Origin of the sequence: Streptomyces actuosus (genome assembly GCF_016921115.1) — a bacterium.
Taxonomy (GTDB): domain Bacteria; phylum Actinomycetota; class Actinomycetes; order Streptomycetales; family Streptomycetaceae; genus Streptomyces; species Streptomyces actuosus_A.
In genome coordinates this window covers 230,686-335,564 of the sequence record NZ_JAFFZS010000004.1, presented here as the reverse complement: position 1 = coordinate 335,564, position 104,879 = coordinate 230,686, and the positions used below count along the sequence as shown (strand labels likewise).

The following is a 104,879-nucleotide window of genomic DNA, read 5'->3' as shown; positions in this document are numbered from 1 at the left end:
GCGTACGGTCGGCGCCGCCGAGGCCGCCGGCACCCTGACGTACGTCGTCAACACCAAGGGCGGCCATCACACGATCGAGTCGGTGAAGCGGGCCGTCGCCGCACACGGCGGCACCATCGTGACCTCGTACGACCGGATCGGCGTCATCGTCGTCCACTCCGCCGACCCGGACTTCGGCAAGGAGATGCGCGCGGTCCGCGGCGTGCGGTCGGCGGGTGCTACCCGTACCGCGCCGCTGAAGGCCGCGGGCACCACGGACGTGGGCGCGGTGGAGTACCTGTCCGGCGCCCAGGCCGCGAAGGCCGCGCAGGAGGCGGCGGACGGTCAGGAGCCCATGGAGGCCGACCAGTGGGACCTGCGGGCGATCGGGGCGGACAAGGCCGCCGCGATCAACCCCGGCAGCCGGAAGGTGACCGTCGCGGTCATCGACACCGGCGTGGACGACACCCACCCCGACATCGCCCCGAACTTCTCACCCTCCCAGTCGGCGAACTGCGTGAGCGGCAAGGCCGACACGACCTACGGTTCCTGGCGCCCGGTGGACGCCGAGCACTACCACGGCACCCATGTCGCCGGTGAGATAGCCGCGGCCCGCAACGGCATCGGTGTCGCGGGCGTCGCGCCCGGGGTGAAGGTCGCGAGCATCACGGTGGCGCAGCCGGACGAGACCCAGCTGTTCTACCCCGAGAGCGTCGTGTGCGCCTTCATGTTCGCCGCCGACCACGGCGTCGAGATCACGAACAACAGCTACTACGTGGACCCGTGGCTGTACAACTGCATGGACGACCCCGACCAGCGGGCCATCGTCGACGCGGTCAACAGGGCGCAGCTGTACGCCCAGCGCAAGGGCACGCTCAACGTCGCCTCGGCGGGCAACTCCAACGACGACCTCGACTCGGACGCCCTCCTGGACGACTCCAGCCCCGACGACTCGACCGCCGTGACCCGCACGGTCGACCCGCACGAGTGCTTCGACCTGCCGACCCAGTTGCCGGGCGTCGTCACGGTGAGCGCGGTCGGCGTCAAGGGCACCAAGTCCTACTACTCCAGCTACGGGTTCGGCGTCGTCGACGTCGCGGGCCCTGGCGGCGACAAGTACCAGATCCCGGACACCCCGTCGGCCAACGGCCGCATCCTGTCGACGCTGCCGAACAACGAGTACGGATTCCTCCAGGGCACCTCGATGGCCTCCCCGCACGTGGCCGGCGTGGCCGCGCTGCTGAAGTCCACCCACCCGCACGCGACCCCGGCACAGCTGCGGGCGTTGCTCAAGGCGCAGGCGGACAACCCCGGCTGCCCGACCGAGCCGTACGACGGGAACGGCGACGGCGTCGTGGACGCGACCTGCGTGGGGGGCAAGCGCGTCAACGGCTTCTACGGGTTCGGCGTCGTCGACGCGCTGCGTGCGGTCAAGTAGCCCGTGCACCACAGGACTTCCCGCACGACCCGCTCGTATCGCGAACGAACTGGAGACAGTGACACCATGACAGCGCCCCATCCGCGCCACCGCCGCGCACTGGCCCTCCCCGTCGGGATGGCCCTGGCGACGGCTCTCGCGTTCCTGCCGGACGCAACGGCCTCCGCGGCGCCCAGGACCGGCCCGTCGGCGCAGGCGGCGGCCGACACCGCCGCGACGCTCAGCTACGTGGTCAACGTCCGTCCCGGCCATGGTCCTTCGGCGCGCGCGAGGAAGGCGATCACCGCGGCCGGCGGGACGATCGTGACGTCGTACGACCGGATCGGCGTGATCGTCGTCCATTCGGCCGACGCCGATTTCGCCCGGACGCTGCGCAAGGTACCCGGTGTCCAGTCGGCGGGAGCCACCCGTCACGCGCCGCTGCCCGCGCAGTCCACCACGGACATGGGCGCCCCGCAGGTCCTCAGCGCCGAGGAGGTCGCCGGCGCGGAGGCGGCCGACGGGCAGGACCCGCTGGAACCGCTGCAGTGGGACCTGCCGGCCATCAAGGCGGACAAGGCTCACGAGAAGAGCCTCGGCAGCCCGGACGTCACGGTGGCCGTGATCGACACCGGCGTGGACGACACCCACCCCGACATCGCCCCGAACTTCGACCGCGCGGCGTCGGTCAACTGCGTGTCGGGCAAGCCGGACACCACCGACGGCGCCTGGCGGCCGAACGCCGGGGAGAGCCCGCACGGCACGCATGTCGCCGGTGAGATCGCCGCGGCCCGGAACGGGATCGGCATGACGGGCGTGGCGCCGGGCGTGAAGGTCGCCGGCATCAAGGTGGCCGACCCGGACGGCTACTTCTACACGGAGGCCGTGGTCTGCGGGTTCGTGTGGGCGGCCGAGCACCACGTCGACGTCACCAACAACAGCTATTACACCGACCCCTGGTACTTCAACTGCGCCGACGACCCGGACCAGAAGGCCCTCCTCCAGGCTGTGACCCGGGCCTCGCTGTACGCGGAGCGCAAGGGCGCGGTCAATGTCGCGGCGGCCGGCAACGAGGCCTACGACCTGGCGGCCGACGAGATCACCGACCCGGTGTCGCCCAACGACGCCACGCCGTCGGACCGGGTGATCGACCCGAGCAGGTGCTTCGACATGCCGACCCAGCTGCCGGGTGTGGTGACGGTCGCGGCGACCGGCGCGAAGGGCATCAAGTCGTCTTTCTCCAACTACGGCCTGGGGGTGATCGACATAGCCGCGCCGGGTGGCGACGCGACCCGCTACCAGACCCCGGCCCCGCCCGCCACCAGCGGCCTGATCCTGGGCACGCTGCCCGGGGGCAAGTGGGGCTACATGGCCGGTACGTCGATGGCTACTCCGCATGTCGCGGGCGTGGCCGCGCTGATCAAGTCGACGCATCCGCACGCCTCCCCCGCTCTGGTGAAGGCCCTGCTGTACCTCGAGGCCGACGCCACGCCGTGCACGGACCCGTACGACATCGACGCCGACGGGAAGGTCGACGCGGTGTGCGAGGGTTCGCGGAACCACAACGGTTTCTACGGCTGGGGAACGGTGGACGCTCTGGACGCCGTGACGAGGTGAGCCGGCCCTCATATTGATTCGGTCAATACTGCATAGTGCAGTCATGACCGACATCGAGTTCGCGTGGTCCGCGCTGGGCGGCGATCCCTCCCTCCTCGCGCGGACGTCCACCGTGGTGCGGGAGGGCGCGCTGGAGGCGCGCCTTCCCGTGCGGGAGCTGGCCCGCGCGTGCGTCGGTGCCTGCGCCCTGGCCGCCGCCGAGCTGGCGGCGCGCCGGGCCGGGCGCACCGGGGTGCCCGCGGTGCGGGTGGACGACGGGGCGGTGGCCACCGCGTTCACCGGCGAACGGCACCTGCGGGTCGACGGGCGCCCACCGGTGGCGTTCGCGCCGCTCTCGCGGTTCTGGCGCACCGCCGACGGGTGGGTGCGCACCCACGCCAACTATCCGCACCACCGGGCGCGACTGCTCGGCGCGCTCGGCCTCCCGGACGACGCGGACGCTCGGGACGACACGGACACCGTGTCCGCCGTGGGGGCGGTGCTCGCCGAACGGTCGGCCCTTCGGACCGAGGAAGCCGTGTACGCGGCCGGGGGCCTGGCCGTCGCCGTGCGCACGCCCGGAGAGTGGGCGGCGCACGACCAGGCCGGCGCACTGGCCGGCGTCCCGCTGGTGGAGCGGGTACGACTGGACGCCACGCACGCACGCGTGCCCGAACCGCTCGGCGGGACACCCCTGCTGCCCGCCGCCGGGCTGCGCGTCCTGGACCTCACCCGGGTCATCGCCGGCCCGGTCGCCACCCGCACGCTCGCCCTGCTGGGCGCCGACGTGCTGCGCCTGGACGCACCGCACCTGCCCGAACTCCCGGGCCAGCAGGCCGACACCGGCTTCGGGAAACGGTCGGCGGTGCTGGACCTGGCCTGCGACGGTGCGCGGCTGGAGGAACTGCTCGCCGCAGCCGACGTGGTCGTCACCGGCTATCGGCCGGGCGCGCTGGACCGGTTCGGCCTCGCGCCCGAGGCGCTGGCGGAGCGGCGTCCGGGCCTGGTGGTGGCGCAGCTGTCGGCATGGGGTTCCGCCGGACCGTGGGCCCACCGCAGGGGCTTCGACAGTCTGGTGCAGGCCGCCACCGGCATCGCGGCCGAGGAGGGCACCGCCGACCGGCCCGGCGCGCTGCCCGCGCAGGCCCTGGATCACGGGACTGGCTATCTGCTGGCGGCGGCCGTGCTGCGCGCGCTCACCGAGCAGTCGGCCGAGGGCGGCACGCGCCTGGTCCGGCTGTCGCTCGCGCGCACGGCGGCCTGGCTGACGGGCAGCTGCGGGCCCGGCCCGCGGGGAGCGGAGACGTACGACGGCCCGGACCGCTGGCTCACCGAGACCGACAGCCCGCTCGGCCGGCTGCGACACGCGCTGCCGCCGTTCACCTTCGCGCACGGACCCGCCGGCTGGGTGCGCCCGCCGGGACCGTGGGGTGCCGACGCGGCGCGCTGGTCCTGAGTGACGCGGGAGGCGCCGGCGTACCCGTGGGCGACATGCCCATCGGCCGCCGGCCGCAGTGAACTTGCCCGTTTCCCGGGCGCCTGGGGAGGATCGTGGGGTGACGTCGACACGACCGACTGCCGAAGCGGCCGCCGACGGCGGCTCCGCGCGGCGCAGCGGCACGGGCCGGGCCGTCGCCGTCCTGGTCCTGGTGACCCTGGGCGCGCTGATCCCGCTGCTCGGCCCCTCCGCCGCGCTGCACGACACCGGCGAGGCGCCTGCCCCGGGGACGGCCGGCATCGCCCTGCTGCGGACGGTGCTGTTCGCGGCGGTGTGCGTCCCGGCGGGCGAGTTGTTCACGGCGCGGTTGGTGCGGCGGGTGCCCGAGGCGCCCGGGGAACGGCCGCGCAGCTGGGCCGCGTACGCGGCGGGCGCCGGGTTCGTCGCCGCACTGGGGCTCGCCTCGGTGGTGGCGACCGGCAATCTGGTGCCGCACGACCTCGGCCAGATCGACGTCGGCGGCCTGTACGCCACCCGCGACGGCAAGCTGGCGCTGCTGGAGGTCAATGCGTTCCTGCTGGTGGGGCTGTGCGCCGTGTCGAGCCGGCCCGGCAGGCAGGTGTGGCCGCTGGCGGCGGTCGTCGCCGCGGAGGCGCTGCGCGCCCACCCGGGGACCGAGCACACGCCGCCGGTCGGCTCCGCACTGACGCTGGTACATCTGACGTGCGCGGCCCTGTGGGTGGGCGGGCTGCTGTGCGTGCTGCGTACGATCGGACGGTGGCGCGGGGGTTCGGCGGGGGCCGCACTCCTCGGCATGTACGCGCGCGTGGCGGTCGTTCTCCTGGCGGCGATCACCGCGACCGGGGTGCTCAGTTCGCTGCGCCGCATGCCCGCGGACACGATCCTCGACCAGCTGACCGCCACGGCGTACGGGCGCACCCTGCTGGCGAAGGTGTTCCTCGTGGCCGCCGTCATCCTGCTGGCCCTGTGGGCGCGGATGCGGCTGGCCCGCGCGGCCGACCCGCTGACCGCCTGCTCCCCCGCCCGGGCCGAAGTCGTCCTGCTGGGCCTGGTGGTGGCCGCGTCGGGGCTGCTCACGGCGCTCCCGCTGCCCATCCGGTGGTGACGGCCCGGCCGCCCGGTCACGTGCCGGACGGCGGGCGGGCCAGGAGCGGCTCCGGCACGGGCGCGGAGAGGCCGGGTGGTGCCCGGGGCGGGGCGGCCGGGGCCGCCCGGTGAGGCTCAGCCGGTGACGAGCACCTTCAGCGCGGTGCGCTCGTCCATCGCCTTGTAGCCCGCGGGCACGTCCTCCAGGCCCACGGTCATGTCGAAGACGGGCGAGGGGTCGATGCGCCCCTCCAGCACGTCGGGCAGCAGCTCGGGGATGTAGGTGCGGACCGGTGCCACACCGCCGCGCAGTCCGATGTTCCGGTTGAACATGACACCGAGGTCGAGCCCGGTGCCGCTGCCGTGCGGCACGCCGACGAAGCCGATCGCGCCGCCGTCGCGCGCGATGCCGACCGCCGTGCGCATGGACTGTTCGGTGCCGACGGCCTCGACCACCGCGTGGGCGCCCTGCCCGCGGGTGAGTTCGCGAACCGCCTCGACGGCCGCTTCCCCGCGCTCGGCGACGACGTCCGTGGCGCCGAAGCGGCGCGCGATGTCGGTACGGGCCTCGTGCCGCCCCAGGGCGATGATGCGCTCGGCGCCGAGCCGGCGGGCCGCCAGCACCGCGCACAGACCGACGGCCCCGTCGCCGACGACCGCGACCGTGGCGCCCGGGCGGGCCCCGGCGCCGACGGCGGCGTGGTGGCCGGTACCGAGCACGTCGGACAGGGTCAGCAGCGCCGACAGCAGGCGGTCGTCGGACGCCGCGTCCTTGGGCAGCGGGACCAGGGTGCCGTCGGCGAAGGGGACGCGGACGGCCTCGCCCTGACCACCGTCGGAGCCGAGGGAGCCCCAGAAGCCGCCGTGCTCGCAGGAGGTGGTGAGCCCCTCGCGGCAGTGGTCGCAGACGCCGTCGGACCACACGAACGGCGCGACGACAAGATCACCGCGGCGCACGGTGGCCACCTCGGAGCCGGCCTCCTCCACGACACCGAGGAACTCGTGCCCGATGCGCTGGCCGGGCTGCCGGGCCGCCTCGCCGCGGTACGCCCACAGGTCGCTGCCGCAGATGCAGGACCGCAGCACCCGCACGACGGCGTCGGTGGGCAACTGCACGACGGGCTCGGGCACGTCCTCCACGCGCATGTCGTACGGGGCGTGGATGGTGGTGGCGCGCATGGCGAGGATCCTTCTCGTGCGTTCGGGGTCGTACCTGCGCCCGGGATCGCCGGGCGCCTTTCACCGTACGCCGCACCAGGCGCGGCGCACGCCCGGGGGGCTCGGCGCACGCCGGAGCACGCCGCGCGCCCAGGGGCGCGTGGAGGGAAAGGGAGGCGAAGGGGAGGGGAAGGGGGCGCGGGCCGGCGTGTCACACTCCCGCCGCGCTCAGAACGCTCCCGACGGCATACGTCACCCCCATCGCCAGGGCGCCGCCCCCGACGTTGCGCAGCACCGCGCGGCCGGGGAGAGCCGCGCCGAGTCGGGCGCTGCTCCAGCCGGTGAGGACGAGGGCGGCCAGCACGGAGAGGACGGTGACCGGCAGCCGCCAGTCCGCGGGGGGCAGCACGATGGCCAGCAGAGGCAGCAGGGCACCCACGGTGAAGGCGAGGAAGCTCGCCCAGGCGGCGTGCCAGGGGTTCGTCAGCTCGTCGGGGTCGATGCCGAGCTCCACGCGCGCGTGCGCCCGCAGTGCGTCGCGTTCGGTCAGCTGCCGGGCGGCCTCTCTGGCCACCGCCGTGGACAGGCCCCGGTCCTCCAGGAGTTGGGTGAGTTCGGCGAGTTCCTCGTCCGGCTGCTCGTGCAACTCCCGCTTCTCCAGTGCCAGAGCAGCCTTCTCCGAGTCGCGCTGCGTCGACACCGACACGTACTCGCCGGCCGCCATCGACATCGACCCGGCCAGCAGTCCGGCCAGACCCGCCGTCAGCAGCGCCGAGCGGTCGTCCGTGGCGCCGGCGACGCCGACGACCAGGCCCGCGGTGGACACGATGCCGTCGTTGGCGCCGAGGACCGCGGCGCGCAGCCAGTTCAGCCGGCTGCCGAGCGCACCGCCGTGCGCCTCGTCATGCGTGGGTTCCGTCACGGCACCGAGGATGACACCGGACGGCGGGCCCGTGCCGCAGCGACGCCCCTCCCCAGGCTGACCAAAAGGGACACATCGGGCGAACTCCCCTGCGCAGCGGTCCTCTTGCGGCCGCCGGACGTGCCGGACGCGCGGCCCGGGCTGTCGGCCCCGGCCCGTATCCTCAGGGACCATGCTCGAAGACCGCACGACCGCAGCGTCCTCCCCCACCGAGTGGCCGGCCGCGTACCCCCCGGGATACGCGGTCGTCGATGTGGAGACCACCGGCCTGGCCAGGGACGACCGGATCATCTCCGCGGCCGTGTACCGGCTGGACGCGCGCGGCGAGGTCGAGGACCACTGGTACACGACGGTCAACCCCGAGCGGGACCCCGGCCCGGTGTGGATCCACGGCCTGACGAGCGAGGCCTTGGAAGGGGCGCCCCTCTTCGGCGACGTCGCCGAGGAGTTCGCGCGCCGCCTGGAGGGGCGGGTGCTCGTCGCGCACAACGCCGTCTTCGACTGGCAGATGATCGCCCGGGAGTACGCGCGCGCGAACCGGGAGGCGCCGGTCAGGCAGCGGCTGTGCACGATCGCGCTGTCCAAGACGCTGGCACTGCCGCTGCCCAACCACAAGCTGGAGACCCTCGCGGCGCACTTCGGCGTGGTGCAGCGGCGGGCGCACCACGCCCTGGACGACGCGCGCGTGCTGGCGGAGGCGTTCCGCCCCAGCCTGCGGGCCGCCGCGGCCGGCGGCGTGCGGCTGCCGCTGCACGAGTGCCGGCCCCTGACGGAGTGGTACGACCGGCCCGCGCCGCTCATCGGCCGGCAGGGGGGCGGACACGGCGGCGGGGGCGGATGGCGTCCGGCCCGGAAACGGCCCGCCTGCCCCTACCCCAACCCGGGACGGTACGGGGTGGGCGGGCGGCTCAAGCAGGGCATGCGCGTGGCGTTCTCCGGGGACACCTCGGTCGAGCGGGAGCTGCTGGAGGACCGTGCGACCGAGGCGGGGCTGCACGTCTCGACCAGCCTGTCCCGGCTGACCAGCCTGCTGGTGACCAACGACCCCGATTCGGGCACGTCGAAGGCGGTCAAGGCGCGGCAGTACGGGACGCCGGTCGTCGACGAGGCGGCGTTCGGGCAACTGCTGACGGACGTGGAGCCCGCGGACGGGTGAGCGCCGGAACCCGGGCACCGAGCCGCGCCGACCCGTACGGCGGACGGGCACCGGCACCCGGACACGGACCCGTCCGGGCGGGTGAACGCGACGCGACTCGCCCGGCGCCCGCTCGCCCCGCCCCCGCCGACGGCCCACCCTGTGGCCCATGGCGAGATGCGAAGTTTGCGGAAATGACTATGGAATGACCTTCGAGGTGCACGCCCAGGGAGCGGTCCACGTCTTCGACTGCTTCTCCTGTGCGATCCACCGCATGGCCCCCATCTGCGAGCACTGCCGGGTGCAGATCATCGGCCAGGGCGTCGACGTCGACGGCCACTGGTACTGCGGTGCCCACTGCGCCCGCGCGGAGGGGACCGCGGGCATCGTCGACCGGGTCTGACCGCCCGGCCGTCCCCCACCCCCCTGAGGGCACCCCGCGACCGGGAGGTACGGTCGTGGGGTGTACCGCTTCCTGTTGTCCCGGCAGTGGGTGATCCTCACGCTGGTCGCCCTGCTGCTCATCCCCACGATGATCAGGCTGGGCATCTGGCAGATGCACCGCTACGACGAGCGCAGCGCACGCAACCAGCTCGTCTCCGACGCGCTGAAGGCCGATCCGGTGCCCGTGGAGTCGCTGACCTCCCCGGGGCATGCCGTGACCCGGCTCCAGCGGTATCGCACCGTGTCCGCCGAGGGCCGCTTCGACACCGCGCACGAGGTCGTGGTCCGGCGGCGGGTCAACGCCGACGACAAGGTCGGCTTCCACGTCCTCACCCCGTTCGTCCTGAAGGACGGCACAGTGGTGCTGGTCGACCGCGGCTGGATCCCCGCCGACGGCCCGAGCCAGACGGCGTTCCCGGAGATCCCCGCCCCGCCGCGCGGCGAGGTGACCGTGACCGGGCGGCTGATGCCGGACGAGACGACCGAGGCGAGCGGCATCAAGGACGTCAAGGGCCTGCCGGACCGGCAGGCCATGCTGATCGACAGCGAGCAGGAGGCGCGGCGCCTCGGCAGCCCGGTGCTCGGCGGGTACGTCGTCCTGACCGCGCCGGAGCCGAAGGACGGCACTCCGGAGCTGATCGGCAGGCCGGGCAAGGAGAACGCCCCGTTGAACTACGCGTACGCCATCCAGTGGTGGCTGTTCGCCGCGGGGGTGCCCGTGGGATGGTTCGTCCTGGCCCGCCGTGAGGCACGGGAACGCCGCGAGGCGGCGGCGAAGCGGCCGGCGGAGTCGGCACCGGCGGCGGTCTGAGCCACCGGGCGCCCCGGCCCCGGCCCTGCCGCTCACTGCCGGTCGCGCCGCGCCTCCTCGGCCGGCCGGATCACGCCCGATTCCGCCCGGACCCGTCGGCGGACGTGCTCACGACAGGTCCCGTCGGCCGGTCGGAGGACCCGCCCGGACCCGGTCGAGGCACTCGGCCGGACCCGTCGGCGGGTCGTGCCCGGATTGCCGACCGCGTCCGCGGGAACGTGCTCGGCGTGGATCCATGCATCGAGGACTTCGCGCTCATCGGCGACGAGCAGACCGCGGCGCTCGTCGGCCGGGACGGCTCCGTGGACTGGCTCTGCCTGCCCCGCTTCGACTCCCCCGCCTGCTTCGCGCGGCTGCTGGGCGACGACGGCAACGGGCACTGGCGGATCGCCCCCAAGGACGCCGACAGCCCCTGCACCCGGCGCGCCTACCGCCGCGACACCCTCGTTCTGGACACCGAGTGGGACACGCCCGAGGGATCGGTGCGCGTGACGGACCTGATGCCGCAGCGCGACCGCGCACCGGACGTCGTACGCATCGTGGAGGGGCTGAGCGGCCGGGTCACCGTGCGCAGCACGCTCCGTCTGCGCTTCGACTACGGTTCGGTCGTCCCGTGGATGCGGCGGATCGACGGCCACCGCGTCGCCGTCGCCGGGCCCGACTCGGTCTGGCTGCGCAGCGAGCCGGAGGTCCGGGCCTGGGGCGAGGACTTCGCCACGCACGCGGAGTTCACCGTCGCCGAGGGCGAGAAGGTCGCGTTCGTCCTGACCTGGCACCCCTCGCACGAGCCGCGGCCGGCTCTCGTCGACCCCTACGAGGCACTGCGCAGCAGCGTCCACGACTGGCGGGCGTGGGCGTCGCGATGCCGCTACGACGGCCCGTACCGGGACGCCGTCGTCCGCTCGCTGATCACGCTCAAGGCACTGACCCACGCCCCCACGGGCGGCATCGTCGCCGCTCCGACGACCTCCCTGCCGGAGGAGATGGGCGGCGTGCGCAACTGGGACTACCGCTACTGCTGGCTGCGCGACTCCACCCTCACCCTGGGAGCCCTGCTCGCGTCCGGCTACCAGGAGGAGGCCGAGGCCTGGCGGAACTGGCTGCTGCGGGCGGTCGCCGGTGACCCGGCCGACCTGCAGATCATGTACGGCATCGGAGGCGAGCGCAGGCTGCCGGAGACGGAACTGGCCTGGCTGTCCGGTTTCGCCGGCTCCGAGCCCGTACGCACCGGCAACGAGGCGGTCGGCCAGCTCCAGCTCGACGTGTACGGCGAGGTGATGGACTCGCTGGCGCTGGCACGCAGTTCGGGCCTGCCCAGCCGACGGCACATGTGGGCGATACAGGTGGCGCTGATGGACTGGCTGCGCCACCACTGGCGGCAGCCGGACGAAGGGCTGTGGGAGATGCGCGGCGGACGGCGGCAGTTCGTGCACTCCAAGGTGATGGTCTGGGTGGCCGCCGACCGGGCCGTGCGCGCCCTGGAGAGCGATCCGCAGCTGGAGGGCGACCTCGACGGCTGGCGCGCGATGCGCGACGAGGTGCACCGCGAGGTGTGCGAGAAGGGCTACGACGCCGAGCGCAACACCTTCACCCAGTCCTACGGTTCGGCGGAGCTGGACGCGGCGCTGCTGCTCATCCCGCGCGTGGGCTTCCTGCCCTACGACGACCCGCGGGTGACCGGCACGATCGAGGCCGTCCGGGCCGAACTGGACCACAACGGCTTCCTGCGCCGCTACGGCACCGGCGGGACGGCCGCGGACGGGCTGCCCGGCGGCGAGGGCGTGTTCCTGGTGTGCTCCTTCTGGCTCGCCGACGCGCTGCACGCCACGGGCCGCACGAAGGAGGCCAGGCAGCTGTTCGAGCGACTGGTGGGCCTCGCCAACGACGTGGGCCTGCTGTCCGAGGAGTACGACCCGGCGGCCGGACGGCAGCTGGGCAACTTCCCACAGGCCTTCAGCCACATCGGCCTGGTCAACACGGCCCTCGCCCTCTTCCGGGAGGAGAAGGCAGGATAGGTCCATGGATCTTGGACTGAAGGACCGGGTGTACGTGGTCACCGGCGCCACGCGCGGGCTCGGCAACGCCGTGGCGCGTGAGCTGGTCGCCGACGGGGCGAAGGTCGTCGTCACCGGGCGGGACGGTGAGCGGACCGCCGACGCGGCGGCCGAACTGGGTCCGGACGCGGTCGGGGTCGCCGTCGACAACGCCGACCCCGCGGCGCCGGCGCAGCTCGTCGCCGCGGCGCGGGAGCACTTCGGCGGCTTCGACGGCATCCTCGTCAGCGTGGGCGGGCCGCCGCCGGGCTTCGTCGCCGACAACACCGACGAGCAGTGGCAGAACGCGTTCGAGTCGGTGTTCCTCGGCGCGGTGCGGCTCGCCCGCACGGCCGCGGCCGAGCTGGAGGCAGGCGGGGTCATCGGGTTCGTGCTGTCGGGCTCGGTGCACGAGCCGATCCCGGGGCTGACCGTCTCCAACGGGCTGCGGCCCGGACTCGCCGGGTTCGCCAAGTCCCTCTCCGACGAGCTGGGCCCCCGGGGCATCCGGGTGGTGGGGCTGCTGCCCGCCCGTATCGACACCGACCGGGTCCGCGAGCTGGACGGGCTGTCGGCGGATCCGGAGGCGACGCGGGCGGCCAACGAGGCGCGGATCCCGATGCGGCGCTACGGCACGCCCGCGGAGTTCGGGCGGACGGCGGCCTTCCTGCTGTCGCCGGCCGCCTCCTATCTGACGGGCATCATGGTCCCGGTGGACGGCGGGGCTCGGCACGGTTTCTGAGCCGTCGGCGGCCTGGACCGCGGACGAGGTCAACTGACCCTTTCGGCGCGGTGCTTGGCGGCACGCAGGCGCACCTCGGCGGGCAGTGACGCAAGGCCCGCCGAGTCGCGGGCGTGGGCCAGGGCCCGGCTCGTGAGCTCGCTCAGCGCCGTCCCCGGTTCCACGTGCGGTTCCAGCAGGAGCCGCACCCGGGTCTCGGGGGCGAGGCGGCGGCCGGTGAGGTGGACGTGGGCCCGCTCCACACCGTCCATGGCGTTCGCCTCACCGCTGAGGACGGACTCCAGCGCCCGGCCGCGCAGCAGGGCACCGGCACCGTCGCCGGTGTCGACGAGGACCTCGGCGAGCCGGCGCCGGCGCAGCACGGCGGTCAGCCACCACAGGGCGAGCACGACGAGCACGGCGAGCACCGCCAGGACAGTCGGCCACCACCAGGCCTCGTCCTGCCAGCGGGTCCGCTCGGCCCGGCTGAGCAGGACGTCGTCGCGTCCGTCGTGGATCCACCAGGACGGGGGCGGCGCGCCGAGCCCGACGGCGAGCACCGAGCCGCCCAGCACGAGCAGGAGCAGCCCCACGATGCCGGTGACCACACGGTTGACGGTTCTCAGCATCCCGGTCACCCCTTCCGCCCGGGCCGCCGGACACGCACCGACAGCCGCGGCGAGCGCCCGAGCCCCAGGCCGCCGACCGCTTCGGTGAGCACCAGGTCCAGGTCGGCGCGTACGTCGTCCAGGTCGCGGAAGTGCGACGTCACCTGTACGTCGCACCGGGTGCGGCGCATCCGCACCCGGACCGACTGCACGCCCGCCACCTCCATGGCCCGGTCGCGCAGGACCAGCGCGGCGGCACCGCGGTGCAGTCCGGCGCGGACGTCGGGATGGGTGCGCCGCATCGGCAGCACGTCACGCAGGCCGGGTGTGGCCGCCAGCGCGATCAGCCACAGGCCGAGCGCTGCGGTGACGCCCGCGCCGAGGAGCACCCGGCTGTCGTCGAGGGGGCGCTGGGCCAGCTGGTCGGCGAGGGTGCGGCGCCACTGCATGCCGGGCCGGCCGGCCCGGACGGAGGCGATGTCGTAGAGGAAGACGCCGGCGGCGCCGAGGAGGAGCAGGGCGACGATCGCCGCGGGAACGCGGCGGGCGGACCAGAAACGGCCGGGCCTGCCGGGCCTGCCGGCCCCGCCGTCCGGCGGCGCGGACGGCGGGTCGTGGTCCGGGACCGCGGCGGACGGCTCGGGTCCGCCGCCCTTGTCCAGGACCGGCAGCCGCTGGGTGGTGCCCTCGCGCTCGCCGTCGTCGAGGGGCTCGCTCATCGCGTCCTCCCCTGTGCCTCGCCGTACGCCGCGGCCAGGTGCAGGCGTTCGACCTGGACGGCGACCTCCGGGACCTCCATGCCCACCAACGCGCCTACCCGCTCCGCCACGTGGCGACGCACGGCATGGCAGCCGGCGCCGATGTCCGTGGGGTAGCCGAGTTCGAGCTGGATGCTGATGCGGGCCGCGTGGTGGCGAACGACGACGGTGGCGTGAGGGCGGCGGGCCTCCTTCGGCAGGGCACCTGCCGCCTCCCGGGCCGCCTGCGCGGCGATCTTCGCCACGACCCGGTCGGCGATCCGCGTGGCGCCGCGCTCTGCCGGGGGCGGGACGACCGGTGCGGTTCGGAGCTCGGTGGCTCCTGTGGTCACGGCCGTCACCGCCGCCGGTCGTCACGGGTGCGGATGCGGAAGAACTCGCCGACCTCCAGGTCACCCTCCAGGAATCGGCCGGCGACGAACCCGACGGCCCCCAGGGCCGCCACCAGCAGGAAGGCGCCGAATCCGCCGAAGTACCCGGCGAAGCCCAGCGCCATCCCGGCGATCAAGCCGACCGCGGCCATGCTCATGGTGCGCTCCCCTCAGTCCGTCCGCGGGTCCGTCCGCGGGTCCGTCCGTGCGCCGGCCCGCAGGTCACTGGAGCCGGGACTCCGGCTCCTCGTCCTCCTCGTCCGGGAGCTTGACGTCGCTCACGGCGATGTTGACCTCGACGACCTCCAGGCCCGTCATCCGCTCCACGGCCGCGATCACGTTCTCCCGCACGGCCCGCGCCACGTCGGAGATCGACACGCCGTAGTCGACGACGATCTCCAGGTCGAGGGCGGTCTGCACCTCGCCGACCTCGACCTTCACGCCCCGGGTGACGGCCTTGGAGCCACCGGGGACCCGGTCGCGGACGGCGCCGAAGGTGCGGGACAGGCCGCTGCCCATGGCGTGAACCCCGACCACGTCCCGTGCGGCCATGCCGGCGATCTTCTCCACCACGCCGTCCGCGATGGTGGTCCGTCCGCGGGCGGCGGGATCTCCACCGCCGCGCCGCGTGGCCTGGGTCCTGCGCGTCCCGGCAGTCTCCGGCCCGTCGTTGTCGTTCTCGGTGTTCCTGGTCCTGCCCCCGGCCGTCGTGTCGGTCATCGCCGTACGTCCCTTTCGGTCGTCGTCTCTTGACCACGTGGTGTTCCTCCGACCACCGTAAGGGCGGTTGCCCGATCGCGCGCCGGAGATGCGGCAGGCTGGAGCAATGACGGCACAGCAGTGGACACAGCAGGTACGGCACCGGCTGGCGCTCGGCAGGCTGGTGCCTCTGGGCGGCCCGCGGGACGGCTCGTGGATCGCGGAGCGGGCGGCCGAGGCCGTGCTGCGGCGCGCCGCGGCCGACGTACCGGGGGTGCTGCTGGGCGGGCTGCGCATCGCGCTCGCCGAACCGGAGCGGGCGTCGGCGCCCGTCGTACCACCCCCGCCGAGCGCCCTGCCGCCCGGCGCGCTGCGGGTGTCGGCGGAGCTGTCGGCGACGGGTGCCGAGCCCCTGCCCGCGGCCACGGCCCGCCTGCGTGCGGCTCTGGGGCGGGCGGCACGGGACCTCGGTCTGACGGTCACGGAGGTGGATCTGCGGGTGACGGCGCTGCTGGACGAGGAGCCCGCGGCGGAGACGGTACGGGTCCCCCCACCTCAGCCGGCCGCGGAGAGCACCGGCACCGACGAGGCGCGCGCCGCCCGGGCGGCCCTGTCGGTCGCGGGGGTGGCGGCGCTGACCGAGGTGCTCGGCCGCGCGGTGCACCTGGAGGAGCAGACCCGGCCGGACGCGCTGCCGAGGAGGTACGTGCGGGTGGAGATCGCCGTGGGCGAGGGACACCGGGCCGTGGAGGTGGCCCGGGAGGTCCGCGCCGCGGTGTCGGCGACCTGGGCGGATCACCCGAACGTGGCGATCCTGGTGACAGCGGTCGGCTGACCGCCGTCACCGGCCCCGGACGTCCGCGGCCGGCGCCGCCTGGATCGGCGGCATCCGGCCGCTCCACGACCGGGCACCGCAAGCCGGAGGCTGGGCCGGTCGGGCGGCCCCGGCCGGCGGATGCCGCGGGGCCGGAGGCGGCCCCGGGCGGGCGTCAGGGCCGGGCAGGCCCCGGCGGTCGGTGGCACGGCCGGCCCGTAACCGCCGCGACGGCCCCGGCGGCCCGCCGGGAACCCGTGCGGCACCGGAGCGGTGGCGGGTCTCAGGCGCGGATCACTCGCCGAGGCCGGCCAGGTCGCGCAGCCGCCTGGCCTGCGCCTGGCGCTCGGCGGCACGCTGCTCGTCGTAGGTGCGTCCCGCGGCGTCGCGGAGGAGCGCCTTGGTCTCGATCACGGCATCCCGGGGCGCGGCCAGCAGGGCGGCGGCGAGGTCCGCGACCGCGCCGTCGAGCTGGCCGGTGGGCACGGCGAGGTTGGCCAGGCCGGAGGCCACCGCCTCCTCGGCCGTGACGAACCGCCCGGTGGCGCAGATCTCCAGCGCGCGGGCGTATCCGACGAGGCCGACCAGCGGGTGCGTGCCGGTGAGGTCCGGGACGAGCCCGAGGCTGGTCTCGCGCATGGCGAACTGGACATCGTCGGCGACGACGCGCAGGTCGCACGCCAGGGCGAGCTGGAAGCCCGCCCCGATGGCATGTCCCTGTACGGCGGCGATGGAGACGAGGTCGCTCCGCCGCCACCAGGTGAAGGCCTCCTGGAAGGAGGCGATCGCCGCGTCCAGGTCGGCGTCGCTGCTGCGTGCGAGGTCGATGAACGACGGCTCGCCCTCGATCCCCTCGGGCGTGAACATCTGCCGGTCCAGGCCCGCGGAGAAGGACATGCCTTCGCCGCGCAGCACGGCGACGCGGACGGAGCCCGGCAGCAGCTGCCCGGCCTCGACGAGCGCCCGCCACATGGCGGGGCTCTGGGCGTTGCGCTTGGCCGGGTTGGTCAGCGTCACCGTGGCGATCGCGTCGTCGACGGTGAGCCGTACGCCGTCCTTGTCGAGCAGGGGAACGAGGTGTTCCGTGTCGGGCTGGGCGGGCGAAGCCATGGTGCGCCTCCGGTGGGTGCGGTCAGCTAAGTGACTGCACAGTAACCACCCGGCCGAGCTGGGTGAACCCCAGCCCCCCGTCCACGGGGGGAGACCGACCGGGTGGCCACCATCGAGGCCGATGGGCCGCCCGGGGAATCAGGCCGTCTGAGCCTTCTTGCCCCGCGTCGCCCCGCCACGCCCTCGGAGCGTGACACCCGACTCACTGAGCATGCGGTGCACAAAGCCATACGAGCGGCCGGTCTCCTCGGCCAACGCCCGGATGCTCGCACCGGCGTCGTACTTCTTCTTCAGGTCTGCCGCGAGCTTGTCGCGCGCGGCGCCGGTCACCCGGCTGCCCTTCTTCAGAGTCTCGGCCACCCGTGCCTCCTCATGGGAAGTGCGCTCTGGTCCCCTCATGATCACCCCTCCGGGGCCCGATGGCCACCCATTCGGCAAGGTCCGTGCGAGAGGGATGTGACGACAGGAGCGCATCCCCACAATCGGAACCTGTGATTCCTGACACTGGTGTACGTACCGCTGAACGGGTCCTTCCGCGAAGTGCCAGGTCAGAGCAGCACGACGGCCGGGCCCCCGAAAGCGGGGAACCCGGCCGCGAAGTGCGTGCAGGACACACCTTGGTACGAGGAGATCTCACACAGATGATGGATCACCGATGGGCCGAATGATCCATACACAGTGGATCATTCATTCGATCAAGCCAGGGCGACGAGATCCGCGTAGTCCGCGCCCCACAGGTCCTCCACGCCGTCCGGCAGCAGGATGATCCGCTCCGGCTGCAGCGCCTCGACCGCGCCCTCGTCGTGGGTGACCAGGACGACGGCACCCTTGTAGGTGCGCAGCGCTCCGAGGATCTCCTCGCGGCTGGCCGGGTCGAGGTTGTTGGTCGGCTCGTCCAGCAGCAGCACGTTCGCCGAGGAGACGACCAGGGTGGCCAGCGCGAGACGGGTCTTCTCGCCGCCGGAGAGGACGCCGGCCGGCTTGTCGACGTCGTCACCGGAGAACAGGAACGAGCCGAGCACCTTGCGCACCTCGACCAGATCCATGTCGGGGGCGGCGGAGCGCATGTTCTCCAGGACCGTACGGTCCGGGTCGAGGGTCTCGTGCTCCTGCGCGTAGTAGCCGGCCTTGAAGCCGTGGCCGGGGATCACCGCACCGGTGTCGGGCTGCTCGACCCCCGCGAGGAGCCGGAGCAGGGTCGTCTTGCCGGCGCCGTTGAGGCCGAGGATGACGACCCGCGAACCCTTGTCGACGGCCAGGTCGACGTCGGTGAAGATCTCCAGGGAGCCGTACGACTTCGACAGGCCCTCCGCCGTCAGCGGGGTCTTGCCGCAGGGCGCGGGCTCGGGGAAGCGGAGCCGGGCGACCTTGTCCTGCTGGCGGATGTCGTCGAGACCGGCGAGGAGCCGCTCCGCGCGGCGGGCCATGTTCTGCGCGGCGACCGTCTTGGTGGCCTTCGCCCGCATCTTGTCGGCCTGGGCGTTGAGCGCCGCGGCCTTCTTCTCGGCGTTGGCGCGCTCGCGCCTGCGGCGCTTCTCGTCGGCTTCCCGCTGCTGCTGGTACAGCTTCCAGCCCATGTTGTAGATGTCGATCGCGGCGCGGTTGGCGTCCAGGTAGAACACCTTGTTGACGACCGTCTCCACCAGGTCGACGTCGTGGGAGATCACGACGAAGCCGCCGCGGTAGGTCTTCAGGTAGTCGCGCAGCCAGACGATCGAGTCGGCGTCGAGGTGGTTGGTCGGCTCGTCCAGCAGCAGCGTGTCCGCGTCGGAGAAGAGGATGCGGGCGAGCTCGATCCGGCGGCGCTGACCGCCGGAGAGGGTGTGCAGCGGCTGGCCGAGCACCCGGTCCGGCAGGTTGAGCGCGGCCGCGATGGTGGCGGCCTCGGCCTCGGCGGAGTACCCGCCCTTGGTGAGGAACTCCGTCTCCTGACGCTCGTACTGCTTGAGGGCCTTCTCCCGGGTGCTGCCCTTGCCGGTGGCGATGCGCTGCTCGTTGTCGCGCATCTTGCGGATCAGCACGTCGAGGCCGCGGGCGGAGAGGATGCGGTCGCGGGCGAGGACGTCCAGGTCGCCGGTGCGGGGGTCCTGCGGGAGGTAGCCGACCTCACCCGACCGGGTGATGGCGCCGGCGGCCGGGATGCCCTCGCCCGCGAGGCACTTGGTGAGCGTGGTCTTGCCGGCGCCGTTGCGGCCGACCAGACCGATGCGGTCGCCCTTGGCGACACGGAAGGAGGCGTTCTCGATGAGGATGCGGGCACCGGCGCGCAGCTCGATACCGGAGGCGGAGATCACGGACAGACTCCAGGGCGATGAAGGGAGGCGGGTGGGCGGCTGAGGGCGTTCCCGCCGTCTAGTGCGCGAGGAGAATGGCCATGCGGCCAGTCTAACGGGGCAGTGCAACCGGTTTTCCCGCGTTCCTGTGTTCGATGCGTCTCCCCCGTTCGGGTGTCGAGTGGGGCCCGGCCCCCGGCGGCGGGTGAGGATGTCCTCGTGGAGTGGTCGTACGCCCGTACGCGGAGGACGGTGCCCGGTGCGGTTCGAGGCCGTGTTCCGCCCGGCCGGAGCCACGAGGCCAGGTCCCGGCGGCCGGACGGAACAGCGGGAGGACAGCCCGGCAGGACGTCGGTCGGTGCCCGAGCCACGACCACCGGAACCTGAGTACCGGCATCGATGTCAGTGCCCGCTGCGACACTGGCGGTGAACCGTGGACCGGGCGGCGTGCCGGGGTTCTCCCGGTGCTCCTCGGCCGCCCGGCGGTGACCTCGATCGAGGGAGTGATGGCTATGGCAGGCGCGAACGGCCGACGTGCGGGCATCAGCCCGACGCTGCTGTACACGGACGCGAAGGCGGCGGTCCGGCAGCTGACTCAGGCCTTCGGGTTCACGGAACTGATGGTGCTCGAGGCGGAGGACGGCTCGGTGACGCACGCCGAGCTGGCGCAGGGCGACGGCGTGGTGATGCTCGGCTCCAAGGGCCGCGGCGGGGTCTTCGACACGGCGATGAAGGACGCGGGCACCGCCGGGGTGTACGTCGTGGTGGACGACGTCGACGCACACCACCGGCGGGCCGTGGAGCACGGCGCGGAGATCCTGATGCCCCCGACGGACCAGGACTACGGATCGCGGGACTACATGGCCCGAGACGTCGAGGGCAACGTCTGGAGCTTCGGGACGTACGTCCCCGGGACGACGTCCGCCTGACTCACCCTCCCGTGTGCACCTGGAAGGCCGCGCGCCGCACGGCCTTGGCCAGCGCCGGGTCCGGGTGGGCCGCGGCGAGCGCGACCAGGACCTGCACGGTCCGGGGGTGGCCGACGGCGCGCACCTCGTTCAGCAGCGCGGGGACGGTCGGCTGGAGCGCGGACTCCAGATGGCGCACCAGCATCGGCGCCTCGCCGTGGTCGGCGACGGCCGCGGCGGTGTCGACCCACAGCCAGGTGGCCTCCTCGCGGGTGAGCGCCTCGTGCGCGTCCTCGGGGTCGACTCCGTCGTGCTCGGCGAGCCACAGCAGGGCGTAGGGCCTCAGGGTGGGCTCGCCGAGGGCGGCGTGCACGTCGGGCTCGGCGGGGGCCCCGACCACGCGGAGCGCCTCGAAGGCGAGGCCCCGCAGCAGGGCGTCCTCACCGCGGGCGGCGTCCAGGAGCTCGGTGACCGCGCTGCCGACGGGGCGGGCGGCGAGCCAGGCGCGGTACTCGGCCCGGGCAGCATTGGGGCGCAGTTGGGCACAGCCGCGGAGCATGTCCTCGGCCGACTGCTCGATGTTGCCCGCGGGGCTCTGCGCGGCGACGCAGATCTGCTCCAGCTTGACCCAGACCGCCCAGCTGCCCAGCGGCGTGAGCGTGGCCTGCCCGTCGCCGTAGGTCAGGGCACCCACGGAGGCGAGCGCGCCCAGCGCCCAGTCCAGCAGCGGCGCCAGCGCGGCACCGGCCGCGGGCTCCGCCGCGTCCGCGACGTCGGCGGGGGCGGGAAAAGAGGCGGTCGGGGGGACCGTCGGCGCGGCCTCGGGGGCGGGCTCCCGGTCCGCCGCGCCGGGCGCGGGTCCCCCGGGGGCCGCTACGGCGAGGGCGGCGGGCGCCGCCGGGCCTGGCTGGGGGTCGTAGAGGACCTCGCAGCGCTCGGTGCGCAGTTCGGTGACCCGCTGACGCAGGAGGTCCAGGAGCTGCTCGACGGGAACGGGACCGGCGGACAGCTGGAGGAAGGAGAGCACCTGCGGCATCGCCGAGACGACCTCGGCGACGCCGGCGGGCTCGTGCTCGGCCGGTTCGGGGTGGGCGAGCGACCAGGCGTCGAAGAGGGCGACCCAGCCGCGCAGCACGGCGCTGTCGTCGCGGTCCCAGGCACGCAGCCGCCAACCGGGGCGGGCACTGTCGCCGTGCACCTCGACGAGGCCGGCCAGGCGGGCGGTGTCCCAGTCGGCGCGGACCTGAGCCGTGGTCAGACCGAGTTGCTCGGCGGCCCGTTCTGCGGTCGCCTCGGAGAGGGTGGCCTTGCCGTCGGCGGTGGCGCCGTTCCGGCCGGGGCCGAGGGCGGCGTCGGCCCAGCGGGCGACGCGCACCGCGCCGGCCAGTCCGGAGCGTGCCATTCCGGCCAGCTCCGCGGGAGCCGGCGTGCCCTCGGGCGGCCGGGGCGCTCGGCGGCGCGGGTGCCGCTGATTCACGGCTCTGGGGACGGCGGCCAGGGGTCGCGGGCGGACGAGTCGAAGCCTGGAGTCGCGCGGGATACGGGACGTCACGGGTGCAGTCTTCCGGTTGACGGTCCGAAAACCCAAACGGAACGTCACGAGGGGGCGACGGGGATGGCCGACGGAAGCGGCCGGGGGTCCGGAAGGCGGGAATCGGCCAGCGGTCCGGGCTGGACCGGAGCCGGGAGGGAGGCCGGGCGGGATCGTAAGCGGAATGAGGTTGACCGGCTCGGATCAGGGGGCGGCCGCGGGTCCCGGACGGACGTCACGGGGGCGTCACATCAACGGGGTCAGGAAGCGGCGCAGGCCCTCCTCGTAGCCGGCCGGATCCTCGTTCCACATGGCGGAGTGCGAGGCGTGCGGGACGACGCGCAGGGTGACGAGGTCGGGACGGCGGGCCGCGAGCCGGCGGGAGTAGCCCCAGGGGGCCACGGTGTCGCCGGGGCCGTGGACGATCAGGGTCGGCACGGAGAGCCGGCCGGGGTCGGCGGCCTCGTCGGTGCGGTCGGCGTGCAGTCCGGTGCGGCCCTGGGCGGCGCGGACCGCGAGCGGGAGCAGCGGGCCGGGGGTGTGCCGGGCCGCGGCCAGGGCACGCAGCGTCGCCTCCCAGCTGAGCACCGGGGAGTCCAGCACCAGCCCGGAGATCCTGTTCCGCAGGCCGGAGTGCGCGGCGGCGCGCAATGCCATGGTGGCACCGGTGGACCAGCCGAGCAGGACCACGCGGCGGGCGTCCTGGCTCTCGGCGTGGCGGATCGCCGCGTCCAGGTCGCGCCACTCGCTGTCACCGAGGTGGTTCAGGCCGTCCGGGGAGCGGGGCGCGCCGAGGTCGCCGCGGTAGGCGAGGGCGAGTACCGGGAGGCGCAGGCGGTGCAGGAAGGCCATGAGGTTCATGGCCTGTTCCCGCGTGGTGCCCAGGCCGTGCACGGCGATGACCCAGGTGTCCCGGGCGCCCGGGACGAACCAGGCGGGCAGCGGGCCGAGTTCGCCGGGGATCTCGACGTCGGCGTGGTGCAGGCCCAGGGCGGCCCGCGGGTCGCCGATGTGCAGGGTGGGGGTGAGCCGCACCCGGTCGCCGGGGGCGAGGGTGCCGTGGGTCACGCGGTCGAGGCGGCGCACCACGGTGTCCGCGGGGTGATCGGCGTCCGTGAGCACCCGGCCGACGATCGCGTGGGCGTGGTCGGCGGTGAGTCCGTAGGTGCCGGGCCGCAGGGAGGCCAGGTCCCGGGTGAGCGTGATCCGGTCGGCGCCCGCGGCGTGCACGGTCAGCCGTGGCTCGGTGGGCAGCGGCCGTCCGGGCGACGCCCTGAGGGCGGCGTCGCTGGCGAGCCGGCCGGCGGCCACGGCGGCGGCCCCGGCACCCATCACGGCGGTGACGGCAGCGGCGGCCGTCGCTGTGGCAGTGCGCACGGATCCAGTGTCGTGGCCCGTCCGGCCTCCGGCCAGTGGAGAGGCGGCCCCGGGTGACGCCCCCTCACCCGCGCTGCCCGTACCCCCGCAGTTTCTCGGCCGTCGCCGCGAGGTCCTCCGGCGTCAGCAGGTGGGGCGTGCGGCCGGGGACCGAGGAGGCCGTCAGCCACAGCCGGCACATCCACTCCAGCTGGGCCGTGCGGTCGTAGGCCTGGTCGAGTGTGGCCCCGTGGGCGACCGTGCCGTGGTTCTGGAGGAGGCAGGCGGTGCGGTCGGCGAGGGCGTGCAGCGTGCCGTCGGCCAGCTCCTGGGTGCCGTAGGTGGCGTAGGGCGCGACCCGGACGGGACCGCCGAGGGCGGCGGCCATGTAGTGCACGAGCGGCAGTTCCGGCACGAGCAGGGAGACGGCGGTCGCGTGCACGGCGTGGGTGTGCACGACGGCGCGGGCGTCGGTGCGGCGGTGGAGGGCGAGGTGCAGGGGCAGCTCGCTGGTCGGGGTGAGCGTGCCGCGCACCTGACGGCCGTCGAGGTCGACCCCGGTGAGGTCGCCCGGGGTGAGCCGGTCGTAGGGCACACCCGAGGGCGTGACCAGCACCACGTCGCCGACGCGCACGGAGACGTTGCCGGAGGTGCCGACGACCAGCCCGTCGGAGACGGTGCGGCGCGCGGTGGCGACGAGCGCCTCCCAGGCGCGCGCCTCCGCCTCGCACGCGCCCGCTGCGGCGTCCTGCGCGCCCTGCCCGTCCCTCTGCTCCTCGGCCATGCCGCGATCCTGCCAGCCCGGTCCGCCGCGCGTCGCCGGACCGGGGCGTCCGGCTCGGGTGGCTCCCGCCACCGGCCGCCGGGGGACGCCCTGCGGGGTGGGCCGGGTCCGGCCGCACGCCGCACACCGACGCAGCCTCCCGGCGCACCCCGGCGCATATGCCGGAGTGCGCCGTGGGGACGAGGCGCCGGGGCAGGACGACGGGGCGCCGGGCGGGGTGACGGGGACGCGGGGCGGGGTGACCAGGATCTCTTCGAGGCCTCCGGCGACGCGCCGCGCGGGCCCGCCCGCGACCCTCGGCCGTGCGGCGCCTGGAACGCCGCTCCGGAACGGAGCCTCCACCCCCTCTTGGAGACACCGCGAATCCGGCCCCAGTTCACCTTCCGTTCACCCGGGTTACCTACGTTCGTCCAGCCAATGACTTCGAACGATTGCCTGGGTAAATGGAAAGCTTCTCGCTGATCCTCGCGATAGTGGTCGTCACCGCTCTCGCGTTCGATTTCACGAACGGTTTCCACGACACCGCCAACGCGATGGCCACGACCATCTCCACCGGTGCTCTCAAGCCCAAGGTCGCGGTGGCCATGTCCGCCGTACTGAACCTTGTCGGCGCTTTTCTCTCCGTCGAGGTCGCCAACACGATCTCCAAGGGTCTCGTCGACGAGACCGGCATCCGTCCCGAGGTCATCTTCGCCGCCCTGGTCGGCGCGATCCTCTGGAACCTGCTGACCTGGCTGGTGGGCCTGCCCTCCAGTTCCTCGCACGCCCTGATGGGCGGCCTCATCGGCGCCACCGTCGCCTCGGCCGGCTTCGGCGCCGTCCACAACGGTGTGCTCGTCACCAAGGTGCTCCTGCCGGCCGTCGCCGCGCCGATCGTGGCCGGCCTCGCTGCACTGTTCGCGACCCGCTTGTCGTACACCGTCGGCAAGAAGGCCGAGGGCAAGGCGGCCGAGAAGGGCTACCGCGCCGGCCAGATCGCCTCCGCCGGCCTGGTCTCCCTGGCGCACGGCACCAACGACGCGCAGAAGACGATGGGCATCATCACCCTCGCTCTGGTCGCCGGCGGCTCCATCGCGCCCGACTCCGACCCTCCCACCTGGGTGATCCTCTCCGCCGGCCTGGCCATCGCGCTCGGCACCTACATCGGCGGCTGGCGCATCATCCGCACCATGGGCAAGGGCCTCACCGAACTGGCGCCGCAGCAGGGCTTCGCCGCCCAGACCAGCGCGGCCACGGCCATCCTGGCCTCCTCCCACCTGGGCTTCTCGCTGTCCACCACGCACGTCGTCTCCGGCTCGGTGATGGGTGCGGGCCTGGGCCGCAAGGGCGGTGTGGTGCGCTGGTCGACCGCGACCCGCATGATCGTGGCCTGGGCGCTGACCCTTCCGGCCGCCGCCCTGGTCGGCGCGCTCGCCGAGAAGGTCACCGGTCTGGGTGACTGGGGCACCGCCGTGGTCGCCGTGTTCCTCGTCAGCTCCAGCGCCGCGATCTGGAAGCTCTCGCGCCGCGAGGTCGTCAACCACAGCAACGTCAACGACGCCGAGGAGCCGGCCGGCGTGGTGACCACCGCCATCGCCGCCGTGACCCCGCCCCCGGCGTCCGTGCCGGTGACCGAGGACCTGTCGGCCACCGTCCCCGCCCCCACGACCGCAGAGTCCGCCCCGGCGGCTCCGCCGGCCGCGGTCTGAGCCGCGCCCACCCAGGCACTCCACCACTCAAGGAAGCAACAGCATGAAGATCGACTGGGCGGCACTCGGTTCCGTCTTCGGCGTCAGCCTCGTGGTGACCGTGGCCCTCGTGGGCGTGTTCACCCTCGGCGTCGTGGGCCTCTCCCTCCGCGAACGGGCCACGGCCCGGGGCGGTTCGGCGGCCCTCGCGGCCACCGGCGCGTACGTGTGCTTCGCGGCGTGCGCGGCGGCCGTGGCGTACGGCATCCATCTGATCGTGGCCTGACCGGCCGGGCCGCTCCGCCCGGCCTCCCGTCCGGCCTCTCCGTCCGCCCTGTCGGGCCCGCCCCACCCGCGGGCCGGGCAGGGCGGACGTCGTCGTCCGCCCCCACGGCCCACGTCCCCACGCTCCCCGCGCCCGGCCGGTGCGAACCCGGCCCGGCACGGGGACCGTCGGCGCGGATGCGGTGTCCGAAGTGCTCCGACAGCCCGACGGCCCCGGAAGCCCGCGCCCCGGCACGCACCGCCCGCCGACGGGAATGTGCCGTGCGACGGGCAGGCACACCGGAGCACCCCGCCCGTCGCCCCTTTCACCACCCGCCGCCGGGCGCGCCCTGCCCGGCGCGCCCACCGCCGCCCGCCCCGCCCGGGCGGCCACCCGGCGTGCCGGGCACGTGCCACCGCGCGCGGGGCGCTCGCCACGCCGGGGTGTGGGCTTCTGCACACTCCCCCCGCGCAGGTCAACGGCAAGTTGACGGCCCTTCGGAGGCCGTGGTGGACTTCCGGAGCCATGTACGGCGGCAGGAGAGGAAGCCGGTGCGAATCCGGCGCGGTCCCGCCACTGTCACCGGGGTGCGAACCCCGGGAGCCAGGAACTCTCACCGCCGGTCTCGTCGAACCAGGGCGCGGACACCCTGAGTGAGGACACATATCGCCATGCTCGGCTGCCGATCGAGGTCCAGTACCAGGCTCACCCCTGCCCCGTGCCCCGCGGCCGGCTGAGCCCATGCGTGCCGAACGCGTCTTCGCGTACGGCGCCGCCGCCGGCCTTCTCGGCGACCTGATTCTCGGCGACCCGCGCCGCGGGCACCCCGTCGCCGCGTTCGGGCGTGGCGCGGCTGCCGTCGAACGCGCCCTGTACCGCGACCACCGCGGCCGGGGAGTACTGCACACCGCCGTGTGCGCCGGGGGCGCCGTCGCGCTGGGTGCCGTCGCCGCGCGCGCCGTGCGCCGCTCCCCCGCCGCCTCCGTCGCACTGACCGCGGTCGCCACCTGGTCCGTCGTCGGCGGCACGTCCCTGGCCCGCGAGGCACGGGCCGTCGGGGCGGCCCTCGCGAGCGGGGACGTCGAGGCGGCCCGCCGGCGGCTGCCCCACCTGTGCGGCCGGGACCCGCAGGCCCTGGACGCCGACGGGATCGCCCGCGCGGTCGTGGAGTCCGTGGCCGAGAACACCTCCGACGCCGTGGTGGGCGCGCTGGTGTGGGGCGCCGCCGCCGGAGTGCCGGGGCTGCTCGGGTTCCGGGCCGTCAACACCCTTGACGCCATGGTGGGCCACCGCTCCCCCCGCTACCGCCGCTACGGCTGGGCCTCCGCCCGGCTCGACGACGTCGCCGGGTGGCCGGGCGCCCGGCTGACCGCCGCACTCGCCGCGCTGGCCGGTCCCGATCCTCGGGGTGCCGTCCGGGCCTGGCGCACCGACGCCTTGGGGCACCCGAGCCCCAACGCCGGTCCCGTGGAGGCCTCCTTCGCCGGCGCACTCGGCGTGCGGCTCGGCGGGACGCTGTCGTACGGGGGGCGCGTGGAGCACCGGCCCGTCCTGAACGCGCCGGGACGCGCCGTCCGCCTGAACGACATCGACCGTGCCGTACGCCTCTCCCGGCGGATCGGCTGGCTCGCGCTCGGCGCCGGCGCCGCCGCGCGCCTCATCGTGAAGGGACACAGCTCATGAACGGCGGTCTCCTCGTCGCCGGTACCACCTCCGACGCCGGCAAGAGCGTCGTCACCGCCGGGATCTGCCGCTGGCTGGTGCGGCAGGGCGTCAAGGTCGCGCCGTTCAAGGCGCAGAACATGTCCCTCAACTCCTTCGTGACGCACGAAGGGGCCGAGATCGGCCGGGCGCAGGCCATGCAGGCGCAGGCATGCCGGGTCGAGCCGACCGCGCTGATGAACCCCGTGCTGCTCAAGCCGGGCGGGGAACAGAGCAGCCAGGTCGTGCTGCTGGGCCGGCCCGTGGGCGAGCTGAGCGCCCGCGGCTACCACGGGGGGCGGCAGCAGAAGCTGCTGGGAACGGTGCTGGAGTGCCTGACCGAGTTGCGGGGCACGTATGACGCGGTGATCTGTGAGGGGGCCGGTTCGCCCGCCGAGATCAATCTGCGGCGGACCGACATCGTCAACATGGGCGTCGCCCGCGCGGCCCGGCTGCCCGTCCTCGTGGTCGGGGACATCGACCGCGGCGGCGTCTTCGCGTCCTTCTTCGGCACCGTCGCGCTGCTGTCACCCGAGGACCAGGAGCTGGTCGCGGGCTTCCTCGTCAACAAGTTCCGCGGCGACGTGTCCTTGCTGGAGCCCGGGCTGGACATGCTCCGCGGCCTCACCGGCCGGGGCACGTACGGCGTGCTGCCGTTCCGGCACGGCCTCGGCATCGACGAGGAGGACGGGCTGAGGGTGTCGCTGCGCGGCACGGTCCGCGAGTCGCGGGTCTCCGCGCCCGTCGGCGAGGACGTGCTGCGCGTCGCCGTCTGCGCGATCCCCCTGATGTCGAACTTCACGGATGTCGACGCGCTCGCCGCCGAACCGGGCGTGGTGGTGCGATTCGTGGACCGGCCCGAGGAACTGGCGGACGCGGACCTGGTGGTGGTGCCCGGGACCCGCGGGACCGTCCGCGCGCTGGACTGGCTGCACGAGCGCGGCCTCGCGGCGGCGATCCGGCGCAGGGCCGCCGAGCACCGCCCCCTCCTGGGCATCTGCGGCGGCTTCCAGATCCTCGCCGAACACATCGAGGACGACGTGGAGAGCCGGCGAGGCCGGGTCGAAGGGCTCGGGATCCTGCCCGTGCGGGTCGAGTTCGCGCCGGGCAAGACCCTCGCCCGGCCCGTCGGCGAGGCCCTCGGCGAGCAGGTCGCCGGGTACGAGATCCACCACGGGGTGGCCGAGGTGCACAGCGGGACGCCCTTCCTGGACGGCTGCCGGGTCGGCCAGACCTGGGGCACCCACTGGCACGGCTCGCTGGAGTCGGACGGGTTCCGGCGCGCCTTCCTGCGCGAGGTCGCCGCGGCCGCCGGCCGCCGGTTCGTGCCGGCACCGGGCACCTCCTTCGCCGCGCTGCGCGAGGAGCAGCTCGACCGGCTCGGCGACCTGATCGAACAGCACGCGGACACGGACGCGCTGTGGCGGCTCATCGAGTCGGGCGCGCCGCAAGGACTGCCTTTCATTCCACCGGGAGCGCCCGCATGAGCACAGTGTTGTTGTTGTCGACCGCCGACACGGACCTGCTGGCGGCTCGCGCCTCGGGTGCGCCGTACCGGATCGGCAATCCCACGCGCGTGGACGTCGCGGAGGAACTCCCCGCGCTGGTCGACGGCGCAGGCATCGCCGTCGTACGGCTGCTGGGCGGCAAGCGGGCCTGGGAGGACGGGCTGGCCGCGTTGAAGGCCTCCGGCGTCCCGACCGTGCTGCTCGGCGGCGAGGCCGTGCCGGACGCGGAGCTGATGGCCGAGTCGAGCGTGCCCGCCGGTGTGGTCGCGGAGGCGCTGAAGTACCTCGTCGAGGGCGGTCCGGCGAACCTGACCGAGCTGGCCCGTTTCCTGTCCGACACCGTGCTGCTGACCGGCGAGGGCTTCGCCGCGCCCCGGCGGATGCCGGAATACGGGGTGCACGGCGACCGCCCCCTGCGGGAGGGCCGGCCCACCGTCGGCGTGCTCTTCTACCGGGCGCACGAGCTGAGCGGCAACACCGCCTTCGTCGACACCCTGTGCGACGCGATCGAGGCGCAGGGTGCCAACGTCCTTCCCGTGTACTGCGGTTCGCTGCGCGGCGCGGACGCCGGGCTGTACGAGATCCTCGGCCGGGCGGACGCTCTGGTCGCCACGGTCCTGGCGGCCGGCGGCACACACGCCTCGCAGGCCTCGGCAGGAGGCGACGAGGAGGCCTGGGACATCGGGGCGCTGGCCGACCTCGACGTGCCGGTGCTGCAGGGCCTGTGCCTCACGTCCTCGCGGGCCGCCTGGGACGCCTCGGACGCCGCCCTGTCCCCGATGGACGCGGCGATGCAGGTCGCGATCCCCGAGTTCGACGGGCGCCTGATCACCGTGCCGTTCTCCTTCAAGGAGCAGGGCCCGGACGACGTACCGGTCTACCGGGCCGACCCCGGGCGCGCCGCACGGGTCGCCGGGATCGCCGTGCGCCACGCCCGGCTGCGGCACAAGCCGAACGCGCAGAAGCGCGTCGCGCTCGTCTTCACCGCCTACCCGACGAAGCACTCGCGCGTCGGAAACGCCGTCGGCCTCGACACGCCCGCCTCGGCGGTACGCGTGCTGGACGCGCTGCGGGACGCCGGGTACCTCGTCGAAGGGCACCCCGACAACGGGGACGAACTGATCCACCGGCTCATCGGGGCCGGCGGCCACGACGTGGAGTGGCTGACCGAGGAACAGCTGGCCGCCGCGCCCGCGCGGGTGCCGCTCGCCGACTACCGGGCCTGGTTCGGCACGCTCGACCCCGAGCTGCGCGAGGCGATGGTGGAGGCGTGGGGCGAGCCGCCGGGCAGCCTGTACGTGGACGGCGACGACATCGTGCTCGCCTCGCTGCGCTTCGGGAACGTCGTGGTCATGATCCAGCCGCCGCGCGGCTTCGGGGAGAACCCGATCGCGATCTACCACGACCCGGACATGCCGCCGTCGCACCACTACATGGCCGCCTACCGGTGGCTGGAGAACTCCTTCGGCGCCGACGCGGTCGTCCACATGGGCAAGCACGGCACGATGGAGTGGCTGCCGGGCAAGGGCCTCGGCCTGAGCGGGGGGTGCGCTCCGGACGCGGTCCTCGGAGACCTGCCGCTGGTCTATCCGTTCATCGTCAACGACCCCGGTGAGGGCACGCAGGCCAAGCGGCGCGGGCACGCGACGGTCGTGGACCATCTGGTGCCTCCGATGGCGCGCGCCGACACCTACGGGGACCTGGCGAAGCTGGAGCAGTTGCTGGACGAGTACGCGCTCGTCAGCGACCTGGATCCGGGGAAGGCGCCGGCGGTCCGCAGCCAGATCTGGACCCTGGTGCGGGCTGCCGAACTCCACCACGACCTGCATGTCGACGAGCAGCCGGACGACGACGCGTTCGACGAGTTCGTCATGCACATCGACGGCTATCTGTGCGAGATCAAGGACGTGCAGATCCGGGACGGACTGCACGTCCTGGGCGGCGGGCCGGTCGGCGGGCCCCGCGTGAACCTGGTACTGGCCGTGCTGCGGGCCTCCCAGGTGTGGGGCGGGCAGGCTGACGCCCTGCCGGGGCTGCGGGCGGCCCTCGCCGCTCACTTCGGACTGGTCGAGAAGGAGTTGCTGGCCGAACCGGGGGCTCCGGTGAAGGTGCCGGTGGAGCTCACGGACCTGGTCGCGGGTCCCTCGCGCACGGCCTCCGACGCCGTCGACCTGCTGGAGCAGCTGTGCCGGCGGATCGCGGAGGGGATGGAGGAGCGCGCCTGGGCGGTGGCGGAGGCGGCGCCGCTGGTGCGCGAGGTGCTCGGGGTCGAACTCCCCGACGCCGTGGCCGTGCTGGAGTTCGCGTGCACCGAGGTCGTGCCCCGGCTGGCCCGGACCAGCGACGAGATCGGGCACATCCTGCGGGCGCTGCGCGGGGGTTACGTCCCGGCCGGGCCCTCGGGTTCGCCGACCCGCGGGCTCGTCAACGTCCTGCCGACCGGGCGGAACTTCTACTCCGTCGACCCCAAGGCGATCCCGTCGCGTCTGAGCTGGGAGGTCGGGCAGTCGCTCGCCGACTCGCTGGTGCAGCGGTACCTGCAGGACACGGGCGAGTATCCGCAGTCGGTCGGGCTGACGGTGTGGGGGACGTCGGCCATGCGGACACAGGGCGACGACATCGCCGAGATCCTGGCGCTGCTGGGGTGCCGGCCGGTGTGGGACGACGCGTCGCGGCGGGTGACCGGGTTCGAGGTGATCCCCCCGGAGGAGCTGGGGCGGCCCCGCATCGACGTGACCGTGCGGATCTCCGGGTTCTTCCGGGACGCGTTCCCGCACGTGGTCGGTCTGCTCGACGACGCGGTGCGGGCGGTGGCCGAACTGGACGAGCCGGCCGACGCGAACTTCGTGAAGGCCCACGCCGACGAGGACACCGCCGAGCACGGCGACCGGCGCCGGGCGACGGCCCGGATCTTCGGCTCCAAGCCGGGTGCCTACGGCGCGGGTCTGCTGCCGCTGATCGACGCCCGCAACTGGCGGTCGGACGCCGACCTCGCGGAGGTGTACGCCGTCTGGGGCGGCTACGCCTACGGCCGCGGGCTGGACGGACGGGCGGCGCGGGGCGACATGGAGACGGCGTTCCGGCGGATCGCGGTGGCGGCGAAGAACGTCGACACCAGGGAGCACGACATCGCCGATGCGGACGACTACTTCCAGTACCACGGCGGCATGGTCGCGATGGTGCGGCATCTGACCGGAGCCAACCCCGAGGCGTACGTGGGGGATTCGGCGGTGCCCGACCAGGTGCGGACGCGGACGCTGGGCGAGGAGACGCACCGGGTGTTCCGGGCCCGGGTCGTCAATCCGCGCTGGATGGAGGCCATGCGGCGGCACGGCTACAAGGGTGCCTTCGAGATGGCGGCCACCGTGGACTACCTGTTCGGGTACGACGCGACGGCCGGCGTGGTCGACGACTGGATGTACGAGAAGCTGAGCGCGGAGTACGTCTTCTCGCCCGAGAACCAGGACTTCATGCGGAAGTCCAACCCGTGGGCGCTGCGGGGGATCACCGAGCGCCTGCTGGAAGCGGCGGACCGCGGCCTGTGGGCTGAGCCGGATCAGGAGACCCTGGACCGGCTCCGGGCGACCTACCTCGAACTCGAGGGAGACCTGGAGGGGGACGGATGATCCGCCTCCTGACCTTCGCGGCGCCGGGCCCCGGGCTGCCGCCCGGGCATGAACCATCCGAAGGAGTGATCACCGCGTGAGCAGGCCCTATCCGTTCACCGCCGTCGTCGGCCAGGACGACCTGCGTCTGGCACTGCTCCTGAACGCGGTCAGTCCCGCCGTGGGCGGGGTGCTGGTCCGAGGCGAGAAGGGGACCGCGAAGAGCACCGCGGTCCGGGCGCTGTCCGCGCTGCTGCCCGAGGTGGGCGTGGTGCCGGGCTGCCGTTTCTCCTGCGACCCGGCCGCCCCCGACCCGGCGTGTCCGGACGGGCCGCACGAGCCCGGCGAAGGGTCGGCGCGTCCGGCCCGCATGGTCGAACTCCCCGTCGGCGCCTCCGAGGACCGGCTGGTGGGCGCCCTCGACATCGAGCGGGCGCTCGCCGAGGGCGTGAAGGCCTTCGAACCGGGCCTGCTGGCCGCCGCCCATCGCGGGATCCTCTACGTCGACGAGGTGAACCTGCTCCACGACCACCTCGTCGACCTGCTGCTGGACGCGGCCGCGATGGGCGCCTCGTACGTCGAGCGCGAGGGTGTCTCCGTACGGCACGCGGCGCGCTTCCTGCTCGTCGGGACCATGAACCCGGAGGAAGGCGAACTCAGGCCCCAGCTCCTGGACCGCTTCGGGCTGACCGTCGAGGTGGCCGCCTCGCGGGAGCCCGACCAGCGGGTCGAGGTGGTGCGGCGGCGGCTCGCCTACGACGACGACCCCGCCGGGTTCACCGCCCAGTGGGCGCAGGAGGAGAGCGCCGTACGGGCTCGGATCGTGGCGGCGCGTGAGCTGCTGCCGTCCGTGCGGCTGGGCGACGGGGCGTTGCGGCAGATCGCGGCGACATGCGCGGCTTTCGAAGTGGACGGCATGCGGGCCGACATCGTGATGGCGCGGACCGCCACCGCGCTGGCCGCGTGGGCCGGGCGCACGGACGTACTGGCCGAGGACGTACGGCAGGCGGCGCTGCTGGCACTGCCGCACCGGCGCCGGCGGAACCCCTTCGACGCGCCCGGACTGGACGAGGACACGCTCGACCGGACGCTGGAGGAGTTCTCCGGCGACGACGACCCCGACCCTGATCCCGACGGCGGGCCCGGCGGAGGCGGTGGGCAGCCGTCGCCCGACGAAGGACCGCAGGGCGGGGACGCGGGCGCGCGGCCCGAGGCCGGTGAAGGCGGCGAGCCGCAGGCCTCCGGGAGTGCGGAGCAGTCCGCCGTGCGGGCCGCCGAGCCGTTCCGGACGAAGGCGCTGAGCGTGCCCGGCATCGGCCAGGGCGCCGCCGGGCGGCGCTCGCGGGCGCGGACCGAGCACGGGCGCACGACCGGGGCCCGGCGGTCGCGCGGGACGCTGACGAAGCTGCATCTGGCGGCGACCGTGCAGGCCGCCGCACCCCACCAGCGGGCGCGCGGGCGGACCGGGCCGGGGCTTCTCCTGCGTCGTGACGACCTCAGGCAGGCGGTGCGGGAGGGCCGCGAATCCAACCTCGTCCTCTTCGTGGTCGACGCCTCCGGGTCGATGGCGGCGCGGCAGCGGATGGGCGCGGTGAAGGGTGCCGTGCTGTCCCTGCTGCTCGACGCGTACCAGCGGCGGGACAAGGTGGGGCTGGTGACCTTCCGGGGCTCCGGCGCCGAGGTGGCGCTGCCGCCGACCTCGTCCGTGGACACCGCCGCCGCACGGCTCGCATCGCTGCCGACCGGTGGGCGTACTCCGCTGGCGGCCGGGCTGCTCAAGGCGCACGAGGTGCTGCGGGTGGAGCGGTTGCGGGACGCGGCGCGCCGGGCGCTGGTCGTCGTGGTGACCGACGGGCGGGCCACGGGTGGGCCGGAGCCGCTGCTGCTCGCCGCGAAGGCGGCCGGGCTGTTCGCGGCCGACGAGGTCGCCTCGGTGGTCGTGGACTGCGAGTCCGGGCCGGTGCGGCTGGGGCTCGCGGGGAAGCTCGCGGGTGAGCTGGGCGGAACGGTCGTGACACTGGACGAGCTGCGGGCGGACCGCATCGCCGGGCTGGTGAAGGACGTGCAGGGCAGCAGGAGCAGGAGGGCCGCGTAATGCCTCAGGGACAGCCGAGCGTCATCCCGGACGACGGGCTGACGACCCGTCAGCGGAGGAACCGGCCGCTCGTCGTCGTGCACACGGGGATCGGGAAGGGCAAGTCGACCGCCGCCTTCGGGCTGGCGCTGCGCGCCTGGAACCAGGGGTGGCCGATCGGGGTGTTCCAGTTCGTCAAGTCGGCCAAGTGGAAGGTCGGCGAGGAGAACGCGCTGCGTGTCCTCGGCGCCTCCGGCGAGGGCGGCACGGTCGACTGGCACAAGATGGGCGAGGGCTGGTCGTGGGTCCAGCGCGATGCCCAGATGGACAACGAGGAGAAGGCCCGCGAGGGCTGGGAGCAGGTCAAGCGGGACCTGGCGGCCGAGACGTACCGGCTCTACGTCCTCGACGAGTTCGCGTACCCGATGCACTGGGGCTGGGTGGACACCGACGAGGTCGTCGAGGTGCTCCGCGACCGGCCGGGGACCCAGCACGTGGTGATCACCGGGCGGAACGCTCCGGAGAAGCTCCTCGACCTCGCCGACCTCGTCACCGACATGTCGAAGGTCAAGCACCCGATGGACGCCGGCCAGAAGGGCCAGAGAGGCATCGAGTGGTGACGTCCCCGTCCGTGCCCCGGCTGGTGATCGCCGCGCCGTGTTCGGGCAGCGGCAAGACCACCGTGGCCACGGGGTTGATGGCCGCTCTCGCCGGGCGGGGACTGAGGGTGTCCCCGCACAAGGTCGGGCCGGACTACATCGACCCCGGGTACCACGCGCTGGCCACCGGGCGGACGGGCCGCAACCTGGACGCCTACCTGTGCGGGCCGGAGCTGGTCGCCCCGCTGTTCCTGCACGGGGCACGGGGCTGCGACCTGGCCGTGGTCGAGGGCGTGACGGGGCTGTTCGACGGCGCCGCCGGGCAGGGCGAGCTGGCGTCCACCGCCCATGTCGCGAAACTTCTGCGGGCGCCGGTCGTCCTGGTCGTGGACGCGTCCTCGCAGTCGCGGTCGGTGGCGGCGCTGGTACACGGGTTCGCCTCCTGGGATCCGCAGGTGCGGATCGGGGGCGTGATCCTGAACAAGGTCGCCTCCGACCGGCACGAGGCGCTGCTGCGGGAGGCGCTGGAGTCGTCCGGAGTGCCGGTGCTCGGTGCCCTGCGCCGGACGGCGCAGATCGACACGCCCTCCCGCCACCTCGGGCTGGTGCCGGTCGCCGAGCGGCGGTCCGCGGCGGTGGAGGCCGTCGCGGCGATGGCCGCGCAGGTCGCCGACGGCTGCGACCTGGAGGCGCTGGCGGCGCTGGCGCGCGGCGCGGGCCCGCTGCCGGATGCGGCCTGGGACGCGGCGGAGGCCGTCGCCGCGGCCGGCCCCGGCGATCCCCCGCGGCCGGCCGGGGCGCCGGCGGGGTCCCCATCGGCGCGGCCGGTGGTCGCGGTGGCCGGCGGGGAGGCGTTCACCTTCTCCTACGCCGAGCACGCCGAACTGCTCGCCGCCGCCGGCGCCGAGGTCGCCGTCTTCGATCCGCTGCGGGACGAGCGGCTTCCCGAGGGCACCGCCGGCCTGGTCGTGGGCGGTGGCTTCCCCGAGGTGCACGCCGCCGGGCTGTCGGCCAACGAGCCGCTGCGCGGCCGGGTCGCCGAACTGGCGCTGAGCGGCGCGCCGGTCGCCGCCGAGTGCGCGGGACTGCTGTACCTGTGCCGGGAGCTGGACGGGCAGCCGCTGTGCGGGGTGCTCGACGCGACCGCTCGCATGAGCGAGCGGCTCACCCTCGGCTACCGGGACGCGGTCGCCGTCGGCGACAGCTCGCTGGCGGCCGCGGGCACGCGGATGCGCGGGCACGAGTTCCATCGCACGGTCGTGGAGCCGGACGCCGGGTCGGATCCCGCCTGGGGGCTCAGCGTCCCCGTGCGGCGGGTCGAGGGTTTCGTACAGCGCGGTGTGCACGCGAGCTATCTGCACACGCACTGGGCATCCGCGCCCGGTGTCGCCCGTCGGTTCGTGGAGAGGTGCCGGACGTCATGAGCAGCAGGCTGATCGGTGTCGGGGTCGGACCCGGCGACCCGGAGCTGGTGACCGTGAAGGGGGTCAACGCGCTGCGGGCGGCCGCGGTCGTGGTGGTGCCGGTGATGGACAGCGGCGAGCGGGGGCGGGCCGAGGCGACCGTGCTGCACCACGTGCCCGCCGGCAACGTGGTCCGGGTGGTGTTCGCACTGAACGAGCGCACCGACCGGGCGCGCCGGGAGGCCGCGTGGGACGCGGCGGGCCGCCGGGTCGCGGAGCTGCTGCGGGAGCACGGCACGGTCGCGTTCGCCACCATCGGCGACCCCAACGTGTACTCGACGTTCACCTATCTCGCGCAGACCGTCGCCGGCCTGGTGCCGGGCACGGCCGTGGAGACGGTGCCGGGTGTCACCGCCATGCAGGACCTGGCGGCCCGCTCGGGTGCGGTACTGACCGAGGGGACGGAACCGCTCACGCTGGTGCCGGTGACCGCCGGGACGGCCGTACTGGAGGAGGCGCTGCGCGGTCCGGGCACGGTCGTGGCGTACAAGTTCGGGCGGCAGGCCGCCGAGGTGGCCCGGGCCCTGCGGGAGACCGGGCGGATCGGTGATGCCGTGTGGGGGTCGGCGCTGGGGCTGCCGGAGGAGTCCATCCGCCCTGCCGCCGACATCGACGGGGCCGCGCTGCCGTACCTGTCGACGCTCCTCGCGCCGCCGCGGCGCGACGGCGGACGGGGCGGCAAGCTGTGACGCCGCCCGGGTCAGCCGGCGATGCCGACCACCAGCCAGATGAACGCCGCGCCCGAGACCGTGCACAGCAGGGTCGACAGGGCGGGGTGGTCGTGGTGCGCCTCGGGCAGGATCTCGGCCGCGGCGAGGTAGAGCAGCACGCCGCCGAACAGACCGAGGTAGCCGCCGAGCAGGCCCTCGGGGATGGCGACGAACGCCGCCGCGGCGGCCCCGGCGACGGGCGCGACGGCGTCCGCGACGAGCATCGCCACCGCTTTGCGGCGGGCATTGCCGTACAGGCTGGTGAGGGTGAAGGTGTTGAAGCCGTCCGCGAAGTCGTGGGCGATCACCGCGAGCGCGACCGCCGTTCCCATCCCGCTGCCGACCTGGAAGGACGCGCCGATGGCCACCCCGTCCATGGCGCTGTGCCCCACCATGGCCGCGGCGGCCGTCAGGCCCACCTCGGGCGCCCGGTGGGAGTGCTCTCCGGCGCCGTGCGCGGCACGGCGGGCGGCGAGCAGGCGTTCCACCAGATGGGCCAGCAGGAAGCCCGCCACGAACAGCAGGAGCGCCGCCGGGACGCCGTAGACCTCGGTGCCCGCCGCTCTGAGGGCCTCGGGCAGCAGATCCAGGCCGACCACGCCCAGCATCAGCCCGCCGGCCAGTCCCAGTACCAGATGGCGGCGGTCGGTCACCCGCTGCGCCGTCCAGCCGCCGACCAGCGTCATCAGGAACGCGCCCAGCGCGACGAAGACCGCCATGGGCCTTTGCTACCGGATCAGCGGTCCTTCGCGCACCCCGGCGGCCGTTCCCGCACCCGCGTCCCGCTCACGCACTGAAGCCACGTACCGACTCGCAGGAGGACCGATTCCCATGGCCGATGCCCCCACCGGCAAGGTGACCTTCGTCGGTGCCGGCCCCGGCGCCGCCGATCTGCTGACGTTCCGTGCCGCGCGCGCCATCGCCGAGGCCGACGTCGTGATCTGGGCGGCGAGCCTGGTCCAGGAGGAGGTCCTGCAGCACGCGCGCGCGGACGCGGAGATCCTCGACTCGGCCGTCATGCCGCTGGAGGACGTCGTCGCCGTGTACCGGCGGGCGCACGCCGGGGGCCTGAAGGTGGCCCGGATCCACTCCGGCGATCCCGCGCTGTGGGGCGGCACGCAGGAGCAGGTCGACCGGTGCCACGAGATCGGCATCGCGACGGAGATCGTGCCGGGCGTCTCCTCCTTCTCCGCCGTGGCCGCGCTCGCGCAACGCGAGCTGACGATCCCGGAGGTCGCGCAGTCGGTCGTCCTCACCCGGCTGGGCGGCGGCAAGACCCCGATGCCGCCCGGGGAGGAGGTGCGGGAGTTCGCCCGGCACGGCACGACCATGGCGGTGTTCCTGTCGGCGGCGCGCAGCGGGCAGTTGGTGCGGGAGCTGCTGGAGGGCGGCTACCCGACCTCGACGCCGGTCGTCGTCGCCCATCAGGCGACGTGGCCGGAGGAGCTCGTCGTGACGTGCACGATCGGGACACTGGAGGAGACGGTCAAGGAGCACCGCCTCTGGAAGCACACCCTGTTCCTGGTCGGGCCGGCGCTGGACGCGCGCGGCACGCGCTCGCACCTGTACCACCCGGGCCACTTCCACGGGCACCGCAGGGCCGACCCCGAGGCGCGCCGGGCCCTGCGCGAGCGGGGGGCGAGCACGTGATCACCGTCATCGGGACGGGGACGGGCGCGCCGGCCGCCGAGGTGCCGGCCGGGACCGCGCTGGTCGTGGGCGGGCGGCGGCACCTGGACGCCGCCCGGCTGCCCGACGGCGTGGAGCGGATCGTCCTCGGCCCGCTGGCGCCCGCCCTCGACGCCGTCGCACGGCACCTGGACCGTGGGGACCGGGTCGTCGTGCTGGCCTCCGGCGACCCGGGGTTCTTCGGGATCGTCCGGGTGCTCGCCGAGCGGTTCGGGCCCGGGGCGGTCGAGGTGCGTCCCGGGGTGTCGTCCGTCGCCACCGCCTTCGCACGGCTGGGGCTGACCTGGGACGACGCGGTGGTGGTGAGCGCCCACGGGCGGGAGCCGCGCACCGCGGTCAACGTGTGCCGGGCGTTTGGGAAGGTGGCGGTGCTGACCGGCCCCGGTGCCGGGCCGGCCGAACTGGGCGCCGCCCTGAGGGGGTACGACCGGGTCCTCGTGGTCGCCTCCGCGCTCGGCTCGCCCGGGGAGCGGGTGGAGCGGGTGACGCCGGCCGAGGCTGCGTCGCGGGACTGGGGGCCCGCGGTGAACGTCGTGCTGTGCTTGGACGAGGCACGGGCCGTGGGCGCCGTGCGGACCGTCGCGGGTGGGCTCGGGGGGCCGGCCGGATGGGCGCTGCCCGAGGGCTCCTTCACCCACCGCGACTCGATGATCACCAAGTTCGAGGTGCGTGCGCTGGCCCTGGCCCGGCTCGGGCCGCGCCCCGGCGACCTGGTGTGGGACGTCGGCGCGGGCTCCGGCTCGGTGGCGGTGGAGTGCGCGCGGCTCGGGGCGGCGGTGACCGCCGTGGAGAGGTCCGCGGACGGTGTGGCGCGGGTCCGCGCCAACGCCGCCGCGCACGGCGTCGACGTGCACGTGGTGCACGGGGCGGCGCCGGCGGCGCTGTCCGGCCTCGACGCCCCCGACGCGGTGTTCGTCGGGGGCGGCGGGCGCGGCTTGCCGGCCGTGGTCACCGCGTGCGCGCAGCGGGCCCGCCGGACGGTGGTCGTCGCGATGGCCGCGCTGGACCGGGTGCCGGCGGCCCGGGCGGCGCTCACGGACGCCGGGTTCGTCTGCGAGGGCGTACTGCTGCAGTCGTCGCGGATGGCGCCGCTGCCGGGGGACGTGTCCCGGCTCGCGGCCACCAATCCCGTATTCCTGCTGTGGGGCGTCCGGCCCCCGGCAGCCGCTGAAGAAGGAGTTGCCCAGTGATCGGCCTGATTTCCGCCACCGCGGCGGGAGCCACGGCACGGGACCGGCTGGCCTCGGCGTGGCCGGACCGCACCCGGGTCTACGAGGGTCCCGTCGCCGACGCCGTACGGCGGGCGTTCACCGAGTGCGAGGAGCTGGTCTGCTTCCTGGCCACCGGTGCGGTCGTCCGGCTCGTGGCACCGCTGCTGGTCGGCAAGACGACCGACGCGGGTGTGGTGTGCGTCGACGAGGCCGCCCGGTACGCGGTACCGGTGCTGGGCGGGCACGGCGGCGGCGCCAACGACCTGGCCCGCGCGGTGGGCGAGGTACTGGGCGCCGAGCCGGTGGTGACGACCGCGACGGACGCCGTGGGCATCGCGGGCCTGGACACGCTCGGGTTCCCGGCCGAGGGCGCCGTCGCCGCGGTGACGCGGGCGCTGCTCGACAGCGAGCCGGTGGCACTCACCGCCGAGGTGCCGTGGCCGCTGCCGCCGCTGCCCGTGGCCGAGCGGGGCGCGTACGCCGTCCGGGTCACCGATCGCGCGGTCGAGCCCGGGGAGCGCGAGGTGCTGCTGCGCCCGCCGTCCCTGGTCGTGGGCGTGGGTGCGTCCCGGGGCGCGCCCGAGGAGGAGGTGCTGGGGCTGGTCGCGGACGCCCTGCGGGAGGCGGGGCTGTCGGCCCGGTCGGTCGCCGAGCTCGCCACCGTCGACGCCAAGGCCGGCGAGCCGGGCATCGTGCGGGCCGCCGAGCGGCTCGGTGTGCCCGTGGTGACGTACTCCGCCGAGGAGTTGGCGGCCGTGGCGGTGCCGAACCCGTCCGGCGCGCCGCTCGCCGCGGTCGGTACGCCGTCCGTCGCCGAGGCCGCGGCGCTCGTCCGCGGCGGTGAACTCCTCGTCCCCAAGCGGAAGTCGGAGCGCGCCGACGGGACGCCCGCGATGGCGACCTGCGCCGTCGTCCGGCGTCCGGGGCGCGGCCGGCTCGCCGTCGTCGGGCTCGGTCCGGGCGCCCGGGACCTGCTCACGCCGCGTGCGAAGGCCGAACTGCAGCGCGCCTCGGTGCTGGTGGGGCTCGACCAGTACGTCGACCAGATCCGCGACCTGCTGCGGCCGGGCACCCGGATCCTGGAGTCGGGGCTGGGCGCGGAGGAGGAGCGGGCGCGCACCGCGGTCGCGGAGGCCCGGCGCGGGCACGCGGTCGCGTTGATCGGCAGCGGGGACGCCGGGGTGTACGCCATGGCCTCGCCCGCGCTGGCGGAGGCCTCCGAGGACATCGACGTGGTCGGCGTGCCGGGGGTGACGGCGGCGCTCGCGGCGGCGGCGATCCTCGGGGCGCCGCTCGGCCACGACCACGTGTCGATCAGCCTCTCCGACCTGCACACCCCGTGGGAGGTCATCGAGCGACGGGTGCAGGCCGCCGCCGCGGCCGACATCGTCGTGACCTTCTACAACCCGCGGTCGCGGGGCCGTGACTGGCAGTTGCCGAAGGCGCTCGCGATCCTGGCCGGGCACCGTGCCCCGGGCACGCCCGTCGGTGTGGTGCGCAACGCCTCGCGGCCCGACGAGTCCGCCCGCCTGACGACGCTGGGCGCGCTGGACCCGGCGACGGTCGACATGATGACGGTGGTCACCGTGGGCAACACGGCGACCCGTGAGATCGCGGGACGCATGGTCACCCCGCGCGGCTACCGCTGGCAGGAGAACACCCCGGAGGTCGCCCGGTGAACCGTGTCGTCCACCCCATCGAGCAGGAGTCGTTCCGCCGGCTGCGGGCCCGCCTGGACACCTCGCACCTGCCCGCGCTGACCCGGGCGGTGGTGGAGCGGGTCATCCACTCCGCGGCCGACCTGGAGTATGCGGGCGACCTCGTCACGGACGAGGCCGACCTGGTCCGGGCGCATGCGGCGCTGCACGCCGGGGCGCCCGTCGTCGTGGACGTGGAGATGGTCGCGGCCGGGATCACCCGGCGCGACACCGTGTGCCGGCTCAGGGACGCGAGGTCCGGTCCGGGACTGACGCGTTCGGCGCACGCCGTACGGCTCGCCTACGAGGACGTCGGGCCCGGCGCCCTGTGGGTGATCGGCTGTGCGCCGACCGCTCTGGAGGAACTGCTCACCCTCGACGCCGACCCGGCCCTCGTGATCGGTCTGCCCGTCGGTTTCGTCGGCGCGGCCGAGTCCAAGGCCGCGTTGCGCGACAGCGGGCTGCCCGCGGTGAGCAACGTGTCCGAGAAGGGCGGGTCCGCGGTCGCCGCGGCCGCCCTCAACGCCCTGCTGTACCACCCTGTTTCTGCTGAGGAGAATCCGTCGTGACCACCCCGCCGCCCGCCCTGCTCGTCGCCGGACACGGCACCCGGGACGACGCAGGAGCCGAGGCCTTCCGTGCCTTCGTCCGCGAGCTGGGCCGCCGCCACCCCGAACTGCCCGTCGCGGGCGGCTTCATCGAGCTGTCGCCGCCGCCGCTGGGCGAGGCGGTCGCGGAGCTGGTGGAGCGAGGAGCCCGGCGGTTCGCCGCCGTACCGCTGATGCTGGTGTCCGCCGGGCACGCCAAGGGCGACATCCCGGCGGCGCTGGCCCGCGAGAAGGAACGGCACCCGGGGATCTCGTACGCCTACGGCCGCCCGCTGGGGCCGCACCCCTCGCTGCTGTCGGTGCTGGAGCGCAGGCTGGAGGAGGTGCTGGGCGGGGCTGGGCAGGCGCCGGAGGACCGCGCGGAGGTGACCGTGCTGCTGGTGGGGCGGGGCTCGACCGACCCCGACGCCAACGCCGAGGTGTTCAAGGCGGCGCGGCTGCTGTGGGAGGGCCGTGGATACGCCGGCGTGGAGACGGCCTTCGTGTCGCTGGCGGCGCCTGACGTGCCGAGCGGTCTGGACCGGTGCCTGAAGCTGGGAGCGCGGCGGATCGTGGTGCTGCCGTACTTCCTGTTCACCGGCATCCTGCCCGACCGGGTGCGCGAGCAGACCGCGCGGTGGGCCGCCGCGCACCCGGGGGTCGACGTGCGGTCGGCGGACGTCATCGGGCCGGAGCCGGAGCTGCTCGACCTGGTGATGGAGCGGTACCGGGAAGCCGTCGAGGGCGACCTGCGGATGAACTGCGACTCGTGCGTGTACCGGATCGCGCTGCCCGGCTTCGAGGACAAGGTCGGCTCGCCGCAGCAGCCGCACTTCCACCCGGACGACGACGGCCACCACCACGGGCACGGGCACCATCACCACCCCGGTGGGCACGCGCATGCCCACTGAGCACGATCTGCGGCACCACGGCGACGCCGAGGTGCGGGACGACGGTGCGCGGCTGACCGACCTGGCCGTGAACGTGCGGGCGGACACCCCGCCCGGGTGGCTGCGGGAGCGGATCGCGGGTTCGCTGAGCGGGCTGGCGGCCTACCCGGACGGGCGGGCGGCGCGGGCTGCGGTGGCGGAGCGGCACGGGCTGCCGGTGGAGCGCGTGCTGCTGACGGCGGGCGCGGCGGAGGCGTTCGTGCTGCTGGCGCGGGCGGCGAAGGTGCGGCGGCCGGTGGTGGTGCATCCGCAGTTCACCGAGCCCGAGGCCGCGCTGCGCGACGCCGGGCACAGCGTCGACCGGGTGCTGTTGCGGGAGGCGGACGGCTTCCGGCTGGATCCGGCCGCCGTGCCCGAGGAGGCCGACCTCGTGGTGATCGGCAATCCGACCAACCCGACGTCGGTGCTGCACCCGGCCGGGGCCGTGGCGCGGCTCGCGCGCCCCGGGCGTCTCCTCGTCGTCGACGAGGCGTTCATGGACGCCGTGCCGGGTGAGCGGGAGGCGCTGGCGGGGCGGACCGACGTGCCGGGGCTGGTGGTGCTGCGCAGTCTCACCAAGACGTGGGGGCTGGCCGGGCTGCGCATCGGCTACGTGCTGGCCGCGCCGGAGACGATCGCCGAACTGGAGCGGGCCCAGCCGCTGTGGCCGGTGTCCGCACCGGCGCTGGCCGCGGCGCAGGCCTGCGTGGAACCGGCGGCGCTGGCGGAGGCCGGGCACGCGGCGCACCGCATCGCCGCGGACCGGGCGCACCTGGTGGCCGGGCTGTCGGGGCTGGCCGGGAGCGGGCTGCGGGTCGTGACGCCGGCCGAGGGGCCGTTCGTGCTGGTGCGGGTACCGGAGGCGGCGGGAGTGCGGCGGCGGCTGCGGGCGGGCGGGTACGCGGTCCGCCGGGGGGACACGTTCCCCGGGCTCGACGAGCAGTGGCTGCGGGTCGCCGTGCGGGACCGGGCGACGGTGGACGGGTTCCTGGAGGCGCTGCGGTCGGTCCTCAACTGACCTCCGCCCCCGGCAGTTCGGTCCCCGTCCCCACCGACCCGTCGGGGGGCGGCGCCCGACGTCCGAGGTCCGGCGCCCGGCTCGTCCGGGCGCCGGACCTCGGGTGTCCCGGGGGTCAGGAGCACTGCCTGCCCGAGTTGATGCAGTCGACCATCCGGGTTCATCAGGTCCTCGTCGAAGACGTTGATGAAGTCGTCGTGGTCCGTGATCGGCTTGTGCAGTTGCTCGGGGAAGCCGTCCACGGCGAAGACGCTGCGGTTCGCGCCGTCGAACACCGGCCTCGGCGCGTCGAAGACCAGGCGCTGTACGAGCTGCGGGACGGCCCGGAAGCCGTCGGGGCACGCTCCGCTGTCCGGATCCGCGAAGGCCACGTGGGTGCGGTGGTCGGCGCTGTCGATGTTCCGCCCGTCCCAGCAGCTCTGGAAGTGGAAGGTCCGCACCACCTTGCTGCCGTCGGGGCAGAGCGGGTATTTGTCCTTGAGCTGCCGGTCCTCGAACCCGGTGCAGCTCCAGGAGGCGTTGGCGTTCTTGTCCCCGTTGGTGAATGCCTTGGCGTCACCGGTGATGATCCTCAGGAATTTCGGCATGGCCACCACCTTGCTCGTCGGATTTCCGACGAAGGTGATGTCCGCCTGCTCGGCCCGCTGGATCTCCCCGATGTTTCCTTCTTTTCCGCCGCCGTCGCGGTCGGCGTCGAATTCGTCCTTTCCGTTCTGAAGTCGCAGCACCGGCCAGTAGTAGGTCGACCTGTCGCCCTGATTCGCACAGGTCGTACCGGCGGCGGCCAGGTCCTGGTCACTCGCGAACGCGTCGGTGGCCTGATTGCCGATGTAGTCGTGGGTGTGGTGTGCGCCGTTGGAGACGCCCGGCGCGACGATGAGGTTGTCGGTGTTGAACTTCCCGCCCGCGTTGGTGCCGCAGGAACTCGTGAACGTACCGGTCGACCCGTCCGGCCCGGTCGCCGGGCGCCGTACGTTCGGCTGGACCGTCGTGATGTCCACGAAGTCGTCCGCGACCGGCCCGGCCACCCCGCCCCCGGCTCCGCCGCCCCCGCCGTCTCCTCCGCCGCCCCCGTTCGCAGCCCCGCCTCCGTCCGCGGCGCCGCCCGCGTCCGGAGCCCCGGTCTCCTTCACCGTGCAGGCGGCGAGTTCCTCCAGGCCCGTGGGCCGCGTGCCGACCTCGCCGATGAGGTCGGCGATGCGTACGAGGATCACGCCCCGGCGCTCGGCCAGGGGCCGCAGGACGGTCTCGTCGACGAAGCCCGGGTTCTCCGCCTCGGCCTTCCGGGTGTCCGGCAGGTTCAGGCGGGTGTAGAACGCGGACACCTGGTCGTCCAGAGCGGCCACTTGGCGGTCCACACCGTCCTGGACCCGTTCGGGTACGTCGGTCAGCGCGCTGCCGACGTCCGGGCAGTCCAGCGCGGCCGCGCCGGCACCGGCTCGCAGGGTCTTCGGGGAGCCGGCCCCCTCGTCCGTCCGGGCGTTGGCGTGGAAGTTGGCGGCGAAGAGTCCGCCACCTCCCACGACGAGGGCGGCGACCGCCGCGACGGTGATCTTCGGCAGTGGCGATTCCCTTCGCCGGGTGCGTTGCATGGATCTCATTTCCGTCGGTCAGGAGGAACCCGTCCAGCTCCCCGAAGCGGATTCTTGTCGCCTCGTACGCGTGTGTCGCATGGCTGGTTCAATCGGCCCGCGTGAATTCGAGAAAGAGGATGCTGTGACCGGATCGCGCGATTTCTCTGAACTGGCGCGCCATGCCGTCGAGATGGCGCGGTGTAAAAAGTGGCGGCAGGGAAACGCAATTCCCGCGGTCCGCCCCGCCCACCGCGGGACGGCGCATCACGGAGCCGCGGTGACGGCAGGCACCTGGAGTTCGCATGCAGCCTTCTGATCCGCAGCTCTGCAGAGTTCGGCCGGCGCGCGTCATGGTGCTTCCACCAGCGGGCCTTTCGGCCGGTGCGGCGGGTGGGGCACCGCCCGCGCCCTTGGGGCGGTGGGAGTCAGCGTGCCGGGTGCCGCGACGGGGCGAACGCCCTCTGTTGCGGCACTAGGGTGTCGCGCATGAGCGACGATCGCGCGGTGCTGCGGGTGAAGGGGCGGGTTCTGGTCGGGCCCGAGGACGTGCGGGACGAACTGTGGGTGATCGGCGGGCGGGTGTCCTTCGAGCGGCCTGCCGGGGCACGCGACGTGCGCACGGTCGAGGGGTGGGCGCTGCCCGGGCTCGTCGACGCCCACTGCCACGTGGGGCTCGGCCACGAGGGGCCGGTGCCCGTGGACGTGGCCGAGAAGCAGGCGCTCACCGACCGGGATGCGGGGACGCTGCTGATCCGGGACGCGGGGTCGCCGTCCGACACCCGCTGGATCGACGACCGCGGCGACCTGCCGAGGATCATCCGGGCCGGCCGCCACATCGCCCGGACCCGGCGCTACATGCGCAACTACGGCCACGAGATCGAGCCGGACCAGCTCGTCGCGTACGTGGCGCAGGAGGCCCGGCGCGGTGACGGCTGGGTCAAGCTGGTCGGCGACTGGATCGACCGCGACCTCGGGGATCTCTCTGCCTGCTGGCCCCGGGAGGCCGTCACGGCGGCGATCGCCGAGGCGCACCGGCTCGGAGCCCGGGTCACCGCCCACTGCTTCGCCGAGGACTCCCTGCGGGACCTGGTCGAGGCGGGCATCGACTGCATCGAGCACGCCACCGGCCTCACCGAGGACACGATCCCGCTGTTCGCGGAGCGGGGCGTCGCGATCGTGCCGACGCTGGTGAACATCGCCACCTTCCCGCAGCTCGCGGCGGGCGGTGAGGGACGGTACCCGGTGTGGGCGGACCACATGCGGCGGCTGCACGCCCGCCGCTACGACACCGTGCGCGCGGCCTACGACGCCGGTGTCCCGGTGTACGTCGGCACCGACGCGGGCGGTTCCCTGGCCCACGGCCTGGTCGCGGGCGAGGTCGCGGAACTCGTCACGGCCGGGATCCCGCCGGTGGCGGCGCTGTCGGCGACGGCCTGGGGCGCCCGCGCCTGGCTGGGACGCCCGGCGCTGGAGGAGGGTGCCCCGGCGGACCTCGTGGTGTACGAGGGCGATCCGCGGGCCGACGTGCGGGTGCTGGCCGCGCCGCGCCGGGTCGTGCTCGACGGTCGTGTCGTCGGCTGAGCAGGTCCGCTGAGCAGGTCCGGCGAAGTCCACTGCGGTTCGACTGCGGTTCGACTGCGCCCCGAAGGCCCCGGGAGCTGCGCGACCGGCCACGACGGCGCTGCGGTCGAGGGACGTCGTACCGCAGCGCTTCCGGCGGCGCGCTTGGCGGCGGTGACCGGGAAGGTCTGCCGCAGAGTTCGCGGCGTCCGGTGCGGTACAGCGCAAGGCGGAGCGGCCCGTGTGCGGGATGTGCTCGGGAGGTGCGACGGCGCGGCGAGGTGCCGGGGGCGCGAGCCGGTGAACCTTCCGGTGACGGCACCGGGGCGTGCGGGAGGAGGTCGCGGCCGCGCGGGGCGGGCGGAGCTGCGGGACTTTCGCAGCCCCTCCCCCGGGCGGCACTGACGGATCTCCGCGGCGCCGCGCTCCCCTGCCGGCCTCCCCCGCACCCGTCGCGCGCCCTCCGTGTGGGGGAATCGGCGGCCCCTGCGGGAACGGGCGTACCAGAAGAATCGAAAGCAGTCCCGGAAAACCCCCTTTGGGGTGAAGTCACGCAGGATCGCGTCCCGTTCACTCTTCGTACGTAATCCTTGCGGGGTCCCGAAGCATGTCTCCCCTGGGGGTCCCCCATCGTGAACGGAACGACCGTCCCCATGCCCGCACGCCGCCGTCTCGCCGCCGTCGCCGCGGCCACCGTCCTGACCGCCGGTCCCGCGGCCGTGGCCGGGGCGGGCCCCGCCCACGCGACCGGCGAACCAGGCCGCGCGAGCGCCGCCGTCCTGCGCACCGGCCTCGACGTGGCCCTGCTCGACAAGACCGTGAACGTCCCCCTCGCGGTCTCCCTCAACGAGGTCCAGGCTCCGCGGAGCGCCGACCGAACGGCGCTGACCGCGCGACTCGACGGCGTCGACGGCGGGCGGCCGTTCAGCGTGCTGAGCGCCGAGGTCGCGTCGGCCCGGGCCACCGTCGACGCCCACAGGGCCGAGGCGCGGACCGAGCTCGCCCACGCCCGGCTCCATGTCCCGGGCCTGCCGCTGCTGTCCCTCGTCGAGGTGGACGGCGTCACCTCCAGCGCCGTCTGCGAGGCGGGGAAGGCTCCGGTCGCGCGGGCCGATGTAGTGGGGAGCGTCACCGTCCTCGGCAAGCGGGTGACCCTCACCGCCGGCGGCCCGACCCGGGTGAAGCTGCCGGGGGTCGGTGAGGTGCGACTGGAGCTGTCCCAGCGGGAGACGACCTCACGGACGGCCGCCGCGACCGCCCTCGAACTGAGCGTGTCCATCAACCCGCTCAAGCTCAATGTGGCCGAGGTCGAGGGCGAGTTGTCGCTCGCGAAGGCCTCCTGCACCAGCCCCGGAGCGACGGCGGAGGCAGCGCCCGCGCCCTCGGGGCCGTCCGGGACGGCCCCGGCCGACGAGCCGGGGCGACGGGTCGAGCCGCAGCAGGCCGCCGCTCCGGCGGAGGTCGGGCGGGCCGGTCTGGCCGAGACCGGCGGGAGCCCGGTGACGCCGTACGTCGCGGGCGGGGCCGCGGCACTGCTGCTCGCGGGCGGCGGCGCGCTGGCGCTGGCCCGCCGCCGCGGCTGACGGGGGACTATCCCTCGGGCGTCCCCACCTCTCCCGGGGTCCCCTCCTCGACCTCGGCCATCGCCGGGTCGAGGAGGCGGGAGAGGAAGTGGCGGGTGCGCTCGTGCCGGGGGGCGCCGATGACCTGGGCGGGGGCGCCGTCCTCCACGACGACGCCGCCGTCCATGAAGACGACCCGGTCGGCGACCTCCCGGGCGAAGGTCATCTCATGGGTGACCACCATCATCGTCATGCCCTCCCGGGCGAGCATGCGCATGACCGCGAGGACGTCGCCGACCAGTTCCGGGTCGAGGGCGGAGGTGGGCTCGTCGAAGAGCATCACCTCCGGGCCCATCGCCAGCGCGCGGGCGATGGCCACGCGCTGCTGCTGCCCGCCGGAGAGGGAGGACGGGTAGGCGTCCGCCTTCTCCGACAGGCCCACCCGGGCCAGGTTCTCCGCGGCGACCTCGGCCGCCTGCGCGGCGCTCCGCTTCAGCACCCGGCGCTGCGGCAGAGTGAGGTTCTCGGTCACCGTCAGGTGCGGGAACAGGTTGAACTGCTGGAAGACCATGCCGATGCGGCGGCGTACGGCGTCGATGTCGACGTCCGGGTCGGTGACCTCGGACTCGCCGACGAAGACCCGGCCCGAGGTCGGCTCCTCCAGCAGGTTGACGCAGCGCAGCAGCGTGGACTTGCCGGAGCCGGACGGGCCGATGACGCAGACGACCTCGCCCTGGCCGATCTCCAGGTCGATGCCGCGCAGCACCCGGTTGTCGCCGAAGGACTTGTGCAGGTCGGTGATGCGGATCTCGGGGCGGGTCACTGGGCGGCCTCCCGGGCCTTGGCCTCCAGGCGGCGGACGACGAAGCCGAGCGGGACCGTCACCAGCAGGTAGCACAGGCCGGCCACGAGGATCGGGGTGGAGTTGGCGGTCGTACTGGCCAGGTCGCGGCCGAACTTGGACAGGTCGCGCTCCTCCAGGGTGACGCCGAGGAGCAGCACCAGGGAGGAGTCCTTGAAGAGGATGACGAACTCGTTGGTCAGCGGCGGCAGGACGATCCGGAACGCCTGCGGGATGACGATGGAGACCATGGCGCGCGCGGGCGAGAAGCCGAGCGAGCGGGCGGCCTCCGTCTGCCCCTGGGGCACTGCCTGGATGCCCGCCCGGAGCGTCTCCGCCACGTAGGCGGCGCCGACCAGGCCGAGGGCGAGCGCCGCCTTGCCGTAGGTGCCGCCGACGATCTCCTTGCCCGGGAAGGCCAGCGGAACGGCCACCCCGATGAAGATGAAGATCAGCAGGGCCGGCAGGCCCCGGAAGATCTCGATGTAGACGCCGGCGACCCAGCGGTAGGGTCCCACGGACGACAGCCTCATCAGCGCGAGCACCAGGCCGAGCGCCACCGCCACGGCGAAGCCGGCGACGGTGTAGAGCACCGTGTTCCTCAGCGCCAGTGTGATGACGTCCGGGAACATCTGGCGCGCGATGTCGGCTTCCGCGAACTGGTTCTGCAGGCGGCCCCAGTCTGCCGTGGCCGCGAGCGCGATCACGGCGGCGACGAACACCGCGTACTGCAGGCCGCGCGACAGGCGGCGCTTGCGGCGTCGGGTCAGGCCCTTGGGCCGCGGCCGGTCCTGCTTCACCTCCGTGGCCGTCACGAGGCGGAGGGCGAGGCCGCGCTCGCGTCGTACGGACCGATCCACTTCTCGTACAGCTTCTTGTAGGTGCCGTCGGCCTTGGCGTCGGTGATCGCCTTGTCGAGGGCCTCGCGCAGTGCGGTGTTGCCCTTCTTCACCGTGAAGCCGTACTGCTCACCGGTGTGGAGGTTGTCGACGACCTCGAAGGCGCCGGCCTCGGCCTTGTCCTTCAACCAGCCCTGCACGACCGGGTAGTCGATGATCACGGCCTTGACCTGTCCGGTGCGCAGGCCGTTGAGGACGGCGTCGGAGGACTCGAAGGAGACCGGGTCGAAGCCCTTGCTCCTGGCGTAGTCCTCGCCGGTGGTCTGCGCCTGGGCTCCCAGCTTGACGCCCTGGGACTTGATGTCGGCCAGCGAGCCGATGCCGCTGTCCTTGTCGACCAGGACGGCCTGGGTGGCGTCGAAGTACGGCACGGAGAAGTCGACGTGCTTCCTGCGCTCGTCGGTGATGGTCATACCGGCCGCGGCGACGTCGCACTTGCCGGCGTTGAGAAAGGCGCCGGTCTTGAAGTTCTCGAAGGGCGTGTCGAGGATCTTCTGCTGCACGCCGAGGTTGTCGGCGACCAGGTCGACGAGGGCGACGTCGAAGCCCTGCACCTTGCCGTCGATCTCCGACTGGAAGGGCGGGTACGGCAGGTGGGTACAGGTGGTGAGCCGGCCCGCCTCGACGAGCTGGACGCCGCCGGCGGCCGTGCCGGAGCCGCTGGTGCCGCTGTTCGTGGAGGTGCAGGCAGCCACGAGCATCAGGCCGGCCGTCGCGGTGGTGGCGGCCAGCAGGCGGGTCCGGCGCCCGGAGAGCGTCTTCACGGGGGGCCTCTTCTGAGTGAGGGGACGTATGAGGTTCCGATTATAAGGAGAAGTTTGAGTGTCTCAAACCAATCCCATGGCTACGAGGCCCCGCCACCTAAGAAGTCGCCGGTCGACCAGGCGGACGAGCCCTGCGGAGACGGGGGCCCGGTCCCGGCGCCCCTGCACCCGAGGAGTGCACCGTCGTGGCGCACCCACCCCTGGACCTGGCCCCGCTCGGTGCGGCGCACTTCGCGTCGATCGGCGACCGGACGGCCCGGCCACGGCGCACCGAGCGGGACGTCGCGGTCAGGCAGGGCGAGGCGTCGCTGCCTCAGGCGGCAGGCAGAGGTGCGCCGGACAGGGAGATGACCCGCGTCGACCACTGCGGCGCCGAGGCGAGGGCGGACATGGCGCGCGAGCCGCCTCACCGCGCTGGGCGCCGCGCCGACTAAGTGGGGGACCGGTCACGGACGTCCGGCCGGCGCTCCGGGCCGCGGACCGGGCCTGGCACTGACGGCACCCGGGCAGGCGGCACGGCGTCCGGCCGGCACGGGCGGAACGATCGGAGCGCGACGATTCCAGCGCGTTTCGGAAATTCTTTTCCCGTATTTCCGACACTATTTCGATGGGTAGCTTCCCATGTTCTTCTGCCCGCTTCTCACCATCCTAAACACAACGATTCACGAACCCTGGGCGACATAATTCGGGCCGATCTCAACAGGGTTACGCACTTGTGACCCGTTCCACAGGGCGGTCGATTTGCGGAGTTTTTCCGCACCAAAACGGTACATCCTGCCGGTCGATCGTGCGCCTGCGCGCGCCCGCGTGATAACACAGGAACCACGTCCAGAGAACCCCGACCGTCCATGCAATTTTGAATTTCTCTCGGTAAATTCAATTCGCATGACTGCCGCACAAGCAGACCTGCTCATCGACCGTCCGTCGATGGCGGACGGGTCCGTGCTCTGGCGCATCGCCAAGGACTCCGAAGCCCTCGACCTGAACTCCTCCTACAGCTATCTGCTGTGGTGCCGCGACTTCGCCGCCACCTCGGCAGTGGCCCGCGAGGAGAACGGGGAGCCGGTCGGGTTCGTCACCGGGTACGTGCGGCCGGAGCGCCCGAGCACCCTGCTCGTCTGGCAGGTGGCCGTCGACGCGGCGTACCGGGGCCGGGGCCTCGCCGCCCAGCTGCTCGACGGGCTGACCACCCGGCTCGCCGCCGAGCACCCGATCACGGACGTCGAGACGACCATCACCCCCGGCAACACCGCCTCGGAGCGGTTGTTCACGTCGTTCGCCGCACGCCACGGCGCCACCGTCGAGCGGGAGGTCCTCTTCGACACGGGGCACTTCCCGGACGGCCCGCACGACCCCGAGGTCCTGTACCGCATCGGCCCGTTGACCCGCCCGTCGCACTGACCAGCCGCATTGAGGAGCGATTCACCGTGACCATCACCCAGCCCGACCTCAGCGTCTTCGAGACCGTGGAGTCCGAGGTACGCAGCTACTGCCGCGGCTGGCCCACCGTGTTCGACCGCGCCCAGGGCAGCCGGATGTACGACGAGGACGGCCACGAGTACCTGGACTTCTTCGCCGGCGCCGGCTCACTGAACTACGGCCACAACAACCCGGTCCTGAAACGGGCCCTGGTCGACTACCTGATGCGGGACGGGGTCACGCACGGCCTCGACATGTCGACCACCGCCAAGCGCGCCTTCCTGGAGTCCTTCCAGAACCTGGTGCTGCGCCCGCGCGACCTGCCGTACAAGGTCATGTTCCCGGGCCCGACGGGCACCAACGCCGTGGAGTCCGCGCTGAAGCTGGCGCGGAAGGTGAAGGGGCGCGAGTCGATCGTGTCGTTCACGAACGCCTTCCACGGCATGTCCCTGGGGTCCCTGGCCGTCACCGGCAACGCCTTCAAGCGCGCCGGCGCCGGTATCCCGCTGGTGCACGGCACGCCCATGCCGTTCGACAACTACCTCGACGGGCAGGTGCCGGACTTCCTGTGGTTCGAGCGGCTGCTGGAGGACCAGGGGTCCGGCCTCAACCGCCCGGCCGCGGTGATCGTCGAGACGGTGCAGGGCGAGGGCGGCATCAACGTCGCCCGTCCCGAGTGGCTGCGCAGCCTGGCAGAGCTGTGCGAGCGGCAGGACATGCTGCTCATCGTCGACGACATCCAGATGGGCTGCGGCCGCACCGGCGCCTTCTTCTCCTTCGAGGAGGCGGGCATCACCCCGGACATCGTCACCGTGTCCAAGTCCATCAGCGGCTACGGCCTGCCGATGTCGCTGTGCCTGTTCAAGCCGGAGCTGGACCTGTGGGAGCCGGGCGAGCACAACGGCACCTTCCGCGGCAACAACCCGGCCTTCGTCACCGCCACGGCCGCGCTGGAGGCCTACTGGACCGACGGTTCGGCCATGGAGAAGCAGACCCAGGCCCGCGGCGAACAGGTCGAGCAGTGGCTCATCGCGATCTGCGAGGAGAACCTGCCCGCCGTGAAGGAGTACCGCGGACGCGGCCTGGTGTGGGGCCTGGAGTTCCACGACAAGGACCGGGCCGACCGAGTCGCCCGCCGCGCCTTCGAACTCGGCCTGCTCATCGAGACCTCGGGCCCCGAGAGCGAGGTCGTCAAGCTGCTGCCCGCACTGACCATCACGGCCGAGGAACTCGACGAGGGCATGAAGACCCTGGCCCGCGCGGTCCGCGAGACCGCCTGACCGTCCCGGCCATCCCTGTCAGACATCCCGATCCAAGGAGGTATCGCACCACCGTGATCGTCCGTTCGTTCAAGGACATCGAAGGAACCGACCGGCACGTGAAGTCCGCGTCCGGCACCTGGGAGAGCAAAAGGATCGTGCTCGCCCGGGAACGGGTCGGCTTCTCCCTGCACGAGACGATCCTTTACGCGGGGACCGAGACGTCCATGTGGTACGCCAACCACATCGAGGCCGTCGTGTGCGTGGAGGGCGAGGCCGAACTCACCGACCACGAGACCGGGGCCACCCACACCATCACCCCCGGCACCATGTACCTCCTGGACGGGCACGAGCGGCACACGCTCAAGGTCAAGGAGGACTTCCGCTGCATCTGCGTGTTCAACCCGCCCGTGACCGGCCGGGAGGACCACGACGAGAACGGCGTCTACCCGCTGCTCACCGAGCCCGAGGAGGTGTGAACACGATGACCGCGACCACTGCGAACGTCACCGATCTCTACCCCACGCGCGGCACCACCGAGGTGACCGTCCCGCGCCAGGACCCGGTCGTCTGGGGATCCCCCGACACCCCGGGCCCGATCGCGGCGCCCGACCTCCAGGGGTTCGAGCGCGACGGCTTCCTCGCCATCGACCAGCTCATCACCCCCGACGAGGTGGCCGTCTACAAGCGCGAGCTGGACCGCCTGGTCGCCGACCCGGCGATCCGCGCGGACGAGCGCTCGATCGTCGAGCCCAAGTCCAAGGAGATCCGTTCCGTCTTCGAGGTGCACAAGATCAGCGACGTGTTCGCGAACCTTGTGCGCGACGAGCGGGTCGTGGGCCGCGCCCGGCAGATCCTCGGCTCGGACGTGTACGTCCACCAGTCGCGCATCAACGTCAAGCCCGGCTTCGGCGCGAGCGGCTTCTACTGGCACTCCGACTTCGAGACCTGGCACGCCGAGGACGGTCTGCCGAACATGCGGACCGTGTCCGTCTCGATCGCGCTGACGGAGAACTTCGCCACCAACGGCGGCCTGATGATCATGCCCGGGTCGCACCGGACGTTCCTCGGCTGCGCGGGCGCCACGCCCGAGGACAACTACAAGAAGTCGCTGCAGATGCAGGACGCGGGCACACCGTCCGACGAGGCGCTGACCTCGATGGCGAGCGAGCACGGCATCCGGCTGTTCACCGGCAGCGCGGGCTCGGCGACCTGGTTCGACTGCAACTGCATGCACGGCTCCGGCGACAACATCACGCCGTTCCCGCGCAGCAACGTCTTCATCGTGTTCAACAGCGTGGAGAACGCGGCGGTGGAACCCTTCGCGGCGCCGGTACGGCGACCGGAGTTCATCGGGGCGCGGGACTTCACCCCGGTGAAGTAGGCACCTCGCTCCAGGACCGGGCCGGGCCCCCTCGCGTGGACGGGGGCCCGGCCCGGTTCTGTGTCGTCAGCCGGACAGTGCGTCCAGGAGACGGTCGACGTCCTGCTCGGTGTTGTACAGGTGGAAGCTCGCCCGCAGGTTCCCCGCGCGGTCGGAGACCTCGATGCCGGCGGCGCTCAGCTCCGCCCGCAGGCGCCCGAGGCCGGGCACGGAGACGATCGGCGCACCGGGCGCGGGCAGCGGCTCGTGGCCCAGGGAGACGAGGCCCTTGCGGAAGCGATCGGCCAGCGCGAGGTCGTGGGCGCGGACGGCCTCCACACCGAGTTCCTCGATCAGCGCCAGCGAGTGGCGCAGCCCGGAGTACGAGAGCAGGCTCGGGCTCACGTCGAACCGCCGTGCAGAGCGGGCGAGTTCCCCGACCGGGCCGTAGCAGCTGTCCCAGGGGTTCTCCGCCGCGACCCAGCCGGCCAGCAGCGGGGTCAGTCCTCCGTGGTCCTCCGGCACCACGAGGAAGACCACCCCGTTCGGGCCGAGCAGCCACTTGAAGCAGGTGGCGGCCGCGTAGTCGTACGCTCCGGCGTCCATCGGCAGCCATCCGGCGGCCTGCGAGAAGTCGACGTAGGTGCGGGTCCCGTGGGTGCGGGCGGCCTCGCGCAGCGCCGGGAGGTCCGCGATCCGCCCGTCGGCGGACTGGGCGGCGCTGACCGCGACGAGCGCGGTGCCGGGCCGCACGGACTCGGCGAGGCGCTCCAGCGGCACGGCGCGCACCTTCAGGTCGCCCCGCACGTGAAAGGGGTTCACGACGGAGGTGAAATCGCCCTCGGCGGTCAGGACCTCGGCGCCCGCCGGCAGGGCGGCGGCGATGAGCCCGGTCTGGGTGGCGACCGAGGCGCCGGCCGCCACCCGCTGGACCGGGACGCCGGCGATGCGGGCGAAGGCGGCACGGGCTGCCTCCACGTCCTCGAACAGCGGGTCGAGTGGTCGGCCGTCGGCCCGGATCTGCACGGCGTCGTGCAATGCGGTCACCGCCCGGGCCGGCAGCAGCCCGCTGGTCGCGGTGTTGAGGTAGGTGTTCTTCGGGGCGAACTCGGCGCGCACGAGGCTCTCGAAGGTCTCCATGGAACCACTGTGGGCCCTGAGCTTCCCCAAGTCCATGGCGTTCTTTCGCGCGCTGTGGCCAAGAACTGCTTATGGATACGCTCCGACCTGCGACATGTTGCCGAGAGCGGTCAGGCCTGCGGCACCGCGCACCCGTCCGGCTCGCAGGCGTCCGCGTCGCCCTGGTCGGCCAGGGCCAGCGGGGGGCGCTCGCCCCACGCCTCGGTGAGCGCCCGGGCGAAGACCTCGGCGGGCTGCGCCCCGGACACGCCGTACCTGCCGTCGAGCACGAAGAAGGGCACGCCGGTCGCGCCCAGCCGGGTGGCCTCGCGTTCGTCGGCGCGGACGTCGTCGGCGTGGACGGCGGGGTCGGCGAGCACCGCGCGGGCGGCCTCCGCGTCCAGGCCGGCCTCGACCGCCAGGTCCACCAGCCGTTCGTCGCCCTCGGTGAAGAGCGACCGCTCCTCGGCGAAGTTGGCCCGGTACAGCAGCTGGATCAGCTCGTCCTGCCTGCCCTGCCCCTTGGCGTGGTGGAGCAGGCGGTGCATGTCGAAGGTGTTGCCGTGGTCCCGGCCGCGCGTGCGGTAGTCCAGGCCCTCGACGGTGGCCTGGACGCCCAGGTGGTCCTCGGCGGCCTCGGCCTGCGCCTCGCTGATGCCGTACTTCTGCGCGACCATCGGGATGACCGGGCCGGTGTCGCCCGGGGCGCGGCCCGGGTCGAGCTCGAAGGAGCGGTGCACCACCTCCACGGCGTCGCGGTGCGGGAAGGCCTCCAGCGCCTTCTCGAAGCGGGCCTTGCCCACGTAGCACCAAGGGCAGGCGATGTCGCTCCAGATCTCGACGCGCATGTGCTCGGTTCTCTCCAGCTCGTCCGTTCGCGGAGGTGCACTCCGCCCATGCGGAGACCCTCTCCGCACCGGGGCTGAAACGTTCGAGCAGGTCGCTTCATTCCCGCGGGCCCCCCGCGCCTTTCCCCGCCTCCTTCCTTCCCCGCCCGAACGCCGGCCCGGTGGCCTGCTCCGAGACCCGGCCGAAAGGCTGCCCGGAGAACCGCCCACGAGCCGTCCGCAGCCCTGGCGGGAGACCTGCCGGTACCACCACTCGCGGGCGTACCCGCAGGTGGGCGGCGGGGCTCGGTCACCCGCCGGGGGGAGCGAGAGGAAGGCGGAGGCGGAGACGGCGGTCGTCCGCGGTGGACGGGTGCCCCTCGTCCGGCACCCAGCCGTGGCGGGCGCAGAAAGCCCGGGCGCGCCGGTTGTCCGTGAGCACGTCGAGGACGGCGGTGTGCCGGCGGTCGGCCCGCCACGTCTCGACGCAGGCGGCGTGCAGGGCCGTGCCGATGCCGGTGCGCCAGCGGTGGGGGTCGACGTGGAACTGGTGCAGCGCGACCGTGCCCGGGTCGCCGCCGCGCGGGGTGCGGAAGGAGGCGACGGCGGCGAGGCGGCCCTGCTCCACTGCGCACAGCACCTGCCCGTCGGGCCTCTCGACGGCCTCCCGCCAGGCGGTGGGCCAGTCGCCCCCGCCGTCCGGCAGGCCGTCCGGGTCGTACGTCGCCCGGGCCCGGGCGTGCAGGGCGGCGATGTCGGGGACCTCGGCGGTCAGGACGGTGCGGATCAGCCGGGGACCGGCGGGGACGGCTTCGTTCATGTGAGGCGGGACGCGGGGCCACCGCCCCGGGGTTCCCGCGGCGGTCCGGTGCGGGGCCACCGTTGCGGTGACGTTCCTGCTCAGCTCCCGTCCCTGAGGTCGTCGGGCCAGCTCTCCTCGAAGGCGAGGTGGTCGTACGTGACCACGCATCCCTCGCCCAGCGGCGACTGCGTCATGAAGCCGACCAGGGCGGCGGAGGTCTGCCGCTCGTCACCCAGGGTGAACAGACGCACGAACGTCCATCGGGCGCCGTCCCTGGAGGCGTGGAAGGCGAGGGCGCGGCCCGTCCGGCTGCCCCGCAGCCACACCGAACTGCCGTCCACCGTGAAGGCCCCGGCGTCGTCGGAGTGTCCCCGGGTCACCACCGAGCGGACGGTGGGCAGGTCCGGGGAGTGTTCCAGGCACAGTTTCGCCCATGCCCGCTCGGCGACCTGGACGTAGAGGACCCCCGCGTCGAACGCCGTGTTGAACCCGACGGTGACCCTCGCCGCCAACTGGAAGTCCCCCTCCGGCGCCCCGAGCAGGCGGGGCGCGTCGCAGCCCGGCTCCAGGTCCTCGCCGATCGGCGGCACGAACCGGTCCTGCCGGCCTCCGGCCCGACCGGTGAGCACCCCGTCCTCGTAGGACCAGTGCCCGTCGGGGCCGTAGGTGCGCAGGGGAAAGGGGAGTTCGGGGAGTTCCACGTCCATGGCCGGATTCTCCCAGGGGCGGCGCCGCTCGGGGCGGCTCGGGCGAGAGCCCGCCGGGCCGCAGGACGCCGTGCGGGCAGCCCCGTCCGTGTGCGGCCTACCGCTCCAGCCGTCCGTCGAACCGGCGGGGCAGCCCCAGCGGGTTGTCGTCCCGCAGCTCGGCCGGCAGCAGGGCCTGCGGCGCGTTCTGGTAGACGACCGGGCGCAGCCACCGCTCGATCGCCGTGCCGCCCACGGACGTCGACGTCGACGTCGTCGCGGGGTAGGGCCCTCCGTGATGCTGGGCGGGCGCGACCGCGACGCCGGTCGGCCAGCCGTTGACCAGCACCCGCCCGGCGAGCGGCGTCAGCTCGGCGAGCATCTCCGCGCCGCGGCCCCGGCCGGCCGCCTCCTCCTCGGACAGCTGCACGGTCGCTGTGAGGCTTCCCGGCAGCCGGGACAGCACGGCGGCGACCTCGCCCTCGTCCTCGTAGCGGGCGACGACGGTGACCGGGCCGAAGCATTCCTCCAGCAGCAGGTCGTGCTCCCCCTCCGCGGTCAGACGGCCGGCCGGCACGGTCAGGAAGCCGGGGCTGACGCTGTGCTCACCGCCCGCGCCGGGCGTCACCGGGGCGTCCACGTCGGGGAGTTGGGCGCGCTCGGCGACCCCGGCGACGAAGTCGTCCCACATCCGGTGATCGAGCAGGACACCGGCCTCGGTGTCGCTGACGGCGTCGGTGAGCGACGTGACCAGACCGTCCCCGGCCGCACCGGACGGCACCAGCACCAGGCCGGGCTTCACGCAGAACTGGCCGACGCCCAGGGTCATGGAGGCGGCGAGGCCCGTGCCGATGGCCTCGGCGCGTTCCGTGGCCGCGGCCTCGGTGACGACGACGGGATTGAGCGAGCCCAGCTCGCCGTGGAAGGGGATGGGCACGGGGCGTGCGGCGGCGGCGTCGAAGAGCGCCCGACCGCCCCGGACCGACCCGGTGAAGCCGGCCGCCGCGACCAGCGGATGCCCGATCAGCTCGACGCCCGCCTCGAAGCCGTGGACCAGACCGAGCACACCCTCGGGGAGGCCCTGCCGCGCGGCGGCCGTCCGCAGCACCTTGGCGACCAGCTCGGACAGCGCCGGATGGTCGGGGTGGGCCTTGACGACGACCGGGCAGCCCGCGGCGAGCGCGCTGGCGGTGTCGCCGCCGGGGACGGAGAAGGCGAAGGGGAAGTTGGACGCGGAGTAGACGGCCACCACGCCGAGCGGCACCTTGTGGCGGCGCAGGTCGGGGACGGGCGGGGTGGCCGTGTCGTCGGGGTGGTCGATGACCACGTCGAGGAAGGCACCCTCGTCGACGATGTCCGCGAAGGCACGCAACTGGTAGCAGGTGCGGGCCAGTTCTCCGGTCAGCCGGACCGGACCGAGCGCGGTCTCGGCGTCCGCCGCCTCGACCAGCTGGTCCCGGGCCTTCTCCAGGTGGGCGGCGGCACCCCGCAGGAAGGCGGCGCGGACCGCCCGGTCGGCGAGCGCGCCGCGTGCGGCGTGCGCGGCCCCGACGGTGGCGTCCACCTCCTGGGCCGTGGCCTCCACCGCTACCTGCTCGCGCTGCTTCCCGGTTCGGGGGTCGACACTCCAGACTGGTGCTGCTGCCACCGCGGGTCCCTCCACTGTGTTGCCGCATTCGCTGCCGCAGGACTGACATCACCCACCAGGGCGTTCGATATACTGAACGCTGTCTCTGATGATGAATGACCTGTCGGAGACTATAACTCCGGCTTCCCGTCGAACGAAGGGGTCCAGGGCGATGTCGGCAGGAGAGGCGGGCGGCGGGGCGCCGGTCAAGTCCGCGGTGCGGACGGTGGAGCTGCTGGAGTACTTCGCCGGCCGGCCCGGCATGCACTCCCTCGCGGCGGTCCAGGAGGCCGTCGGATACCCCAAGTCCAGCCTGTACATGCTGCTGCGCACCCTGGTGGAGCTGGGCTGGGTGGAGACGGACGCCACGGGCACGCGGTACGGCATCGGCGTACGGGCCCTGCTGGTCGGCACCTCCTACATCGACGGCGACGAGGTGGTCGCGGCGGCCCGGCCGACGCTGGACCGCCTGTCGGACGACACCACCGAGACCATCCACCTCGCGCGCCTGGACGGCACCAACGTGGTCTACCTGGCCACCCGCCGGTCCCAGCACTATCTGCGCCCCTTCACCCGGGTCGGCCGCCGGCTGCCCGCGCACTCCACCTCGCTCGGCAAGGCGATCCTCGCCACCCACAGCGACGAGCAGGTGCGCAAGATGCTCCCGGAGACGCTGCCCGCGCTCACCGAGCACACCCTCACCGACCGCGAGCGGCTCATCGAGGAACTGCACCAGGTCCGCGAGCAGGGCTTCGCCGTGGACCGCGAGGAGAACACCCTCGGCCTGCGCTGCTTCGGTGTGGCGATCCCGTACCGCACCCCGGCCCGCGACGCGATCAGCTGCTCGGTGCCGGTGGCACGGCTGACGCCCGCGCACGAGCAGACGATCAAGGACGCCCTCTTCGACGCGCGCGACCGGCTGACGCTGGCCACCCGCCGGCTGTGACCGCCGGACGATCCCCGGCTCCCCCGCGCGGCGACGGCGGAGCCGGGACGCGGAGCGCACGGGCGGACCCTTCCGGGACGCTCCGGGTACCCCGGCCAGGCGCAGAGGTGCGGACGCCCCGATGCGGACGCCGGGGCCAGGGCGCGGATCACCGGGATCGGCGGCGGCACGGGGCGGGCGGCCGTCGCGGCGCACAGCAGGGGGCCCAGCACGGCGAGAACAACAGCAAGACGCCGTACGCCTGGTTCACGTCGTACGGCAAGGCCGGCGGCAAGGAGGTCGCCGTCGCGGTCGTGGTCGAGCAGTCGGACGCGGCCCGCTCCGAGGTCAGCGGCAACGGCCTGGCCGCCCCCGTGGCCAAGGCCATGATGGAGGCGGCGCTGAAGAGGTGAGCGGGCCGGCGGGGTGCTCCCCGCTGCTACCGCACGCCGAGGGGCTGCTCGACCGGGTCGATGGCGAAGTACACGCTGGAGGAGGCGGAGCCCACGCCGCCGGCCATCGCGGCGGCACCGTCGATGAACAGCACCCGGCCGATGCCCGGCACCTGCCCCTTACGGAATCGGGTGCGGTCTGCCGTACGGCGTTCGGTGTCATGCGCGGACGCGGGCCGAACGTCCCTCCCCCGTGCGGGCGGGGGCCTCGGCGGCAACGGCGACGCCCCGCCGCACAGGAAGCGGCGGGGCGTTCTCACCTCGTGGGACGTGCGGGCTAGCCGACGAAGTACGTCGGGTTCGGCACCTTGTACGTCCGGTTGGCGTAGCCGCCGTCGAGGTCGGAGTACTGGTCGCCGAAGTTGGCGATGATCTCGTACCCGAGGTCGTCCTCGATGTGCTTGCGGGTGCCGGACTTGTACTCCACGGTGGTGCACTTCCAGGCATCCACGGTGGCGCAGTCGCTCAGGTAGGCCGGCGGGTCGGCCTTGTCCTTGAGGAACATGTGGCCGGTGTCGAGGTTGACGTCGGCGCCGACCTTCTTCAGGTTCTCGACGGCGGCGGCGCGCTGCGCCTCGCTCAGACCCGAGTTGTAGAAGACCTCGACGCCCTTGGCCTCGGCGTAGCGCACGAGTTCGGGGCTGCCGAAGACGGCGGGCCGGTCGGCGCGGTTCACGTACTCCGCCCAGGTGGCCGGGTTGTACGTGTAGTTGTACCGCTTCTCGTAGTCGAGGCTGAGCAGCAGGGTGTCGTCGATGTCGAAGACGACGGCCGGCTTCTCCCCGTGGTGGCGGGCCTTGCGCGCCGCCCGGTCTATGTACTTCTTCGCGTCCCGGTCCAGGCGCGCCAGGTCCTTGGCGTAAGGGCTGTCTTGGGAGGCCTGGTAGACGCCGTCCGCGTCGGCGGTGGTGCCGTAGTAGGCGTCGATGTCCTTGACGAGCACGCCGATGTTGTAGGGCTCGTGCGTGGAGTTCGCCGTCTTCTGGCCCGCGGTGGCCGCGCCGGCTCCGTAGAGCGCTCCGCCGGCAACGGTGCACGCGGCGACGACCGCAGCCGCTCTGAGGGATTTCCGCATGGATTCTCCGGTTTTGATCGGTGGTGGTTTCACCAGGTCACGCCTTGTCTACGCGCATCACACCCGGTGTGCGAGCCCCGTTATCCGATCGATACGAGAATCATGGGGCCGCGGAGGTTGCGGCCCGGCCCGGCCGCGCTCTGCCCGCGGCAGCGGCCTCATGTCGCCCGGGCCGTGGTGCTGTTGGGGCAGAGCGCACCGGTCCCGGTGCGGCCGTGCCCCACGCGGGGCGCACCGACGGCGGACACCGGGCGACAGAACTCGACGGTCCGCGCCGACCGCGTGACCGCGACCGGCGGTCGGGCCGACCCGGCGTCACATCGGACGACCCGTCACCTGGTGCGCTCCTCCCCCGCCCCGGAAGGGGGGTGCGCCGACGCTCAGACCCTCCGCGTCCAGCCGGGGTCCCGGCCGCTCAGGCCCACGGCGCGGCCCAGGAGAGGGGCGTCGGCGGGCACGGGCACGACGGGGCCGAAGATGCCGTTGCCGCTGTCGTCGACCGAGCCGTGCAGGAAGGTGTGGGCGATGTGGAGGGCGACGGGATCCGGATCGTAGGACTGCCCGGTCGCGCGCGCCAGGTCCCAGCCGTGGACGACCAGTTCGTCCACGGCGACGGCGGCGGCCACGGCGCCGGGCAGGTCCACGCCGCCCGCACGGGTCGTGCCGGTCCAGGCGGCGGGGTCCCGCCACGCCTCGGCGAGCGCGTCGAGGGCCTTGGGCAGGTCGCTGCGCCAACCGGGGTCGAGGTCGGGCACGGAGGTGGCCGGAGGGGTGTCCGTGGCCGGGCCGAGCCGCTTGCCCGCGGCCGCGCCGAAGGCCTCGGACAGGCCGGCGAGGTGGCCGAGCAGATCGCGCACCGCGTAGTCGGGGCAGGGCGTCGGGCCGGCGAGCTGCTCGTCCGTCACCCCCTGCACGAGTTGGGCCACGATCCTGGCCTGCGGAGCAAGGTCGAACATCGTGTCGTCGGTCATGTGCATCTCCTGACGGCGGCGGACCAGGACCCGGAACGGCCCTCGGAGTGCAGACCGGTACGGGCCGTGTGATTCATCGGTCGTGGGAGGGATCTCCACGACCGGGGTCGGATCCCTCGCGGGCCCGGGCCTGTGCGACCGCGCCCGGAACGCGGACGAGGTCGGTCTCCGCCCGGGGCACGCCGGGGCGTGGGCGGCACGGTGGGGGCAGGCGTCTTTGGGCGGACGCATATCGACCTTCACCCGGGTCCCCTTCGGCTCACGCCCCGCACGGGCGGGCACATGTGCGAACGGCGTCGCACGGCAGACCGCCCGGCGGGCGGGCGACCGCGCCGCCACCGGCCGGCAGGACGGATTCCCGCTTGCCGCGCGATACTCGACGGGCCCAGGGAACCGAGCCGTCGAGCGGTCGGGGCGCCGAGATGCCGACGGGTCGCTTCACCGAGCCGTCACCCCCGAGGAGACCGAGGATGCCCTCTCCCCGCACCGTTCTGCTCACCGGCGCCGCCGGCGGTCTCGGCACCCTGATGCGGGGTCTGCTGCCCGGGTACGGCTACGACCTGCGTCTGCTCGACGTGCGCCCGGTCGACGGCGCCCCGGACGCGATCACCGCCGACCTCGCCGACCGGGAGGCCCTGCGCGAGGCCGTCCGGGGCGTCGACGCGATCGTCCATCTCGCGGGCATCTCGCTGGAGTCCTCGTTCGAGAAGATCGTGAAGGCGAACATCGAGGGCACCTACCACCTGTACGAGGCGGCCCGCCTGGAGGGCGTGGGGCGCGTCGTCTTCGCCTCCTCCAACCACGCCGTCGGCTACACCTCGCGCCCACGGGAGGGCGACCCGCTCATCCCGATCGACACCCCGCACCGCCCGGACACCTTCTACGGCCTGTCCAAGTGCTTCGGTGAGGACCTCGCCCAGCTCTACTGGGACCGGCACGGCCTGGAGACGGTGTCCGTGCGCATCGGCTCCTGCTTGCCCGAGCCGACACGGGTGCGGACGCTGTCGGTGTGGCTGAGCCCGGCCGACTGCGCCCGTCTCCTCCACGCGGCCCTGACCGCCGAGGGAGTCGGCCACACCGTCGTCCACGGCTCCTCCGCCAACACCCGGCTGTGGTGGGACCTCGGCACCGCCCGCGCCCTCGGCTACGAGCCGCAGGACGACTCCGAGCCGTACGCCGCCAAGCTGATCGCCGAGCAGGGCGAACCGGACCCGGAGAACCCGGCGCACACGCACCTCGGCGGCCACTTCGTCGACGACCCGCCGATCTGGCCGTACTGACCGGGCGCCCGTTGCGCCGCGGTCCGCGGCCGACGGGGAGGAGACGTCCGCCGTCAGGAGCGGCCGGGGCCGGAGGGACCGGTTCGAGGATACGGACTCGCAGACACGGGTTCGAAGCGACGTGAGGAGAGGGCCGGCCGGGACCGGAAGGGCCTCCGGGGCGGGGCCGTGGGCGGCCGGGCCGGACGGACGTCAGGTAAGGGAACGGTAAAGCGGTCTCGCTCGTTCTAGGTGGCATGACAGCTATGACCCCCGGCTCGAACATCCCGCTCTCCACCGCCCGTGTCGCGGTGGACGTGGCCGCGCCCGTGCGGCTCGACGTTTCGGGCCTGCTGCTCACCGCCGACGGCAAGGTGCGCTCCGACGACGACTTCATCTTCTACAACCAGCCCGGGGGCCCGGGCGTCACCTACCGCTCGGGGGGCGGCGCCGCGCCCGACGCGATCACGGTCGACACGGCCGCCCTCCCGCCGGGCATCGAGAAGATCGTCGTGACCGCAAGCCCGGACGCGGCCGGGCAGACCTTCCAGGGCATCGAGCCGACGGCCACGATCCGCGACGCCGACGACGGTTCCGTCCTGGCCACGTTCACGCCGCCGCAGCTCGGCACCGAGACCGCGCTGGTGGTCGTGGAGATCTACCTGCGCAACGGCCAGTGGAAGGCCCGCGCGGTCGGTCAGGGGTACGCCAACGGCCTCGCCGGCATCGCCACCGACTTCGGTGTCACGGTCGAGGAACCGGCGCCGGCGCAGCCGGTCGTCCCGCCCGCGCCCGCCGTGCAGCCCCCGGTGACCGCGCCGGCCCCGCCGCTCACCGCTCCCCCGGTCCCGCCCGTTCCCCCGACGCCGCCCGCGCCCGCCCCCGGCGCGGGGAAGATCAACCTGGACAAGGGCCGGGTCAGCCTGCAGAAGAACCAGACGGTGTCCCTGGTCAAGGGCGGACGCCCGCTCCTGTCGCAGGTCCGGATGGGCCTCGGCTGGGAGCCGGCCTACCGCGGCAAGGACATCGACCTGGACGCGTCGGTCATCGCCTACGGCCCGCAGCGCAACCACATCGACAGCTGCTACTTCGGCAAGCTGACGATCCTCGGAGGCGCGATCCGGCACTCCGGCGACAACCTCACGGGCGAAGGCGGCGGTGACGACGAGGTCATCACCGTCGACCTGGGCCGGCTGCCGCAGGAGGTCAGCGGCCTCGTCTTCACGGTGAACTCCTTCTCCGGCCAGAAGTTCACCGAGGTCGCCAAGGCCTACTGCCGCATGCTGGACGCCGCGACCGGCGAGGAACTGGTCCGCTTCGACCTCACCCACGCCGAGCCGCAGACCGGCGTGATGATGGCCAAGCTCATCCGTCAGTTCTCCGGCGAGTGGGAGATGACGGCGATCGGCGACTTCGTCAAGGCCCGCACGGTCCGCAACATGGTGAAGCCGGCAGCGCAGTCCCTGTGACGGCGCCCGCCTCGCGGAGCGCTCCGCCGGAGCGGGCGCTCCGCGGGCGCCGGTGGCGCCCCCTCCGGCCGCGCCTCACGTCGTCGGCAGCAGGCCCTCCGTCACCAGGGACAGGTACCGGGGGATGCACGCCCCCTCGTCGTCGGCCAGTTCCGAGGCCGTCGCCACGCCGTGGGCCAGCCGCAGGACGTCGATCGGTTCGACGTCCTTGCGGAGGGCACCCTCCGCGTGGGCGGCGTGGACCAGGCGCTCTCCCGCGCCCTTGAGGGTGGTGCCGCACACCGTGGCCGCGGCCGAACCGGCGTCGGTCACGGCCGAGCCCAGCAGGGCCTTCAGACCACGGACCTGGATCATGCCCTCGGTGAGTTCCGTCAGCCACGCCCACAGCGCCTCCCCCGGCGGCCGCTCCTGCGCGATCACGTCGGCGCGCCGGGCCAGTGCCTCGACGCGGCCGACGTAAGCGGCCTCCAGCAGCGCCTGACGGGTCGGGAAGTGCCGGTACAGCGTGCCGGAACCGACCCCGGCGCGCTTGGCGATGTCGTCGAGGGAGGCACCCTCCCCATGCTCGGCGAAGGCCTCCGCCGCCGCCTTCAGCAACCGCTCGTAGTTGCGCCGAGCGTCCGCGCGCATGGGCTTGACCTGGGTCATCAAGAACTCCTTGCAAAAACGGAGAAGGTCTCCGCGTTCTGTCCGGGGGGCGTAGGGGGAAACGGCCCCCGAAGACGGCCGTACCGCCCGGGGGACGCCGCGCGTCCGCCCGTGCTGCCCGCATGTTCCACCACTTCGCCCGGCGACACCAGATGGGGAGCACCCGACTCCGCCCCGTCCGCCCGGACCGCCCGGGCGCACGCCTTCTGGCCGAGGGGGCAGGGCGCTCCGCTCGGCTTCCCCGCACCACCCTGCCGGCCCAGCCCCTCTCCCCGTCCGGCCCACGCCTTCGGCCGGGAGGCCGACGAGCCCGAAGGCAACACCCCGGGGCCGCGTTCCGCTCGGCCCCACCGCCCCGGCAGCGGGGCAGGCCGTCCGCCCGACGTCCGGGCTCGACCACCGGTCGCCCGGCCGGCTCCCCCCGCCGCGCCCGTACCGGTGGCACGCACCGGCCGCGCGGCGCCCCGCAGCCTCGCTCCGGGGCATCGGCCGCCTCGGACGCCGGGACGGCGCCACCGCGTTCGCCGGCCCGGCCTGCCACGACCGCACCCGCGACAGGCCGGGGGATCCGCGCCGGGGCCGGGCCCGGACGGCGCGGGGCGGGCGCCGGTCCGACTCAGGTGCTGTCGTCGTCGGCGGCGAGGATGGTGCGGCCGGCCGCGAAGAGCCGGGCGCAGCGCCGGGTCATGGCCTCGGGTGTCTGGTCGGGGTGTTTGATCCACCAGCGGACGAGGGCGGTGCACAGGCCGCGCCATGCGTGTGCGAGGGCGTCGGCATCGAGCGGGTCGGCGGGTCCGGCCGTGTCCAGGAGCTCGGCGGTGCCGGTCGCGGCGAGCCCGTCGATGGCGTCGCGGTAGAACGCCGCACGGTGGGCGGCGTCGCTGCCGGGCGGCAGCGTGGCGTCGTAGAGGACGAACCAGGCCTCGCGCCGGCCGTCGAGGGCGGTGAACAGGGCGTGCAGGACGCGCAGGGGCGTGGGGGGCGCGGCGGCGCCGTGTTCGGCCATCGCGTCGCGGACGGCGTCCAGCAGGCGGTCGCCGACCGGGACGAGGCAGGCGAGGTAGAGGTCCTGCTTGCTGCCGAAGTACTGGTGCAGGAGCGGTTTGGTGACGCCGACGCGGGTGGCGACGGCGGCCATGGTGGTGGCGTCGTAGCCGCGGCGGCCGAACTCCTCGGTGGCCGCGGCCAGGACCTGTCGTTCACGGTCGGCCCTCGGCACACCCTTGGTGCCGGCACGGGAAGGGAGCGTTGCCATGGGACCTGATCTTACCCTACGGTAATTTACCGTAGGGTAAATTACGTGGACCCCACTGGGAGCACACACATGCCTGCCACCGCCGTGCCCGCCTCCGCGCCCGACCCCGGCACCCTCCGCACCCGCTCCTGGTGGGGCTGGGGCTACGCCGACGCGCACCCCGACGACGCCGAGTGCGTCGCGCTGGGTTCCCTGCTGCCGGGCACCCTGGCCCGTCCGCTGCCGATACCCCGGGTGGCCGACCTGGCCATCGACCGCCCCGCCGTGACGCCCCCGCCCGCCCTGGCACACCTGGTCACCGCCGATCCGCACGCGCGTGCCGCCCACGCCATGGGAAAGGCCTACCGCGACGTCGTCCGGGCCCTGCGCGGGCGGCCCGGCCGGCTCCCCGACCTCGTCGCCCGGCCGCACGGCGACCGGGACGTGGCCGACCTGCTGGACTGGGCCGGCGAGCACGGCGTGGCCGTGATCCCCTTCGGCGGCGGCTCCTCGGTGGTCGGCGGGGTGGAGTACCGCGGCGACGCCCACCGCGCCGTCCTGTCGCTCGACCTGACCTCGATGAACCGGGTCCTGGAGATCGACACCGGCAGCCGATCGGCCCGCATCCAGGCCGGCGCCCTCGGTCCCGTGCTGGAACGGCAGCTGCGCCCCCACGGCCTGACCCTGCGCCACTTCCCGCAGAGCTTCGAGTTCTCCACCCTGGGCGGCTGGCTCGCCACCCGCGCGGGCGGCCACTACGCCACCGTCCACACCCACATCGACGACTTCGTGCAGTCCCTGCGCGTGGTCGCCCCCGCCGCCGCCGGGGCTTCCTGGCGCCTGCCCGCATCCGGCGCCGGGCCCTCGCCCGACCGCCTCTTCCTCGGATCCGAGGGCGCGCTCGGCGTGATCACCGAGGCGTGGATGCGTGTGCAGGAACGCCCCCGTCACAAGGCCTCGACGTCCGTGGCGTTCGCCGACTTCCACCGTGCCCTGGACGCGGTGAGGGCCCTGGCACGGTCCGACCTCGCCCCGGCCAACTGCCGCCTGCTCGATCCCGGCGAGGCGGCGCTGTCCGGCGCTTCCCGCGACGGCTCAGCCGTCCTCGTCCTGGGATTCGAGTCCGCCACCGCCGCCGTCGGCGACCGTCTCGCGACTGCCCTGGACCTGGCCCGCGCCCACGGCGGACGAGGCACGGCGCCCCTGCCCGGCTCCGGCGCCCCGGTCGACGCGGCCGTCAGCGCCTGGCGCTCGGCGTTCCTGCGCATGCCCTACCTGCGGGACGGCCTGGCCCGCATGGGCGCCGTCGTCGAGACCTTCGAGACCGCTGCCACCTGGGACCGGATCCCCGCCCTGATCGACGCCGTCCGCAGCGAGGTCGGTGCCGCCGCGCTCAAGGCGACCGGACACCGGGCGACCGTCAACTGCCGGCTCACCCACGTCTATCCCGACGGCGCAGCCCCCTACTTCACCGTGGCCGTCCCCGGGCGACCCGGCGACGAGGTCGAGGTCTGGGACGACATCAAGGCCGCCGCGACCGAGGTCCTGCACCGCCACCGCGCCACCGTCACCCACCACCACGCCGTCGGCCGCGACCACCGCCCCCGCTACGACCTCCAGCGCCCGGAACCCTTCACGCTGGCTCTGCGCTCCGCCAAGCAGGCCCTCGACCCCCACCGCATCCTCAACCCCGGCGTCCTGCTCGACTGACTGTGATGATGCTCGTGGTGAAGCCGACGGGCGGGACCGGGCACGGCAGCGCACGACCGCCGGTGCCCGCGCACCGGCTGGTGTCGGCCTCGCCCCGGGCAGGAGAACCTCCTGCCCGGGGCGAGGCCGCGGAGCCGGCACGCTCGGGCCCTCCCCGGGCCGGCGGGCCGCCCCATCACCCGCCGACGGCTCGGCTCACCGCGCCACAGCATCGGCCGGCCGGTCGGCGTCCCTGTCGTGCAGCCACGGCCAGTCGGCGTCCCGGGCGGACTCCAGCAGCGAAACCATGCGGAACGCCGCGTCCGTGAGACCGCCGAAGGTGTGCCGGTTGCCCCGGCCCGACGGTCCGTGGCCCGCCCGATGGCCGGCCAGGTTCCACGTGTAGACCGGGACGTGGGCCGGGACCTGCTCGGTCGGGTCGCCGTGCCGGTGGGGCGCGTACTGCTCGTCGGTGACGATGAGCACCCGGTCGTGCCGGCGGTAGTGGCGGCGCACCGCCTCCGTGGTGTCGGTCCCGCCGAGGTCGCCGAAACGCCCGAGGACCCTCAGCGCCGACTCGCCCTTGCGGAACGGTACGGCGTTGCTGGACGTGCCGAACTCGACCAGGTCGGCGTGCTGCGCCCGCAGCGCCACGGCCGTGCCGAAGACGGCCGCGGCGTCGGCCCGGTCGAGCTGGGAGCGGTCGGAGAGCCGGGACCGGAACATCGAGCCCGAGCGGTCGACGAGCACCAGGGTCCGGCCCGCCAGGGCGGGCACGTTGGCCAGCGAGTGGCGCAGTGCCTGCTCCAGCGGGTAGGCCCAGCGCAGCGACGGCGCATGCTGGTGCGCGGCGAGACAGCGGAAGGGGAACTGCCGCGAGCGCGCCACCTCCGCCGGGTCACTGATCCGCGCCGCCACCTGTGCGGCGACCTCGTCGCTGACGCCCGCCTCGTCGAAGTTGCGCAGGTTGCGGACGAGCGCCATCGTGCCCATGGAGGGGATCACGGCCTCCCAGGCCGCCTTGTCCATCGGTCCCTGGAGCCAGCCCGCCAGCGCCTCCCACGTCATGCCCGCCGCGGCGAGCCGCTCGGCGCCGCCCGGCGAGGTGACGACGGCGCGCCGCTCGGCGACCGGCAGCGCCATGAGCGCGCGGTGCGCGGTCAGCAGGCGGTCCGACTCGGGCGGCACGGCAGACTCGGGGCGGTGCCGCCGGTCCAACGCGTACCGGAACAGCTCGCCCTGCCAGGGCTTGTCCGGGTCCGGTGCCGCGTGCACGAGGTTGAGGATGTCGCCGAAGCGGTAGCCCCTGGACGCGGTGTCGTACTTCAGCAGCGCCCGGCCGGTGTACAGGCGCCGCACGGCATCGGCGATGCCGCGCTTGACCGGCTTGGGCACGGCCCGGCCGTACGTCGACGTCCAGTACGCCAGCAGTTCGCCGGGCTCGTCGGGGCGCTGCAGCACACCGGCCACGACCTGCCGGTTGGCCGGGCCGTCGACGGCGCCCGCGTCCAGGCGCGCCTTGACGTACTCGGCGGCGCCCACGACCGCGGCGGTACGGATGTTGCCCTCGCCGCGCAGCCAGCCGAGCAGGCCGGCGGTCCAGAACGGGTCGGAGACAGCGAGCTCGCGCACGAGCTCCTCGAACCGGCCGTCGCGTGCGGCACCGGACTCGTAGAAGGTCTGCTGGGAGACGAAGTGCGAGACGGCGAGCAGGAAGAGCTCGGAGCGTGCGTCCCGCTCGTGCCCGCGGCCGCCCTCGCGGGTGCGCAGCACCCGACCCGTGGAGGCGACCGGCGAGACGGGCTGCGCCCTGGCGGTGCGCGTGTTGAATCGCGTCATGGTGAATTCCCCCGAAAACATGTGTGGTTCGGAGGGAGGCGCGGCAGAGGGAGGGTGCCCGAGGTCGAGGTCGGCGGCGGAAGACACAACTGCTCTACCCGCTGAGCTACCGCACCCCGAAGGTGCGAACGGGATTCGAACCCGCGACCGGTCGTTCTGGAAGTATCCGCTGCCTGCGCACCGGGCACCCACCATGAGCCGCGCCTCCCGAGATCAAGGTCGGCGGCGGTGGGATTCGATGTCAGCGAAGTAACCGCAGCCTGCGCACCGGGAGGTGCGTGACGTGTTCGGTGTCCAGAGATCGAGGCCGGCGGAACCGACGTAGGTGCTCTGCCCTCTGAGCTACACCGGCCTGTGATGCCGGTGGCGGGATTCGAACCCGCGGCCTCCCCATGAAGAGTGGAAGTAGGTCCTGCCTGTCGCACCTGGACGTGCATCACTCTAGGCGGAGGCCGCGGGACGGGCGAGCAAATTCAGGCGACTCGGCACGGGGTCGCGCAGCGGGTGCCGGGATCGCACCGGCGGGCCGGCGGGTGGTCAGCAGCGCTTCTGCCGCTTCCAGGGGCCGGTGACGGCGAGCATGATGCCCGGCTCCTGGATGTTGGCGAAGAGCGTCCTGCCGTCGGGCGAGAAGGTGACACCGGTGAACTCGCTGTACTCGGGCTCCTCGGCGGTGCCGATGTTCAGCTCGTTGCGGGCGATGGGGTAGGTGCGACCGCTGTCGGTGGCGCCGAAGAGGTGCTGGAGGCCGTCCCCGTCCTCGCAGACGACCAGGCCGCCGTACGGAGAGACGGTGATGTTGTCCGGGCCGTCGAAGTGGCCTTCCCGGGACGGGTCCGGGTTGACGCCCAGCAGCACCTTGAGGGTGAGGGTGCGGCGCCGGGGGTCGTAGAACCAGACCTGGCCGTCGTGCTGCTCGGGGCTCTCCTCACGGGCGAAGGAGGAGACGATGTAGGCGCCGCCGTCGCCCCACCACATCCCCTCCAGCTTGCGCGCGCGGGTGATCTCGCCGTCGGCGAACTGCCGGCGGACCGGGACGGTCTGCGCGTCGCGGTCGGGCACGACGACCCAGTCGACGCCGTAGACCGTGCCGGTCCTCGTGGCGCGCGACAGGTCGTCCACGAACCGGCCCGCGGAGTCGTAGCACTTGGGGGCCTGCAGGACCCCGGCGTCGTCGGCGAGGGTGCCCAGCCGGCCGCGGCCGTGGCGGAAGCCGTGCGGCGGCACCCAGCGGAAGAGCAGGCCGTTGGGGTCGTGGGCGTCCTCGGTGAGGTAGGCGTGGCCGGTCTTCGGGTCGATGACGACGGCCTCGTGGTCGAAGCGGCCGAAGGCCTTCACGGGCCGGGGGTCCCGGTTGGCGCGGCGGTCGCAGGGGTCGACCTCGAAGACGTAGCCGTGGTCCTTGGTCATGCCGTTCTCGCCGGCCCGGTCGGAGTTCTCCTCGCAGGTCAGCCACGTGCCCCAGGGGGTGCGTCCGCCGGCGCAGTTGGTGGAGGTGCCCGCGATGCCGACCCACTCGGCGACCGCGTGGCCGTGGCGCACCTCGACGACCGTGCAGCCGCCCGAGGCGGCGGGGTCGTAGACGAGGCCCTCGTGCAGCGGGACGGGGTACTCCCACGTGGAGCGCGGACCCTTGAGCTCGTGGTTGTTGACGAGCAGGGTGGTACCGCGCGGGCCGTCGAAGGTGGCGGTCCCGTCGGGCTTCTGCGGGGTGAACTCGCCGGACTCCAGCTTGGTCCTCCCGCTGTAGGTGATGATCTCGTACGAGAACCCGGCGGGCAGGGCGAGGATGCCCTTCGGGTCGGCGAGCAGGGGCCCGTAGCCGACTCCGCCGTGCGCGTCCGCCGACGCACCGCCCGCGGTCTCGGTCTCGGTGGACGCCAGGGCGTTCGGCGCGGTGGCCAGAGCTCCGACGGTGCCGGCCAGGGCGACTCCGGCACCGGTGATCGCGGACTTCCTGGTGAAGTCCCTACGGGTGAGCGACATGGTGTCTCCTGTGACGGTGGGTGTGCCGTGGGAGGTGGCGGCCGTGCGTTCGGCGCCACCGTCCCGCCCGCCGCTGAACGTGGGTCGAACGGCGGGCGTCACGCACGGTCCCGGTCCGGTGAATCCGGACCGACACCGTCCACGTCAGGATGACAGGAGAGCTGCCGTATCGTCAGTTCCCGTGCTGGGAACGGGCTTTGAAGGCAGCCTTTCTGGCCTCCTTGGCGACCTTCTTGTCCGGGTGGATCCGACCCATCGCCTCCAGGACGTCGGCGGTGGCGGGGTGCTCGACGCGCCAGGCCGCGGCGAAGAAACCGTCGTGCTGGGCGGCGAGGCCCTCGACGAGGGCCTGCAGTTCCTCGGAGTTGCCCTCGGCTGCCAGCTGCGCGGCGACCGTGTCGACGGTGAGCCAGAAGACCATCGCCTCGGAGGGGGCGGGCACGTCGGCCACGCCGTGCTCGGTCAGCCAGACCCGGGCCAGTCCGCCGAGTTCGGCGTCGTCGAGCACCTCGCGCAGCGCGGGCTCGGCGACCGCGCCGACCAGGGACAGCGCCTCCTGGCAGCGCAGTCGGCGCAGCGGGGCTCCCGGGTCGCCGCCGCGGGCGGCCGCCAGCAGTTCCCGTGCGGCGGCCAGGGGTTCGCGCCGGGCCAGCCACTGCTCGGTCTCGGCGCGCACCGCCCGGGGCCCGTGGGCGGCGGTGCGGTCGAGCAGGGCGTCCGCGCCCTTGTCGGCGAGGTCGCCCACGGCCGGCGCCTCGACGCCGGCCTCCAGCAGCCGGGCGCGCAGCCCGAACAGGCCGAGCGGGGTGAGGCGGACCATGCCGTAGCGGGAGACGTCGGTGTCGTCGACGGGAGCGGCGGGCTCCTCGGCCGGGTCGTCGATGTCGGCCATGAGCGCCTCGTCGACCGGCTGGTACTCCACCAGACCGATCGGGTCGAGGAGCCGGAACTGGTCGTCCAGCCGCATCATGGCGTCGGAGACCTGCTCCAGCACGTCGTTGGTGGGCTCGCCCATGTCACCGGGGACGATCATGGAGGCTGCGAGTGCCGGAAGGGGCACCGGTCCCTCGCCGGGGCCGTCCTCGCTGACGCTGAGCAGGTAGAGGTTGCCGAGGACGCCGTCGAGGAACTCGGCCTCGGCCTCGGGGTCCCAGTCGAGCTCGGAGAGGTCGATCTCGCCGCTGCCGTTCTCGAGGTCCATGGCGTCGACGAGATCGTCGAGGTCGGGCACACCGGCGTCGGCGAGCACCCCGTCCAGGGCGACCAGCCAGATGCCGAGCACGTCGGTGGGGGAACCGCCGGTGAGCAGGGCGAGGTCCTCGCCGGCGGTGACGGTGCCGGCCTCCTCGTCGGTGATCTCGACGAGGCCGGTGTCGACGGCGACGCGCCAGGCCTCGCTCGCGTAGGCGGCGGCGTCGTCCCCGGTGAGGCCGAGGAGTTCGGCCGCGGCGGGCAACTGCTCCTCGACGAGCCCGCCGCCCGCGTCGACACGGGTGTCGGGGCCCGCCCAGCGGGCGAGTCGGGCGGCCCGGGAGAGCAACGGCGTGCTCAGGGCGGCCCGCGCCAGCTCCGCTTCGTCGGTCAGCCGCACGGGCGGCAGGGGGGAGCTGTCTGACATGGGCTCGTTCTCCTCGGACGGTGGTACCACTCAGCCGCTCAGCCTAGACGGATTTCCACCCATCCCGCCCGGTTCATCTCCTCGTCGGCCTCCGTACATGGCCGAAACCTTGACAACTGGCCGGAGAAAGCAGGAGATTGACGCGCGTAGAAGTCGGCGGACAACTGTTCACTGTCTTCTACGCGCGTCATCCGTGGTCCAACCACGCGCTTCCGGCGCGTTCTTCGCGCACCATCGCTCCACCCTCGTCCCGGCACTTGTCATGTCCCCGGAGGGATCCCTTGCCGAGAAAGTCGTCCGCGCGTCTCGCCGCGCTCACCGTCGCCGCCGTCTGCTCCGCGGCGTCCACCGTCGCCCTGACCACTCCCGCCCACGCGGACTCCGTACGCATCCACGACATCCAGGGCACCACCCGGACCTCGCCGTACGCCGGCCAGAAGGTCGCGGAGGTGACCGGAATCGTCACCGGCGTCCGCACCTACGGCTCGTCCCGGGGTTTCTGGATGCAGGATCCGAACCCGGACTCCGATCCGGCCACCAGTGAGGGCATCTTCGTCTACACCGGCTCGACCCCGAAGGTCGCGGTCGGCGACCTGGTCTCGGTCGGCGGCACGGTCTCGGAGTACGTCCCCGGCGGGACGTCCTCCGGCAACCAGTCGGTGACGGAGCTGACCCGGACCACGATCACCGTCGTCTCCAGCGGCAACGCCGTTCCGGCCGCCACCGTCGTCGACGCCCGGTCGGTGCCGGACGCGTACACCCCGGCCGGTGACTCCGCCGCGGGCGGTTCGGTCAACGGGCTGACCCTGCGGCCCTCGAAGTACGCCCTGGACTACTACGAGTCCCTGGAGGGCATGAACATCCAGGTCGCCGACGCCCGCGTGGTGGGCGCCAGCAACAAGTACTACGAGCTGTGGGTCACGGTGAAGCCGCACGAGCACGCCAACCGGCGCGGCGGCACCGTCTACGGCGCCTACGAGGCCCAGAACACCGGCCGGCTCCAGATCCAGTCGCTCGGCCCGACCTCCGCGTACCCGAGCGTGGACGTCGGCGACACGCTCACCGGCACCACCACCGGTCCGCTGGACTACAACCAGTACGGCGGCTACACCCTCGTCGCCAACGAGATCGGCGCGGTCGACGCCGCCGGACTCGCCCGGGAGACGACCCGCAGGCAGAGCAGGCGCGAGCTGGCGATCGCGACGTACAACGTCGAGAACCTCGACCCGTCCGACGACACCTTCGCCGCGCACGCGTCCGCGATCGTGCACAACCTCCAGTCGCCCGACATCGTGTCCCTGGAGGAGATCCAGGACAACAACGGCGCCACGGACGACGGGACGACCGCCGCCGACATCACGGTCGGCAAGCTGATCGACGCGATCGTCGCGGCCGGCGGCCCCCACTACGACTGGCGCTCCGTCGACCCGGTCGACGACTCCGACGGCGGCCAGCCCGGCGGCAACATCCGCAACGTCTTCCTGTTCAACCCGCAGCGGGTCTCCTTCACCGACCGTGCGGGCGGTGACGCCACCAGCGCCGTCGGCGTCGCCAAGGTGCACGGCAAGGCTGCGCTCACGCTCTCCCCCGGCCGGATCGACCCGCAGAACGCCGCGTGGGAGGACAGCCGCAAGCCACTGGTGGGCGAGTTCGTCTTCCGCGGCAAGAAGGTGTTCGTGATCGCCAACCACTTCGCCTCCAAGGGCGGCGACCAGGGACTGGCCGGGCAGTACCAGCCGCCGGTACGCAGCTCGGAGATCCAGCGCCACGCGCAGGCGACCGTGGTCAACTCCTTCGTCAAGGACGTTCTCGCGGTCCAGAAGAACGCGAACGTCGTCGCGCTCGGCGACATCAACGACTTCGAGTTCTCCGGCACCGCGCAGATCCTGGAGGGCGACCACGCGCTGTGGTCCGCGGTGAAGTCGCTGCCGAAGAGCGAGCGGTACAGCTACGTCTACCAGGGCAACGCCCAGGTCCTGGACCAGATCCTGGTCAGCCCGGCGATCCGGCGCGGCGGGCGGTGCCACTTCGACTACGACAGCGTGCACATCAACGCCGAGTTCCACGACCAGATCAGCGACCACGACCCGCAGGTGCTGCGGTTCCGTCCGTGACCCCCGCGCTCCCGGGGCGGGCCCGCACCGGCCCGCCCCGGGAGCGTCGCCGCGGACGAGCGGCACCCGGTGGCCGACGACCGCTACCGCGCCCGCCGCGGGACGCGCCGCCCGGCTCCGGCGTGGGACAACACCACGGTTGCGTGAGCGGGTTGACCTCTGCCGACATGTGCATGAAAAGATCAGCGGTCCAGATCATCAGATCATGACGACGGCGAGGAGCCGACCACGTGACATCCGGATCCAGGCTGCGGAACGGCCTGCTGGCCGTATTGACCGCCGTGTTCGTGGCGTCGGGCGGGCAGACCCCCGCCCAGGCAGCCGCGACCTCACCCGATCTCGGCGACTTCCGGCTGCGGCACGCCAGCAACCAGGACGACCTGCAGAGCCGGGTGTACGAGCTGGACGGCGAACTGCCCACCGTCGGCGTGCAGGAGCTCCTGGACACGGCAAACCGCACGGCGGTGCAGAGCTCGGACTCCGGCACCTGCAACCCCGGTGCGACCAACAGCCTTCCGCTGCACGGGACCAGCTACTGCTTCGCCGGCTCGGACGGCGGCACCGTCGGGGAACCGCCCGAGTGGATGCCGCAGGGCATCACCACGGTCGCCGACGCACAGAGCGACCAGCGGTGGGGAAGCAAGCGGGCCGTCCTCGTCAGCTGGTACGACAAGGCTCCCGGCGACGGGGGCCAGTCCGGCGGCGACGCCGACGAGACCAAGGGCTGCCGGGTCACCTTCCTCGATCCCGACACCCTGAAGTACCGGCACGTACTGCTCGTCTACCCCTACCAGAACTCGTATCAGAACCCGACCTACATGAGCCTGAGGACCAGTCAGACCTCCGAGGGCGAGTCACTGCACTGCGGCGGTATGGCCTGGTACGGCAATTACCTGTACGTCGCGGACACGGCCCGCGGATTCCGGGTCTTCGACATGCGGCACATCTACGACCTCGGTGCGGCCACGAACGGGGACACGAGCGACAAGTACCGGATCGGCCGCCATGACGGCGTGTACTACGCCCACGGATACCGCTACGTGATGCCGGAGGTCAACGCCTGGACCACCACGGTGAAGCGGACCGGCTGCCTCGACGGCGGCGGGCCCAACTTCTCCTACGTGGGTCTCGACCGCAGCGGCCTGGACCATCTGACCACCGGGGAGTACTGCGCCTCCACCTTCGCCGACCCGGACGGGGACGGGGTGAAGGACCCCGATCGCATGGGCCGGGTCGCACGCTGGCCCCTGGACGGCGCCTACGGCACACCGCTGCTCGCCTCCGACGGCTACTGGTACGCCGACGCGGCGTACCGGCTGCCGCAGAGCAACATCCAGGGCGCCGTGTCCTACAACGGCAGGTGGTACCTGAACCGCAGCCGGGGCGACCAGAACAACGGCGTCCTGTACGTGACGAAACCGGTCACCTCCAGCACCGGTGTTCTGGAGATCGAGAGTGCCCACCGGGCGGCGGTGGGTGTGGAGGACCTCTCGCACTGGCCCGGCACCGACCGATCAGCGGGAGACCTGTGGACGGTGACCGAGCACGAGGGGAAGCGGATGATCTACGCCTGCCCCATCTCCGAGCTCGACAGCGCGACACGGGGCGGCGAGATCTGCGGCCTCTGGCCGAGCCCGCCGGCCTGAGTGCCGCCCGGCCTCGGCAGCGGGCCGTCCGGCCCGGGTAGCGGGTGGCCCGGCCTCCGCGTAGGGCCGGCCGCGGCACGCACCGCCCCCGCGGGCGCCGCCGCGCGTCACCACAGCACGGCCTGCTCACCGGCCGCGCGGGGATCGGGCGGCTCCCCACAGGGGCGGTGCCCGTGCCGAATCCGGTCCGCCGAGCTGCTTCGGGGCCGCAGCGGGCAGGGCGGGCCGCCTTCGTGAGCGTGCGCCGGCACGGCGCCTCGGCCCGGGCTCCGCATCCCCGCGGAGGCAGGCGCGGCGTCCACCCCCCTGCCCGCCGATGCCGGCATGGGCTCCGCCGACGGCTTCCAGTGCCGCGGCCGGCAACGACTGCCCGTCGAGGAGCGGCGTCCGGTGCGTGCTGCTCCCGGTGCGCCGGCCGGGAGTCCTCGTACCGGGCGTACTCGCGCTTGCGTCCGGTACGCCGGGTGGGGGCACCTCCCACGCCCTTGGGCCGTGGGGGAGCATGCCGGGCGTCGTGACGGGGCGGACGTCGCCTGTTGCGGCCCTAGCGGGTGCGGTGCTGCCACCGCCTCACCTCGACCGCGATCACCGCACCGGCCGCCGCGCCCGCGGCCAGCACCAGACCCGGGTGGTGCATCCCGCTCCGCACGACCGACCGCACCGGCTGCGGGGCGGCCTGCTCGGCCTTCGTGGCCCGGTCCTGCACGGCGTGCCCGGCCCTGGCCGCCCGGTCCTGCGCGGCGTGGCCCGCGTGGGAGGCCCGGTCCTGCATCGTGTGACCGGCCTTCGTGGCCCGGTCCTGGACGGCATGCCCGGCCCTGGCGGCGCGATCCTGGACGGTGTGGCCCGCCTGGGCGGCGGTGCTGCGCAACTGCACGCCCATCGCGCCGGCCTTGTCACGCAGGTCGGCGGCGCGGGTGCGGGCCCGTTCCTGCGCATCCGTCCCGCCGGGCGGCTCCGCGCCGGTGGAGTCGGCTTCGCCGCGCGCGTCGGCCATCTGCGCGCGGAGTTCGTCGGGGCCCTTGGCCCCGGCGGGTCCGGACCTGTCGGGCCGGTTGTCCTTGGCATCGGTCATCAGGTCTCTCCTTCGTGGAACCCCGGCCTTCGGGGCCGGGGAGGGAACGAAGCTCCTGCGTCTGCGGAGCAGGGCAGGGAGAACCGGTTCGCCGCCAGGGCGGACCGGCGTCCACCGGCCGACCCCGTCTCCCACAGGACAACTGACAGGGTGTGAGTCCCTCGCGTCCAGTTGCCTCTCCCTGCCTCCTCGCGGGCGAGTGGAGCGGCCCGGTCGGCGCGTTCGCCGGCGGAGCGGTGCGGCGCAGGCCCGCCGCCCGGCCGGACGGGCGCGATCTCGGTGCCGGTGGTGCGCCCTCCTCTCGGTTCCGGCCCCTCCGGGTACCCTGACCTGCCGCCGTCACCCCCGTGCGGGTCCCCCGGGGCCGGGCTCGCCGAGCCGGGCCAGCCGGGTCTGGAACCAGTCGAGCCGAGCCTGCAGCAGCGCCGCCTCGGCGACGAGCTCGGGCACGCCCAGCGCCTCGCCCGCGCCGCCGGCACCCGTGGCGCCCGAGGCACCGGGACCGTCCGACGCACCTGCCAGGGCCACGACCCGCAGTCCGTCACCGGCCAGCCGGGCGAAGGCGGTGGGCGAGACGGACGGGCGGGCCCGCACGCAGCCCGCGCAGGACGGGCGGAGGGCCCGCCATCCCGGAAGGCCCCAGCCGCTGTCGGCGAGCGCCGCGGCGGGCCGACCGCAGGCACACGCCCCCACGGTCGCCGTGCGCACCCGCTGGCGGGCGTAGCGGAAACCGCGCTCGAAGCGGATGTAGGCACCCAGCACCGTCACCTGGAGCAGCACGGCCGCCCGGTGCTCGGCCGTGCACAGCAGCGCCTCGGCGGCCGTCCGCTCGTGCACGCAGTGGAAACCGCAGTCGCACCGGCGGTGCGGCGGCCGATGCCGCAGGCCGTAGGCGCAGGCCGCGTCGGCCACGACGCCGTACGGCAGCGCGCCGCCGAGCGACACGCCGGTGAAGGCGGCCCTGGCCCCGTCCTGGGACAGCACGGGGTGGGCGATCTTGTAGCCGGTCGGCGGCTCCGTCGGGCGTTCCTCCGGAAGCCGCAGCCTCATCGGACGGCCGGCACCTCTTCCGGTGCGGGGGCCGCCGGCTCGGGTGCGGGTGCGGGTGCGGCGGGCTGCCGGCTCTGTGCGGTGGGTTCGCGTGCGTCGCCGGCGGCGTGCGGACGCTCCTCCGCGATGCCGGTGGCGAGTGCCTTGCCGAGCTTCATGACGCCTCCCATGACCGGTGGACCATGCCTCGTCCTGTCCATGGTGACGCATGAGGGGCGTTCCGGACACGGGGCCGGGCGACGACGGCGCCCCGGGCGCGAGCGTTCCCCGCCGCGCGTGATGGGGCTCGACCGGACACGGTGCCGCTTCCGCGGTGTTCTGCGACGAGCCGCAACGAGCCTGACATGACGGGCGGGCCGCCTGCCACCCGCCATGTCGCAGCATCCCTTACTCATATCTGGTAGCAGATTTAAGTGGAGCTTCACGATTGGGGTGCGGAGACTACCGTCATGACCTACGCAAGTTCCCTCGCCCCTCCCTTCGGCCGTGCGCTGTGCGCGATGATCACGCCCTTCACCGAGGAGGGCGCCCTCGACCTCGACGGCGCCCAGCGCCTCGCCGACCGGCTGGTCGGGCAGGGCTGCGACGGCCTGGTCCTCTCCGGCACCACGGGCGAGTCGCCGACCACTTCGGACGCCGAGAAGGCCGTGCTGATCCGGGCGGTCCGCGAAGCGGTCGGCGACCGGGCGGCCCTGGTCGCCGGGGTGGGCACGGCCGACACCCGGCACACGGTGCAGCTCACGCTGGAGGCGGAGAAGGCGGGCGCCGACGGAGCCCTCGTCGTCACGCCGTACTACAGCAGGCCGCCGCAGGACGCCGTCGAGGCGCACTTCCGCGAGGTGGCGGATGCCTCCGGGCTGCCCTTGATGCTCTACGACATCCCCGGCCGCACCGGCACCCGCATCGAGCCGGACACGATGATCCGCCTCTCCTCCCACCCGCGGATCGTCGCGGTCAAGGACTGCTCCTACGACTTCCTCGGCGCCCAGAAGGTCGTCGACCGCACCGACCTGGCCTACTACGCGGGCTGCGACGAGCACATCCTCGCCCTGTACGCGGTGGGTGCGGCCGGTTACGTCAGCACGGTGGCGAACGCCGCCCCCGCCCGGCTGCGAGCCGTCGTCGACGCCTTCGACGCGGGAGACACCCGGGAGGCGGCCCGCCTCCAGCAGCGGGCCACGCCGCTCATCGAGTCGATGATGTCGGCCGGCCTGCCGGGCGCGGTCACCGCCAAGGCGATCCTGAACGCCCTCTCCCTGCCCGCCGGCCTGGTCCGCCCCCCGCTGCGCCCGGCGGGCGCGGAGGCGAGGGCGGCCCTGCACGCCGCCTACGAGGCACTGACCGCACGCTGACCCCGTCGCGGCCGATGTCGCAGGACCGCGGGACCCGGCCCGAGCGGCTCGTCCGCCTCGCCCGATCGAGGTGAAGTCGTTGCTGGTCACCGGGCTTTCCCCTCCCCGGAGTTGCAGCCGGTGGCACACCGGGCACCGGAGATCGGCAGCCACATCACGCAGCCCTGCCGCAAGGCGGACACGCTCCCATCAGCGACCACCCGGTGCCGCCAGGTCCGGCCGCAGCACCCCCGGATCATCAACGACAGGGGCAAAGAGCCATACCGGCCCCGGAGGCCACGAGCCCGGTTCGGGCCCTACCTGGAAGGTGATGGGCACGGTCCCCGGGATCCGGGAGAGCGGGTGAGCGCCTCAGGCCGGCTGGAGGCTGCGGAAGCCCGCGAGGACGGCCTGTTCGGCCGGTGTGGCCGAGCATCGCCATTCCGGGGCCAGCGCGGAGTACGTGGTGACGTCGTGCCAGCAGCCCTGGGTGTGGAACAGCTCGCGCAGCGTTGCCTCGGGGTGGAGGCCTGCGGCGAGCATGACGTCCCGCATGCGGGTGTGGTCGGCACGGTGGCCGGCCCAGATGCGGTGCAGGCCGAGTGGACCGAAACCGTAGGCCATCAGTAGGCGTCCGGCCTCGTGCCCATGGCCGCGCACGGGCGCGTCGGGCAGCAGGACGAGCCCGGTGAGCATGGCGTTGCTGCCGTACTCCTCGACCAGGAGCCCCATGGTGCCGACCATGGCGTCGTCGCCCGGCGCGCAGATGGCGAGGGTGTGTCTGCGGCGCGGGTGGGTGTAGGGCTGGGCGAGACACTGTGCGAAGGCGTCCTGTGCCCGGCGGACGTCCATGCGGTCGATGCCGAGGTAGCGGGTCAGGACCCGGTGGGTGTGGATGCGTTGGAACGGCGCGAGGTCGGTGGCCCGCAGTTCGCGCAGAAACAGGTGATCGCCGTGCAGTTCGGGCAGGTGGGTCATGACGCGTTTCCGAGGAGAGTGACGTGGTCGACGGGGATGAGCGCTTCGAGGTCCACGTAGTAGCGGCCTGAGGGCACCGGGGCTCCCAGCAGGACGCGCCGGGCGGTGTCGGTGACCAGGGCCGCGCCGAGCATGATGCCGCTCGCCAGCTGGGGCCAGCTCGAAAGGGTGCGGCCGATCCTGCTGATGGCGTCGGTCATCGCCGGGCTGAGCCGGTCGGAGTCCACGATCCGCAGCAGCAGGTCGAGCGACTCGGCGGCGTCGAGGGTGCGGACGTCCTGTGCGGTGATGTCGCCGACCCGGCCGTGGAAGAGAGGCCGGGCCGGCTCCCGGTCGAAGCGTTCCACGTCGAGCAGTCCGCGGTCGTTGGCGTCCATCAGGACCGGGATGCGCCGGGCACGGGCGTGCTCACGGGCGGCGACCTTGACCCACAGGGTGTCGCATTCCTCGATCAGCAGGTCGAGGCCGGCGTCGGGACCGGTACCGAAGAAGTCGTCGACGGTCCCCTCCGTCACGCCCTCGCGGTGGATCTCGATGTCGAGATAGGGGTCGATCTCGTACATCTGGCGTGCGCACAGGACCGTCTTCGCCACGCCCAGGTCGTGGACACCGGCGCGCAACCGGTTCAGGTTGGACAGGCCCAAACGGTCGAAGTCCGCAAGGCGGAACGATCCTCCTACGCCTTCCATGGCGCAGGTGAGGGCCGCGCTGTTGCCCACGGACAGACCGAGCACGCCGATGCGGCGGCCGAGCAGTGCCTGCTGTCCCACACGGGTGATCTTGTCGCGGTTGCGGTCGGTACGGACCAGGCGGAACTCCTCGTCCGGCAGGAGGTGAACCAGCCGTCCCGACCACGGGTACCAGACCCACGTGCCGTAGCGCCGGCGCGGCACCCCGGCGCACATCTCGGTGGCGGCGGCGGCCAGCGCCCGGGCGTCCAGCGACTCGTCCGGCCGCAGGCAACGCACCAGTTCCTCCAACTGGTCGTCGATGCGGTCATGGACCTCTCGTACGGCACCCGACTCCAGCAGCGCTGACAGAGCCTCTTCCCCGTCGGCGTCCGTGAGGTTCAGAAGAACGGGCCGGTAGGCCTCCTCCCGCGTGCGCCTCGGCTCCGGGCACGAGCGTGGATCGTCGTCGACGGACGTATCGGAATGGATCACGAAACGGGAAGCTAGCAGCCGAACGATCTTGGAAAGCCTTTGTCGCGCGGGAGGACACACTCGAATTGATGCGCGACCCTTCCAGCGCCGTTCCCCCTCACCACCTGTCCGCCCGAGGCCGGTCCGCGATCCGAAGGTTCCCTCCAGCCTCCCTCCCGCGCGTCGGCGGCGCGGACAGCGGCCATTGGACGGTCCCCGCAGGAGACCGGCGCGGGGCCGCAGCTCGCATCCTCGCCGGGGACGCCGGGCAAGGCAGGGAAGACAGGGACGCCGGGGAGGGCGGGGAGGACGGCCAAGCGGATTCGGCGCATCCGGCGACAGGGCCTAACCCATCCGATCCACGGCCTCCTTGGCTTCCTTCAGGCCGGTGCCGGTCATCTCGCGGTACGCCTTGATCGCGGCGACCTGCTTGCCCTCCCGCGCCAGCGCCTCGACCCGTTCCCGCTGCGCGCGCTGCTCGTCCGGCTCCTCCACTCCCAGCCGATCGGCGACCAGAGCGAGTCGGCGCTCGATGCGTACCAGTCGCTTGTCCATGCCGGAGAGACGGCTCTGGATGCTCCAGATCCCGGCGAAAAGACCCAGAACGAGTAAGAGTTCCACGATGCCCATGACAGGTGATCCTAGGTGGCTCCGGAAAGTGGACGGTTCTCGGGGCTGCAGACGGCAATGGGCAGCAGACCCACCACCCCGCCTCCCGGCGCGACGGGCGGACGGGCGGACGGGCGGACGGGCGGACGGGCGGACGGGCGGACGGGCGGACGGGCGGACGCGAGACAGTACGACGGTCCGGCCGTCACTGGCCGTCGAGCGCACGGCTGGGTGACAGCACCCGTCCTCGGTACACCGCTCCCCTGCGTGCCGGACTTTCCCGACCCACCCGGCGCTCGGGGGCGCGGGCGCCTACCCTGGAGGGCACGAACGCCCCGGGATGACCCGGTGACAGGCTTGTGTGCGACGGGGGTTGAGCCATGGTCAGTGCGGAGATCGTGCAGTGGGTGGAACAGGCCGGGCCTGCCGTGACGGCCGCGGTGGGTGCGTACGGGGCGGCGGTGCTGACCCGGGCGCAGGACACGGCCGCCGATGCCACGGTCGGGCTCGGGCAGCGGATCCTGCAGGCGGTGTGGCGGCGCCGGGACGAGGCGGGCCGGGCCGAGTGGGAACGCGTGTTGGGCGAGGCCGCCGACGAACAGAGCGACGCCTACACGACGGCCGTGGTGAGCAGGCTGCTCAAGCGCGCCTTGCAGGACGACCCCGAGCTCAGGGAGGAACTGGCCGCTCTGGTGCCCGCCCCGGCCGCGGGCTCGGTCACCGTCACGGCGGCCGGTGAGCGGTCGATCGCCGCCCAGCACATCGGCACCGCGATCACCGGTGACGGTCACGCGGCGCCTCGGGCGTAAGGGGTGGGTGCGGACGACGCCGCTCCCCGGCCCCGCATCGAGGCGGCCGGGGAGCGGTCGATCGCGGCCGAGCGGATCGGTGTCGCGTTCACCGGGGACGTACTGCCCGCCGAGGCGCTGTCCGCGCCCGAGAAGGTCGCGGCGCCCCCGGGCTTCTCGAATCTGCCGCCTGCCGTTCTCTGCCTGGGCCGCGAGGAGGAACTGGGCCGGCTGCGCCGCATGCTGACCGACGGACAGGAAGGGACGGTCCCCCGGAGCGGGGCCGTGCACGGGCTGGGCGGGATCGGCAAGAGCACGCTCGCCCTGCACTACGCCCACCGGCACCGCGGCGACTACACCCTGATCTGGTGGATCAACGCCGCCTCCCCCGACGAGATCGAGACCTCCCTCACCGCGCTCACCCGCACACTCGTGCCGGGATGGGCCGCCGCGGCCGCGCGCGCCGAGCAACTGTCCTGGGCCGTGCAGTGGCTGGCGTGGCACCCGGGCTGGCTGCTGGTCCACGACAACGTCGAGGACCCCGACGACCTCTCCCCCTACACCGGCGCCCTGCACCAGGGGCATCACCTGGCGACCAGCCGCCGCGCCACCGGCTGGCCCGACGGTGCCCCCGCGCTGACCCTGGGCACCCTCGCCCCCGACGACGCCACCGGCCTGCTGTGCCGGCTCTCCCTCAAGGGCACCGCCCCGACAGCGCGGCAGCAGGCCGACGCCCGCGCCCTGGCCGACGACCTGGGGCACTTCCCCCTGGCGATCAAGCAGGCCGGCGCCTACCTCGCCCAGAACCGCGGCATCAAGTTCGACGCCTACCGCCGCCGTCTGGGGAGCAGACTCGCCCGGACCGCCCACGGCATCGACACCGAACGCACCATCGCCCGCATCTGGAACGTCACCCTGGCCACCTTGCGGGAGAACGATCCGCCGGCCGTGGAGGTGCTGCAGACCGCCGCCTGGCTCGCCCCCGACGGCATCCCTCACTCCCTGCTCGCCCCGCCCGGCGCGGACCCGGACGACACCGACGACGTCGCGGAGGCCATCGGGACCCTGGCCGCCTACAGCATGGTCACCGACACCGGCACCTCCGTCGGCATCCACCGCCTGGTCCAGTCCGTCCTGCGCTCCCCCCACCACCGCGACGACACCGCGTCACCCCTGCACCCGCCAGGACGGGAGCGCGCCGAGCAAGCCGTCCTGCACCACCTGATCCCGCCCCCGGGCCGGATCAGCCCCACCGACAGCCAGTGGGACACCCTCACCCCCCACCTGATCGCCCTCGCCGCCACCACCCCGCCGAAGCACCTCAACGCCCTGCTCACCGCCGCCTACGGCACCGCTGCCGCCCGCCTCCACCGGCAGGGCCACACCGCCCGCACCGTCCCCCTGTACGAGAGCGCCCTCACCGCGTTCGAGCAGGTCCTCGGCGAGGCGCACCCCCAGACTCTGCAGTGCCGCAGCAACCTCGCCGCCGCCCACCATGCGGCGGGCGACCTGGAGCGGGCCGTCGCCCTGTACCAGACCACCCTCACCCAGTCCGAACAGACCCTCGGCGACACCCACCCGAGCACCCTGATCAGCCGCAACAACCTCGCCGCCACCTACGAGTCGGCAGGAGAGCTGGAGCGGGCCGTCGCCCTGTACCAGACCACCCTCACCCAGTCCGAACAGACCCTCGGCGACACCCACCCGAGCACCCTGATCAGCCGCAACAACCTCGCCGCCACCTACGAGTCGGCAGGGGACCTGGAGCGGGCCGTCGCCCTGTACCAGACCACCCTCACCCAGTCCGAACAGACCCTCGGCGACACCCACCCCGACACCCTGATCAGCCGCAACAACCTCGCCCACGCCTACAGAACGGCAGGGGACCTGAAGCGGGCCATCCCCCTGTACGAGACCACCCTCACCCAGCGCGAGCAGACCCTCGGCGACACCCACCCGAGCACTCTCGTCAGCCGCAACAACCTCGCCCACGCCTACAGATCGGCAGGGGACCTGGAACGGGCCATCCCCCTGTACCAGACCACCCTCACCCAGTCCGAACAGACCCTCGGCGACACCCACCCCGACACCCTGGTCAGCCGCAACAACCTCGCCCAGGCCTACAGAACGGCAGGGGACCTGAAGCGGGCCGTCCGCCTCCTGGAGACCACACTCGCTCAACGCGAGCGGGTCCTCGGCGACGCCCATCCCCACGCCCGGATCAGCCGTGACAACCTCGCCGACGCCCGTCGGGCAGCCGGGGAGGTGCAGCCGGGAAGCACGGGGACCTGAGGGCCCGCAGACGTCCCGCCTCCCGCGGCCGACCGGCAATCGTCGAAGGCCGGCCGCCCGGCCCGAGAGCCTCCTGCGACCGCGCCACGCCTCAGGGGCACTCACGCACGAGCGCCCTCCCGTGGGCAGGCCGTCCTCGGGCCGCGGAAGGGCGCTCCATGGTGACCGGCGTCGACGGCTGCCGACAACGCGGCAGCAGGTCGGGACGTCGGCCTGTGGGGGCGGCCGCGGGTGACCGCCGGCGGGGTCAGTTGTGGCTGTGCAGGATGTCGTTGAGGCCGCCCCACTCGGCGTTGTTCGGGACCGCCTGGACCTGGCCGGTGACCGAGTTGCGGCGGAAGAGGATGTTGTCGGCACCGGAGAGTTCGCGGGCCTTGACGATCTGACCGTCGGGCATGGTGACCTTGGTGCCGGCGGTGAGGTAGAGGCCCGCCTCGACGACGCAGTCGTTGCCCAGGGCGATGCCGACGCCTGCCTCCGCCCCGACGAGGGAGCGCTCGCCGATGCGGACGCGCTCCTTGCCGCCGCCGGAGAGGGTGCCCATGGTGGACGCGCCGCCACCGATGTCGGAGCCGTCGCCGACGACGACGCCCTGGGAGATGCGGCCCTCGACCATGGAGGTGCCGAGCGTGCCGGCGTTGAAGTTGACGAAGCCCTCGTGCATCACGGTCGTCCCGGCGGCCAGGTGGGCACCGAGGCGGACCCGGTCGGCGTCGGCGATGCGCACGCCCGCCGGGACGACGTAGTCGGTCATCCGCGGGAACTTGTCGACGCCGAAGACGGACAGGTGCAGGCCCCGGGCGCGGGCCCGCAGGCGCACGGTCTCCAGGGTGTCGACGGCGACCGGGCCGAGGGAGGTCCACACGACATTGGCCAGGAAGCCGAAGATGCCGTCCAGGTTCTGCTCGTTGGGCCGCACCAGGCGGTGGGAGAGCAGGTGCAGGCGCAGCCACACGTCGTGGGTGTCGAGCGGCTTGTCGTCCAGGGAGGAGATGACCGTACGGATCGCGACGACCTCCACACCGCGTACGTCGTCGGTGCGGATGGCCTCGGCGGCGCCCTCGCCGAGAAGCTCCACGGCGCGCTCCGGGGTGAGCCGCTCGGTGCCGGCCGGGCCGGGCTGCTCGATCCGCTGGGGCGCGGGGAACCAGGTGTCGAGGACGGTGCCGTCGGCGGCGATCGTGGCGAGGCCGGCGGCCACGGCGCCGGTGGTGCGGGGAGCAGTCGTGTCGGTCATGGGGGAAACCTAACCGGCCGGGACCCGCGGGGGCCAAATCGACGGGCGGCCGTCTCAGGGTTCGGCCACGACTGGGCCCGGCGCACCACCGCTCGTCTCGGACGAACGCCCCCGCACGGCGCCGCACGCCTCGAACGCCGCAGCACAGCACCACCCGCCCTCAAGCGGCCCGCCGCGCAGGCGGTTCCGCGGGGATGACGCGCGCCAGTACCTCGCGCGCGTACTCCTCGTCGTACGCCGCGTCCGTCAGCAGCACCTGCAGGCAGATCCCGTCCATGAGCGCCGTCAAGGCCCGCGCCGTGACCGGGTCGGTGCGGCGGGCCAGCCGGTCGGCGAGGGCCTGCGCCCACTCGGCGGCGACCGGGCGCAGGGCGGGCCGGCGCAGGGCGGCGAGGTAGAGCTCGTACTCCAGCTCGACCTCGGAGCGTTCGCCCGCCAGCCAGGCGCCGAGCAGCGCGGCGAGTTCGCCGGCCAGGTCGGCGTGCGGGTCGAGGAGGCCGTCGCGGGCGGCAAGGAGCGCGTCGAAGTCCTGGTTCGCCTGCCGCAGCGCGGCCACCATCCGCTCGTCGAGGCTCGCGAAGTGGTATGTGGTGGAGCCCAGGGGCACGTCGGCCTCGGCGGCGACGCTGCGGTGGCTCAGCCCGGCCAGTCCCCTGTCCCGCACGACCCGCAGTGCCGCGTCGATGATCCGCTGCCGCCGCCCGGGGTCATGACGCCGGGCCATCAGTGGGCGCCCCCCATGTTGAGCACGACCACTCCCCCGACGATCAGCAGGATCCCGGTGATCTTCGCCGTGCCCAGTCCCTCCCCGAACAGCACGAGGCCGATGACGGCGATGGTGGCGGTGCCGGCCCCGGACCAGATCGCGTAGGCGGTGCCGATCGACACCGACTTCAGCGTCTGGGCGAGCAGGACGAAGGAGAGGAGATAACCCACACCGGTCAGCACCGACGGCCACAGCCTGCTGAAGCCGTCGCTGTACTTCATGGCAGTGGTCGCGGCCACCTCGGCGGCGATGGCGCTGGCGAGCGTCAGGTATCCCATGTGTACGACCGTACACAACGTAGGTGAACACGGCACAGGGCGCGACGCGCACAGACGACACCCGGCGTACACGGAGCCGGGACGGCCGGGGCTCGGAGCCGAGCCGGCAGCGGGGAACGGTCAAGGGCGACACCCGTACGGGTGTCGCCCTTGACGTGACGTCGGTGGCCGGTGGCCGGTGGCCGTCAGACGTTGAAGCCGAGTGCGCGCAGCTGCTCGCGGCCGTCGTCGGTGATCTTGTCGGGGCCCCACGGGGGCATCCAGACCCAGTTGATGCGCAGTTCGTTGACGAGGCCGTCGGTGGCGGACTTGGCCTGGTCCTCGATGACGTCGGTGAGCGGGCAGGCCGCCGACGTCAGCGTCATGTCCACCGTCGCCACGTTGGAGTCGTCGACGTGGATGCCGTAGATCAGTCCGAGGTTCACGACATCGATGCCGAGCTCGGGGTCGACGACGTCCATCAGCGCCTCGCGGAGCTCCTCCTCCGAGGCCGGCTTCATCTCAGCGGTGTCGGTCATGCCGTCTTCCTTTCGGCGTCGGCTTCCAGGGCCTGGGCCGTCGCGTCCTTCCACGCCATCCAGCTGAGGAGGGCGCACTTGACCCGGGCCGGGTACTTGGAGACGCCGGCGAACGCGACCGCGTCCTCCAGGACCTCCTCCATCGCGTCGTCGGGCTCGATCCTGCCCTTGGACTGCATCAGCTCCAGGAAGGTCTCCTGGATCCGCTGTGCCTCGGCGAGGTCCTTGCCGACCAGCAGGTCGTTCAGGACGGAGGCGCTGGCCTGGCTGATGGAGCAGCCCTGGCCCTCGTACGAGACGTCCTCGATGCGGGTGCCGTCGTACTTCACGCGCAGGGTGATCTCGTCGCCGCACGTCGGGTTCACATGGTGCACCTCGGCGTCGCCGTCCCGCAGACCACGCCCGTGCGGGTTCTTGTAGTGGTCCAGGATGACGTCCTGGTACATCGAGTCCAGCTTCACCTTGTCAGCACGCCCCTCAGCCGAAGAAGTCCCGTACGTGCTCCAGGCCGTCCACCAGAGCGTCGATCTCGGCCGGCGAGGAGTACAGGTAGAACGACGCCCGCGTGGTCGCAGGAATTCCGTAGCGCAGGCACACGGGTCGTGCGCAGTGGTGGCCGACGCGGACCGCGATGCCCTGCTCGTCGAGGACCTGTCCCACGTCGTGCGGGTGGATGTCGCCGAGGGTGAAGGAGATCGCCGCGCCGCGGTCCTCGGCCGTGGCCGGGCCGATGATCCTCAGGTCGGGGACCTGGGACAGGCGCTGGACGGCGTAGTCCGTCAGTGCGTGCTCGTGGGCGAGGATCCGGTCCATGCCGATCGAGCGGAGGTAGTCGATCGCCGCGCCGAGCCCGACCGCCTGGGCGATCGGCGGGGTGCCCGCCTCGAACTTGTGCGGGGCGGGCGCGTAGGTCGACGAGTGCATCGACACCGTCTCGATCATCTCGCCGCCGCCGAGGAAGGGCGGGAGGTCCTCCAACAGCTCCTGGCGGCCCCAGAGCACGCCGATGCCGGTCGGAGCGCACATCTTGTGGCCGGTGAAGGCCACGAAGTCGGCCTGCAGGGCCTGCACGTCCAGCGGCATGTGCGGCGCGGCCTGCGAGGCGTCGATGCAGACCAGCGCGCCGACCTCCTGGGCGCGGCGCACTATCGCCTCGACCGGGTTGACGGTGCCGAGGATGTTGGAGACCAGCACAAAGGAGACGATCTTGGTCTTCTCGGTGATGATCCGGTCGATGTTCGACAGGTCCAGGCGGCCGTCGTCGGTGAGGCCGAACCACTTCAACTTCGCTCCCGTGCGCTGCGCGAGCAGCTGCCACGGCACGATGTTGGAGTGGTGCTCCATCTCCGTGATGACGATCTCGGTGTCGTGGTCCACGCGGTAGGGCTCGTCGGCCCAACCGAGCATGTTCGCCACGAGGTTGAGGGACTCGGAGGCGTTCTTGGTGAAGATCACCTCGTCGCGGCTGGGTGCGTTGACGAACTCCGCGACCTTGTCGCGCGCGCCCTCGTACAGCGCCGTGGCCTCCTCGGCGAGCACATGCACACCGCGGTGGACGTTGGCGTTGTAGCGCTCGTAGTACTCGCTCAGGGCGTCCAGCACCTGGCGCGGCTTCTGCGAGGTCGCCGCGTTGTCCAGGTACACGAGCTTCTTGCCGTCGTGGACGACTCGGTCCAGGACGGGGAAGTCCTTGCGGATCGCCTCGGTGTCGAGGAGGCCAGGCAGCTGTGTCACTCGGATGCGCCACCCTTCGTGTACGCCTCGTAGCCCTCGTTCTCCAGCTTGTCCGCGAGCTCGGCGCCGCCGGACTCGACGATCCGGCCGCCGGCGAACACGTGGACGTGGTCGGGCTTGATGTAGCGCAGAATGCGCGTGTAGTGCGTGATCAGCAGGGTGCCGACCTCGCCCGTCTCCCGGACGCGGTTCACACCCTCCGACACGATGCGGAGCGCGTCGACGTCGAGGCCGGAGTCGGTCTCGTCGAGGATCGCGATCTTCGGCCTGAGGAGCTCCAGCTGGAGGATCTCGTGCCGCTTCTTCTCACCGCCGGAGAAGCCCTCGTTGACGTTGCGCTCGGCGAAGGAGGAGTCCATGTTGAGGCGCTCCATGGCCTCCTTGACCTCCTTCACCCAGGTACGCAGCTTGGGCGCCTCGCCGCGGACGGCGGTGGCGGAGGTGCGCAGGAAGTTGGAGACCGAAACGCCGGGGACCTCGACCGGGTACTGCATCGCCAGGAAGACACCGGCGCGGGCACGCTCGTCGACGGACATCTCCAGGACGTCCTCGCCGTCGAGGGTGACGGTGCCAGCGGTGATCGTGTACTTCGGGTGGCCGGCGAGCGAGTAGGCGAGGGTCGACTTGCCCGAGCCGTTGGGGCCCATGATGGCGTGCGTCTCGCCCTGCTTCACGGTGAGGTCGACGCCCTTGAGGATCTCCTTCGTGGCGTTGTCGGCCTCGACGGTGACGTGCAGGTCTCGGATTTCAAGCGTTGCCATGGGTGCCTCAGGACTCCTGGGTGAGGGAGACGAGCACGTCGTCCCCTTCGATCTTTACGGGGTATACGGGGACGGGACGCGTCGCCGGAAGACTGTCGGGCTTGCCGGAGCGGAGGTCGAAGCGCGAGCCGTGCAGCCAGCACTCGATGTGGCAGTCGTCGACCTCGCCCTCGGAGAGGGAGACGTTCGCGTGCGAGCAGATGTCGTGGATCGCGAACACCTCGCCCTCGGTCCGCACGAGGGACAGGGGCGTGCCGTCGAGTTCCACCCGCATCGGGGTGTCCTCCTCCAGCTCGCTCAGCCCGCAGGCACGTACGAAGGTCATGCGACCGACGCCTCCAGCTCCTCCTCGATCTTGGCGAGCAGGCGCTCCTCGATGTCCGCGACACCGATCTGCTGGACCAGCTCGGCGAAGAAGCCGCGGACGACGAGGCGGCGCGCCTCGTGCTCCGCGATGCCGCGGGCCATCAGGTAGAACAGCTGCTCGTCGTCGAAGCGGCCGGTGGCGGAGGCGTGACCGGCGCCGACGATCTCGCCGGTCTCGATCTCCAGGTTCGGCACCGAGTCGACGCGGGCGCCGTCGGTGAGGACCAGGTTGCGGTTCATCTCGTAGGTGTCGGTGCCCTCGGCCGCGGCCTCGATGAGCACGTCGCCGATCCACACCGCGTGCGCGTCGTCGCCCTGGAGCGCGCCCTTGTAGACGACGTTCGACGTGCAGTGCGGCACGTTGTGGGTGACCAGCAGGCGGTGCTCCTGGTGCTGCCCGGCATCGGTGAAGTACAGGCCGAACATCTCGGCCTCGCCGCCGGGGCCGGCGTAGGTCACGCGCGGGTGCAGGCGGACCACGTCGCCGCCGAAGGTGACGACGACCGACTTGAAGGAGGCGTCGCGGCCGATGAGGGCGTTGTGCTGGGCCACGTGAACGGCCTTGTCGTCCCAGTCCTGCACGGAGACGACGGTCAGCCGGGCGCCGTCGCCGAGGACGTAGTCGATGTTCGCGGCGAGGACCGCGTCGCCGGTGTGGTCGATGACGACGACGGCCTCGGCGAAGGCGCCGAGCTCGATGACCTGCTGGCCGAAGGCGGTGCCGCCCTCGCCGTGCACCGCGATGCGGATCGGCTCGGTCAGCACGGTCTCCTTCGGCACGGTCACGACCGAGGCCTTCTCGAAGGCGGAGTACGCCTGCGCGGCGACCCGGTCCACCGGCGTGCCCGCCCGGCCGAGCCGCGCGTCGTCGCGGCCGACGGCCTCGACGGTGACGCCGTCGGGGGCCTGCACGTCCACCTTCACGCCCTCGCCGGAGGCGACGGCGGTGCCGTCGTGCAGCCCGCGCAGCCGCTCCAGCGGGGTGAACCGCCACTCCTCCTCACGACCGTGCGGGACGGGGAAGTCCGCGACGTCGAAGGAGGGCGGGGCGCTCATGCGGGTGGCGACGGTGGACTCCCCGGCCACCGCGATGGCGCCGGAGGTCGTCGACCCCACGGGTGGGGGTCCCCCCGCCCGGGCGGATTCGAGGGTGGAGGAGTTCTGGGCCTCAACCATGGCTGTCGTGGTGCTCGCTTTCCGTTGCGTGTAGGACCTGACGGGGAGGGCGGGGGTCAGCCCACCGCGCCTTCCATCTGCAGCTCGATCAGCCGGTTGAGCTCCAGCGCGTACTCCATGGGCAGCTCCTTGGCGATCGGCTCGACGAAGCCGCGCACGATCATCGCCATCGCCTCGTCCTCGCTCAGACCGCGGCTCATCAGGTAGAAGAGCTGGTCCTCGGAGACCTTGGAGACCGTGGCCTCGTGGCCCATGGACACGTCGTCCTCGCGGACGTCGACGTAGGGGTAGGTGTCCGAGCGGGAGACGGTGTCGACGAGCAGCGCGTCGCACAGCACGTTCGACTTCGACCCGGGGGCGCCCTCGCCGATCTCGATCAGACCGCGGTAGGAGGTACGGCCGCCCCCGCGCGCCACCGACTTGGAGACGATGTTGGAGGAGGTGTTCGGCGCCATGTGGACCATCTTGGCGCCGGCGTCCTGGTGCTGCCCCTCGCCGGCGAAGGCGATGGACAGGGTCTCGCCCTTGGCGTGCTCGCCCATCAGGTAGACGGCCGGGTACTTCATCGTCACCTTGGAGCCGATGTTGCCGTCGACCCACTCCATGGTCGCGCCCTCGTAGGCGACGGCACGCTTGGTGACCAGGTTGTAGACGTTGTTCGACCAGTTCTGGATGGTCGTGTAGCGGCAGCGGGCGTTCTTCTTGACGATGATCTCGACGACCGCGGAGTGCAGCGAGTCCGACTTGTAGATCGGGGCGGTGCAGCCCTCGACGTAGTGCACGTAGGCACCCTCGTCGACGATGATCAGCGTCCGCTCGAACTGGCCCATGTTCTCCGTGTTGATGCGGAAGTAGGCCTGGAGCGGGATCTCGACGTGCACGCCCTTCGGCACGTAGATGAAGGAGCCGCCGGACCACACGGCCGTGTTCAGCGCGGCGAACTTGTTGTCACCGGCGGGGATGACGGTGCCGAAGTACTCCTTGAAGAGCTCCGGGTGCTCCCTGAGGGCGGTGTCGGTGTCGAGGAAGACGACGCCCTGCTCCTCCAGGTCCTCGCGGATCTGGTGGTAGACGACCTCGGACTCGTACTGCGCGGCGACACCGGCGACCAGGCGCTGCTTCTCCGCCTCCGGGATGCCGAGCTTGTCGTAGGTGTTCTTGATGTCCTCGGGCAGGTCCTCCCAGGACTCCGCCTGCTTCTCCGTGGAGCGCACGAAGTACTTGATGTTGTCGAAGTCGATGCCGGACAGGTCGGAGCCCCAGTTCGGCATGGGCTTCTTCTCGAAGAGCCGCAGGCCCTTCAGGCGGAGCTTGGTCATCCACTCCGGCTCGGCCTTCTTCGCCGAGATGTCACGGACGACCTCGTCACCCAGACCGCGCCGTGCGGAGGCACCGGCCACGTCGGAGTCGGCCCAGCCGTATTCGTACTTGCCCAGGCCCTCGAGTTCGGGGTGGGCAGTCTCCGTGGGGAGAGTCATGCGGGGTTCCTCCCGGCCGTGCTTGCAGGTGCGTTGTCGGTGGTCTGAGAAATCTCGGGGATGAACGTCGTGCAGACGCCGTCGCCGTGCGCGATCGTCGCCAGCCGCTGCACGTGCGTGCCGAGCAGCTCGGCGAAGAACTCCGTCTCCGCCTCGCACAGCTGCGGGAACTGCTCGGCGACGTGGGCGACCGGGCAGTGGTGCTGACACAGCTGCTCGCCCTTGCGCGGGAGGGGTGCGCTGCGTGCCGTAGCAGCGTACCCGTCCGCGCTCAGGGCCTTGGCCAGTGCTTCCGCGCGGCGGTCGGGCTCGGCGGCCTCGACCGCCCGGCGGTAGGCGCCGGCCTGCGCGGCGATCCGGGCGCGGGCGAAGGCGGCGACCGCGTCGGCGCCGCCCTGCTGCTCGGCGATCCAGCGCAGGGCGTCCGCGGCGAGCGTGTCGTACGACTGATCGAAGGCGTCTCGTCCGCAGTCGGTGAGTGCGAAGACCTTGGCCGGGCGGCCCCGGGTCCGCGCGCCGTACACCCGCTGCTCGCGGGCCTCCACGACGTCGTCGGCGGCCAGCGCGTCAAGGTGGCGGCGTACCGCCGCCTGGGTCAGGCCGAGCCGGCCGGCGAGCGCGGCCACGGTGGACGGGCCGTGATCCAGGATCGAGCGCGCGACCCGGTTGCGCGTCGAGCGGTCCGAGCGCAACGCGGCCGCAAGCTCCTCGTGCGGGGCCCCCTTGGGGGTCTCCCGAGCCTCGCCGACGTTTTTCACAACGCCATTGTTGCGTAATTCCTCAGAGCGTGACAAGCGGCGTCCGTCCGGCCGGGCGGTGCCCTGCGTCACTTAGGCATGCCTAATCCGGCACCTCTCCTGACCTGCGGAAACATTCCCCCATCGAGCGGACCCGGGGTGCGGAGCGTGGTCACCGGCCCGGCCCGGCACACCTGCTGGCACCCCCTCCGACCGGGCCTCTTGCCTCCCCGGGGCACCCGGGGAGGCACCCGCCGGCCGGGTCGCTGCACAGCCGGCGGGCGCCGCGGTTCCCCGAAAGGGACGATGTTCCACCCACCCGTCCGGAGGGACCCGGCGCGTCCCTAGACTCGGACCATGCGAACTGAGCCCGCCGTCCAGGTCCAGGCCCTGGTGAAGCGGTACGGCACGAAGACCGCGGTGGACGGCCTCGACCTGGTGGCCCGGGCGGGGGTGACCGCCGTCCTCGGACCCAACGGCGCCGGCAAGACGACCACCGTCGAGACCTGCGAGGGGTACCGGAAGCCGGACGCGGGCACGGTGCGGGTCCTGGGCCTCGACCCGGTCCGGGACGCGGCGGCCCTGCACCCGCGGATCGGGGTGATGCTCCAGTCCGGCGGGGTCTACTCGGGCGCGCGGGCCGAGGAGATGCTCAGGCACACGTCCCGGCTGCACGCCCACCCGCTGGACGTCGACGCACTCGTCGAGCGGCTCGGCCTCGGATCCTGCGGGCGCACCCCCTACCGCCGGCTCTCCGGCGGCCAGCAGCAGCGCCTGGCGCTGGCGATGGCCGTGGTCGGGCGTCCGGAACTGGTGTTCCTGGACGAGCCGACGGCCGGGCTGGATCCGCAGGCCCGCCGGGCGACCTGGGATCTGGTGCGCGACCTGCGCGCCGACGGCGTCTCCGTGATCCTCACCACCCACTACATGGACGAGGCGGAGCAGCTCGCCGACGACGTCGCGATCATCGACGCCGGCAGGGTGGTGGCCCAGGGCTCCCCGGAGGAGCTGTGCCGCGGCGGGGCCGAGAACACCCTGCGCTTCACCGGCCGTCCGGGACTCGACGTGGGCTCGCTGCTCAAGGCGCTGCCCACGGACTCCGCGGCCGCCGAGCTGACACCGGGCTCGTACCGGGTGACGGGCAAGGTCGACCCGCAGCTGCTCGCCACGGTCACCTCCTGGTGCGCCCAGCACGGCGTGATGCCGGACCGGATCTCCGTCGAGCGGCACACCCTCGAAGACGTCTTTCTGGAGCTCACCGGCAAGGAGTTGCGTTCATGACCCCCGCCCAGCACAGGCCGGCCGGGGGTCCGGGGGCTGCACCCGGAAAGACACAGCCTGGAGCCCACCGGCAAGGAGTCGCGTTCATGATCCCGCCCAGCACACCGGCCGGCCGGAGGTCCGGGGGTCGCCCCCCGGAAAAGCACAGCCCGGAGCTCACCGGCAAGGAGCCGCGTTCGTGACCACCACCGGCACCTACAGTCCGAGGCCCGGCGCCGCCCCGCTGTCCCGCATGATCGGCGCGCAGGCAGCGCTGGAGACCAGGATGCTGCTGCGCAACGGCGAGCAACTGCTGCTCACGGTGGTGATCCCGACCCTGCTGCTGGTGCTCTTCAGCTCCGTCGACATCGTGGACACCGGCGCGGGCCGGGCCGTGGACTTCCTGACCCCCGGCATCCTGGCCCTCGCCGTGATGTCCACCGCGTTCACCGGGCAGGCCATCGCGACCGGGTTCGAGCGCCGGTACGGCGTGCTGAAGCGCCTGGCCTCCTCCCCCCTCCCGCGCTGGGGGCTGATGACCGCGAAGACCATGTCCGTCCTGGTCATCGAGGTGCTGCAGGTGGTTCTGCTGACGGTGATCGCCTTCGCGCTGGGCTGGTCGCCGCACGGCGACCCGTTCGCCGTGCTGCTCCTGCTGGTCCTCGGCACGGCCGCCTTCTCCGGCCTCGGCCTGCTGATGGCCGGCACCCTGAAGGCCGAGGCGACGCTCGCCGCCGCCAACCTGGTCTTCCTGCTGCTGCTCGTCGGCGGCGGGGTGGTCGTACCGCTGGACAAGTTCCCCTCGGCGGCCCAGGACGTGCTCGGGCTGCTGCCCATCTCCGCGTTGTCCGGCGGGCTGCGCGACGTCCTCCAGCACGGGGCCGGTATGCCGTGGGGCGACCTGGGGATCCTCGCGGTGTGGGCGGTCGCGGGGCTCGCGGCGGCCGGGAAGCTCTTCCGCTGGGAGTAGGGCCGTGACCGACCCTCGTGAAAGCGTGCACAAGCAGGCGCCTACGATGGTGGGCGTGCCAAAGCTGACCCGCGCCGACGCCCTCGTGGCCGTGCGCAACCCGCTCTCCTTCATCGCCGCACGCTGGACGCCCGCTCCCCGGACGGTCCGGCGGGCCGCCCTGTCGTCCGTCGTGATGTCGGTGGTCATCGTGGTGACCGGTGGTGCCGTCCGGTTGACCGGCTCCGGTCTGGGCTGCCCGACCTGGCCCAAGTGCACCGGCGACTCGCTCACCGCGACCAGCGCGATGGGCCTGCACGGCGCCATCGAGTTCGGCAACCGCATGCTGACGTACGTACTGTGCGCGGCAGTCGGCTGGGCGATCGTCGCGGCCCGGGCGCAGAAGCCGTGGCGACGCGGGCTGACCCGGCTGGGCTGGGCGCAGTTCTGGGTCGTGATGAGCAACGCGATCCTGGGCGGCATCGTCGTGCTGGTCGGCCTGAACCCGTACACGGTCGCCGCCCACTTCGTCGCGACGACCGCACTGATCACGGTCGCCGTGGTGATGTGGCAGCGGGTCGGGGAGGGTGACGCGGCCCCCCGGCCCCTGGTCGGCCGGTCCGTCGTGCAGCTGGTGTGGTTCCTGGTGGCGGCCAGTTCACTGCTGATCCTGGTCGGCACTGTGGTCACCGGCGCGGGCCCGCACGCGGGAGACTCCAGCAAAGTGGCGCGGATCCCCGTCGACTGGGAGTCGGTCGCCAAGCTGCACGCGGTGCTGGCCTGGATCGTGGTGACGCTGACGTTCGCGCTCTGGTTCGTCCTGAAGGCGGTCGACGCGCCGAAGGGGCCGCTGGACCGCACCCGCGAACTGTTCGTCGTACTGCTGGGCCAGGGCGTGATCGGCTACGTGCAGTACTTCACGCACCTGCCCGAGGCCCTGGTGGCTCTGCACATGCTCGGCTCGTCCCTGATGTGGATCTGGGTGCTGCGGCTGCTGCTGTCGCTGCGGGAGCGCCCCGCGACGGCGAAGGCCGACCTGCCCGGTCCGGCGGCGGAGACGGCTCCCCTGACGAGCGCGTGAGACCGGCACCGCCCGACGGCCCGGCCGCAGCTCAGCCCAGGCGGTAGACGCGGCGGGCGTTCCCCGCCGCGATCATCCTCGCCACCCGCTGCGCGTCCCCCAGCGACCACGCCCCCTCGGCCGCGCAGGTCCCCAGCACCCGGCCGAGCGCCTCGCGGAACAGCCCCGCCCCTACCACGTGGAGCTCGGGCAGGCCCTGCGCTCCGCTGGAGAAGAGGATCTTCCCGAAGGGGGCCAGCTCCAGGATCTCCGCGAGGACGGTCGCGGCCCGCGCGCCGGTGCGGACCAGGGTGGCGCCGGAGTCGACGTAGACGTGCGGGAAGACGCCGGCGAGGTGGGCGGCGTGCCGGTGGTAGGGGTAGCCGTGCAGGAGCACCAGGTCGGTGCCCAGTCCGGCAGTGGCACGCACGAAGTCGGTGAGCAGCACGGGATCGGTGCGGTCGATGCGCCGGGGCGGCTCCCCCAGCCCGGCGTGCAGCTGGATCGGCGGTCCCGAGGCGACCGCGCTCCACAGCAGATGCCGCAGCAGCACCGGGTCGCTCACCTCACCGCCGACCCGCCGCCCGGCCAGCCAGCGGTCCGCCGCGCCGCGCACCTCCCCCGGCCCCGGCGGCTCGGGGGCCAGCGCCAGACCGTGGCGCTGGCCCGCCACGGAGGTGAAGGCGACGGCGTGGGCGGCGGCGCCGCGCACCGCCTCGGCGAGGTTGGCGAGAAAGGACTCCACGGTGCCGGAGGTGTCCGCGACCTGCTCGGCCAGCAGTTCCAGCCGTACGATCTCGCGGGCGTCGGCGTCGGCCGCGGCGGCCAGCTCGGCCGGTCCGGTCAGGTCGCCGGGCAGTCCGGGGTCGACCAGGTAGGTGGTGATACCGCTGCCGCGCAGCAGCCTGCGGCCCGCCTCCAGGACGCCGAGTTCCCGGCGCCGGGCGAGGTAGCGGGCGGGTGGGCAGTGCGGTTCCAGGCCGAGCAGCGGGGGGCACCAGCGGCGAACAGCGAAGCCCGTCTGTGTGTCGAAGAGGGTCGTGCCGGCGGCGGGCGGTCCCTCGGTGCGGGCGAGTTGGGCCTCGAACGTGCCGAGGCCCAGTTCCGTTCTCAGTACGCCGTGGCAGTACTGGTCCACGAGGGACGGCGTCTCGATCATCCTGGCTCCCCGCAGGCGGACGTGTGCTGTGTGCTCTCCCACGTCCTAACGGGTGAGCCGGGGGCCAGGTGATGGGCGGTTCAGCCGCCGATCTGCATGCCCGCCATCCGCTTCCACTCGTACGCGCCCGTCTTCACCTTCGCGGCGAACTCACCGTCGAACGCCTCGTGCACGGTGATCCCGGACTTCCTGACGGCCTGCTCCGCGATCTCGTACGACGGAGCGACCAGGTCGCCCCAGCCGCCGTCCTCGCCCACGAGGACGATGCGGGCACCGCGCTCACCGATGTAGGCCACCTGGCCCTCGGCGCCGCCGTGCGCCTTGGAGAAGGCACCGATCCGCCGGGCGAGCTTCGCCACCGTGCGCTCGGCCTTCGCGTCAACCTGCTGCGTGTCTGCCATGGCCAGGATGCTACCGATGGGTAGATCGAACGGCGACGGGCGGGGGCGTGGCCTTGACCACGTACCCCCCGGACGGTCCCACCCGCAGGGCCCGGCGCCTTCGGCGGGCCGGCGGCCGCGATGGCCGGCGAAGGCGCCGGCCGCGGAACGGGTCGGGTCGAGTCCGCGCGCGGTTCGGCATTGCCCCGAAGAGGCGCGGGGAACTGCGCCACCGGCCACGGCCCCGCGGTCGACCGGCGTCGCACCGCGGCACTTCCGGCGGAGCGCTCAGCGCAGGAACGGGTCCACGGCGATCGCCACGAACAGCAGCGACACGTAGGTGATGGACCAGTGGAACAGCCGCATCTCCTTCAGCTTCGCGCCCGTGGCCTCGGCCTTCGCCCGGTTCTGCAGCGCGTGCGCCTCCCACAGCCACCAGCCGCCCGCGGCCAGGGCCACCGCCGTGTAGAACCAGCCGGTGTAGCCGAGCGGGGTGAGCATCAGCGACACGGCGACCATGACCCAGCTGTAGAGCACGATCTGCCGGGCGACGGTCTTGTTGGAGGCGATGACGGGCAGCATCGGCACGCCCACGCGCGCGTAGTCCTCCTTGACCTTCATGGACAGCGGCCAGTAGTGCGGCGGGGTCCAGAAGAAGATGACGAGGAAGAGGATGACGGGCGCCCAGGACAGGGAGTCCTTCACGGCCGTCCAGCCGATCAGGACCGGCATGCAGCCCGCGATGCCGCCCCACACGATGTTCTGCGCGGTGCGGCGCTTGAGGATCATCGTGTAGACGACGACGTAGAACAGCAGGGCGCCGAGCGAGAGCCAGGCGCTGAGCCAGTTCACGGTGAGGCCGAACAGCAGGGTGGAGCCGACCGCGAGGGTGATGCCGAAGGCGAGGCACTCGCCCGGGCCGACCATGCCGGTGACCAGGGGGCGCTGCGAGGTACGGTCCATCAGCGCGTCGATGTCGCGGTCGATGTACATGTTCAGCGCGTTGGCGCCACCCGCGGAAAGGTAGCCGCCGACGCAGGTGAGCAGCACCAGCGTCAGGTCCGGCACGCCCTGCTGCGCGAGGAACATCACCGGAACGGTGGTGATCAGCAGCAGCTCGATGATCCGCGGCTTGGTCAGAGCCACGAATGCCTTCACACGGGCCCCGAACGGCCGACGACTCGGGCTCTGCCTCGTACCACGCTCTCCCACAGCCCGCACGGCGTGGGAAGTGCCCACACCCGCTGGACGGGATTCAACGGCCGTCACGCACACCCCTACAGAGACATCCCAGGCAAGCCTCGCCGTGGGAAGTGGCGGTAAAGGCTCGCGCGTACCACGCCACTGTAGACGTTGCCCATACCCCGATCTTCGCGGGGGTGGGGTCGTGTTCGGCGGGGGTGGTCCTTCGGGCGAACCGAAGCTCGATTGAGCGGTCAGATGAGCGGCTCCGTATTCATGTGCCAAATGGGAAACGGCCCAGTCGGGAGGCGGATGGGCGACAGTCCCGGCAGTCTGGAAAGACGCGCAAAAACGCACGTCTTTACGAGGGTAGGCTCGACTGCGGCCGGTGAGTCCGAACACACCGGCAGCCGGTGGGCGCGTGCCCGGAACACCGGTATTCGACATGTGGAGAGGAGCCCTGAATCAGGGTGAGCACCAAGCCGACCACCACAGACCTCGAGTGGACCGAACTGGACCAGCGGGCCGTCGACACCGCCCGAGTCCTGGCCGCCGACGCCGTACAGAAGGTCGGCAACGGCCATCCCGGTACGGCGATGAGCCTGGCTCCGGCCGCATACACCCTCTTCCAGAAGGTGATGCGGCACGAC

The 104,879-nt window shown here is 73.2% G+C and carries 96 protein-coding genes, 2 pseudogenes and 1 riboswitch (1 of these 99 running past the window's edge); of the genes and pseudogenes, 47 read left to right on the top strand and 51 right to left on the bottom strand.

The genetic code is table 11. The annotated features are described in order from the left end of the window. The 4 genes from JS756_RS08435 to JS756_RS08420 form a co-directional block, all read left to right on the top strand. The coding region (locus tag JS756_RS08435; RefSeq protein WP_205382377.1) for a S8 family peptidase at positions 1 to 1,417 on the top strand (1,417 nt) is incomplete at its 5' end. 66 nt (positions 1,418 to 1,483) lie between these two features. Further along, positions 1,484 to 3,013 (top strand): S8 family serine peptidase, encoded by a 1,530-nt coding sequence (locus JS756_RS08430; RefSeq protein WP_205382376.1) that lies wholly within the window; start codon positions 1,484 to 1,486, stop codon positions 3,011 to 3,013. A gap of 43 nt (positions 3,014 to 3,056) precedes the next feature. After that, positions 3,057 to 4,448: a CoA transferase gene (locus JS756_RS08425; RefSeq protein ID WP_205382375.1), complete on the top strand. Its 1,392-nt coding sequence runs from the start codon at positions 3,057 to 3,059 to the stop codon at positions 4,446 to 4,448. Positions 4,449 to 4,548: 100 nt separating this feature from the next. Continuing rightward, positions 4,549 to 5,556 carry a CopD family protein gene (locus JS756_RS08420; protein ID WP_205382374.1) on the top strand — a complete coding sequence of 336 codons (1,008 nt, stop codon included), beginning with the start codon at positions 4,549 to 4,551 and terminating at the stop codon, positions 5,554 to 5,556. 116 nt (positions 5,557 to 5,672) lie between these two features. On the opposite strand, the gene JS756_RS08415 is transcribed toward JS756_RS08420, so the two are convergent. Together JS756_RS08415 and JS756_RS08410 are read right to left on the bottom strand one after the other, a co-directional pair. After that, on the bottom strand, positions 5,673 to 6,716 hold the full coding sequence (locus JS756_RS08415; RefSeq protein ID WP_205382373.1) for a zinc-dependent alcohol dehydrogenase family protein: 1,044 nt from the start codon (positions 6,714 to 6,716) through the stop codon (positions 5,673 to 5,675). Positions 6,717 to 6,906: 190 nt separating this feature from the next. After that, positions 6,907 to 7,617: a VIT1/CCC1 transporter family protein gene (locus tag JS756_RS08410; RefSeq protein WP_205382372.1), complete on the bottom strand. Its 711-nt coding sequence runs from the start codon at positions 7,615 to 7,617 to the stop codon at positions 6,907 to 6,909. Between the two features lie 172 nt (positions 7,618 to 7,789). On the opposite strand from JS756_RS08410, the gene JS756_RS08405 reads away from it, so the two are divergent. The 5 genes from JS756_RS08405 (at position 7,790) to JS756_RS08385 (ending at position 12,782) form a co-directional block, all read left to right on the top strand. Next, positions 7,790 to 8,773, top strand: coding sequence for a DEDDh family exonuclease (locus tag JS756_RS08405; protein WP_205382371.1), 984 nt, complete (start codon positions 7,790 to 7,792; stop codon positions 8,771 to 8,773). A 148-nt stretch (positions 8,774 to 8,921) separates the two neighbouring features. Then, entirely contained in the window at positions 8,922 to 9,155 is a 234-nt protein-coding gene (locus JS756_RS08400) for a metallothionein (protein ID WP_205382370.1), read from the top strand. Positions 9,156 to 9,215: 60 nt separating this feature from the next. Then, on the top strand, positions 9,216 to 10,007 hold the full coding sequence (locus JS756_RS08395) for an SURF1 family cytochrome oxidase biogenesis protein (RefSeq protein ID WP_205382369.1): 792 nt from the start codon (positions 9,216 to 9,218) through the stop codon (positions 10,005 to 10,007). 227 nt (positions 10,008 to 10,234) lie between these two features. Then, a complete protein-coding gene (locus JS756_RS08390; RefSeq protein ID WP_205382368.1) occupies positions 10,235 to 12,022 on the top strand; it encodes a glycoside hydrolase family 15 protein in 1,788 nt (595 codons plus the stop codon). Between the two features lie 4 nt (positions 12,023 to 12,026). Continuing rightward, the gene (locus tag JS756_RS08385; RefSeq protein WP_205382367.1) at positions 12,027 to 12,782 is read left to right on the top strand and encodes an SDR family oxidoreductase; all 756 of its coding nucleotides are present in this window, start codon (positions 12,027 to 12,029) and stop codon (positions 12,780 to 12,782) included. A gap of 29 nt (positions 12,783 to 12,811) precedes the next feature. Here the strand turns inward: JS756_RS08385 and amaP are convergent, their stop codons facing one another. The 5 genes from amaP to JS756_RS08360 form a co-directional block, all read right to left on the bottom strand. Beyond that, a complete protein-coding gene (gene amaP, locus JS756_RS08380) occupies positions 12,812 to 13,390 on the bottom strand; it encodes an alkaline shock response membrane anchor protein AmaP (RefSeq protein ID WP_205382366.1) in 579 nt (192 codons plus the stop codon). A gap of 5 nt (positions 13,391 to 13,395) precedes the next feature. Beyond that, a complete protein-coding gene (locus JS756_RS08375; RefSeq protein ID WP_205382365.1) occupies positions 13,396 to 14,088 on the bottom strand; it encodes a DUF6286 domain-containing protein in 693 nt (230 codons plus the stop codon). Beyond that, positions 14,085 to 14,468 (bottom strand): Asp23/Gls24 family envelope stress response protein, encoded by a 384-nt coding sequence (locus JS756_RS08370; RefSeq protein ID WP_205382364.1) that lies wholly within the window; start codon positions 14,466 to 14,468, stop codon positions 14,085 to 14,087. Before JS756_RS08370 ends, JS756_RS08375 begins: the two co-directional genes overlap by 4 nt. Next, positions 14,465 to 14,656 (bottom strand): hypothetical protein, encoded by a 192-nt coding sequence (locus JS756_RS08365; protein WP_205382363.1) that lies wholly within the window; start codon positions 14,654 to 14,656, stop codon positions 14,465 to 14,467. The genes JS756_RS08370 and JS756_RS08365 overlap by 4 nt, the downstream gene beginning before the upstream one ends. 64 nt (positions 14,657 to 14,720) lie before the next feature. Next, the gene (locus JS756_RS08360) at positions 14,721 to 15,218 is read right to left on the bottom strand and encodes an Asp23/Gls24 family envelope stress response protein (RefSeq protein WP_205382362.1); all 498 of its coding nucleotides are present in this window, start codon (positions 15,216 to 15,218) and stop codon (positions 14,721 to 14,723) included. 106 nt (positions 15,219 to 15,324) lie between these two features. On the opposite strand from JS756_RS08360, the gene JS756_RS08355 reads away from it, so the two are divergent. Beyond that, on the top strand, positions 15,325 to 16,032 hold the full coding sequence (locus JS756_RS08355; RefSeq protein ID WP_205382361.1) for a nucleopolyhedrovirus P10 family protein: 708 nt from the start codon (positions 15,325 to 15,327) through the stop codon (positions 16,030 to 16,032). A 273-nt stretch (positions 16,033 to 16,305) separates the two neighbouring features. Here the strand turns inward: JS756_RS08355 and JS756_RS08350 are convergent, their stop codons facing one another. From JS756_RS08350 to JS756_RS08340, 3 genes are all read right to left on the bottom strand, one after another. Beyond that, positions 16,306 to 17,121: an enoyl-CoA hydratase/isomerase family protein gene (locus tag JS756_RS08350; protein WP_205382360.1), complete on the bottom strand. Its 816-nt coding sequence runs from the start codon at positions 17,119 to 17,121 to the stop codon at positions 16,306 to 16,308. A gap of 138 nt (positions 17,122 to 17,259) precedes the next feature. Beyond that, positions 17,260 to 17,481: a helix-turn-helix domain-containing protein gene (locus JS756_RS08345; protein ID WP_190220789.1), complete on the bottom strand. Its 222-nt coding sequence runs from the start codon at positions 17,479 to 17,481 to the stop codon at positions 17,260 to 17,262. A 335-nt stretch (positions 17,482 to 17,816) separates the two neighbouring features. Further along, positions 17,817 to 19,415: an ABC-F family ATP-binding cassette domain-containing protein gene (locus tag JS756_RS08340; RefSeq protein WP_205382359.1), complete on the bottom strand. Its 1,599-nt coding sequence runs from the start codon at positions 19,413 to 19,415 to the stop codon at positions 17,817 to 17,819. 491 nt (positions 19,416 to 19,906) lie between these two features. On the opposite strand from JS756_RS08340, the gene JS756_RS08335 reads away from it, so the two are divergent. Continuing rightward, positions 19,907 to 20,323 carry a VOC family protein gene (locus tag JS756_RS08335; RefSeq protein ID WP_205382358.1) on the top strand — a complete coding sequence of 139 codons (417 nt, stop codon included), beginning with the start codon at positions 19,907 to 19,909 and terminating at the stop codon, positions 20,321 to 20,323. Between the two features lies 1 nt (position 20,324). On the opposite strand, the gene JS756_RS08330 is transcribed toward JS756_RS08335, so the two are convergent. The 3 genes from JS756_RS08330 to JS756_RS08320 all read right to left on the bottom strand — a co-directional run bounded on the left by JS756_RS08330 (position 20,325) and on the right by JS756_RS08320 (position 23,973). Then, a complete protein-coding gene (locus JS756_RS08330) occupies positions 20,325 to 21,854 on the bottom strand; it encodes a hypothetical protein (RefSeq protein ID WP_205382357.1) in 1,530 nt (509 codons plus the stop codon). A 225-nt stretch (positions 21,855 to 22,079) separates the two neighbouring features. Then, on the bottom strand, positions 22,080 to 23,210 hold the full coding sequence (locus tag JS756_RS08325; protein ID WP_205382356.1) for an alpha/beta hydrolase: 1,131 nt from the start codon (positions 23,208 to 23,210) through the stop codon (positions 22,080 to 22,082). A gap of 64 nt (positions 23,211 to 23,274) precedes the next feature. Beyond that, positions 23,275 to 23,973 carry a class II aldolase/adducin family protein gene (locus JS756_RS08320; protein WP_205382355.1) on the bottom strand — a complete coding sequence of 233 codons (699 nt, stop codon included), beginning with the start codon at positions 23,971 to 23,973 and terminating at the stop codon, positions 23,275 to 23,277. Between the two features lie 443 nt (positions 23,974 to 24,416). Here JS756_RS08320 and JS756_RS08315 point away from each other — a divergent pair, with 443 nt between their 5' ends. The 9 genes from JS756_RS08315 to cobI all read left to right on the top strand — a co-directional run bounded on the left by JS756_RS08315 (position 24,417) and on the right by cobI (position 37,544). Next, on the top strand, positions 24,417 to 25,661 hold the full coding sequence (locus JS756_RS08315; RefSeq protein WP_205382354.1) for an inorganic phosphate transporter: 1,245 nt from the start codon (positions 24,417 to 24,419) through the stop codon (positions 25,659 to 25,661). 43 nt (positions 25,662 to 25,704) lie between these two features. After that, positions 25,705 to 25,926 (top strand): hypothetical protein, encoded by a 222-nt coding sequence (locus JS756_RS08310; RefSeq protein ID WP_205382353.1) that lies wholly within the window; start codon positions 25,705 to 25,707, stop codon positions 25,924 to 25,926. A gap of 472 nt (positions 25,927 to 26,398) precedes the next feature. Beyond that, positions 26,399 to 26,537, top strand: a riboswitch (cobalamin riboswitch). 109 nt (positions 26,538 to 26,646) lie between these two features. Further along, positions 26,647 to 27,588 (top strand): cobalamin biosynthesis protein, encoded by a 942-nt coding sequence (locus tag JS756_RS08305; protein WP_205382352.1) that lies wholly within the window; start codon positions 26,647 to 26,649, stop codon positions 27,586 to 27,588. Then, on the top strand, positions 27,585 to 29,093 hold the full coding sequence (locus tag JS756_RS08300) for a cobyric acid synthase (protein ID WP_205382351.1): 1,509 nt from the start codon (positions 27,585 to 27,587) through the stop codon (positions 29,091 to 29,093). The genes JS756_RS08305 and JS756_RS08300 overlap by 4 nt, the downstream gene beginning before the upstream one ends. Next, on the top strand, positions 29,090 to 32,740 hold the full coding sequence (gene cobN / locus JS756_RS08295) for a cobaltochelatase subunit CobN (RefSeq protein ID WP_205382350.1): 3,651 nt from the start codon (positions 29,090 to 29,092) through the stop codon (positions 32,738 to 32,740). The genes JS756_RS08300 and cobN overlap by 4 nt, the downstream gene beginning before the upstream one ends. A 76-nt stretch (positions 32,741 to 32,816) precedes the next feature. Beyond that, on the top strand, positions 32,817 to 34,814 hold the full coding sequence (locus JS756_RS08290; RefSeq protein WP_205382349.1) for a putative cobaltochelatase: 1,998 nt from the start codon (positions 32,817 to 32,819) through the stop codon (positions 34,812 to 34,814). Further along, positions 34,814 to 35,413: a cob(I)yrinic acid a,c-diamide adenosyltransferase gene (gene cobO, locus JS756_RS08285; RefSeq protein ID WP_205382348.1), complete on the top strand. Its 600-nt coding sequence runs from the start codon at positions 34,814 to 34,816 to the stop codon at positions 35,411 to 35,413. The genes JS756_RS08290 and cobO overlap by 1 nt, the downstream gene beginning before the upstream one ends. Then, positions 35,407 to 36,816 carry a cobyrinic acid a,c-diamide synthase CobB gene (locus JS756_RS08280; RefSeq protein ID WP_205382347.1) on the top strand — a complete coding sequence of 470 codons (1,410 nt, stop codon included), beginning with the start codon at positions 35,407 to 35,409 and terminating at the stop codon, positions 36,814 to 36,816. The genes cobO and JS756_RS08280 overlap by 7 nt, the downstream gene beginning before the upstream one ends. Continuing rightward, on the top strand, positions 36,813 to 37,544 hold the full coding sequence (gene cobI / locus JS756_RS08275; protein WP_205382346.1) for a precorrin-2 C(20)-methyltransferase: 732 nt from the start codon (positions 36,813 to 36,815) through the stop codon (positions 37,542 to 37,544). Before JS756_RS08280 ends, cobI begins: the two co-directional genes overlap by 4 nt. A gap of 11 nt (positions 37,545 to 37,555) precedes the next feature. Here the strand turns inward: cobI and JS756_RS08270 are convergent, their stop codons facing one another. Next, a complete protein-coding gene (locus JS756_RS08270; RefSeq protein WP_205382345.1) occupies positions 37,556 to 38,284 on the bottom strand; it encodes a ZIP family metal transporter in 729 nt (242 codons plus the stop codon). A gap of 112 nt (positions 38,285 to 38,396) precedes the next feature. Between JS756_RS08270 and cobM the strand changes: the two genes are divergently transcribed. The 6 genes from cobM to cobC are packed head-to-tail and all read left to right on the top strand — an operon-like array spanning position 38,397 to position 44,696. After that, on the top strand, positions 38,397 to 39,215 hold the full coding sequence (gene cobM / locus JS756_RS08265; RefSeq protein WP_205382344.1) for a precorrin-4 C(11)-methyltransferase: 819 nt from the start codon (positions 38,397 to 38,399) through the stop codon (positions 39,213 to 39,215). Next, positions 39,212 to 40,444, top strand: coding sequence for a precorrin-6y C5,15-methyltransferase (decarboxylating) subunit CbiE (cbiE, locus tag JS756_RS08260; RefSeq protein ID WP_205382343.1), 1,233 nt, complete (start codon positions 39,212 to 39,214; stop codon positions 40,442 to 40,444). Before cobM ends, cbiE begins: the two co-directional genes overlap by 4 nt. Next, positions 40,441 to 42,144 carry a precorrin-3B C(17)-methyltransferase gene (gene cobJ / locus JS756_RS08255; RefSeq protein WP_205382342.1) on the top strand — a complete coding sequence of 568 codons (1,704 nt, stop codon included), beginning with the start codon at positions 40,441 to 40,443 and terminating at the stop codon, positions 42,142 to 42,144. The genes cbiE and cobJ overlap by 4 nt, the downstream gene beginning before the upstream one ends. Beyond that, entirely contained in the window at positions 42,141 to 42,731 is a 591-nt protein-coding gene (locus tag JS756_RS08250) for a precorrin-8X methylmutase (RefSeq protein ID WP_205382341.1), read from the top strand. Before cobJ ends, JS756_RS08250 begins: the two co-directional genes overlap by 4 nt. Further along, positions 42,728 to 43,660, top strand: coding sequence for a sirohydrochlorin chelatase (locus JS756_RS08245; RefSeq protein ID WP_205382340.1), 933 nt, complete (start codon positions 42,728 to 42,730; stop codon positions 43,658 to 43,660). Before JS756_RS08250 ends, JS756_RS08245 begins: the two co-directional genes overlap by 4 nt. Further along, positions 43,650 to 44,696, top strand: a complete 1,047-nt coding sequence (cobC, locus tag JS756_RS08240) for an Rv2231c family histidinol phosphate aminotransferase CobC (RefSeq protein ID WP_205382339.1) — start codon at positions 43,650 to 43,652, stop codon at positions 44,694 to 44,696. The genes JS756_RS08245 and cobC overlap by 11 nt, the downstream gene beginning before the upstream one ends. A gap of 242 nt (positions 44,697 to 44,938) precedes the next feature. Here cobC and JS756_RS08235 read toward each other — a convergent pair. Further along, positions 44,939 to 46,288: pseudogene (locus JS756_RS08235) on the bottom strand (DUF1996 domain-containing protein); the annotation flags it as partial. Positions 46,289 to 46,756: 468 nt separating this feature from the next. Here JS756_RS08235 and JS756_RS08230 point away from each other — a divergent pair. Next, positions 46,757 to 47,851: an amidohydrolase family protein gene (locus JS756_RS08230; protein ID WP_205382338.1), complete on the top strand. Its 1,095-nt coding sequence runs from the start codon at positions 46,757 to 46,759 to the stop codon at positions 47,849 to 47,851. A gap of 611 nt (positions 47,852 to 48,462) precedes the next feature. Next, positions 48,463 to 49,413: an SCO1860 family LAETG-anchored protein gene (locus JS756_RS08225; RefSeq protein ID WP_307790419.1), complete on the top strand. Its 951-nt coding sequence runs from the start codon at positions 48,463 to 48,465 to the stop codon at positions 49,411 to 49,413. A 7-nt stretch (positions 49,414 to 49,420) separates the two neighbouring features. On the opposite strand, the gene JS756_RS08220 is transcribed toward JS756_RS08225, so the two are convergent. Genes JS756_RS08220 through JS756_RS08210 form a run of 3 tightly spaced genes read right to left on the bottom strand, consistent with a single transcriptional unit; the run spans position 49,421 to position 51,896 of the window. Next, the gene (locus JS756_RS08220; RefSeq protein WP_205382337.1) at positions 49,421 to 50,215 is read right to left on the bottom strand and encodes an amino acid ABC transporter ATP-binding protein; all 795 of its coding nucleotides are present in this window, start codon (positions 50,213 to 50,215) and stop codon (positions 49,421 to 49,423) included. Continuing rightward, positions 50,212 to 51,048: an amino acid ABC transporter permease gene (locus JS756_RS08215; protein WP_205382336.1), complete on the bottom strand. Its 837-nt coding sequence runs from the start codon at positions 51,046 to 51,048 to the stop codon at positions 50,212 to 50,214. Before JS756_RS08215 ends, JS756_RS08220 begins: the two co-directional genes overlap by 4 nt. Further along, a complete protein-coding gene (locus JS756_RS08210) occupies positions 51,045 to 51,896 on the bottom strand; it encodes an ABC transporter substrate-binding protein (protein ID WP_205382335.1) in 852 nt (283 codons plus the stop codon). The genes JS756_RS08215 and JS756_RS08210 overlap by 4 nt, the downstream gene beginning before the upstream one ends. A 185-nt stretch (positions 51,897 to 52,081) precedes the next feature. Between JS756_RS08210 and JS756_RS38525 the strand changes: the two genes are divergently transcribed. From JS756_RS38525 to thpD, 5 genes are all read left to right on the top strand, one after another. Continuing rightward, entirely contained in the window at positions 52,082 to 52,330 is a 249-nt protein-coding gene (locus JS756_RS38525) for a hypothetical protein (RefSeq protein WP_438817290.1), read from the top strand. Between the two features lie 451 nt (positions 52,331 to 52,781). Further along, positions 52,782 to 53,297, top strand: coding sequence for a diaminobutyrate acetyltransferase (gene ectA / locus JS756_RS08200; RefSeq protein ID WP_205382334.1), 516 nt, complete (start codon positions 52,782 to 52,784; stop codon positions 53,295 to 53,297). 26 nt (positions 53,298 to 53,323) lie between these two features. Then, positions 53,324 to 54,595, top strand: a complete 1,272-nt coding sequence (gene ectB / locus JS756_RS08195; protein WP_205382333.1) for a diaminobutyrate--2-oxoglutarate transaminase — start codon at positions 53,324 to 53,326, stop codon at positions 54,593 to 54,595. 53 nt (positions 54,596 to 54,648) lie between these two features. Then, a complete protein-coding gene (locus JS756_RS08190) occupies positions 54,649 to 55,053 on the top strand; it encodes an ectoine synthase (protein ID WP_205382332.1) in 405 nt (134 codons plus the stop codon). A 5-nt stretch (positions 55,054 to 55,058) separates the two neighbouring features. After that, on the top strand, positions 55,059 to 55,958 hold the full coding sequence (thpD, locus tag JS756_RS08185) for an ectoine hydroxylase (protein ID WP_205382331.1): 900 nt from the start codon (positions 55,059 to 55,061) through the stop codon (positions 55,956 to 55,958). Positions 55,959 to 56,024: 66 nt separating this feature from the next. Here the strand turns inward: thpD and JS756_RS08180 are convergent, their stop codons facing one another. From JS756_RS08180 to JS756_RS08160, 5 genes are all read right to left on the bottom strand, one after another. Then, a complete protein-coding gene (locus JS756_RS08180) occupies positions 56,025 to 57,077 on the bottom strand; it encodes an aminotransferase class V-fold PLP-dependent enzyme (protein ID WP_205382330.1) in 1,053 nt (350 codons plus the stop codon). A 110-nt stretch (positions 57,078 to 57,187) separates the two neighbouring features. Continuing rightward, positions 57,188 to 57,904, bottom strand: a complete 717-nt coding sequence (locus JS756_RS08175; RefSeq protein WP_205382329.1) for a DsbA family oxidoreductase — start codon at positions 57,902 to 57,904, stop codon at positions 57,188 to 57,190. A 289-nt stretch (positions 57,905 to 58,193) separates the two neighbouring features. Continuing rightward, positions 58,194 to 58,703, bottom strand: coding sequence for a GNAT family N-acetyltransferase (locus JS756_RS08170; protein WP_205382328.1), 510 nt, complete (start codon positions 58,701 to 58,703; stop codon positions 58,194 to 58,196). An 80-nt stretch (positions 58,704 to 58,783) separates the two neighbouring features. After that, positions 58,784 to 59,392: a DUF1349 domain-containing protein gene (locus JS756_RS08165; RefSeq protein WP_205382327.1), complete on the bottom strand. Its 609-nt coding sequence runs from the start codon at positions 59,390 to 59,392 to the stop codon at positions 58,784 to 58,786. A 97-nt stretch (positions 59,393 to 59,489) separates the two neighbouring features. Continuing rightward, positions 59,490 to 61,019, bottom strand: coding sequence for an aldehyde dehydrogenase (NADP(+)) (locus JS756_RS08160; protein ID WP_205382326.1), 1,530 nt, complete (start codon positions 61,017 to 61,019; stop codon positions 59,490 to 59,492). 151 nt (positions 61,020 to 61,170) lie between these two features. On the opposite strand from JS756_RS08160, the gene JS756_RS08155 reads away from it, so the two are divergent. Continuing rightward, positions 61,171 to 61,944 (top strand): IclR family transcriptional regulator, encoded by a 774-nt coding sequence (locus JS756_RS08155; protein ID WP_205382325.1) that lies wholly within the window; start codon positions 61,171 to 61,173, stop codon positions 61,942 to 61,944. A 203-nt stretch (positions 61,945 to 62,147) separates the two neighbouring features. Next, positions 62,148 to 62,336: pseudogene (locus tag JS756_RS08150) on the top strand (penicillin-binding transpeptidase domain-containing protein); the annotation flags it as partial. Positions 62,337 to 62,362: 26 nt separating this feature from the next. On the opposite strand, the gene JS756_RS37540 reads toward JS756_RS08150, so the two are convergent. The 3 genes from JS756_RS37540 to JS756_RS08140 all read right to left on the bottom strand — a co-directional run bounded on the left by JS756_RS37540 (position 62,363) and on the right by JS756_RS08140 (position 64,421). Then, positions 62,363 to 62,488, bottom strand: a complete 126-nt coding sequence (locus tag JS756_RS37540; RefSeq protein ID WP_275892668.1) for a hypothetical protein — start codon at positions 62,486 to 62,488, stop codon at positions 62,363 to 62,365. Positions 62,489 to 62,652: 164 nt separating this feature from the next. Further along, positions 62,653 to 63,450, bottom strand: a complete 798-nt coding sequence (locus JS756_RS08145; RefSeq protein WP_205382324.1) for an HAD family acid phosphatase — start codon at positions 63,448 to 63,450, stop codon at positions 62,653 to 62,655. A gap of 380 nt (positions 63,451 to 63,830) precedes the next feature. Beyond that, a complete protein-coding gene (locus JS756_RS08140) occupies positions 63,831 to 64,421 on the bottom strand; it encodes a TIGR03086 family metal-binding protein (protein ID WP_205382323.1) in 591 nt (196 codons plus the stop codon). Positions 64,422 to 64,891: 470 nt separating this feature from the next. Here JS756_RS08140 and JS756_RS08135 point away from each other — a divergent pair, with 470 nt between their 5' ends. Beyond that, positions 64,892 to 65,701 carry an NAD-dependent epimerase/dehydratase family protein gene (locus tag JS756_RS08135; RefSeq protein WP_205382322.1) on the top strand — a complete coding sequence of 270 codons (810 nt, stop codon included), beginning with the start codon at positions 64,892 to 64,894 and terminating at the stop codon, positions 65,699 to 65,701. Between the two features lie 245 nt (positions 65,702 to 65,946). Next, entirely contained in the window at positions 65,947 to 67,149 is a 1,203-nt protein-coding gene (locus JS756_RS08130) for a TerD family protein (RefSeq protein ID WP_205382388.1), read from the top strand. Between the two features lie 75 nt (positions 67,150 to 67,224). Here the strand turns inward: JS756_RS08130 and JS756_RS08125 are convergent, their stop codons facing one another. Together JS756_RS08125 and JS756_RS08120 are read right to left on the bottom strand one after the other, a co-directional pair. Then, complete coding sequence (locus tag JS756_RS08125) at positions 67,225 to 67,797, bottom strand: TetR/AcrR family transcriptional regulator (RefSeq protein WP_205382321.1); 573 nt, start codon at positions 67,795 to 67,797, stop codon at positions 67,225 to 67,227. 616 nt (positions 67,798 to 68,413) lie between these two features. Further along, positions 68,414 to 69,052 carry a TetR/AcrR family transcriptional regulator gene (locus JS756_RS08120; protein WP_205382320.1) on the bottom strand — a complete coding sequence of 213 codons (639 nt, stop codon included), beginning with the start codon at positions 69,050 to 69,052 and terminating at the stop codon, positions 68,414 to 68,416. A gap of 69 nt (positions 69,053 to 69,121) precedes the next feature. Between JS756_RS08120 and JS756_RS08115 the strand changes: the two genes are divergently transcribed. Further along, entirely contained in the window at positions 69,122 to 70,741 is a 1,620-nt protein-coding gene (locus tag JS756_RS08115; protein WP_205382319.1) for an FAD-binding oxidoreductase, read from the top strand. Positions 70,742 to 70,936: 195 nt separating this feature from the next. Here the strand turns inward: JS756_RS08115 and JS756_RS08110 are convergent, their stop codons facing one another. From JS756_RS08110 to JS756_RS08100, 3 genes are all read right to left on the bottom strand, one after another. Beyond that, positions 70,937 to 72,559, bottom strand: coding sequence for a TROVE domain-containing protein (locus tag JS756_RS08110; protein ID WP_205382318.1), 1,623 nt, complete (start codon positions 72,557 to 72,559; stop codon positions 70,937 to 70,939). Between the two features lie 537 nt (positions 72,560 to 73,096). After that, positions 73,097 to 74,545 carry an alkaline phosphatase PhoX gene (locus tag JS756_RS08105; RefSeq protein WP_205382317.1) on the bottom strand — a complete coding sequence of 483 codons (1,449 nt, stop codon included), beginning with the start codon at positions 74,543 to 74,545 and terminating at the stop codon, positions 73,097 to 73,099. 172 nt (positions 74,546 to 74,717) lie between these two features. After that, positions 74,718 to 76,163 carry a hypothetical protein gene (locus tag JS756_RS08100; protein WP_205382316.1) on the bottom strand — a complete coding sequence of 482 codons (1,446 nt, stop codon included), beginning with the start codon at positions 76,161 to 76,163 and terminating at the stop codon, positions 74,718 to 74,720. A gap of 281 nt (positions 76,164 to 76,444) precedes the next feature. Here JS756_RS08100 and JS756_RS08095 point away from each other — a divergent pair, with 281 nt between their 5' ends. Beyond that, entirely contained in the window at positions 76,445 to 78,277 is a 1,833-nt protein-coding gene (locus JS756_RS08095) for a DUF8508 domain-containing protein (RefSeq protein ID WP_205382315.1), read from the top strand. A 230-nt stretch (positions 78,278 to 78,507) separates the two neighbouring features. Beyond that, on the top strand, positions 78,508 to 79,923 hold the full coding sequence (locus JS756_RS08090; protein WP_205382314.1) for a hypothetical protein: 1,416 nt from the start codon (positions 78,508 to 78,510) through the stop codon (positions 79,921 to 79,923). 544 nt (positions 79,924 to 80,467) lie between these two features. Here the strand turns inward: JS756_RS08090 and JS756_RS08085 are convergent. From JS756_RS08085 to JS756_RS08075, 3 genes are all read right to left on the bottom strand, one after another. Continuing rightward, positions 80,468 to 80,998, bottom strand: coding sequence for a hypothetical protein (locus JS756_RS08085; protein WP_205382313.1), 531 nt, complete (start codon positions 80,996 to 80,998; stop codon positions 80,468 to 80,470). Between the two features lie 339 nt (positions 80,999 to 81,337). Then, entirely contained in the window at positions 81,338 to 82,048 is a 711-nt protein-coding gene (locus JS756_RS08080) for a hypothetical protein (protein WP_205382312.1), read from the bottom strand. Beyond that, positions 82,045 to 82,206 carry a hypothetical protein gene (locus tag JS756_RS08075; RefSeq protein WP_205382311.1) on the bottom strand — a complete coding sequence of 54 codons (162 nt, stop codon included), beginning with the start codon at positions 82,204 to 82,206 and terminating at the stop codon, positions 82,045 to 82,047. The genes JS756_RS08080 and JS756_RS08075 overlap by 4 nt, the downstream gene beginning before the upstream one ends. A gap of 291 nt (positions 82,207 to 82,497) precedes the next feature. On the opposite strand from JS756_RS08075, the gene dapA reads away from it, so the two are divergent. After that, positions 82,498 to 83,400, top strand: coding sequence for a 4-hydroxy-tetrahydrodipicolinate synthase (gene dapA / locus JS756_RS08070; RefSeq protein WP_205382310.1), 903 nt, complete (start codon positions 82,498 to 82,500; stop codon positions 83,398 to 83,400). Between the two features lie 351 nt (positions 83,401 to 83,751). Here the strand turns inward: dapA and JS756_RS08065 are convergent, their stop codons facing one another. From JS756_RS08065 to JS756_RS08055, 3 genes are all read right to left on the bottom strand, one after another. Then, the gene (locus tag JS756_RS08065) at positions 83,752 to 84,357 is read right to left on the bottom strand and encodes a GNAT family N-acetyltransferase (RefSeq protein ID WP_205382309.1); all 606 of its coding nucleotides are present in this window, start codon (positions 84,355 to 84,357) and stop codon (positions 83,752 to 83,754) included. Continuing rightward, positions 84,354 to 85,520, bottom strand: coding sequence for a ThiF family adenylyltransferase (locus tag JS756_RS08060; RefSeq protein ID WP_307790413.1), 1,167 nt, complete (start codon positions 85,518 to 85,520; stop codon positions 84,354 to 84,356). Before JS756_RS08060 ends, JS756_RS08065 begins: the two co-directional genes overlap by 4 nt. Positions 85,521 to 85,844: 324 nt before the next feature. Further along, entirely contained in the window at positions 85,845 to 86,129 is a 285-nt protein-coding gene (locus JS756_RS08055) for a ribosomal protein L7/L12 (protein ID WP_205382308.1), read from the bottom strand. A gap of 359 nt (positions 86,130 to 86,488) precedes the next feature. Here JS756_RS08055 and JS756_RS08050 point away from each other — a divergent pair, with 359 nt between their 5' ends. Then, the gene (locus JS756_RS08050) at positions 86,489 to 86,917 is read left to right on the top strand and encodes a hypothetical protein (RefSeq protein ID WP_205382307.1); all 429 of its coding nucleotides are present in this window, start codon (positions 86,489 to 86,491) and stop codon (positions 86,915 to 86,917) included. A gap of 3 nt (positions 86,918 to 86,920) precedes the next feature. Further along, a complete protein-coding gene (gene fxsT, locus JS756_RS08045) occupies positions 86,921 to 89,188 on the top strand; it encodes an FxSxx-COOH system tetratricopeptide repeat protein (RefSeq protein WP_205382306.1) in 2,268 nt (755 codons plus the stop codon). A gap of 247 nt (positions 89,189 to 89,435) precedes the next feature. On the opposite strand, the gene dapD is transcribed toward fxsT, so the two are convergent. The 11 genes from dapD to JS756_RS07990 all read right to left on the bottom strand — a co-directional run bounded on the left by dapD (position 89,436) and on the right by JS756_RS07990 (position 98,260). After that, on the bottom strand, positions 89,436 to 90,425 hold the full coding sequence (gene dapD / locus JS756_RS08040; protein ID WP_205382305.1) for a 2,3,4,5-tetrahydropyridine-2,6-dicarboxylate N-succinyltransferase: 990 nt from the start codon (positions 90,423 to 90,425) through the stop codon (positions 89,436 to 89,438). A 160-nt stretch (positions 90,426 to 90,585) separates the two neighbouring features. After that, positions 90,586 to 91,149 carry a TetR/AcrR family transcriptional regulator gene (locus JS756_RS08035; RefSeq protein WP_205382304.1) on the bottom strand — a complete coding sequence of 188 codons (564 nt, stop codon included), beginning with the start codon at positions 91,147 to 91,149 and terminating at the stop codon, positions 90,586 to 90,588. Continuing rightward, the gene (locus tag JS756_RS08030) at positions 91,149 to 91,469 is read right to left on the bottom strand and encodes a DMT family transporter (protein ID WP_205382303.1); all 321 of its coding nucleotides are present in this window, start codon (positions 91,467 to 91,469) and stop codon (positions 91,149 to 91,151) included. Before JS756_RS08030 ends, JS756_RS08035 begins: the two co-directional genes overlap by 1 nt. Before the next feature lie 185 nt (positions 91,470 to 91,654). Continuing rightward, the gene (locus JS756_RS08025) at positions 91,655 to 91,987 is read right to left on the bottom strand and encodes a metal-sulfur cluster assembly factor (protein WP_069781552.1); all 333 of its coding nucleotides are present in this window, start codon (positions 91,985 to 91,987) and stop codon (positions 91,655 to 91,657) included. Beyond that, positions 91,984 to 92,448: a Fe-S cluster assembly sulfur transfer protein SufU gene (gene sufU, locus JS756_RS08020; protein ID WP_205382302.1), complete on the bottom strand. Its 465-nt coding sequence runs from the start codon at positions 92,446 to 92,448 to the stop codon at positions 91,984 to 91,986. Before sufU ends, JS756_RS08025 begins: the two co-directional genes overlap by 4 nt. Positions 92,449 to 92,464: 16 nt before the next feature. Next, the gene (locus tag JS756_RS08015; RefSeq protein WP_205382301.1) at positions 92,465 to 93,721 is read right to left on the bottom strand and encodes a cysteine desulfurase; all 1,257 of its coding nucleotides are present in this window, start codon (positions 93,719 to 93,721) and stop codon (positions 92,465 to 92,467) included. Next, positions 93,718 to 94,482: a Fe-S cluster assembly ATPase SufC gene (sufC, locus tag JS756_RS08010; RefSeq protein WP_205382300.1), complete on the bottom strand. Its 765-nt coding sequence runs from the start codon at positions 94,480 to 94,482 to the stop codon at positions 93,718 to 93,720. The genes JS756_RS08015 and sufC overlap by 4 nt, the downstream gene beginning before the upstream one ends. Before the next feature lie 7 nt (positions 94,483 to 94,489). Next, a complete protein-coding gene (locus tag JS756_RS08005; protein WP_205382299.1) occupies positions 94,490 to 94,807 on the bottom strand; it encodes a non-heme iron oxygenase ferredoxin subunit in 318 nt (105 codons plus the stop codon). Next, positions 94,804 to 96,024: a Fe-S cluster assembly protein SufD gene (gene sufD / locus JS756_RS08000; RefSeq protein ID WP_205382298.1), complete on the bottom strand. Its 1,221-nt coding sequence runs from the start codon at positions 96,022 to 96,024 to the stop codon at positions 94,804 to 94,806. The genes JS756_RS08005 and sufD overlap by 4 nt, the downstream gene beginning before the upstream one ends. Before the next feature lie 56 nt (positions 96,025 to 96,080). Further along, positions 96,081 to 97,502: a Fe-S cluster assembly protein SufB gene (gene sufB, locus JS756_RS07995; protein WP_205382297.1), complete on the bottom strand. Its 1,422-nt coding sequence runs from the start codon at positions 97,500 to 97,502 to the stop codon at positions 96,081 to 96,083. Beyond that, the gene (locus tag JS756_RS07990) at positions 97,499 to 98,260 is read right to left on the bottom strand and encodes a helix-turn-helix transcriptional regulator (RefSeq protein ID WP_205382296.1); all 762 of its coding nucleotides are present in this window, start codon (positions 98,258 to 98,260) and stop codon (positions 97,499 to 97,501) included. The genes sufB and JS756_RS07990 overlap by 4 nt, the downstream gene beginning before the upstream one ends. 336 nt (positions 98,261 to 98,596) lie before the next feature. On the opposite strand from JS756_RS07990, the gene JS756_RS07985 reads away from it, so the two are divergent. The 3 genes from JS756_RS07985 (at position 98,597) to JS756_RS07975 (ending at position 101,529) form a co-directional block, all read left to right on the top strand. Next, the gene (locus JS756_RS07985; RefSeq protein WP_205382295.1) at positions 98,597 to 99,520 is read left to right on the top strand and encodes an ABC transporter ATP-binding protein; all 924 of its coding nucleotides are present in this window, start codon (positions 98,597 to 98,599) and stop codon (positions 99,518 to 99,520) included. A gap of 232 nt (positions 99,521 to 99,752) precedes the next feature. Next, on the top strand, positions 99,753 to 100,469 hold the full coding sequence (locus JS756_RS07980; protein ID WP_240203469.1) for an ABC transporter permease: 717 nt from the start codon (positions 99,753 to 99,755) through the stop codon (positions 100,467 to 100,469). Between the two features lie 46 nt (positions 100,470 to 100,515). Continuing rightward, positions 100,516 to 101,529, top strand: a complete 1,014-nt coding sequence (locus tag JS756_RS07975) for a COX15/CtaA family protein (RefSeq protein ID WP_205382293.1) — start codon at positions 100,516 to 100,518, stop codon at positions 101,527 to 101,529. Between the two features lie 31 nt (positions 101,530 to 101,560). On the opposite strand, the gene JS756_RS07970 is transcribed toward JS756_RS07975, so the two are convergent. The 3 genes from JS756_RS07970 to JS756_RS07960 all read right to left on the bottom strand — a co-directional run bounded on the left by JS756_RS07970 (position 101,561) and on the right by JS756_RS07960 (position 104,322). Continuing rightward, positions 101,561 to 102,667: an amidohydrolase family protein gene (locus JS756_RS07970; RefSeq protein WP_205382292.1), complete on the bottom strand. Its 1,107-nt coding sequence runs from the start codon at positions 102,665 to 102,667 to the stop codon at positions 101,561 to 101,563. Between the two features lie 80 nt (positions 102,668 to 102,747). After that, complete coding sequence (locus JS756_RS07965; protein WP_205382291.1) at positions 102,748 to 103,068, bottom strand: hypothetical protein; 321 nt, start codon at positions 103,066 to 103,068, stop codon at positions 102,748 to 102,750. A 267-nt stretch (positions 103,069 to 103,335) separates the two neighbouring features. After that, a complete protein-coding gene (locus JS756_RS07960; protein WP_205382290.1) occupies positions 103,336 to 104,322 on the bottom strand; it encodes a heme o synthase in 987 nt (328 codons plus the stop codon). 377 nt (positions 104,323 to 104,699) lie between these two features. Here JS756_RS07960 and tkt point away from each other — a divergent pair, with 377 nt between their 5' ends. Next, positions 104,700 to 104,879 carry the 5' portion of a transketolase gene (gene tkt / locus JS756_RS07955; protein WP_205382289.1) on the top strand. The gene runs 1,923 nt beyond the window's last position, so only the first 180 of its 2,103 coding nucleotides appear in the window; the start codon lies at positions 104,700 to 104,702; its stop codon lies off the right edge, out of view.

Coding starts and splice junctions, on each gene's coding strand:
- JS756_RS08430 (WP_205382376.1), top strand. CDS start 1,484: ATGACAGCGCCCCATCCGCGCCACCGCCGCGCACTGGCCCTCCCCGTC.
- JS756_RS08425 (WP_205382375.1), top strand. CDS start 3,057: ATGACCGACATCGAGTTCGCGTGGTCCGCGCTGGGCGGCGATCCCTCC.
- JS756_RS08415 (WP_205382373.1), bottom strand. CDS start 6,716: ATGCGCGCCACCACCATCCACGCCCCGTACGACATGCGCGTGGAGGAC.
- JS756_RS08405 (WP_205382371.1), top strand. CDS start 7,790: ATGCTCGAAGACCGCACGACCGCAGCGTCCTCCCCCACCGAGTGGCCG.
- JS756_RS08400 (WP_205382370.1), top strand. CDS start 8,922: ATGGCGAGATGCGAAGTTTGCGGAAATGACTATGGAATGACCTTCGAG.
- JS756_RS08385 (WP_205382367.1), top strand. CDS start 12,027: ATGGATCTTGGACTGAAGGACCGGGTGTACGTGGTCACCGGCGCCACG.
- amaP (WP_205382366.1), bottom strand. CDS start 13,390: ATGCTGAGAACCGTCAACCGTGTGGTCACCGGCATCGTGGGGCTGCTC.
- JS756_RS08375 (WP_205382365.1), bottom strand. CDS start 14,088: ATGAGCGAGCCCCTCGACGACGGCGAGCGCGAGGGCACCACCCAGCGG.
- JS756_RS08365 (WP_205382363.1), bottom strand. CDS start 14,656: ATGAGCATGGCCGCGGTCGGCTTGATCGCCGGGATGGCGCTGGGCTTC.
- JS756_RS08360 (WP_205382362.1), bottom strand. CDS start 15,218: ATGACCGACACGACGGCCGGGGGCAGGACCAGGAACACCGAGAACGAC.
- JS756_RS08355 (WP_205382361.1), top strand. CDS start 15,325: ATGACGGCACAGCAGTGGACACAGCAGGTACGGCACCGGCTGGCGCTC.
- JS756_RS08350 (WP_205382360.1), bottom strand. CDS start 17,121: ATGGCTTCGCCCGCCCAGCCCGACACGGAACACCTCGTTCCCCTGCTC.
- JS756_RS08335 (WP_205382358.1), top strand. CDS start 19,907: ATGGCAGGCGCGAACGGCCGACGTGCGGGCATCAGCCCGACGCTGCTG.
- JS756_RS08320 (WP_205382355.1), bottom strand. CDS start 23,973: ATGGCCGAGGAGCAGAGGGACGGGCAGGGCGCGCAGGACGCCGCAGCG.
- JS756_RS08315 (WP_205382354.1), top strand. CDS start 24,417: ATGGAAAGCTTCTCGCTGATCCTCGCGATAGTGGTCGTCACCGCTCTC.
- JS756_RS08310 (WP_205382353.1), top strand. CDS start 25,705: ATGAAGATCGACTGGGCGGCACTCGGTTCCGTCTTCGGCGTCAGCCTC.
- JS756_RS08305 (WP_205382352.1), top strand. CDS start 26,647: ATGCGTGCCGAACGCGTCTTCGCGTACGGCGCCGCCGCCGGCCTTCTC.
- JS756_RS08300 (WP_205382351.1), top strand. CDS start 27,585: ATGAACGGCGGTCTCCTCGTCGCCGGTACCACCTCCGACGCCGGCAAG.
- cobN (WP_205382350.1), top strand. CDS start 29,090: ATGAGCACAGTGTTGTTGTTGTCGACCGCCGACACGGACCTGCTGGCG.
- cobO (WP_205382348.1), top strand. CDS start 34,814: ATGCCTCAGGGACAGCCGAGCGTCATCCCGGACGACGGGCTGACGACC.
- cobI (WP_205382346.1), top strand. CDS start 36,813: ATGAGCAGCAGGCTGATCGGTGTCGGGGTCGGACCCGGCGACCCGGAG.
- JS756_RS08270 (WP_205382345.1), bottom strand. CDS start 38,284: ATGGCGGTCTTCGTCGCGCTGGGCGCGTTCCTGATGACGCTGGTCGGC.
- cobM (WP_205382344.1), top strand. CDS start 38,397: ATGGCCGATGCCCCCACCGGCAAGGTGACCTTCGTCGGTGCCGGCCCC.
- cobC (WP_205382339.1), top strand. CDS start 43,650: ATGCCCACTGAGCACGATCTGCGGCACCACGGCGACGCCGAGGTGCGG.
- JS756_RS08230 (WP_205382338.1), top strand. CDS start 46,757: ATGAGCGACGATCGCGCGGTGCTGCGGGTGAAGGGGCGGGTTCTGGTC.
- ectA (WP_205382334.1), top strand. CDS start 52,782: ATGACTGCCGCACAAGCAGACCTGCTCATCGACCGTCCGTCGATGGCG.
- thpD (WP_205382331.1), top strand. CDS start 55,059: ATGACCGCGACCACTGCGAACGTCACCGATCTCTACCCCACGCGCGGC.
- JS756_RS08180 (WP_205382330.1), bottom strand. CDS start 57,077: ATGGAGACCTTCGAGAGCCTCGTGCGCGCCGAGTTCGCCCCGAAGAAC.
- JS756_RS08175 (WP_205382329.1), bottom strand. CDS start 57,904: ATGCGCGTCGAGATCTGGAGCGACATCGCCTGCCCTTGGTGCTACGTG.
- JS756_RS08170 (WP_205382328.1), bottom strand. CDS start 58,703: ATGAACGAAGCCGTCCCCGCCGGTCCCCGGCTGATCCGCACCGTCCTG.
- JS756_RS08165 (WP_205382327.1), bottom strand. CDS start 59,392: ATGGACGTGGAACTCCCCGAACTCCCCTTTCCCCTGCGCACCTACGGC.
- JS756_RS08155 (WP_205382325.1), top strand. CDS start 61,171: ATGTCGGCAGGAGAGGCGGGCGGCGGGGCGCCGGTCAAGTCCGCGGTG.
- JS756_RS08145 (WP_205382324.1), bottom strand. CDS start 63,450: ATGCGGAAATCCCTCAGAGCGGCTGCGGTCGTCGCCGCGTGCACCGTT.
- JS756_RS08140 (WP_205382323.1), bottom strand. CDS start 64,421: ATGACCGACGACACGATGTTCGACCTTGCTCCGCAGGCCAGGATCGTG.
- JS756_RS08135 (WP_205382322.1), top strand. CDS start 64,892: ATGCCCTCTCCCCGCACCGTTCTGCTCACCGGCGCCGCCGGCGGTCTC.
- JS756_RS08130 (WP_205382388.1), top strand. CDS start 65,947: ATGACCCCCGGCTCGAACATCCCGCTCTCCACCGCCCGTGTCGCGGTG.
- JS756_RS08125 (WP_205382321.1), bottom strand. CDS start 67,797: ATGACCCAGGTCAAGCCCATGCGCGCGGACGCTCGGCGCAACTACGAG.
- JS756_RS08120 (WP_205382320.1), bottom strand. CDS start 69,052: ATGGCAACGCTCCCTTCCCGTGCCGGCACCAAGGGTGTGCCGAGGGCC.
- JS756_RS08115 (WP_205382319.1), top strand. CDS start 69,122: ATGCCTGCCACCGCCGTGCCCGCCTCCGCGCCCGACCCCGGCACCCTC.
- JS756_RS08110 (WP_205382318.1), bottom strand. CDS start 72,559: ATGACGCGATTCAACACGCGCACCGCCAGGGCGCAGCCCGTCTCGCCG.
- JS756_RS08105 (WP_205382317.1), bottom strand. CDS start 74,545: ATGTCGCTCACCCGTAGGGACTTCACCAGGAAGTCCGCGATCACCGGT.
- JS756_RS08100 (WP_205382316.1), bottom strand. CDS start 76,163: ATGTCAGACAGCTCCCCCCTGCCGCCCGTGCGGCTGACCGACGAAGCG.
- JS756_RS08085 (WP_205382313.1), bottom strand. CDS start 80,998: ATGACCGATGCCAAGGACAACCGGCCCGACAGGTCCGGACCCGCCGGG.
- JS756_RS08080 (WP_205382312.1), bottom strand. CDS start 82,048: ATGAGGCTGCGGCTTCCGGAGGAACGCCCGACGGAGCCGCCGACCGGC.
- JS756_RS08075 (WP_205382311.1), bottom strand. CDS start 82,206: ATGAAGCTCGGCAAGGCACTCGCCACCGGCATCGCGGAGGAGCGTCCG.
- dapA (WP_205382310.1), top strand. CDS start 82,498: ATGACCTACGCAAGTTCCCTCGCCCCTCCCTTCGGCCGTGCGCTGTGC.
- JS756_RS08065 (WP_205382309.1), bottom strand. CDS start 84,357: ATGACCCACCTGCCCGAACTGCACGGCGATCACCTGTTTCTGCGCGAA.
- JS756_RS08055 (WP_205382308.1), bottom strand. CDS start 86,129: ATGGGCATCGTGGAACTCTTACTCGTTCTGGGTCTTTTCGCCGGGATC.
- JS756_RS08050 (WP_205382307.1), top strand. CDS start 86,489: ATGGTCAGTGCGGAGATCGTGCAGTGGGTGGAACAGGCCGGGCCTGCC.
- dapD (WP_205382305.1), bottom strand. CDS start 90,425: ATGACCGACACGACTGCTCCCCGCACCACCGGCGCCGTGGCCGCCGGC.
- JS756_RS08035 (WP_205382304.1), bottom strand. CDS start 91,149: ATGGCCCGGCGTCATGACCCCGGGCGGCGGCAGCGGATCATCGACGCG.
- JS756_RS08030 (WP_205382303.1), bottom strand. CDS start 91,469: ATGGGATACCTGACGCTCGCCAGCGCCATCGCCGCCGAGGTGGCCGCG.
- JS756_RS08025 (WP_069781552.1), bottom strand. CDS start 91,987: ATGACCGACACCGCTGAGATGAAGCCGGCCTCGGAGGAGGAGCTCCGC.
- sufC (WP_205382300.1), bottom strand. CDS start 94,482: ATGGCAACGCTTGAAATCCGAGACCTGCACGTCACCGTCGAGGCCGAC.
- JS756_RS08005 (WP_205382299.1), bottom strand. CDS start 94,807: ATGACCTTCGTACGTGCCTGCGGGCTGAGCGAGCTGGAGGAGGACACC.
- sufD (WP_205382298.1), bottom strand. CDS start 96,024: ATGGTTGAGGCCCAGAACTCCTCCACCCTCGAATCCGCCCGGGCGGGG.
- sufB (WP_205382297.1), bottom strand. CDS start 97,502: ATGACTCTCCCCACGGAGACTGCCCACCCCGAACTCGAGGGCCTGGGC.
- JS756_RS07985 (WP_205382295.1), top strand. CDS start 98,597: ATGCGAACTGAGCCCGCCGTCCAGGTCCAGGCCCTGGTGAAGCGGTAC.
- JS756_RS07980 (WP_240203469.1), top strand. CDS start 99,753: ATGATCGGCGCGCAGGCAGCGCTGGAGACCAGGATGCTGCTGCGCAAC.
- JS756_RS07975 (WP_205382293.1), top strand. CDS start 100,516: ATGGTGGGCGTGCCAAAGCTGACCCGCGCCGACGCCCTCGTGGCCGTG.
- JS756_RS07970 (WP_205382292.1), bottom strand. CDS start 102,667: ATGATCGAGACGCCGTCCCTCGTGGACCAGTACTGCCACGGCGTACTG.
- JS756_RS07965 (WP_205382291.1), bottom strand. CDS start 103,068: ATGGCAGACACGCAGCAGGTTGACGCGAAGGCCGAGCGCACGGTGGCG.